We start from the raw sequence: 115343 nt of genomic DNA, 5'->3' as shown, positions 1-115343 counted from the left end.
ATAATTTGTAATCTCACCCATACTGCCGTTTGGTAATGTCGTTAATTCACCTGTAATTGTATTTATTTTTGTCGATCTTAAACCTATGACTTTAACTGTACCTTCTGCAACAGTTGTACCACCGTTATTTATTTTAACATAATCTCCTACATCAAATTGATTTTCGAATATAATGAAGAAACCAGTGATAATATCTTTAACAACGGTTTGTGCACCAAAACCAACTGCTAAACCAACAACCCCAGCACTTGCGATAATACCTTCAACACTGATACCAAACTTGCTTAAAATGGTTGTTAACACTATAAACCATACCACATACGATACGATGTTTTGAACTAATGATATTAATGTTGCTGAACGTTTTTTATTCGCTTTTTTGCCTTTATTTTGTATTTTGAAAAATTGCTCTATTCCTTTATTAATAAAACGCAATACTATCCACGCTACAATGATATATATCACAATCATAATGAGATTTGAAAGTAGCGTTTGATATGTTTCCGGTTTAGTTAAAGGTTCTATTAAGGAATACATAATACTTTTTATTTGATCCAATCATATTTCCTCCCTTAGTCAAAGACTCTTCTCATTTTATTATAATTATTTAAACTGTTAAACACATCCAACTTCCGACTAAATTTTAAATTTGTAAAACAATTACACAGATCATTTGAAGTATATATTTGATTTCATTTACATAGAAAGCATACTACAACTTATAGGATAATAATCAGAAACCATCATACTATCATTACTCTCTTTATACTATCAATTTTTAAATATAGTTTATATAATTTTCATGTTTAATTAAATTTAAATTATGTAATTTAAAAAAGACAAAAGAAAAAGAACCATAATTTAAAATTATGATTCTCTATTTCTCAGTAAGTCATATTACTATAAATACACCTTGAAATAAAGGATTTTTCAGTTTTTAGTCATCACTTTCATCAATCATTTTCTTTATTCGGCTATTTTTTTCTCAAGATTATCGTATAGTTTAAATATCATAACACGTTCACCTGTTTTAGAACTCAAATCAGTATGAAAGCCTTTGACTGCTTCACCAGTAACTGAAAAAACAATTTCATCAAGTGCCTCTATACCAGATTCTACAAGCTTAGATCTGGTGCGTTTAATTGTTAATAATCCTTCATGTGTCTCACAAACTTTATATTCAGCTTGTGTTAACACACCCTGCAAACTAACAATAATCATATCACGCAAAATATCAGTTTTCACAGACAGTGAACCACGACCAAGGAAGTCTTTTTCCCATTGTGTAATTGCTTTGCTGATTTCAGACTCATAGGTACCTTTAGTTGTTTTCATGTCGAATGCATCTCCCATAGAATCAAAATTAATTGTCGTATTATTTAATAATGCTAACATTATCATTTTTATATACTTTTCTCCATAGTTATGTGCAATTACCCAGAAAATAATATAACTATCGCTTACTTCTTCTGTCCTTTAAGAAATCAGAAAAACGTTTTTTAAGTTAATCAACTGACCAATGTTGCCAATCACCAAATTCATCAATACTTGCCAATTTAAGCCAACCATTGTGCACCTTTTGATAAAAATCGTGTTGCTCATTTAATAGCTGTTTAATATAAGCATTGGGCGCATGCACGACGATGAGTAGTCTAATCGGAGAATGATACATTTTATTGTCTGCCGACATTACAGATTGCCAAGGTAGACCCGTCAACAAATCGCTCGCATTACCTTGCATAACGCCTATACCTGCCGTAATAGTCTGCGTTGTTTTACTACCGCTACCATAATAATGAGGTGCAACAGTTGAGGCATAATACTGTAGATTAATCCATTGTGCCACGGTGGCTGGACCACTAATGATATTCGCTAAAAGGCTCCCATCATCATCTTGTTTCCAATCATAATTGTGTAAAAAGGCACGCCCTTTTAAGTCGCTATTTTTTGTTAAATCACGTGAACCTATAATAAATGAAGCGTTTCTCGCTAAGCCCCATTCTGGTCTAATCTCGCTCCAATCATTTGTTAAGCGATGCACTTCTTTGATTGGGTCTTGTTTTAAGATGTGATTGTCTGGTAATGCTTTCAATCGTTGTTCATTTGCGCGATAAGTAATGTCAGGCATTGCGGCTTGAATTTGATTTAAAGCATTTTGTCCAGCTTTTGACATTGTTGGTACGTATATCCATTTTAATTCATCTGTAGATGTTTGGTGCTCCGCTGCCGCAAAGATAGTGTCTTCTGGAATGACAATACCTCGCTCATTTAATGCCGTTCTAACTTCAGTCGAGTTACAAAGCTGTGCTAATACCTTCGCGTTAAAACCACTGGCTGCACCACCACATGCACCACAATCAAGTGAAGAAGCATAAGGATTATTCGCACTTTGACTGCCGTGTCCACACAATACGATTAATGGGGCAAACTCTAATTCCAAACCCATTAAACGCAACGCTTGTTGGACATAGTCCACTTTTTCTTCATTTGTAAAACCAACTGGTATACCTTCTTCATTAATATTGCAATGATCTAATGATAACGTTGTATCATTCGGTTTTTGTAACCAACCATCATAAAATTTTCGTATCAATTTACCGATAGGTCTCGGTGCGAAACTTCTTGAAAACATTTGAAGCGTTAACCAAGGTCCACTTAGTTCTGGTAAAAGTAAGCTCGGTAAAGCATTTTGTTTCATCTTTTTAAATGTATACGTTATCGATTTGAGTATGTGTTGATGCTGGCGAAAAGATGTAGGTTCTTGCTCATGCGTGTATTCTTTAATTTTATGTTGCGGTTGATTCATCACAGGTAAAGATGGGTGACTGTAGGATTGTCCCAGCTCTTCTTTGACAATGGGAAGTCCAAAAAACCCAGCAACACCGATTGTCTCAAATGCACCAGCCGCTTCTATTTGTCGACGAAAAGGTTCCGAGCGTACATCTATACAAAATGCCATTTGTACTTGTGGCTTTTGGCTTTCTTGCTCATTATCTTGGTTTGTGGTCACGGTCGCTTCTAATTGATGCTCATATGTTGCTTCCCAAGCCGTTAATAAAATTTGTCTGCGACCATGTTTTTCAAATTGTAATGCAAAATTTATATAAGCATTTTTTTCGGATTCAGATAATTGTTGCCATTGTTCACTGGTAAATATTCCAATATCAAGCCAATGCTCTGCTAATTCATCGTATTCATATGTTATTGAATTTTCTGGTAAATTCACGGGTAAATATGGCTCAACAATTGCCCATTCTATACCAAGACGAATAGCTAAATATGACAATAACATTTGATCATCATTAGACGTTTGTTCATCTTGCCATAGCATCATACCAGCCCATCCAGGTAACGATAGCAAATGATTTTCCAAATATGTTTGATACTGTGCTTCAGCAATGTCTAACTTTTGTAGGACCATATGAATGAGCGCTTCAGCTTGACTTGGCAGTGTTTTCAACCGTGCGCGTTGTTGCTTGGTCAATGCTGGATCATGTTGTGCCAAACGTTGCCATGCAAAGAATAGACCTTTTTCTCTGTTAGGCATCGTCCATCCGGATTGTGCATCATCTAAATATAATTTGCACCATTTAATAACGTGATAATCTACAATATCTATCAATCGTCTACCATCTTTATCCATAAGATAGGTGCTCACTAATGGCACTGTATGAGTTTCATCATCTAAATTTATTGTTTCATTGTGTTGATTCACTTGTTTTTTGTTTTCAGAATAACGCGTTACGTCTACAATATTAGACAAATCTAACATTGCTCTAGCATATCTTTCAGCAAATTGTCTATCTATCGAGAACATCGATTGATTTAGCCATGTTTGTAACTTAAATTCAATCATATCTTTATCAATTTCATCACGTTGATATGCTTGTTCAAACATATGCATTGTAGGATAGATATCTACGTCACGGACATTTGTTAACCATTGCGCCACATCTTGAAATTCATTCTGTTCTAAATTTGACCAAGGGTTTCTTGCGGCAAACACAGAAATAGGTGATAAAGGAACGATAACTCGGCTCGCTTTAGCAATTATTTGATCGATATTATCTTTATGTTGACTTTGGTTTGTCACTGCTTTATGTTTCCCCATTTTAGTGTCCTCCTTTTGACAAATAAGATTTTAAATAATTAGGATGACGTTCAACCGTTTCAATTTTTGCATCTCCTAAACGAACTATCCACATATACAAAATTGAAAATACGACAGAAGATCGGTGACGTGCTACCCACGTACTAATTAAGCTACCGAGCAATAAAATGAATGCTACGGCAATAACGATAAAAGCGGGTGGCTGCACGCTATGAATTGTCAAAGTATGTAATGCATCTGAAAAATAATGATGTACCACAAAATAAACTGCACCAACAACAATGAGTATCGACATACCCATGACACGCCCGAAATTACCTTCACCAAAAGCTACCAACTGTGTCCACGAGACAGATAAGGACCATGCTAAGATGAGACCACTTACCAGACGATAACTTTCTTCTGGTGCACTCAACCAAAAACCTAATCCAATTAGAAACGCTAAAATACGACCACTGACTATCCATACATAAGACATTCTTTCATTTGCACGACTCGGGACACTAAAATGACGCACTGCCGACCCAGAACGTAGAAACAAAGTCGCTTTAAATAAGCCATGTAAAATCAAGTGAATGATCGCAGGAATATATGCACCTAATGCACATTGAATTAGCATGAAGCCCATTTGGCCTATTGTAGAACCGACCAATAATCTTTTATAATCCACATGGACTAAACTAATACCTGCACCGAGTAATACTGAAATACTTGCGAAAATTAATAAAACAATAGATGCGATATCGCCGCTAAAGATACCTGAAAATCTGGTTAACATAATACCACCAGCATTAACGATACCAGCATGCATAATCGCAGAAACCGGTGTAGGTGCTGCTACAGATTCAATTAACCAACGTTGAAACGGCCATTGTGCCGCTGGAATCATAACAGCTAGTACAATGAGTAAATTAATGCCAAATTGTGCCAAACCACTAATCATGGATAGATGTGCTTCATTTAAGGCTACAGAATAATGCCATTCACCTGTCGATAATCCAATCCACAAAACAGCACTGATTAACGCAACCCAACTTAACAAGAATAATTTTCCTGTAACTTTTGCTGCCTCACGTGTAACTTTCCAGGCACTTGTTAAACTGATTAAAATCGTAAGTCCTAATAGTGTACATCCCCAACTGATTACCATCATTCTCATATCCGCAGTTAACCAAGCAAATGATGCAAAGGTAGTCGTGAAAGTAAATAAAGTGAAGTATTTTTTATAGCTCTTATCACCAGCTAGATAACGAATACAGTAACGTTGGATAATCACACCAATAACGAGGACAAAACCAACCATGAGCCAAGATAATACGTCAGAACGCCATATACCTACCTCTATATTTTTCTGTGACAATATAAGACCTAAGCTAGCTACAATTGCTGGCAATGCTACAATATAAATATGTATTCGAGCATATTTAGGCGGTACTTTTTTTATTAAGAAAAAGAGACTACTTAAAATTGAAATAGTTAAAGTTAGAAATAATAATGTTAGAAAAATATGCGCGTCAATCATGATCAATCACCTTACCTTCTGTAATACGACATTTAAATTTATAATAGTAATACAACACTTGATTTAAAATTACATTTTCCACGAAAAAAAGCCGACAATTAATAATAAATCCATACTGACTTATTATCATTGTCGGCTTCATTACAACGCACTTATGACGAGTGTTTTGCTTTGCTACCTATTATATATATTCATTTATTTGAGAATTTGCTTATTCTACATTTTATGCAGTAAGACGTACAATTCCTTATATTCACCACTATTTATTCACTTTTTCAATTTGCCAATACTTTTATTAACAACTTGCTAAAGCTTTAATTATGTAGAAAAACATAGAAAAGTATGCCTAAATTTTTAACTTTTAATATTAATAAGATATAACGATTATTCGTGTTTGTCAAGATAGACAATAGGTTAAGCCGTGTTGTTTATAACTCTTTATACTTAAATGCTTGTTTCGAAGCAATAAATGAAAGCGCCATAACAATTAAGCCAATCACTGCAAAAATACCACCGTACCACAAGTTTTTACTTATTTCTTCTATAAGATTACCTGTCCCAGATAATATGGCCATACCTACAAAATAGTAAATAAAGAATAAAATGACTACGATAATGGATACAATCATAAATATGACATTTGATTTTTCTGCCCCCATTTTAAAAGTAAATGGGAAAATAAGCGAATACAACGCGATAAATCCTGTACCAAGTAACGCTGAATTCACACCACTTACTATACTCCCCGCAACAATTGCATTAATCACAAGTGATACCACCATACCTGTTAATGCTAATAAGCTATAAAATGCAAAATGACTACTCACATAAGTGTTTCTGCTATAGGGTAATGTAGAAACAAAATACATCCACTTTGAGTCTTTTTCATTTTTTAAATTATCTGTTGCTGGTGATACTAAAAATATCATAGGCATGAAACTAGCCATTATTGGATTTGTAAAAGAGAAAAACAAACAAATTGGAATACTTAACAATAAATATATGTAAATTGATTTTTGATTTGTAAAATAATAACTCATTAAGTAACCTTTCATGCTAATTCTCCTCTCATTAATATTTTTGTGGCATCATCAATATTTTTTAATGGCTGTGCTAAATCTATATCTTTGTTTTGATTTACAAGTGCTTTTCCTGTACCTTTATGTATGCGATACGCAACAACATTACTGTGATTAACATCGAATTCTCCTTCTTCAAATGAAACAATGCCATAATCATTTAATAATGTATCTTTGTGCTCTTGTAATAAAACACGCCCATTTTTCATAAATACTAATTTATCTGCAAGCGTCTCAATATCTTCCGAAATATGAGATGAAATTAAAATACCATTACCTTTATCAACAAAATCTTCAAGTATTTCTAACACTTCCTCACGTCCAGAAACATCCATTCCTGCCGTAGCCTCGTCTAAAATTAAAAGTTTACTATCATGAGATAGTGCAATAGATATTGAGATTTTCATGCTCATACCACGGGAAAAAGTTTTAATCTGACGTTCTTTCGGTAATTCAAAATTCTCCAGCATTTCAAAAAAATGCTGTTCATCCCATGTGCGATAAATATTAGAAAATACTTTACTAATTTGTTTTGCATTAAGTTTATTAGGCAGTCGAAGATCATCAAATACAACGCCTAGATGTTCTTTATACGCATAATCATCACGAGAAATTGGCGTATCAAAAAATTGAATGTCTCCAGCATCTGCAAATCTATTTCCCACCAATGTATTAATCAACGTAGATTTACCAGAACCGTTTTTCCCAACAAGCCCTACCACTGTATTGGGTTCAATCGATAGATTAATCTGATTTAAATTAAAATCTGAATCAACGTAAGTCTTGTTTAAATTTTGTACATTGAGCAAATACTCCATAATAATCCCCCTTTTTTGATAAAAGCTTAACCTTTTACATGAAATCACTTTCTAAATTAACATAATACACCTAGTCAATTCACACAATACATTTCCTTAAAATATTTATTTTTATTATTTTTAATTAAATATATATCTAAATGCACAATCACTGGAAACATTAACTGATAATTACATTTATATGGCAAAGCATCTCAAAAGTCGACACTAGCAGATCTCGTAAATTTCATGTTTCCATCTGATAGACATAAATTTTGTTCCTGTATGAACATATTTTTAAAACAAGTAGTGAATCAAGATTGAAATCTGATGTATTTAAATTGACTGTAGTCCCTACTGCATCGAGAAAAACTAGGGATGAATGGATAAAAGGCTGAGACTATTCTTTTGTCCCAGCCTTTTGCATGTCATATTTATACTTGAGCTATAAATGTTTATGTTTTTTGTATCCAACTTGTATCGCATAAAATGACGAAACCTTTTTATAAAAGCGAATGGCTCTTTTTATATCTTTTTTAAATACTACTTAATTATATCGATCAATTCTTTCTTCGCAGCTGAACGCGCTGGAATCCAACCAAATACGATACCGATCAATGTAGAAACACCTACAGCAATGAGCACTGAGCTTAGACTAACCGCACTCTTAATATAGTCTGGTGTTACTGCATCTACTAGACTTGCGACAAGTATGCCTATGATTAGACCTATGATACCGCCAATCACACAAAGTACAACACTTTCTACCAAGAATTGGACTTCAATGTCTCGCGCTTTTGCACCAAATGCACGACGTATCGCAATTTCTTCTGTACGCTCAGTAACTGAAATGTACATCACATTCATAACTCCAATACCAGCGATAAATAGTGAAATACCTGCAACAGCAGCTACAAAGTAAGTAATACCATCAAATACTTTGTTGATATTTTTCATGAATTCTTCCATATCTGTATAACTATAGTTTCCATCGCCTGCGCCTGAACCTTTTTTATTCAATTCTTTAGCGACTTTGTCAGCGACTTCTTTCTTATCAGCGCCATCTACTAATGATAATTGAAGTGATGGAAAATCTTGCGTTAACTGCCCCATATACCTATTAAATGTATTGGAAGGCATATGAACAGCTGATGGGTTCATCGCATCGTTTACAATGCCTACAACTTCGAAACCTTGATTATCAATGTATAATGTTTTACCTATAGCTTCATTATTGAATACATCTTTGGCAATTTTGTCATCAACGGTAACAACTTTTTTATTTAGTTCATTATCATCTTCATTAAAACCTTTGCCTTTTTCTGGGCTAGTCATTTCTTTTTTCTTTAAAATACTAACGTCGCCTTTTTTCTGGGCATTTGTCATTTTTGCAGAATAACCTTGATCGTCACTTTCTTTGATTTTTGCATCTGTAACACCATTCACTTGTTTAGCAATATCCAAATCTGACTGGCTAAAAGGATTATCTTTCGCACCTTCACCACTACTCGTCATATAGTTTACTGTAGCAGAATCTTTGCCTGCTCCTGTATCTTCAAATTGCTCTGACGCTGTTTGTTTAAACCCATTACCTAACGACATAATCGTAATAACAGCAGCAATACCAATGATGATACCAATCATAGTAAAAATATTACGTCGCTTATTCTTTAAAATGGATTTGAATGAAATGGCGATGATGTTCGATAAATTCTTCATTCAACCACCTCTTCTCTTTGTACACGACCATCTAGTATATGAATAATACGATCTGCCTTATCCGCTACTTTGCGATCATGTGTTACGAGAATCATCGTTGTGCGATGTTCTTTATTTAATTTCATAAACAAATCAATAATATCTTCAGACGTTTTTGAATCAAGTGCCCCTGTAGGTTCGTCAGCAATGATAAATTTCGGGTTATTGATGATTGCACGAGCAATGGCTACACGTTGTTGTTGCCCTCCTGATAATTTGTTAGGTACTAAATTTTCTTTATCATATAGTCCCACATCGTGTAATGTATTGATCACTTTTTCTTTACGTGCTTGAGACCCCAGTCCTGCATAAACTAAAGGAATACTTACATTTTCCAATATCGTATTGTTTTGAATTAATTTAAAGTTTTGGAAAACAAACCCTACTGTTTTATTTCTAATTTCTGCCAATTCGTTATCTGAACTTTTTTTATAATTCTCGCTATTAAACAAATAATCGCCTTCATAACCTCGGTCAATAAAACCTAATATGTTGATGAGTGTACTTTTACCAGAACCTGAAGGCCCCATAATTGCTATGAATTCTCCTTCTTTAATGTTGATATTGATGTCTTTCAAAATGTGATTTTCTTCATCACCGTTTTTGAAATGTCTATTGATATCTACAAGTTCTATCATGATGACACCTCAACTTTGTCTCCATCATTCATAGATTTTTTAGGGTTTTTAATTAGTTTGTCACCTTTTTTCAGACCCTCTTTTACAAATATTTCACCGTTGACTTTATCAATTTTAATATCACGTTTTTCAACTTTATTGTTTTTACCTAGTACAAAAACATGATTGTCTTTAGTTAACACTGATTTTGGTAACTTGATTGCATCTAATGGCACTTCAACTTCCATAGAATAACCTGCACGTACAGGAATATCTATATCGCTAATGACGATTGTATATTTAGATGAATCTGAGTCACTGCCACCGCTCGGGTCCGAAACTGGATTAGAAGCTTGAGCACCACCATCTTCTTCACTACCTGAACTAGCTGCTGCTCCGCCTCCAGATTTACTTAAACTTTCTTCATAACTTTTTGGCAACTCTGAAATTTTCTTGATTTCACCTTTACCTTTTTTACCAGTACTTGTTACTTTAACGTCTACTTTGTCGCCTTCTTTAATCTTTCCTAGATCAAATTCAGTCACTGTTGCTTTAATTTGTGGTTCATCTGCAACAAGTTGTAGAATAGGCTCTCCATCAGAGACATTTTCTCTATTTTGAATATCAATTTTACCGTCAAAAGCAGCATAAATACTGTCGTTCACTTGACGATCATACTGGTTAAGTTGTTGTTGTGCTTCCGCTCTTTCATTTTCATCTTTGGCGTTGTCCACTTTATCAACTAACTGCTGGCGTTTATTATTATTAATTTCATAATTGATGAGTGGATCACCTTGTTTAACTGATTGACCATCATCAACTTGTGTACTTACGTACGTTCCCAATTGACTGTTATTATTATATGTTTTAACTGATTTAGGTGAAGCTTTACCTTCTAAATTGAGTGGACTTTCTTTCTCCACTTTATATGTATCATAACCATCCTTTTTATCTGAGCTACTATTTGCTTGCCTTAAAATTAATGCAATTGCAATTAATACGATAACGACAATAACACCGATAATCCACATCCACTTTTTCTTCAATGCTAAAACACTCCTTTAAATTATTATTCATTTTAGATACTATCATAATCACACAACAAAAAATATAATGCATAACATTATTTTATATACAATATTTTTTGATAAATATATACCTAACAATATTGTAATATCAGCAATAGTAATCGAAAAGATTTTATTTTTTTAATTTTATTTAAAGTTTTTCTTAAAAGTGTTTTAAAATATTGTAGGTAATGTTATGCTTTGGAAAATAATATATATAGGGGGCAAGGGATTCATGGAAAATTCTAACTTACCATTCGCACAACATTTTTCAAAATTACGCGAACAACCTAAATGGGGACTCAAATTAATCATTGCAATAGTCGTCATTGCACTCTCAACAACTGTTGGTGCATTATCTATTGATTACAATGAAATTTATCAAGATGCAGGTGCAAGTGCTCAAGATATGGGCAATATGCAAACGATTGGCTTAATTACTGGCATCATCACTGGTTTAATTGGTGGCATTTTTGGTATTGGTATTACATTTTTAATCTTTTTAGTTATTTCTAAAATAATGAAATCTGATGCAACCGCAAAACCTATCTTTTCTGCAACATTAAGTTTTACTATAATTACTGGCATCGTAGGTTTAATTGTTGCATTAATCCAATGGATTGCTGGTTTATCTCCTACTGATTATAATATTGCAAGCTTAAATGTCTTTGATAAAGGCAACCAAATGTTAGGCGCATTTAACTTACAAACACTAATCAGCGCATATGTATTTGGCATTATGCTCTTTGCGACGAATCGTTTGTCTAAAAAAGCTTCAATTATTTGGGCAATTGCATACATCATTGTATCAATTGGATTTGCCTTAATAGGAGCAAGTTTCCAATAATACATATATTTGCTAAAAAACATGGAACATTCCGTTCCATGTTTTTATTTTGATATAACACTACTCACACACAAAACAAGCGCCCATCATTATTATTGTCAGTATGATAGGCGCTTGCTTTCAAATGAATCAACATTGATTTATAAATATTTTTCTTTTTCCGCTTCTCTTAATTCAATTCGTCTAATTTTACCTGAGTTAGTCTTAGGTAAATCATCTACAAATTCAATTGCTCTCGGATATTTATAAGGTGCTACGTCTTGTTTAACGAAATTTTGTAATTCCTTAACAACTGCTTCATCACCTGTAACGTTATCTTGTAAGATGACAAAAGCTTTGACGATATTCCCTCTGATTTCATGTGGACTCGCTACGACTGCACATTCTTTTACGTATGGATGTTTTGTCAATGAATCTTCTACTTCAAATGGTCCGATAGTATAGCCAGAACTAATGATAATATCATCTCTTCTACCTTCAAACCAGAAATAACCGTCCGCGTCTATTTTTGCTAAATCACCAGTAATAAAGTACTCGCCAATTTGTGGATTTGCAGTACGTGCTTCATCTTTATAATAGCCTTTAAATAAAGCAGGTAAGTCTAACGGCACTGCAATATTGCCTATTTCATTGGGTTGTGCAGGATTACCATCCTCATCGATAACCGTAACATAACTGCCTGGGATAGCTTTACCCATTGATCCAGGACGTCCTTCTGTATCCTTTAAGAAACCGATTAACAATGTACTTTCTGTCTGGCCATAGCCGTCTCTAACAGTTAAGTTAAAGTTTTGTTGAAATTTATCAACAACTTCTCTATTTAATGGTTCCCCAGCAGATACAGCACTATGTAAATGTGACAAATTATAATTTGTTAAATCAGGGGATTTTGCCATTAAACGATATTCAGTTGGAGTACAGCAAAGCACATTGATTTGATACGTTTCTAGTAATTCGAGGTATTTCTCAGCATTAAATTTACCATTATAAACAAATGCCGTTGCGCCTGAACCCATGATTGATAAAAATGGACTCCATACCCATTTTTGCCAGCCCGGTGCTGCTGTCGCCCATACGATATCATCTTCAGTTATGCTTAACCAATGCTTCGGAGCCATCTGTAAATGTGCATAGCCCCAACCATGAGAATGTACCACTGCTTTCGGATTACCTGTTGTGCCTGATGTATATGATAATAAAGCAATATCTTCTCTTGAAGTTGCTTCTATATCAAGTGTATCTGAAGCATCAGTTTGCGCTTCTTCAACGTTAATCCAATGATCAACCTTACTGCCAACGATAAATTTAAGTAATGAGTCATATTCTTGAACGCCTTTGAACTCTTCGATACTATCGCCTGTGGCTACAACTGCCTTAATTTCACCATGCGTTATACGATATTGTAAATCTTTAGTACGCAACATTTCAGAACTAGGTACAATGATAATACCTAATTTCCACGCGGCTAAATATACTTCATATGTCTCAATCGCACGAGGCATCATGATTAATAATTTATCACCTTTTTTCAGACCATATTTTAAAAATACATGGCCAATCTTGTTTGCATTTTTTATCAGTTGGTTATACGTTATATCTCGTTCTTTACCAGTTTGATCATTAAAAATAATCGCTTTTTTTGACGAATCATTTGCATATTTTTCAATTTCGCTAACTATATTATATGTTTCTGGAGCAATTAAATCTGCTTTATTCATTGGTTACTCTCCTTATTTCGGTGATTAATTTTACAATATACATGACAATATCAAGTTGTATTTTGATTATTCAGAAAATAGCATTGCGTTCACATTCATTTTGTAATGAACTACAACTTAGCACATACTTGATTAGTTCACATATCTTTATCATTGTATCATTATAACAAATGATACTTTAATATACTTGATACAAGCATTTTTATATTGTGTTTCAACTTTAGTTTCTGTGGTATAAAATTTATAGCAAATAATATATGAGGTGGTATTCGTATTATGAATTTTAAAGATTGGGAAAATGAAAAAGACACACTACATTTATTATCACAGATATTAGGTAAATATAAATTAGAAGCAAGTTATCAAGAGCCCCAGTGGTCACACGTGACGCTAAATATAGATGTCCAAGGCTTTTCAACTGGTATGTTAAGTTATGAAACACATACATTTTCGCTAAGCGTTAACCTGATACAACACCACATTGAAGTCGTCGTTGATCAAAACGTGCATGACATTACCTTAAAAAATGGAAGAACTATACAATATTATTATAACGAAATTGAAAAACTGTTAAACCAGTCAGATATTCATTTAAAAATCAATACTTTACCACAAGAAGTAGCAAACCCGATACCATTTGAAAATGACACAGAACATCATCATTATGATGATAAAATTGCCAAAAAAGCATTAGCATTAATGAAATTCGCCTATCATGCTGAAGCAAACTTCGTTAATGGGCTAAGAGTAAGAAAATCTAAACCAGGTTTATTTTGGGGGACTTTTGATATTTCTTGTATGATCGTCAAAGACCAACCAGCACCATTTGAAGATGATAGCAAGGTTATTGAACGTGCAGCTTTTGATGAAGAAATGATTGAATTTGGCTTTTGGTTTGGTGATGATCAGTTTGAAGGACCAACCTTCTTTGTCTTGCCATATCCTTTTGCAGATCAGCCATTTGATACTGACGATCGATTTCCTAAAGATAGTTATTTCGATAAACAATTAATGGAATATCTGATTGAATACCAACAACATCATGACATTGATACAATCACTCAATTTTTCAAAGCATCTTATCTTAAATTCGCAGATTTTTTAAATTGGAATAATGTCGATTATGTTTTTTCTCCTTTAAAAATGAAACCAAACCATTTAAATAATAGATAATCATTTTTAACTAAATACAGTTACTTTTAATAAAATCGAGGGTATGAGACGTCAATCATGTCTCACCCTCATTTATATTTTTATACAACTTTTGATGTATAACAGAGTGGAATTAATATATACTCAACTTAAGAAATCCCTTTCATGACAATATTTCAAACTTATCACAGATAAATTTGAAAAAATAAGTTCAACTTTTAGATTTACGACGATTCGAGTGCTATAATAATTAGATGTGTAATTTGTTAAGAAAGAAGTGAGTATATTGACAGAAACTGGAAACTTCTATGTTGAAAAAAGAATACCTCTGTTTATCGTACTATTATCAGGGGCTTTTATAACAATTTTAAACCAAACTTTACTTGGAACGGCATTACCACCAATAATGAAAGATCTCCAGGTCTCAGAAAGTACAGTACAATGGTTACAATCTATATTTATGTTAGTAAACGGAATTATGATTCCTGTAACTGCATTTTTAATTGAACGCTTTACATCGAGGCAGTTATTCTTAACTGCAATGAGTATTTTTGCAGTCGGTACGTTGTTATGTGCAGTTGGTATTGACTTTTCAATGCTATTAATCGGACGTGTCCTACAAGCAGCAGGCGCAGGTATCATGATGCCACTAATGCAAACAATACTATTTTTAACTTTCCCTAAAGAAAAACGCGGTACAGCAATGGGTCTATTTGGACTTGTTATCGCATTTGCTCCAGCTATTGGACCTACTTTATCAGGTATCTTAGTCGAACACCTCACATGGAGAAGTGTCTTCTATGTTGTATTCCCTATCGCGATTATTATTATTATTGCTTCTATATTCCTATTGAAGAACGTTACAGAAACAACACATCCAAAACTAGATATTGCTTCAGTTATCTTATCTACACTCGGATTTGGTGGCTTACTATATAGTTTCAGTTCTGTTGGTGAAGCAGGTTGGACTAGTGTTCAATTTATTGCACCACTCATCGTTGGTATCGTTTCACTCGTTGTATTTATTCGCCGTCAATTAAATTTAAAAGAACCTATGCTTGAGTTTAGAGTATTTAATTACGGAATTTATGCGTTAGGTACGATACTAAGTATGTTTGTATTTGGTGTGCTGATTGCAACAAATATCATCTTGCCACTTTATATGCAAAATATGCTACAATACTCAGCCTTAAAATCTGGTTTAGTATTACTACCAGGTGCAATTATTATGGGTATGATGAACCCAATAACTGGTTACTTATTCGATAAATTTGGAGGTAAATGGCTCGCTCGAATCGGTTTATTCGTACTAGTTGTTTCAACATTACCATTTACAATGTTAACAGAGCATACAACATTTACGTATCTCGCTACTTCAAATGCATTGAGAATGGTTTCAATTGCTATGGTTATGATGCCGATGACGACATTAGCAATAAACCAACTGCCAAATGAGCTAATCGCACATGGTACTGCCATGAATAACACTTTCAGACAAATGGCTGGTGCTATTGGTACTGCAGTCTTTATTACTTTAATGTCAGTTTCAGCAATACCTCAAGATGGTATTACCGGTATTATTCACGGTGTTAACGTAACATTTATCGTTGCTACAGTTATATCAGCTATTGGATTACTACTATCATTTAAACTTACGGACGATAGCAAACCAAAACGTCGTACCTTATAAACATGCGTAAATAACAATACAATGTTTAGACTATCGATATTATTGATAAAAAACGTCAATTTCTACCTTTATAGAAATTGACGTTTTTGTTTATGATAAATCTCAGCATTTAAGTTTTTCAAAACATGAGCTGCATTGCATTTTTGTTTGCTTACAACCTTAAAGCAATGTTTTTCTCCTTCAAAATTTTACAATAGTCCTCTAACTCTTGAATCAGTAACAATTAAATACACTTTGCCGTCATCCATATCACTTTTAAAAGATGCGATTTCACCTTCATCTACGCCTAGCCCAATCAATTTTCTTTTCAATGCATCTCTTTCAGAATCATTTTCATTTTTTATATCTATTCCTAAAATACTCGTATCTTCTACAATTTTATCAGTTCGAGATTTATCCAATGATAATACATAAATGTCCTGATTACCGATACCTTTATCCTGTAATGCTGCAACATCTACTTCTAATTCACTATCATTCTTATAAGCTTTAACTACTGGTTTCATAAGAAAGACCTCCTCTTAAAATGTCCTTCATCATCATTCACAAGTTCATATTAATTATTACGCTTTAGACTGAATCATTAACTGATCGAAACGTTCTTTTGTCATATAAAAATAGGTGTTCTCTAAAATTTTATCAAATAAGTCTTCTCTTTCATCCTCTTCTTTTAGGGTGAAGTTCGTCTCGACATCTTCCTGATTTGCTTCGTCGACAAAAATAACTTGTTCATTTTTTACATCTAACGTTTTACGATGATAAATGAGCTCTAAATGATCATTTTTCCGGTGAATTGCTTCAATATTTTCAATTTTATACGCACTATGAATAAAATCAATCACTCGTTTCTCTCTATAACGTTTATGCTTTTGATCTTTAAAATCTTTAGCAAAACGTTGTTTCACTAGTAAATAAATTATAATGATTACAGCTATAATTAATAGAAAAATTAACGTGCTCATCAGAATGTCCCCCTTATCACTAACCCCTTAGTTGTGTTATTACGATATTATGCATAATTTTCCCATTTTGCATATTCTTAAACATGCCAAAAGCTTTTATCACAGTCATTAAAGCTATTTTATTTTATAGACATTTAACGAAAAAGCAATGATAAAAATTACATACCATACAACGCAAACCAACACTTTACATCCATCTATAATTTTAAATGCCTTAGTGATAATTATAATGGAAAAGAAAAACATTTATTTATGCAAAAAAATATGAACCCCCTTCAGCTATTAACTGCCAGAGAGGATTCATATTTTCATTTATTGTTGATGATACCGAAGATGTAGTGATTCAATTTTAGGCGACAAGGCTTCGAAAGGTCCTTCAACATTCGCATCTCTAATTACGCTTTCAATAGGTAAATTTTTAAAAGGTGCCGGCGCAACATTGATAGTTTCCAACCATTGACTCAATTGTTTTGAGGAACTCACATATACAATTTTATCTAAACCAACGAGTGCATGTGCAGTCGCACACATCGGGCAATGCTCTCCTGATGTAAAAACAATTGTATGCTTTCTTTCTTCAGGCGTAAGATGAGTTGCTGCCCATTTTGCAATCGCAATTTCAGGGTGTTCAGTCGCATCTCCGCTACTGATTCTATTATAATCTTCAAATAAAACATTACCTTCAACATCCACTAATAGTGAGCCAAAAGGTTCATTACCATAGTTTAACGCTTCCTCGGCAAGCTCGATTGACCTATTTAAATATTTTTCATAATTCAATTAAATGCCCCCTCCTCCATCATCATATGTATTAATCAAAAATTAATTTATAGATTAGCATTTAGCTTAACAAATTATTCGATTTTATCTAGTTTTCCGCTTACATGACTATTGTAATTAAGTGATTGAATCATAACTGAAATGACTAATAAACTCCCCATAGTATCAGTAAAATAATGGGCGCCCACGTAAATACGGGAAATTATAATTGAAGCTACTAAAATAATTGCTATACAATATAATATTTTATTCCTTTTTATTAATAATATTAGACTTACCAATATGCACACACTTAAAACATGCATACTGGGAAAACTATAACCTTCAAAATATGCGGTTGGTCTCGGTCGTTGAATGACATATTTCATAAACGTACCTATTAAAAATACTGAAAAGCACCAAAAGCCATACCACAAAAATTTAAATTTATGATAGAAAAACAAACCAGCTAAAACACATATTGTTAAAATCAAACAAATTTTAGGGTCAAAAATAACTGAAACAAAATAGAGATATCGTTTTATAATATCTGTGTTTAAATATGTATGTAACATATTATATACAGTTTGGTCTACGGGTTTTGCTATACCTATTGCAATACTAATCAATATAGCAATAAGCAAAATAACTGGCAATGTAATTTTTAAAATATGCTTCATTTTACAGTATCCTTTCTTTCGTTGTTAATTCTTCTAGCCACTGCTAAGAGTGCACCAAACGCTATGCTGATACTCAACATGGAAGAACCACCATAACTCAATAACGGCAAAGTCACACCAGTTAATGGAATAATACCAGACACACCAGCTAAATTAATAAAAACTTGCATAAATATGTAACTAACCACGCCAACACATATCAATTTATAAAACTGATTATTTGTTTTATTCGCATAAATAAGCCCTTTTACTAAGAGATAACCATAAATTGTAAGTGTGAATAGTACGCCAAGTAGTCCTAACTCTTCTGAAATAACAGTAAATATGAAATCAGTGTGCGGTTCTGGTAAATACCCTAACTTGGCTATCCCATTGCCTAAACCTTTACCCGTCAGTCCACCATTGCCAATCGAGGTTAAGGCACTCGTTAATTGATAACCATCATTATCTTCATATTTAAACGGATCTAACATCACTTTTATCCTTTTTAGTCTATATAAATTTTTAGAATCAAAAATCAGTGTATAAATTCCATAAATAACTAATGGCACGAGTGTAATTCCCATAATTTGAAATTTAATTTTATTTTTTATATCTGAGTATATTAATATACAACCAATAATAGCTACTGTTAGTAAAGTTCCGCCTAGATCTCCTTGCATCAACACAAGCAATAAACCAATACCTAATATGGCAAGTGGTGGTAACATATGCTTTAATTGGTAATCTTTGTGACTCCTCACACGTTGATTAATAATGTAAGAAAGATAAAAAATCGAAGCTAATTTCAAAAATTCCGAGGATTGTAAACTAAATATTCCTAAATTAATCCAGTTTCTTGAACCATTAATCTCTTTCCCTATCAAAATTGTAATTAATAGCAAGCATAAGGTGCCAATAACCATCAATTTTTGTATATGAGCACTTTTAAAGAAATTTATATTTATGCACAATGCAATAAATATAACGACTACAATACCCATAATCAAAAAGATAAATTGTCTTTTCATAAAATAATTACTTTCAATTGAAACGCCACCAGTTAAAGCGCCTTTAGATGCCGATACCATGCTCGCACTATATATCATGACGACACCTAAAATGCCTAGTATAATAAAACTAATTAGCATCCCATAATCTAGACCTTTTAACCGTTGCTTAATCATTCTTAAAATATTCTTCATTTCTGCACCTCATTATAAACGTCCACCACCTAGTAAACCAGATATAACAAGCATGCTCAATCAGACTTTAGGCTTACCTAATTTAATATGTTATTCGTATATTATGTATTTCTATTTAAATATTTTATCTATACATAAAATGAACAAATTTACTTTTTAAAAAGTATCAATTAATTATCTATAATTTTAAATTACACGAGATAACTGTAAACGTATTGATTTGAAAAGATTATGTCCATTATGCTAAACTATATTATAGATTTTAAAAGTCTGTAATAACTTTAAAATCTATAATATGGAAATCTACATTAAAGGATGACAAATTTGAATCAATCTCAATTTAATCAAATAGCCCGAAATTATGACAATAACGAAAGAATAAAGCTCGCTAAAACGATCTCTTCCGAATTAAATTTATTATTTAACAAAGGTACGTATGATTCATTATTAGATTATGGTGGCGGCACTGGCCTTGTCACATTCGATATCGAACATCATTTCAATCACATCACTGTTTTAGATGCTTCACCGAAAATGGTTGGAATATGTAATACCAAAATTAAAACATTAAATAAAACTAACATTGCAGCCATTGAAGGTGACTTGCTCGCTTCGAACAATATACTGCTTCATCAAACTTATGATGTGATATTGCTTTCTCTTGTATTACTTCATAGTGGGAATTACATGGCATTACTACAACAGTTAGTCACGCAATTAAATAGTAATGGCTTACTTATCATAGTAGACTTCGATAAAAACGAAAATGTTAATCATCCGAATATCTATAATGGGTTCGAACAAAAAGATATCCAAAAATCACTACACACAATAGGACTTTCGAATATAGACAGCCATACTTTTTATCAAGGCAAAAATATATTTATGAACAAAGATGCCAGTCTCTTTTTAGCTTCTGGACAGTTAACGTAATCTCCTCAAAATGTATAATCATACAAATTTAAATGTATAGTTTTTATATAGTTATTCATTGCAAACACGAATTTCCTTCCCAATGAATTGAACAACAAAAAACTACTGTTTTCTAACACTTTATGTGTGAAACAGTAGTTTTTCTTAAGTATATATTTAATTGAAAATATGTCTATTAACCAAAGAATCCAGCGATGAAGTCTGCACCTTTAGCTACTACATCTGCGATGCTAGTTCCCATATTTACCCAGTCGTGATCTAAACCTGATTTTACTGCATTTGAAATTGCTTCTACGATACCTGACATAATGTAAGCACTCCTTTAAATTGATTTAATTTGTTATTTAAAAATTACGCGAAAGTGTCAACTAAAGTTTTGATTAATTTAATGATACCACCGATAATATCTGCAATCATCATGTCAATACACCCCTTTACTTGTTTGTGTAATTACATTGTATGCTAATTAATAATTAAAATGTTAAATTTTTCTCAATTAGTTTAATTAAGTTCCTAACTGTCTTAATTTAATAATAAAAGTACAGTTAGGCAAAATACTTATGTGTATTGATATCACTTTTAGAGATATCAACCATCTCTTTTTGTAATTTTACACCTAGAACTATTGCTATTAGACTTGAAAGAAATACTTGCCAAATGATTAAATTTGTTTCAACTAAGGAGAGATGGAAATGGGAAAACATTACGATGTCATCGTTGTCGGAGCTGGCTCTATGGGTATGTCAGCTGGATACTATTTAGCAAAAAATGGGTGGAATACACTAATGATAGATGCTTTTGATCCACCACATGAAAATGGAAGTCATAGTGGTGATACAAGATTAATAAGACATGCTTGTGGAGAAGGTTTATCGTATGTCCCCATTGCTTTGAGAGCACAAGAACTTTGGAATGAACTTCAAAAACAAACAAATGAACGTATATTTTTAAATACAGGTGTTATTACTTTTGGTCCTAGTGATTCATTATTTGTACAAACTGCAATCAATGGTGCTCGGCAATATAATCTAAATACTGAAACTTTATCTGCTAAACAAATTAACGAAACTTGGCCAGGTATTACAATACCTGATGGCCAAATTGGTTGCTATGAACCTGAAGCAGGTGTGCTATTTTCTCAAAATTGTATTCGCGCTTTTAAGCGACTCGCTCTAAATCATGGTGCCGAATTAAAAATCAATTCGCCAGTGATGCATATTGATATTCTTAATGACTCAGTAGAAGTTCAGACCCCCTCTGAAACAGTTACAGCAAATAAATTAATTATTACTGGTGGTGCTTGGAATAAAAAAATTCTAGATGATTTAGATTTAAAACTACAACTTCAACCTTCTAGACAAACGATAGCATGGTTTGATTCCAATGATATTTTATACAAGTCAGATGGATTTCCAGGCTTTTTTGCCGACGTTCCGAGTGGTGTATATTATGGATTCCCTTCTATTGATGGTACTGGTTTAAAAATAGGACGTTATGATAACGGAGATCCTATCGATCCAACTTATTACAATAAATCATTCGGGTCTTATGTAAAAGATGAAAAAGATATTAGTGGTTTTTTGAACGCATATATGCAACAAGCTAATGGAAATATCAATGTAGGTAAAACTTGCATGTTCACCAATACATTAGATGAGCATTTTGTGATAGACAAACATCCCAAATATGAACATATTGTCATTGCTGCTGGTTTTTCAGGACATGGCTATAAATTTTCAAGTGCCGTCGGAGAAATATTATATGAATTAGCCACTAAAGGTAAGTCCAAACAAGATATATCACTATTTAAAATAACACGTCCAAGTTTACAGCCTGAAAATAAAGAAAAAGTTTTTAATAAAGCAAGGGGGGTTTAAACATGACACAATCAAATTTAAAATTCTTACAATCGCTCATCAATGTCGATAGCACCAACCCACCTGCTAACGAAAATAACGTTGTACAAATTTTTAAACAACGATGTGCATCTCGTAATATTCCTTTTGACATTACACATTTAAGTGACAAAAGAAGTAATTTTTCAGTAACTTTAAAATCTGAGCATCCAAACGCTAGCAAACTCTTATTATCTGGCCATACCGACACTGTAAAGATAGGCGCACAAAAATGGGATTATGATCCTTTTAAAGGCGATATTGCTCATGGAAAATTATATGGAAGAGGAACAACAGATATGAAAAGTGGTTTAGCTGCTTTATATCTTGCTTTAGAATCTTTGATTGAGGAAAACTATGAATTCAAAAAAGATATTGAATTTTTAGCCACCGCAGGAGAGGAAGTAGATTCAATCGGTGCGGAACATTATGTCAAAAACGCAAATATGGATAATGTATCTGCTATCATCATAGCAGAACCCACGACTGAGAAAGTTGCAATTGGACATAAAGGAGCATTATGGATAGAAGTCACTTTGACTGGAAAAACTGCACACGGCGCAATGCCAGAACAAGGTATTAATGCAGTTGAGGGCATAAACAAAGTCATTCAATTGGTAAATGATTTAAAAGACGAATGGTCAGAAGAAACAGTAGCTTTAGGCAAGAGTAGCATCTCAGCAAATATGGTTAACGGTGGTATTCAAACGAACGTGATACCCGACAAATGTACATTAAATGTTGATATACGAACAGTTACACCTAATATTCATGACAAACTGTACAAGCAATTTAATCAACGCTTAACTCAGATATTTGCTGATAGTAACTCTCCAAAAGTAAACACAAAAATATTGCTTGACCGGGCGACTGTTTTAACGGATGTCGATGCTGAAATTATTCAAAAAGCCTTAGATATTTCGGAAGAAAATGATATTACTGGAATGGCTTATTATACCGATGGATCCGTGCTAAATCCTAACAGTGACATTCCCACATTAATTTATGGGCCAGGAATAGAAACATTAGCACATCAACCCAACGAATATGTAGAAATAGCAGCTTTCGAACGATCTATAGACTTTTTCAAAGCATTAATTAAAAAATATGCAACATAATTAGACTGCCGTCATAGTGACGGCAGTACTTTTTTCTGCATAAAAGAAATTGTTTCATGTATAATAGCCTCAAACGAAAACTCAGGTGATATTATGGAAATCAAAGACTTTAAAATTTTTCAAAGCGTTAGTCAACATCAAAGTATCAGTAAGGCTGCTAAATCACTAAATTATGTTCAATCTCATGTTACCTTTCGCATAAAACAACTAGAACAAGAACTCAACACACAACTTTTTTTACGTCATAATAAAGGTACAACTTTGACGAAAGATGGTGAAAAATTCCAAATATATGTTGAAAAAATTTTAGCCACATTAAATGAAATAGAACATGATTTTGATAAACAAGAAACATCTAGTGGCAAAATTGATATTGGGATTGTCGAAACTATTACTAAATTACCGATGTTATTATCTATGTTTCGGAAAAATTCGCCACACGTTTCTCTTTCACTACATACCGATGTTACTGCCAATATTTCTAAAAAAATAGTCAATCAAAACTTAGATTGTGGATTTGTCACTGGTTTCAAACATCATCATCATATAAATAAAGTGGAGTTATTTAAGGAAAAACTTGTATTAATCTCCGGTACAGAGATGACCCAATTAGAAGACATAACATCCGCAGTATTTTTGGTATTTAAAAATGGCTGCAATTATAGAAGAAATCTTGAAGCCTGGTTAAAATCCGAAAATACTAAAAAACCAACACTTATAGAATTCGGCACTATGGAAACAATTATCGGTAGTGTAAAATCAGGTATCGGCATTAGTTTAGTTCCGAAATCATCGGTACAAAATGATTTGGAAAACGGCTCATTATATAGCTATGAATTGCCAGACAAATATAGTAATATCTCGACAGACTTTATTTGGAATAGAAATTATCATTTAAGTCTTGCTATGACTCATTTTATTCAAACTATCAAATCTTTTGCATATCAATACTAAAATAAACAGTAGTGTATACGCGTTATGACATTGACTGAAGCACTTGCCTTTTTTCTGCTTCAGTTAAAAAGGCATATTGAACGGCACGCTTATTAATATATTTAATCTGCTTTTTATTGATTAACTGATGTTTTAATAGCAACGTATATTCTTCATTTAATGAAGTTTGTGTCACCATACGATTGTCTGTATTGATAATAAAAGGTATATCATTTTTTAATAAGTAGGGAATATTGATTTGTGACAACGTCTCTATAGCTTTAGTTTGCAAATTACTTTTAGGACATATTTCTAATAATACATCCTTCGCTTTAACTTCATTTAATATTGCTTCATCTAAATTAGCAGCAACACCATGACCGATACGTTTAGCACCTATTTTGATTGACTCTAAAACATTATGTATACATCCACACTCACCTGCATGGAGTGTTAAATTCATACCTTTTTCTAACCCATATTGAATGGTATCTTGTATTTCATGTGGTGGAAATCCTACTTCAGGACCCGCAAAATCAATACCACATATTTTTTCACTGTTATATACAGACACATCATCAAATAATTGTTTATTCACAGACGCTGCATGTTGCCTCATTGCGCAAATCAGTAAATTCACTTTCATATGTAATGTATCTTGTACAATATTAACGCCCGCTTCTACTGCTTTTAGTACATCTAAAAGGGTCATCCCCTGTTCCATATGCAACAATGGTGCAAAGCGAATTTCTATATATTTAACATTATCCTCATAAGCTTGTTGCGCAACATCTACAATTGCACGCTTAAGACTATCTGCTGTTTGCAATACTTTTAATACTTCATCAAAACACTTCAAATACGACGCTAAACTTTCACAATCCTCTTGCACCGTGAGACGATCCTCGTTTAGATGTACGCCTTGTTCTTGAGCCAATTGTCGAATTAAATGTTTGCTGACTGAACCATCTAAATGACAATGTAATTCTATTTTAGGAATCTCCTTTATACTTTGATTCATTTTAGTAAACTTCCCTACCTTTATATTGTGTTCATTACTTTTAAAATGCTAATCAGATAAATTTGATTTATTTAATATAACACTTTAATTTTCACATTTCTATAAAATATATGAGTATGATTCAATACTGTTTACTTACCTACAAAACACCTTATAGTAAGCCTTTTTAAAAGTTGATACGCGCATTAACATTTAAAAACAGGGTGAAACCAAACTCGTGATTTGATTTCATAACCCTGTTTATCAATGCATTCATAATTTATAATTGGTTATAATGACCTAGTATTATCATTGATATACCTATGCCAATAAAGGATACTACCATAATTGAGATCATTATTTTTAATTCTATAAGAAAGTGTTTTCTATTTTGACCTAAACGCACAAGTAACAATCCACTCAACATTACTAAAATAAATATAATAAATAATATTATGGCAATGATATTTAATATCTCCATTCGATTGCCCCTTCAGTTTTTTATTATTAAAGTTAAATGCTATCGATATACTGATGTTGTTGTAAATAATCCATAATTTTAGATACTGATGCTTCAACAGAGAGGGTTTCTGTATCTAATACAATCTCTGGTTGTGTAGGCGCTTCATATGGCGCATTTACGCCAGTAAATTCTGCAATTTCACCATTTCTTACTTTTTTATATAAACCTTTAGGGTCTCTATTTTCACATTCTGATAGACTACATTGCGTATAAATTTCTATAAAATCATCTGTATCTAATAATTGGCGCACCGCTTCTCTATCTGATTTATAAGGAGAAATAAAAGCAGTAACTGTTATCAAACCTGCATCTACCATCAATTTACTAACTTCCCCTATACGCCGTATGTTTTCCTTACGATCTTCAGGTGAAAATCCTAGATTCCGATTCAATCCATGTCTAACATTATCTCCATCCAAACGATATGTATGGATTTGATGGTTAAATAGTGCTTTTTCGAGTTCTACGGATATCGTTGATTTTCCTGAGCCTGAAAGTCCTGTAAACCAAATGACTGCACTCTTATGTTGATTACGCTGTAACCTTTCATCTTTGGTAACCTCTGATGCGTGCCATGTTATATTTTTAGATTCTCCCATTACTACATCTACACTCCTTTTATTTCTGTTCTTTCAATCCATTTATAAGAACTTGAGCCACTTCAGGTCTTGAAAATTCTTTCGGTAACGTTTCTCCATTTTTCAATTTTTCACGAACTTTCGTACCACTTAAATGTAAATGTGCTGAAGCATCATGTGGGCACGTTTTTGCTGTAGCCATGTTTTCACATGTTTTACAATAAAAGGCATGTTCAAATTTTAATATTTGTATACCCAATTCTGCTTCGTATTTAGCAATCATTTCTTGCGCTTCATACGTGCCATAATAATCACCTACGCCTGCATGGTCACGCCCTACAATAAAGTGTGTACATCCATAGTTTTTACGTACTGTAGCATGTAATATCGCTTCTCTAGGCCCTGCATATCTCATTGCGGCAGGATAAATAACTAAACGCGTTTTATTTTCCGGGTAATAATTTTCCAATATAACCTGATAGCTTTCCATACGTACTGATGCTGGAATATCATCAGATTTTGTTTCACCTACTAAAGGATTCAACAACAAGCCATCTACTGCTTCTAGAGCAGCCTTTTGAATATACTCATGTGCGCGATGTACTGGGTTTCTAGTTTGAAAACCTACTACTGTTTGCCATCCTAAGTCTGTAAAGAGTTGTCTTGTTTCTTTAGGATCCAAATGATAATCTACAAATTCGTCGTGTTTAGGTCTATTTAATAAATAAATTGGGCCTGCGAGATAGACGTCCCCTTTTTCATAGACCTTTTTGACACCAGGATGATCAACATCCGTCGTTCCATATACAAGTTGCGCTTCTTTTTGTTTGTCATACGTGTACTTTTCTTCTAAGTCAATCACACCATATAAAACACCATCTTCCCCATACAAAGCCACACGAGAGCCAATATTCAAATTTTGAGATTGCGCTGTTGTCACAGGTAGTGTAATCGGAATGCTCCAAACCAAACCATTATCTAAATGTAAGTGTTCTACCACGTTGGTATAATCGTTTTGATTCATAAAGCCTGTCAGTGGACTGAAGCCACCTATTGCAATTAATTCCAAATCTGATAAACTCCACGGATTTAAAGTGATAGATGCGAGTGTTTCAGCTTCTTTAAGCAATTGTTCTCGCTCTGCGCCGTAGACCTCCCTATTGATAAGTGCACCACCATGAGGTTGGATGGTAGATTGTTCTTTTTCGTTTATTAATGACATGTTGTCACACTCCTTAATGAATTAATCTAATTTATTTACATTGGTTTCATCTTTAAAAGTAGCAAACGGTAATTTATTATTTTGGTATAAAGCATATAAAATTAATCCGAACCAAATCACAATCAATGCAATTTTTATTGCGATTGATAAAGCGTGATTGATTTCAACAACACTAATCAGTGAATTTGTATTTGTGAAAATAATCAATCCACTCACACACACAGCTAATATATTCATCGGTAACAGTCTGACTAACCATGCTGCAAACGGTGCAGCAATCATACCACCGACACTTAATGACACGACAAGCCACCAATTAATTTGACTCCAACCAAGAAAAATAATAAAGCTTAGCGACGCAGATACTGTCACGAAAAACTCACTTGCCGATACCGTACCAATCGCATACCTAGGTTCCAATTTCTTTTGAGCAAGTATTAATGGCGTATTAACCGGTCCCCAGCCTCCACCACCAATTGAATCTAAAAATCCTGCCACGGCGCCTTGTGGTATTAATACAAAGCGGGATGTTTGTTCATTCGTTTTTGATAATGGTTTTTCTTTAGTAAATAAAAATTGGTATAAAATATAGAGTCCCATTGATAATAGAAATACAGCGATAAATGGTTTAATAAAGTCACTATGTATATGACTTAATATAGCAGCACCAATAAAAGCTGTTATCGCTCCAGGAATCGCTAATTTAATCATGGTAGGTTTATGTACGTTTTCAAATTTCCAATGCGACGTTCCTGACGCTGCTGTAGTAGCAATTTCTGAAAAATGTATTGTAGCTGAGACTATTGCCGGTGCTACACCAAATGTCAATAATATTGAAGAAGATGATGCGCCAAATCCCATGCCTAATGAACCGTCAATTAATTGAGCGAGAAAACCAGCCAGTGCAAAAACAAATAACTTATACATATGATGTCCCCTTTCCTTTCAATTTACTTCAGCGCTGATAACCACTTTCTAACTTCATTTTGCTTACTTATTTTTAAATATTTATCATTTAAAATTTGCTTCAAAAACCGTTCTTTTTCCTCCGATGAAAGTGAGCTACGTTTAACTTGCTGTCTACATTCATATAGGAAATCTACATAATCACCATATGCGCTATTAAAATGTTGTTGTAACTCAGCTAAAATTTGACTGGCCAGCTTAGGACTGGCACCTTGTGTTGAAACGCTGATCGTTAACTTACCACGTCGCAATATACTTGGTATCAATACATCACCTGCTAACGCTTGACCTGCCATATTAATTAATGCCTTGTCTGGCTTTGCTTGTAATATAGACTGGTTTACATTTGTATCATTCGTCGCAACAATAATTAAATCTGCATCTTGCACATCACTGCTTTCAAATATTTTATTCCGCCACTGAATCTCTTGTTTATCAACTAATTGTTTTAAGTTATTAGTGAGCGTGGGGCTAATAATTTGAATTAGTTTTGTATATGTTTTTAAAAGATTGATACGTCTTTCTGCTATTTTTCCGCCACCTATAACAACGATTTGTTTTTGCGAAATATCAACCATTAAAGGGATGTAAGACATAATGTCACTCCTCAGATAAGGTACTTTCAACTTTGATAAAATGACTAAACTGTATCAAATGTCTCTTCCACACGTTCTTTTAATGCAATTTGTAATGTCTCATGATGACTCAGATGCGCTGCTAAAATAATGTCACTTTTAAATTGATAAGCACTCACAACATTAGCGATGTGTTGGTCTAAAATACCTGTAAACCAGATATACGGTAAAATAAATATTTGCGAATGACCTTCATTTACTAATCGGTCCAGTGCATCTTCAAATAACGGTTCACAAGCTGCTAAATAGCACACTTCTATACTTTTAGAGGGGAACATTTCTGATAATTGTGACTTTATTACCGAAAAATCTTGCTTTGTTTGCGGATTATAACTTCCTCTACCAATAACTAATAATTTAGCGTCAGCATTAGGTGTGATTTTACGTTCTTCTAAACGTTGTTTAAGCACTTCCGTTAATCGTTTTTGTACGCCTAAAGGTTTACCATAATTAATTTTCACATTGGGAAATTGTGCTTTCATACGTTCAATTTCTTCAGGTATATCTTTGTAGTAATGTCCTGCGCTAAGTAGCAATACAGGTACCACTGAAATTTCTGTTGCACCTTGGTGCACTAATTTCCTAAAACCTTCAGATATATCCGGGTCTACAAGTTCTAAAAAACATGTTTCTTGTAAAGGAATATTAATTTTTGTTTGTACACGCGCAATCAATGACGTTGCTTCTTCGACTGCTTCTGCTACACGACTACCATGACTGACATATAAAACGCCTTGCATATCATAACCCCTCCAACAACTATGATGTGAGTTGTGTTAATAATTCATTTTTATATGTTTCTTCAAACCAACTGATTCGGTTACGTAATTTCACGACTTCACCCACAATAATCATAGCTGGATTTTCAATCTCTTTTGCACCGTGGACAATGGTTTCTAATGTGCCTACAACGGTTTTTTGTAATTGAGATGTACCCATATGTACAAGTGCTACTGGCGTATTTTTATTACGTCCATTTTTAGTTAATAACTCAACAATTTCTGGCAGCTTTTTAACTCCCATATAGATACATAACGTTTCCGGCCCTAAAGCTAGATGTCTCCAGTATTCATCCTTGTCAATTTCTTTATTGATAACACCCGTAACAAATGCAACTGAAGAGCTATAGTCTCGATGCGTTACAGGGATACCTGCGTATGCAGGTGCTGCGATACCTGCAGTAATACCTGGTACGATTTCAAATGATATATCATTTGTGGCTAATACTTCTGCTTCCTCGCCACCTCTGCCATACACGAATGGGTCTCCACCTTTCAAACGTGTAATCGTGTGTCCTTCTAGTGCTAAATCGACAAGTAATTGGTTAGTATCTACTTGCGACACTGATTTATGGTTAGGATTTTTACCACAATATATTAACTTAGCAGTTATAGATGCATAATCTAATAACTCAGGGTTAACTAAACGGTCGTATAAAATAATGTCAGCCGTTTCAATCGCTTTTTTACCTTTAACTGTAATTAAATCCGGATCACCAGGGCCCGCACCTACTAAAAATACTTTTCCCATCCTAACACCACTTTCTTAATTGATTAACTGTGGAATAATTGACCGTCTGTAACTGCTTCAACAATACCTGCCCTGACGACAAAATCACCAAAACGTTCACCAACAGTTCTTTCTTGTGCATATTGCAATAAAATAGGCCTTAAACTTTCTAATATTTCCGCTTCATCAATATTTTCTTTATACAACTTATTTAAACGATCACCAGCGAAACCACCACCTAGGTACATATTGTACTTACCTGGTGCTTTTCCAATAAATGCAATTTCAGCTAATGCTGGACGTGCACAACCGTTAGGACATCCCGTCATTCTAATGGTTATTTCTTCTTCGTTTAAGCCTGCTTCATCTAACAGACTTTCTATTTTCGTTATTAGCGAAGGTAGGTACCGTTCAGATTCTGCCATTGCTAAACCACAAGTAGGAAAAGCGACACAAGCCATGGAATTTTTCCGCAATCCCGTATAATATTCGCCATCTGTTAAACCATATCGCTTTATCAGCGCTTCAATTTCTGGCTTTTTCTGTGTTTCAACATTCGCAATTACTAAATTTTGGTTAGGCGAAAGTCTAAAATCTCCAGTATGCACTTCAGCAATCGCTCTTAACGCTGTTTTCAATTGATATTCTTCTGTATCTTTAACACGGCCATTTTGAATAAATAATGTGAAATGATGTTTGCCACTGCCTTCAGTCCAACCATATCGATCACCATTATCTTCAAAGTGAAATGCACGCTTAGGCTCTAGTTCCCAACCTAACCGACGATTGAGCTCATCCGTAATCCATGTTACGCCTTTACGATCCACCGTATATTTAAAACGTGCATTTGTTCTCTCTTCACGATTTCCATGGTCTCTCTGAATTGTCAGGATTTTTTCACAAACATCGATGACCTGTGATTTTGGAAAATAGCCAATCAAACGTCCAACTTGTGGATATGTCGCAGTATTTCCATGTTTCATTCCCATGCCACCACCAACTGTAAGATTAAATCCAACTAATTCACCATCTTCAATAATCGAAATTAACCCAATATCTTGAGAAAATACATCGATATCATTAGAAGGTGGGACTGCGATACCAATTTTAAATTTACGTGGTAAATAGGTTTTACCATACAGTGGCTCTGGTTCTTGATCACTTGTATCTAACACTTTTTCTCCGTCTAACCAAATTTCGTGATAAGCTTGTGTTTTAGGTGAAAGATGACGGCTAATATCACTTGCAATCTGATTAATTTCCGCATGCACATCAGATTGATAGGGGTTAGGGTTACACATTACATTTCTATTAACATCGCCACATGCTGCTAACGTGTCTAATAAAGATTGATTGATATCAAACATTGTTTGCTTTAAGTTTCTTTTCAAAACCCCATGGAATTGAAACGCTTGCCTTGTTGTTAATTTAATCGTTTGATTTGCATATTGGTTCGCAATATCATCCATCGCAATCCATTGTTCTGGAGTCGAAGCACCACCTGGCGCACGCACTCTTATCATGAAACTGTATGCAGGCTCTAATTTTTGTCTACGGCGTTCGTCGCGAAGATCTCTATCATCTTGCATATAACTTCCATGAAACTTTAATAATTTAGTATCTTCTTCTGAAATCGCACCTGTAATTCTATCTGCTAACCCTTCGACAATTGTGCCGCGAAGGTAATTACTATTAGCTTTGATACGTTCCATCTCATCAAGTTTTTGAGAAAAATTTAAATTTGATTCTGTCACGTGATCAACTCCTTTTTTAATAAACGTCTCTTTGATATCGTTTGTCTTGTTTCATCTGTGTCAAATAAGTCTCAGCTTCTTCATCTGACATATTACCTTCTTTAACTAAAACCTGATGTATCGCTTTGTGTACATCTTTAGCCATATTTTGTTCGTCACCACATACATATAATGCTGCACCGTTTTTCAACCATTCATAAAAAGTTTTACTTTGTTCTTCAATTTTGTGTTGAACATAAATTTTTTCTTCTGTATCCCTTGAAAATGCCAAGTCCAACTTACTAAGAACGCCTTCTTTAAGCCAATCTTGCCACTCTGTTTGATATAAAAAGTCTGTTGTAAAATGCTGTTCACCAAAGAATAACCATGTTTGTCCTGATAAATCTAATTCTTCACGTGCTTGTAAATAAGATCTAAAAGGCGCGACACCTGTGCCGGGTCCAATCATAATGACAGGTGTAGCTTCATCGAATGGAAATTTAAAATTTGGATTTTTCTTTAGATAGACAGATATAGATGTACCAGGTTCCATACGTTCAGCTAATTGAATTGAACAAACACCTTGACGTTCACGTTGATGCGCTTGATACCTTACAGCGCCCACGGTGATATGAACTTCATCAGGATTTGCTTCATAACTGCTTGCTATAGAATATTCTCTAGGAGGCAGTTTTCTTAAAAATTGGTACAACACTTCAGGCTCGAGTTTTTCAGGTCTAAAGTCTTGAATTAAGTCAATTAAATCTCGACCATATACATAAGATTTAATCCAATCTTGATCTATAACATTTTCTGCCAATGTTTTATTTCCAAACAGCTCAGCTGCTTTTTGTAATAACGGCTTTGTTAATTTAGTGATTTCAAAATGGTGCTGTAATGCCTCTTTTACTGTAAGTACATCACCTTTGTCATTGATTGGTACTTCTGTTTGAGCATCCCAATCTAATTGATTCAGTAACGTTTCTACCAGTTTTTCATCATTTTCTGGAATCACTACCAAGCAATCACCTGGCTCGTAGTCTTCACCATAATCTTCAAATTGTAATTCAATATGTCTAACCTCTTTATTAGAACCTCTACCATTCAAGTTAATATTTTCTAATATTTCAGCTTCATATGGTTGTGTTTTTGAATACCTTTTGTCATTTGTCAATGGTACAGTGTTCGTTGTTGTCACTTTTTCCTCGCTCAATGAAGCATCACTTAACTGTTCGATAATGTGATCCATCCAGGATTCAGCCGTATCATCAAAATCCAAGTCACAATCTTGTCTATCCACCAAGCGGGAAGCACCTAAATCTTCTAGACGTGCATCAAAGTCTTTACCTGTTTGACAGAAGAACTCATACGACGCGTCCCCGAGTGATAAAACTGAATAGCGTACACCTTCCAACTGAGGCGCTTTTCTTCCATGTAAAAATTCATGAAAGCTAATGGCATTATCGGGTGGGTTTCCTTCCCCATGAGTAGAAGAAATAATAAATAAATCTTCTACTTTTTTTAAATCCTTAGTTTTGTAATCACCCATTGCACTCAATTTCACATTGAAATTAAGTTCGACAAGACGATCAGCTAATTTTTCAGCTAAACCTTGTGCATTACCAGTTTCTGAACCATATAAAACAGTGATATGTCTCTCACTATTTGAAGTAGATTCTTTATTCAATACAAACTGAGCTACTTCCGATGGTGTTTCTTGTTTTGTAGTAACACTCTGTAAATTTGCAGTTAAATAACCGCTTAACCAAACTTGCTGCTCAATCGTAAGATTTTGAATAATTTGGTTTAGTTGTGTAGCTTGATTTTCATCAAATGGACTATTTATTACAGATAAGTTCACAACCATTTCACCTCATTTTAATTTTTTATTTAACAATCATTTATCTAAAATCACTCAACAGTTGATTCCATAACTTTTCACGGGTAAATGTAACTATCACTATAAGATTGATTTGATGACCAATCTTTAGTTATATCTATCCGATTGGAATACTAAGGATTAATAGCAAAAAAATTTTTAACTATAAAGATGTTTAATCTGTAGTATGAAGACCGCATTCTGTTTTATTTGAATTTGTCCATCTGCCTGCTCTTGAATCTCCTGAGCCTTCAACAGCTGTAGTACATGGTATACACCCTATACTTGGATAGTTAAAATCGTGTAATTCGTTATAATGCAATTCATATTTTTTAATATATTGCCAAACATCTTCCCATGTCCAATGTATCAACGGACATATTTTTACTGACTGAAAGCGTTCGTCTTTATTTATAAACTGAGTATTTTCACGACTGGGCGATTGTGCTCTACGTAATCCAGAAATCCAAGCAGTAGCACCAGACAAAACATCTTCCAATGGTTTGATTTTTCTAATATAACAACATTGGTTTGGATTATTTTTCCAAAGTGCAGGATTATATTGTGATGCTTGTTCTTCCAAAGTTAATTCAGGTTTCTTAAGTTTAATTCGTAGTTCTGGATAACGTTTTTGAACACGATCAATTAGATCGTATGTTTCTTGAAAGTGAAGACCTGTGTCTAAAAATACAATTTGGGCATCTTTCTTAACACTATAAATCAAATCAATTAATATCATGCCTTCCGCACCAAAACTGCAAGCATAAATAACTGAATCACCATAGGTTTGATAAGCCCAAGCGACGATTTCACGCGCACCTTTTGTTTCATCATCAATATCAATTGACTCAAAGACGTTTGCGTTAAAATGCGCATATGTAACTTTTGGTTCAAACATTAATTTATTCGCCCCCTCATAACATTCATAAATATATTATAATTAGAGTTATTTTTAATTTAGAATAATTTGAAAATAATTATGATTTACACTTTACTCATTGTAAATTTTTATGTCAAGTGTATATTTGAACACACGAATTAGGTATATTTTTTATTAAATTTGTAAACAAAGTGCATAGCTATAGTGTTTTTAGCACTTCTGATTTTTAATTTAATTTATTTTTATAACAACCTTGTTATATTGGATTATCGCCTTTGCTATAACCTTTTCAAATTTTTCTGAAATTTTTTGCTTTTTTTATTCTTGATTGTATTTTAAAACAGTCCGAAACATAAATCCTAGAAAAATAGCACACAGATGATTTAATTTATACATCTGCGTGCCTCTTTGTTATTCAATACTTGTGGCATATTGTTGGTTCGTTTGCTTAGGGCACAGATTTAATCTGTAGTCTTCAGCCTGTTCTGATACCTCCAGCGTCTCACCAAAAATACAATATATTTATGTGTAATTTTACATTAAATTATTTTTAAAAATAAGCCCTATATCAACTCAAGTAGTGAATCAATGAGATAACCATAATTAAAAAAATATAGAAAAAGGCAATTTCTATATTGTTTCAATAGAAATTGCCCTTTTTTCACTTGTCCAAGAACTTTATGTCCCAGCGTCTCACTCATTTCTTTTTGTAAATATAAATAAAACTAAACGCGGGCAAACAAAACATACTCTATTTGATTAAGTCATATATTTTATAAAGCAAAGGTCTGATTGGTTTAATAAAATCTCCAATGTACTCTTCTACACGTGCATTAAAACCTGCTTTGAACTTTTGTACACCAGCATCTTCAGCATTTTCACTGAAATCTCCAGTTATGCCATAAAAGTTATAACGCTGGATATTATGCGCCTTCGCAAACTTGATCATTTCCCATTGCAATCTATAGGCACCCATATATGTATTGTATTTAGGGTTAGAGCCGCTTGAAAGATAATAAACTTCATAGTCGTTGTAAATATAAAGCGCTGCTGCTAAATCCAATATAGTGCCATCAGTTTTGATTAATGCTTCTGTTTCAGTTATTTTTCTTTTTTGTGCTTTTATTTGTTGTAAGCCTTGATCATATTTATTTTTACTTTTTTTCGAGTTAGGATTGTTTTCTAAGCTTTCTTTCGTATTTTCTAAGTCCTTATTCAACTTTTCTAATTGCTTATTTTGCTTTACTAATAATTCTGACAAATCGATATATGCTAATTTTAACATGCTATTATCATGATAAATATTTTGCATTTCTTCAAAATATTGCTGATCTCTAAACTTAAATCCATGTTTTTCTTCAGCCATTTTAAACAATTTAAAAAATCTACTTGTCTCCTCAATAGCCAGTGTACGTACGCGCACGTCCATTTCGTATGTTTTCTTAATATTTCTACGCGTTTGGTAATCCATTTCTTTAAGTAAGTCATCTTCTGTTTTATCTTTTAAATCCAAAACTGATAACCAACGAATTTGACTTATTTGAGAATATCCTACCGTATATCCTTGATGTTTATAACCTATATCTTCCATAGTCTTGATAAGTGGTTTATTGTTATAGCTTTCTAATATTTCGCCTTGCGCATTTCTTATATTTTCTAATATGTATGGATCGGTTAAAACATATAAGCACCGATGCTTTTTCAAATACTTCGTTAAACTTTTATAGAAAAATCTTACTAACTGATAATCAGAAAAGTCTAAAACAGGACCACGATGTGTATAAAAATATTTAAAAAATTTGAAGGAACGTGCTTCTGTTAAAAGACATGCTGCTATGACGTTATCTTCATTATCTTTAACACCTACAATATGCACATCATTTTTATGTTGGTTTCTGTAACGAAAATGGTTAGCACTTTGGGTATAATGTGCCGCATGGTTATGAATAAAGTTTTCAAATTCATCAATGTTTAAGTGAGTGAAATACATTGTAAACCTACTTTCTATTTGAATTTATAATGCATTGAACAATATATATCATAAAAAAAGCCAAGCTCTTGAAAGGCTTGGTAAATGATTTAACGGAGGGAGAAGGATTCGAACCAACGCAAGCAAGATGCTTCTAATTAATATTAACTATTAATTTCCCTTAAGCCAGACTTGGGTATCCCTCCAAAATTTTATTTCTTTAATTATATTGTACTACTTCTTTATAATAATTAAAAGTATTGTCCGAAACATATTAAACATTTTTTCTCATTGTAGATATATATATAAAGTACAATCTTTTCAAAACAACGTAAAAAAGAACAAGTAACGCTTCTTACGTTACTTGTTCCATCTTTAATATCATACATTATCATTTTCAATAAGTGTTATCAGTTTTTCTAAAAAATGAATTGTATTATTTGTTTTAGTGTTAAAATGATCCGACATAAAATTTAATAACCCTTCATTTTCAGTAGTTACCTGAATCTTATACTTTATCTCTTTTGATTGTATCAACATTTGTTTATAATCTTGAACTTTGCTTTCTAAGATATTAATTACTTTTTGCTTATCTACAAATTTGAGATAAGCAATACCAACATACATTTCATTAATTTCTTTAGCGTTCTCGAATAACTTATATATCAATTTAGGCAAAGTTTGTTTACCTTTTTCAGTAATTTGAAATACTTGTTTATCTGGACGATTTTCTTCTTTAATTGTCTCCACTATTTCTACAAGGCCTTTTTTGGATAATGCTTCAAAATTATAATAAAGCTTACTTTCTGTTAGTCCGCTCATTTTATCAAAAGGTATAGGTTCTGATAGCTGTTTTTTTAATAAATAAGGGTAACTGTTTTTTTCCATTAATTTCCCTAATATAAATATTTGGATAGACATTATTAAAGGCTCCTTTTTTCTTAATACCTTTATTTTAACAGAACTAAAGAAGGTGTTAATAGTTTGCAAGCGTTTCGTTAGTATTTTTATAATTTTCAAAAACGATATCAGATTCTTTTTTATAAAGAAACGTAACGATAACAATATTAACGAACATAGCAACGACACCTACAGCTGCCATAGATAAAATATAAGGTGTTTGTGGTATGCTTCCAAAAATGTTTGCAAAGTGACCCTGAACTGAATAATACATTGGGGAAATATGACTCATCCAGTTATAAACTGTAGGCATCATATCACGACTCATTGTTGCCCCATTAGCAATTGTTTGTATGAGTAAAATAGGAATATTTAAAATCATACCTGCCTGTCCTATTAAGAATACGACGATTGCTGTAAAGTTAAAGGAAACCCAATAATTCAATACTAATTGACCAAAAATACTTAAGAATTTATCAGCTTCTAAGTCATTGACTAAATAAGCAATACCTAAAGAAATGACAGAAGAAGCTAATCCAATGATTAGAGCTGTTAGTTGCACATAGATAAACAACTTGGTTTTACTAGCTCTGTGTCTGTTTTCTTTAAATGCACTAACTAATTGCATCGCTCCAATCATTGCGCCTACATATCCAGCTAAAGTTAAAAACATAGGTAACATTTTAAAATTCATGCTTGATGGCATTTTATTTATATGATTAATGTTACCAGAATAAGAAGCGTTGATTTGCTTAATTAAACCGTCCATTTGTTCATCAGGTATTTTTGCTTGTTTTAATACACCTTCAGTTGTTTGATTAGAAAATTGCTTGCTAAGCTGACTATTAATTTCACTTCCAATTGAATCCATAGATTGACTAATCATTGTTGGAGAAGCATCATTTACTTTAAAATCTAGCCCTGGTGTACCCTTTTCAGATTTTAAATTACTTGAAAAATCTCGAGGTATATGAATTACAAGATTCAATTCATTATGCTCCAACTGATTATTTGCTTTCGAATTAGAAATATCTTTTTTTATATGGTCGAACGGTAAACTGTTGTTCAATTGTTTTGATATTTGGTTACCATAATCTCCGTTGTCATCGTTAACGATTGCAATAGGTAATTTATCAATATTACCTGGCATCGCTTTGTAACCAGGTAAAAAGATGGCCAACATCACTAATCCATAAAAAATCCCCATAAATATTGCGCCAATTGCCCCTTTTGATTTTAAAAAATCACTAAATTTCATCTTATTTATCCTTTCTAACACGCATATATAGTTTTATAAAAGTACTTTTAACAAAGTACTTTGTTTATACTACTCTCTTGAATTAAATAGGTCAATAATATAAACCTAAAATTTTCATTATTTTTACAAAGCGTTATAAGGCGGCAACTTAATGACTGTTTTTATACATACAATTTATGCTCATATGGTTTTATGAATTGGGAAATTTTACTTAATTGGCAGCATGTCTTTGTATTTTTAATATATTTGAATAATATTTGCGCAACATAAAATAAAAAACCCCCGACTAAACTATTAGTCGAGGTTATTATTTAAAAAATATGAAAAGTCTCCAGATAAATAAAATGAGCTATCTATTTTATGATTTATTTTTTAATTTATATAAAATGTGTAAAACGCGTTACACTATACTGAAAAACTCAATCTTGGAATGAATGTTTCGTAGTGAATTTGGTCCATTGGCACTTCTAATTTTTGTAATTCTTGAATCATAGCTTTTAAGAATGAATTACCACCACATACATAAACTTCTGTTTCACCATCAAGGTATTGTTTTAATTGTTCAGCGTCTATAAATCCGTCTTGATTACGGAAATGTTTATCAAATTGTGCTACTGAAGATTGTGCTGTGATTGCTTCTAAATTTTCTTCGAATGCTACGTTTTGAGCATCTGATGTTGATTGAAGGAATGTTGAAGTTAAATCAGCATCAACCGCTTCTTTATACATTGAAACAAGAGGTGTCACGCCTACACCAGAGCCTATGAATAATTGTTTATGATCTTTGTTTGCCAATCCAAATCCACCAACTGGCGCAGATAAAAATAGAGTATCTCCCACTTTGACTTCATCATGTAGTACTGTAGATACTTCACCTTCATGTTCTTCCGTAACGTCTCTACGTACACCGAATGTTAAGAAATCTTTGTCACCATCTACAATGGAATAATGTCTTTTAGCTCTGTAAGGCAACTTATCACTAGATATATCTACTGTAATATATTGTCCAGGTACAAATTGACTTAAATCAATGTCGTCTGATGTTACTGTGAAAGATTTAATGATTTCGGTTTCATCAGTGATATTGGTTACAGTAAATGGTTTAAAGCCATCCCAAGCCATTTTACTGTAAACTTCTTTTTCTAAACCAATAAATGCATCAGCAATTTCTCCATATGCTTTAATCCAAGTTTGGATAATAGGATCTTCTTCTTTTAAGCCAGTCACTTGTTGAATTGCCCAAATCAAATTTTCACCAACGATTGGATAATGCTCAGCTTTTACTTGTAAAGCACAATGTTTGTAAACCACAGGCATAATTGCGGGAACAATTGGTGATAAGTCATCTATATTTTCTGCCGCCGCTAATACTGCCATCGCTAATGCAGAAGATTGTAATCCTCTTTTTTGATTGGTCTGGTTAAACATATGCTTCAATTCAGGATGTTGTTCGAATAATCTTTTATAGAAAGTTGATGTTATTGTCTGTCCTTTATCTTTCAATAATGGTACCGTTTCTCTTATTGTTTTTATTTCTTCTTGATTTAACATAAAACCCCTCCTAGTCATTCCTTCACTTCCATTATTGAACTACATTATTTTGCTTACAAGCAAATGTGTTTAATTTCACATAAATTTCACATTCGATATTCATTAATTTGTAACTATTTTTTGATTAATGATTTTTAAAAAAGATAATATATTGAAAAATATCGCTCATTTTTATTCACTATATAATCTAAAATAAAATATATTATATTGATAATTCATTTTTGCAAACTTAAAAACCACATACACCTGGTGGTATATCAGTTCGCATGTGGTTTTAGGTTTGTTATTTATTATTATTACTTAATTCAAACGATGGGTAAAATTTCTTGTTTTAATTATATTTCTCGTTCAATTGGTGTATTAATCTTCTGAACTCAGTTTCAGATTTAAATTCAAAAGTGATGTAACCTTTTTTATTTTTGTTAGATATCGTTACAGCTGAACCATATTGTTCTTTTAGCTGTCGCTCTTGTTGTTGTATAAACTTAGGTTTTTTAGTTGTATGCGACTTATCTTTAATAGATTTTTTATTTTCAGTGTTTTCATTTACATATTGTTCTAATGTACGTACACTCCAAGACTCCCGGTAGGCTTGCTTAGCTATGCTTTTCATCTTTTGCTTATCTTTTATCGCTAATAGCGTGCGTCCATGTGCGCCTGATAGTTTGTTATCTTTGACCATTTGAGTAATGTCCTTAGGCAATTGTAGTAAACGCAACATGTTGGCAATATATGGTCTAGATTTACTTAATCGCTGTGCCACTTCTTGCTGTGTTAGCGCTAACTCATCCATTAATTTACGATAACTTTCTGCTTCCTCAATCGCATTTAAATCTTCGCGTTGTAGATTTTCAATCACAGCGAGTTCCATCATATCTTCATCAGATAGCACTTTAACGATGGCGGGTATTGTCGTTGATCCTGCTAGTTTTGATGCTCGAAAACGTCGCTCACCTACTACAATGTTATAACCAGATATTGTTTTTCGTAACACGATAGGCTGTAAAATACCATGTAGTTTTATCGACTCAGCCAAATCTTCCAAACGTTCTTGATCAAATGATTTCCTAGGTTGATAAGGATTAGGTTTAATGCTATTGAGTGCTATTTCTTTTACGTGCGCATTGTGATCTACTTTGAGTCGTTCATCTATAGCATCATTCATTGTTTACACCTACTTTCTTAAATAAAAATGACCTTTTTAGTTAAACATAGTATATCATCACTACAGCAATGAAAAATATCATTTTAAATTATCGGTTAAATCAAAATTTTCAGATAAGTTATTGACAAAAGTTATTTTAATGTGTAATCTAAGTGATAACAAATTTGAAATAGCAACACACAGTAATAAGGAAAGTAGAACTTACACTGCTGACACAGAGAGTCTTCACTTGCTGAAAGGAGACACAGAAAGAAAGTTTGAAAATGGCCTTTGAGTGTTGATGCCAATATGAGGTGTCAACGGGATCGCCCGTTATAGCGATACAGTATTAACATTTTGCTTAATGGCGTACTGGATTATTCCAAGCGTTGTATATGTCGTTAATACTCATTTCACTTTCAGTGGCAGTGAGTTTTTTTATTTGATCATATTACGGTAGCGCACGTTCAGTACAAGTAATGAATGCAATTTGGCGTACTGGATAAGGTTACTTTAGTGATAAAGTAACAAACAAAGGTGGTACCGCGAGCTAAGCTTTCGTCCTTTACATCCGATTGATTCGGGTTTAAAGGACGGAAGCTTTTTTTATTTTTAAAGGAGGTTATCTGTATTATGAAAAATACTGAGTTATCACAAATCGCACTGACACAAGATGCAACAGGAGCGATTGCAAATCCAATTTATTTATCAACAGCATATCAGCACCCTCATTTAGGAACATCGACGGGTTTTGATTATACAAGAACTAAAAACCCAACACGTTCAGCTTTTGAAGAATCATTTGCCAAGTTAGAACGTGGTACTGCTTCATTTGCTACTGCAAGTGGCATGGCAGCCATACAATTAATATGTAATTTATTTAAAGCTGGCGATGAAATACTCGTTTCATTCGACCTTTATGGTGGCACATTTAGATTATTTGATTTTTATGAGCAACAATACGGTGTACATTTCAAATATGTTGATTTCTTAAACTATGAAACTGTTAAAGAAAGCATTACAGAAAATACTAAAGCGCTATTTATAGAAACGATTTCAAATCCACAAATGCAAGAAGTAGACGTTGATCCATATTATATTTTAAGCAATAAGCATCGCTTACTAACGATTATAGACAACACTTTTTTAACACCATATCTCTCAACACCACTTGAAGATGGTGCAGATATTGTACTACATTCTGCTACGAAATACATAGGTGGGCATAATGATGTACTTGCTGGTGTCGTGACGGTTAAAGATGAAAATTTAGCTGAAAAATTAGGTGAATTTCATAACATGATTGGTGCAACTTTATCACCTTTTGATAGCTACTTACTACAACGTGGTTTAAAAACATTACATTTAAGAATGGACCGTTCAGAATATAATGCTCAATTATTAGCCAAAAGATGTTGTAACTTAACCGGCATTGACCAGGTCTTATATTGCGGTCGAACGGGAATGATGAGTCTACGCTTAAATAAAAATTATAAAGCCGATAAATTTTTAGAAAACTTAAAAGTATGTATTTTTGCAGAAAGCTTAGGGGGAACAGAAACTTTTATCACATTTCCTTATACACAAACACACGTTGACATGCCAGATGAAGAAAAAGAAAAGCGAGGCATTGATGAACATTTACTGAGATTATCCATCGGCGTTGAAGATTACGCAGACATTGAACAAGACATTATACAAGCATTAGAAAAATCTAAAGAAAGTGTGATTATATGAGTTTATCTAAAGAAACAGAAGTAATATTTGATGCACAAAGAGGTGTTGATTACGATTCAGCTAATCCACCATTATATGCATCTTCGACATTTCATCAAAAAGTTTTAGGTGGTGACGCTAAATATGATTATGCGCGAAGTGGCAACCCTAATCGTGCTTTGTTAGAAGAAAAATTAGCAGCACTTGAAGGGGGCGATTACGCATTTGCTTATGCATCAGGTATTGCAGCCATTTCAGCTGTACTACTCACATTAAATGCAGGTGATCATGTCATTCTCCCAGATGATGTCTATGGTGGTACTTTTAGATTAACAGAACAAATTTTGACACGCTTTAATATTCAATTTACTACGGTAGACACAACACAGTTACAAGAAATTGAAGAAGCGATTCAATCAAATACAAAACTGGTTTATATTGAAACACCATCTAATCCATTATTTAAAATCACTGATATTAAAGGCGTCTCTCGTATCACACAACAACACGAACTATTACTCGCTGTTGACAATACATTTATGACACCACTTGGTCAGTCACCTTTAGCTTTAGGTGCAGATATCGTCGTACATAGTGCTACAAAATTCTTGGGTGGTCATAGTGATATCATTGCTGGCGCTGCTATCACAAATAATAAAGCAGTAGCAGACGCACTTTATCTATTGCAAAACGGTACAGGAACTGCATTGTCTGCACATGATTGCTGGACGTTAGCACAGCATTTAAAAACGTTGTCTGTACGTTTCAATCAATCTGTTGAGAATGCACAAAAAGTTTATGATTTCTTAACGCAGCGCGAAGAAATTGCAGAAGTCTATTACCCAGGAAATGACAAGTTACATTTATCTCAAGCAAAACATGGTGGTGCTGTTTTAGGCTTAAGACTTAAAGATGAATCAAAAGCGCAAGCTTTTGTAGATGCGCTCACGCTACCACTTGTATCTGTCAGTTTAGGTGGCGTTGAGACGATTTTATCCCACCCTGCTACTATGTCTCATGCTGCTGTACCAAAAGAAGTTCGTGAAGCACGCAATATTACATTTGGATTATTTAGATTAAGTGTAGGCTTAGAAAATGCTGACGAATTAATTGCTGATTTAAACTACGCACTGAAGGAGGCCTTCAATGAGTCAACTCATCAACAAACTGAAACAGAACATTTTAGTCGCTGATGGTGCAATGGGAACCATTCTATATTCTGATGGTTTAGATACTTGTCCAGAAGCATATAATTTAACCCATCCTGACAAAATAGAACGGATTCATCGCTCCTACATTGAATCTGGTGCAGATATTATTCAGACCAATACTTATGGTGCAAATTTTGAAAAATTAAAAGTATTTGGTTTAGAACACAAGGTTAAAGAAATACACAAAGCCGCAGTACAAATTGCCAAAAGAGCAGCTAATGATGAAACATTTATATTAGGTACCGTAGGTGGATTCAGAGGTGTAAAACAGGAAGATTTAGGTTTAGAAGCCATTCAATATCATACCGAGATCCAAGTAGATACTTTAGTTGAAGAAGGCGTCGACGGTTTACTTTTCGAAACCTATTATGATTTAGAAGAGCTGACCAACATTATTACAGCTACAAAACGCAAACATCATATTCCTATTATTGCTCAATTAACAGCATTAAACACAAATTACTTGAGAGATGGTACGGAAATTAATACAGCTTTACAACGCGTTGTCGACAGTGGTGCTGATATCGTTGGACTCAATTGTCACCATGGTCCTCACCACATGCAACAATCATTTTCACATATTGAATTACCTGACAATGCCTATTTATCTTGCTATCCCAATGCAAGTTTATTAGATATTGAAAATAGTCGATTTAAATATAGTGACAATGCCGAATACTTCGGTAAAGTGGCAGAGCAGTTGATCAAAGAAGGCGTTAGGATTATCGGGGGTTGTTGCGGGACTACACCAGAACATATTCAATACATTAAGTCCTCTGTAGCCAATCTCAAACCGGTATCCAGTAAAAATGTAATACCTATTAAAAAATATAATAGTCCTTCACATAACAATGTACAACAACAAAACTTAACAACGAAAGTCAAAGCACGTCCCACTATTATAGTAGAATTGGATACGCCAAAACACTTAGATACAGAAACATTTTTCAGAAATATCAAAAAACTTGATGATGCTCATATTGATGCGGTGACCTTAGCAGATAACTCTTTAGCTACTGTGCGTATCAGTAATGTCGCAGCAGCAAGTATCATCAAACAACAATATAATATTGAACCGCTCGTTCACATCACGTGTCGCGATCGTAACCTCATTGGACTACAATCACATTTATTAGGCCTATCCTTACTGAATGTAAATGAAATACTAGCCATTACAGGGGATCCATCAAAAATTGGTCATTTACCCGGCGCAACTAATGTTTACGATGTGAACTCCAAAGGTTTAACAGAAATTGCATTACGCTTTAACGAAGGTATTAACACAGATGGTGATGCGCTGAAGACGAAAACGAACTTCAACATCGCAGGTGCTTTTGATCCAAATGTTCGAAAACTCGAAGGGTCAGTCAAACGTGCTGAGAAAAAGATAGAGAGTGGCACACACTACTTTATCACACAGCCAGTCTATAGCACCGAAAAAATCGAAGAAATATATGAAGCAACCAAACATTTAGACGTACCATTCTTTATTGGCATTATGCCAGTCACTAGCTATAATAACGCACTATTTTTACACAACGAAGTGCCTGGAATCAAACTATCCGAAGACATTTTAGAACAATTTGAAGCTGTTAAAGACGATAAAGAAAAAACGAAAGCATTAAGCCTTAAACTTTCTAAAGAACTTATAGATACCGTCCATAAATATTTTAACGGCTTATATTTAATTACACCGTTCCAGAAAGTCGATTACACTTTAGCACTCGCATCATATTCACAATCAATTACTTCAAGTAAACAGGAGGCAATATTATGACAATTCAAACATCAAATTTAGGTTTCCCAAGATTAGGCAGAAAAAGAGAGTGGAAAAAAGCAATAGAAAGTTACTGGGCTAATAAAATAGATGCCCCTACATTAAATCAACAATTAACAGACTTGCATAAAGAGAATTTATTACTACAAAAGAACTATAATCTAACGAGTATCCCTGTCGGAGATTTCTCTCTTTATGACCATATTCTTGATACATCATTATTATTCAATATTATTCCAGAACGTTTCCAAGGCAGAGCATTAGACAACGATTTATTGTTCGACATTGCCAGAGGTAATAAAGAACATGTTGCAAGTGCATTGATCAAATGGTTCAACACAAATTATCATTATATTGTACCTGAATGGGACAACGTAGAGCCAAAATTAAATGACAATGTATTATTAGAGCGCTTCAAATATGCACAATCTATTAATGTGAATGCGCACCCAGTAATCGTGGGTCCCATAACATTCGTAAAACTTTCTAAAGGCGGTTCGCAATCATTTGAAGAAAAAGTAAATACATTATTGCCTTTATATAAAGAAGTTTTACAGTCTTTAGTAGATGCAGGCGCGGAATACATTCAAATCGATGAACCTGTACTTGTGGAAGATGATAGTGCATCATTTGAAGATATTACACGTACTGCTTATAACTATTTTGACGAAGCAGGGTTAAGTAATCACCTTGTGATTCAAACTTATTTTGAACGTGTCAACTTAAAATTCCTCAACAGCTTACCTGTAAAAGGATTAGGTTTAGATTTTGTACATGATAACGGCTATAACTTAAAACAAATTAAAAATGGCGAACTAGACAAAAACAAAACACTTTATGCAGGTATTATAGATGGTCGTAATGTGTGGGCAGCAGACATTGAAGCTAAAAAATCATTAATCGACACACTACAAAGTGCTACAAATAACCTTGTCATTCAACCATCTTCTTCATTGTTACATGTACCAGTATCATTAGATGATGAAACATTAGACGAATCCATCGCAGAAGGTTTGAGTTTTGCCACTGAAAAATTAGATGAATTGGATGCTTTAAGACGATTATTTAATGACAATGACAGTCAGAAATTTGATGAATTGAAAGCACGTTATGAGCGCTTCCAAAATCAATCATTTAAAAATCTAGAGTATGATTTCGACAGTGTGCGTACTACGCGTCAGTCACCTTTTAAAGTGCGTAAAAAAGCACAAGATGCACGTCTCAACTTACCTGATTTACCAACGACAACGATTGGATCATTCCCACAATCGCAAGAAGTAAGAAAATTCCGTGCAGATTGGAAAAATAATCGAATTACAGATGAAGATTATAAAACATTCTTAAAAAATGAAATTGCGCGCTGGATTAAAATCCAAGAAGATATCGGATTAGATGTCTTAGTCCATGGTGAATTTGAACGAAATGATATGGTAGAGTTCTTCGGCGAAAAATTACAAGGCTTCTTAGTGACGAAGTATGGGTGGGTGCAATCATACGGTTCACGTGCGGTAAAACCACCTATCATTTATGGTGATGTAAAATGGACAGAGCCTTTAACAGTTAAAGAGACACTTTATGCACAAAGTTTAACGGATAAACCAGTAAAAGGTATGCTTACAGGTCCAGTGACTATCTTGAATTGGTCATTTGAACGTGTAGACTTGCCACGCGAAACCGTACAAGACCAAATTGCATTAGCGATTAATGAAGAAGTTTTAGCTTTAGAAAAAGCTGGTATCCAAATTATTCAAGTTGATGAACCTGCATTGAGAGAAGGTTTACCATTACGTTCAGAATATCATGAAGATTACCTTAATAAAGCTGTGCACTCATTTAAATTAGCTACATCATCTGTTGCCGATGAGACGCAAATTCATACACATATGTGCTATTCTCAATTTGGCCAAATCATTCATGCTATTTATGATTTAGATGCAGATGTTATTTCAATAGAAACATCTCGTAGCCATGGCGACTTAATTAAAGATTTTGAAGATATTACTTATGACTTAGGTATTGGATTAGGGGTATATGATATCCACAGTCCACGTATCCCTACTGAAGCAGAAATCACAGAAGCAATTAACCGAGCGCTACAAGAAATTGATCGTTCTTTATTCTGGGTTAATCCAGATTGTGGTTTAAAAACACGTAAAGAAGATGAAGTGAGAGAATCATTGACTGTGCTTGTAAATTCAGTAGACAAATTACGTAAATCGACAAACCCTGCAACAGTTTAATCATTAATGACGAAGGTGATACCAATGACATATCCACTATGGGAACAGTTAGAACAATTAAAAACTGCAACATGGGTAGACTTAACCCATACTTTTGATGAAACAATTCCGTGTTTTAGTGAATTTGAACGCGCAAAAGTTTCTACACTATTTAATGTTGCCGACGATGGTTTCTATGTCCAAAACTGGAATATTGTGACTCAGTATGGGACGCACATAGATGCCCCGATACATTTTGTCGAAAAAACGCGCTATCTTCATGAAATTGATCTAAAAGAACTCGTATTACCATTAGTTGTTTTAGACTTTTCACAAGAAGTGGCAGCTGATGCTGATTTTATTTTAACGCGTGATCATATTAAACAATGGGAAACTGAACATGGTTCAATCGAACCTGGCACATTTGTTGCGTTTCGCAGTGATTGGTCCAAACGTTGGCCAGATATTGAACATTTTGAAAATAAAGATGCAGAAGGACAACTACACTTACCTGGTTGGGGCTTGGATGCCTTACAATATTTACTTGAAGATAGACAAGTCCAATCTATCGGTCATGAAACGTTTGATACAGATGCTTCAGTAGATGTTGTCAAAAATGGTGATATTGTCGGTGAACGTTACGTATTAGGTCAAGATACCTACCAACTTGAGTTACTAACAAATTTAGATCAACTGCCTACACGAGGCGCCATTATTTATGCTATCAGTCCAAAACCAAACAAAGCACCTGGATTTCCAGTACGTGCCTTTGCTATCAAACCTTAAAACCATAAGCGAAACGGTCCATTTCGCTTCAATAATATGAAACTTATAAAACCTAGCCATTATCATATATAAGAAATTGAGCACTTCTTATATTCATATATCTCTTTTATAAATAGACAATAAATTCTAAAATATGATTATGTTGATACGTAACTATTTGAAATAACGCTACACAAACAATTATCATTAACTGTTTATAGACACCAACATATTACCAACTTAACTGGGGCGGGAATTTGATATCAAATACAATTTTTGATTTCTATCCCGTCCCACTTTTATGGAATAAATACATAGGTCATAAGTTGGATTTTTAATAGATGATAATCTCTATCATTTAAAAAATTAAAATCAATGTTATACTTCAATTAAATTCTATTATATAAATAGCGTGTTATTGTGCATGCTTTACTATAAATTTTTAATACAATACGAGGTGACCTTTTTGGAATTAAATAAATCAAATTCCCCTTTTGATGAAAATCAATTGGAACTTATACAACAACTTATGCCAACACTGTCATCAAATCAACAGTCTTGGTTAAGTGGCTATTTGCTTAATGCTTCTACAGATGAAGGTGACCCATCGCAATATACCGATCATCCTGAAACATCTGAACACGCAAACGCAACAGCTGAATTAACATCGTCCATTAACACAACTAATTCAGAAGTACCAACAGAAGATACGACGCATTCGACAATATCTACGGATGAGCCTATAGAAGTAAACATTTTATTTGGAACAGAAACAGGCAATGCTGAAGAAATTGCTGATGAATTTGAAACAAAATTAAAAGAACATGATTTTACAGTTCATACTTGGGAAATGGATGATTTTCCTCAAGAGGACTTATCAAAAGTTAACCATGTGTTTATCATTACTTCAACGCATGGTGTAGGAGAACCTCCGATTAATGCGTTGGATTTTTATGACTACCTGCATAGTGACGAGGCACCTGATTTAAGTCATTTAAACTTCTCAGTGCTCGCATTAGGTGACCAAGACTATCCTGATTTCTGTCAAGCGGGCAAAGATTTCGATAAAATCTTAGGCGATTTAGGTGGTCATAGATTAGCTGATCGCGTTGAATGTGATTTTGATTTTGAAGAAGTATCTGAGCAATGGATTATTGACATGCTTGAACTGTTGTCTCAAATGTCTCCTGGTAGTTCAAATAATGAACCTAAAGATGAAGATGTCGTTGTCGAAGAACCGCAAACAACTTATTCAAAAACACATCCATTTTATGCTGAAATCATCAAAAATAGTGTGTTAACTGAACCAACTGCTACCCGTGAAGTCAGACATCTTGAATTATCTATAGAAGGGTATGGCGAAGCCTACGAACCTGGAGACAGCTTAGTAATTATCCCTCAAAACAACCCAGAACTTGTAGAAGAAGTAATCCAAACATTGGATTGGGATGGCACAACAACAATAGACATAGACAATAGCGGTAATAGTACCACTATACAGGATGCACTTACGAATGAATTTGAAATTGCTAAATTAACACCATCTATATTAAATAATGCAGCTGCATTATTTGGAAATCCTATGCTAAATGCAAATGTTCAAAACAACGAATGGGTACAAGATTATATTTATGGCAGAGATTTCATTGATTTAATTAAAGATTTTACACCTGTCGCGCTGTCACCTGATATGTTAAAAGACTTATTGAGAAAATTGCCGCCAAGAGAATACTCTATTGCTAGCAGTAATCAAGTAAATCCACATACCGTCCATATCACTGTACGCGTAGTTAAATATGACGCACATCATCGTGAACGTCATGGCGTATGTTCTGTACAACTCGCAGATCGTACACAATTAGGTGATAAATTACCTGTTTACCTTAAAAAGAATCCTAATTTTAAATTCCCTTACGATGAACAAACACCAGTCATTATGATTGGTGCAGGTACTGGCATTGCGCCTTACAGAGCTTATCTCCAACAAAGAGCGCATTTAGGACTGAAAGGTAACCAATGGCTCATATTTGGAAATCAAAATATTGATGCAGATTTCCTATATCGCAATGATTTAGAGTCATGGCTTGACCAAGGTGTGCTTAGTAAACTAGATTTAGCATTTTCAAGAGATACAGAAAACAAAATCTATGTTCAACACCGAATTGAAGAAAATGGGGAAGATTTTTATCAATGGTTAACAAATGGTGCAACCATTTATCTTTGCGGTGACAAAGAAGAGATGGCAAAAGGAGTACACCAATCTTTTGTCAATGTACTCATTCAGCATGGTAACTTTAATCAAGCACAAGCAGAAGATTATTTAACAGAACTAATTAAAAATCAAAGATATCAACGTGATGTTTATTAATAGTTGAGCCAATCACTGCATCATCATTACATTGATATGAATCCTACAACCACCTCAGCGATTATTTTTCAGATAATCGCACGGAGGTGGTTTTTTTATACTAAATTGCTGTTAAAAATGCCGTTTAGAATAATATTACAACCACTTACCTATTTTGTATGGTAATCAAATCATTTATTTGTTTTACTTATCAATAAGAAGGAGGCGAACTGAGCATGGATGTGAAGGTAATATATAATCAGCATTTAGACAACAATCAAGTAATCATTGAAGTCAATGAACACACTGAGCACGTGAATGACATTGTAAACTATATTAACAAATTAGCCAAAACGAAGTTATTTCCCGGAAAATATAAAGGGGAAACACACTTTATAAAACAAGAAGATATTATTTCCTTTCGCATAGAAAATAAAATTCTTACTATGATTACCGCAGACAAACAATTTACAATGAATCAGCGACTATACGAAATCAAATCTCAAATCAACACCTATTTTCTACAAATCTCTAAATCTGAAATAATAAATATTAATTATATTGATTATTTGAAACTCAATAAAAATGGCACAATTGAAATTCGTTTTACTAATAATGATTTCACTTATTCATCAAGAAGGTATTTACCATTAATCAAGGAGGCTTTAAAATTATGAAACGCTTATTACACGGCGCAATCACAGGTATTGCTATTGGAGTTATCATTTCTTTATTTTTTTCAGTTGTTTTTTCACATACTTCATTTCATCCAGTCTCCCCTGTCTCAACAATGGGTCATTTATACTTTCAATATTTAAGCGAATTACAAACAATGTTTATCGCAGTTATCATCTGGGCATTAATTGGTATTACATTTAGTTTTGGAGCACTCATATTTTCAAGTTCTAGAAAATCATTATTATTTAAAACATCTGTGCACTTCACCCTAATGTTCGTTATCATGCTCCCTTTAGCAATACTAGCGGGATGGTTTCCACTTAAAGTTTCAGCTTTAGTATCTTTTATCATTATCTATACAATTGTCTATTTTATCATTTGGTCAATAGAAGCGAAACGTAATCAAAACGATATCAATGAAATTAACGCTATGCTTTCAAAAAGAAAGGGGGAAAAACATGAATAAAGGGAGATACACTGTAATACCCAATGCCTCAGTCACAGTTTTTCTAATAGGACTTCGTATAAATAAATGGTATAAAATTCATAAATGGTTACCTGTACTCTTAGCTATGCCACCTATGCTCAGAGAATTATCAAAAGATAAAACGCTGGGATGTTTATCTTTTGAAATGCTATTTAAATATCGTGGTGTGATGATTGTTCAATATTGGGAATCCAATGAAAAATTACTTTCTTATTCAAAAATGCCGGTACATTTAAAAGCATGGCGACGTTTTATGAAAGAACTTAAGCAAAATGATGCTGTAGGTTTTTATCATGAGACTTATAATGTCGATGCGAATCAATATGAAAATATTTATATTAACATGCCCGATTTTGGTCTAGGAAAAGCACGTAATAACGAAAAAGTAACCAAAGCTACACACACAGCAAAGCAACGCTTACGCTCATAAACCTGACCTATCAATGCTCATCCTGCCTTATCAATTTATATGCGATGAACATATACTAAAATAGTTTTCAGCATAGAAAAGCTCCCTTCAAGTTTCATTTTTTAAATGTCACTTTGAAGGGAGCATATGCATTGTCTATACTCATTCCTAACAGAATATAGTTATTTCAGTGTTTTATTACTTTACTAGCTAATTACTAAACTATTATCTTACATATTCAAAGATACCGGCAGCACCCATACCTACACCAATACACATCGTTACCATACCATATTGTGTATCCGGGCGTTTTTTCATTTCTGAAAGTAATCTGCCAACCAACATCGCACCCGTAGCACCCAATGGATGACCTAAGGCAATTGCTCCGCCGTTAACATTCGTCTTTTGAGCATCTAAACCTGTCTCTCTCATTGAAGCGATTGTTTGAGATGCAAATGCTTCATTCAACTCTACTAAATCAATATCATCTACATTCAAGTTTGCCTGTTTTAACACTTCAGGAATTGCATAAGCAGGTCCAATCCCCATCAATTTAGGATCTACACCAACTGCTTTAAAACCTACGAATCTCGCAATTGGTTCTACGCCTAATTCCTTTACCTTTTCACCTGACATTACTACTACAAAGCCTGAACCGTCAGTTAAGGGTGCCGAGGAGCCTGCAGTCACTGTGCCATCCGCCTTAAAAACAGTGGGTAATTTAGATAATGCTTCTTGATTCGTATCTGGTCTAATCAATTCATCATCTTTAAATACTGCCTGCGATACGACCGGACCATTTTCATCATAATTCACTTTATTCACTTCAATCGGAATAATTTCATCTTCAAATTTACCTTCTGCTTGTGCTTTAGCAGCACGGGCATGACTTTGTACTGCATAGGCATCTTGATCTTCTCTAGAAACCTTGTAAGTGTCAGCCACCATTTCTGCAGTTAACCCCATTGGATAAGATACACCAGAATCTTCGTCTTGCAGTATCGGGTTATTGGTTGGCTCATTGCCCCCCATCGGTACCGCACTCATAAGTTCAATACCTCCAGCAACTAGAATGTCTGCTTGGTCCGCTATAATTTGATTTGCTGCATGTGCAATTGTTTGTAAGCCTGAAGAACAATAACGATTGACTGTTTGACCAGGTACTTCATTTGGCATCCCTGCTAATAAGGCGATTGTTCTAGCAATATTTTGTCCTTGCAAGCCTTCTGGAAATGAATTCCCAACAATGACATCTTCAACCATACTAGGTTCAAATGAACCTCCAACTCTTTCTAAAACACCTTTCAATACTTTTGCAGCTACTTCATCAGGTCTTTCATGAGTCATTGCACCATTTTTTGCTTTACCAGCTGCTGAACGTCCATAAGCTACTATATACGCGTCTCGCATTTAGTTTCACCCTTTCCTCTATAATGTTCGATTATTAGTTGCGTAGCGGTTTTCCTTTTTCTAACATGTGAGAAATTCTATCGTATGTTTTTTTATTTTGAAGTAATTCTAAAAATCTTTCTTTTTCTAGTTTTTGTAAATATCTTTGATTTACATAGGTGTTACGTGGAACATCTCCACCACTTAGTACTTCTGCAATCTTCAATGTTATTTCATAATCGTAATCACTAATAAAGTGACCCACACGCTGTGCATCTAATTGACCTTCCGCTAACGCTTTAAAGTCTCGACCTAAAGCGATATATTGAGTTTTTGGAAGTGGTACATAATTCGCTTCAGATTCATAGCGCGCACGTTTCAATGCAATTTCAATACGTCTTTCGGTATTTAAAATAACTGTATCTGTTTCTTTTAAATAGCCATATCTTTTTGCTTCATAAGCGTTTGTAGATACTTTAGCAAAGCCAATTTGCATTAAAATATTGGTAATAGACGCTTGTTTATCATCTTTTTTATGATTTGTACGCATAATACGATCTGTTAGTTCTGCTAGTCCGCCACCTGCTGGCAATAAACCTACACCTGTTTCTACAAGGCCAATGTAAGACTCACTCGCCGCTACAACAATTGGTGAATGTAATACAAGTTCACAACCGCCGCCTAATGCACGTCCTTGAACAGCTGTTACAACAGGTTTCAACGCATGTTTTAGTCTCGCAAATACATGGTGTAATTGTTCGACCGCTTCACCTACTTCAGAAACCACTTTCCCGTCTTCATGTGCTTTCTTCATTTGATATAAATTAGCACCTACACTAAAGTTGTTACCACCTGCGTAAATCACCATGCTCGTGAAGTCTTCATTTTCAAGCTTATCAATTGCTTCTAATAAGTCAGATAAAAAGCTATTTGAAATGACATTATTTTTACTTTGTAATTTTAATAATAATTGATCTTTATTTGCTATAGATAAATTAGAATCGGATCTATCCCACAATTCTGAATCGATATAAGCTGTTACAGGTGTCACGCGTTCAATAGATTCACCTTCAGCATAAAACGGTTCGTTGCGTTGCTCAATCCAATCTGGTAACTGACCTAATTCTTCTTTCATACGAGATTTAACACGTTCATATCCCATTAAATCCCATAATTGGAATGGTCCTAATTTCCAGTTGAATCCCCAAACTAATGCGCGGTCAATATCTTTAAAATCTTCCGCAGCTTTTGGTACATTCAATGCTGAATAATAGAAATTATTTCTCAATGTTTCCCATAAGAATACACCTGCATCATCTTGTGCATTAAAGATAACATCTAAATTTGAGGCAAGGTCTTTACTAAAATGACCTAAAATTTCTAGTTGTGGCTGCTTTGGCTCAACGTAGTCATTTTGCTGTTCATCATAAACATAACGTTGTTTATTTACTTTTTTATAAAACCCTTGTTTTGTTTTATTTCCGAGTGCACCATTTTCGGCTAATTTTTCAGAAAGTGTTACATCTTTGAAGAATGGTTGCTCTTCTGGAATTTTTTGCAATCCTTTGATTACAGCCATAGCAATATCTAATCCTACTAAATCAGACAGCCCATATGTGCCCATTTTAGGTCGACCAATAATGCGACCAGTTAATGCATCAACATCAGTAATAGAGAAACCTTGCTGTTCTGCGCGATACATAATATCATTCATTGTTTGTGTGCCAACTCTATTGGCAACAAAACCAGGTACATCATTTGCTACAATTACCCCTTTACCTAATACATCTTCTGCAAAGGTTTGTACCCGTTCAACAACCGCTGAATGTGTTTGTTTATTGGGGATAATTTCCACTAATTTCATGATTCTAGGTGGATTGAAGAAGTGCATACCGAAAAATCTTTCTTTATCACTATCATCAAATACCTCTGCAATTGCTTCAATTGGAATACCTGAAGTATTTGTTGCAAACACTGCATCATTATTCGCTACTTTTTTAACTTGATCCCAAATTTGATGCTTTATGTCCACTTCTTCTTTAACCGCCTCAATATATATATCTGCATCATCATCTTGTAAATCTTCATTGAAATTACCGTATGATAAGTTTGAGGCAAATGATAAATCAAACAGTTGTGGACGTTTAGGATTTGTAATTGCTTCATAAGCCTTTTTCGAGATTTTGTTAGGATCATTTTCATCAATGACAATATCCAATAATTTAACTTTTAAGCCTGCATTTACAAGTAGTGCAGCAATTTGACTACCCATTGTTCCTGCACCTAGCACTGTTGCTTTTCTTATCGTCATACTAAACCCTCCAATTTTTTCATTAACATCTTACACATAAATCTTTATATAAATGCGGAATCTCCTGTAATTGCTCTACCGATAACTAATGCATTGACTTCGTGTGTACCTTCGTATGTGTATATTGCTTCTGCATCTGCAAAGAAACGAGCGATATCATATTCTCCAGCTAATATACCGTTACCACCATGAACACCACGACCCATGGCTACAGTCTCTCTCAATCTTAATGAATTCATCATCTTAGCTGTTGAAGTCGCTACTTCATCATATTCACCGTTAGCTTGCATACGTGCGAGCTGTGCACATGTAGCCATGGCTTGTGCTAAGTTTCCTTGCATCATTGCCAATTTTTCTTGAATAAGTTGGAATTTACTAATTTCTTTACCGAATTGTTTACGTTTTGTTACGTAATCTGTCGTTGCTTTCAATGCGCCAGCCATTGCACCTGTCGCCATATAAGCCACACCTGCACGTGTTGAATATAAAACTTTCGCGATATCTTTAAAGCTATTAATATTTTGTAAACGCTGTTCTTCTTTGACGACAACATTTTTCAAACGAATTTTTGCATTAGGTACGATTCTTAGTGCAATTTTATGTTCTAACAGTTCAATTTCTACGCCTTCTTGACTTGGCTCAATTATAAATCCTTTCGGTTTGCCAGTTTCAACATCTACGGCATAGACTGGCATGACATCTGAAACATTTGCTCCACCAATCCATTTCTTTTCTCCATTAATAATCCATTCATCGCCTTGACGTTTTGCAGTTGTTTCTAACCCTCCTGCGACATCAGAGCCATGTTCTGGTTCTGTCAACGCAAAACAAGTACGTAATTCATGTGATTGTAACTTGGGTAGATAATAGGCCTGTTGTTCTTTACTACCGCCAAACCAAAATGAATTATGTCCTAATCCTTGATGCACACCTAACAATGTTGCTAAAGATACATCAAATCTTGCAATCGTATATGACATGAAAAACTGGAACATTTGACTCGGTGTACGGGCGCCTTCACGACCTTCAAACAGCAATGGATTATTAAAATAGTTAAGTTTTCCTAACTCGTCAAAATAACCTTCTGGCTCAGTGGCATTTAACCAATGTTCATTCACAGAATCACGATATTTTTCTTCTAACATATCATTCAATTGTTTTAATAATTTCACTTCGCCTTCCGTTAAATCTTTTCCAATACTTAAAATATCTTCTGGGTACAATGCTTTTAGTGTTTCTTCTTTTGTTGGCATAATTAAAACCTCCATTTTTTGATAGCGCTTACATTTATAGTAAAAAAATTTTGTGCTTTTCAGCATTTTATTTTAATTCAAATCGTCAACACCTTTGGCTTCTTGTTGAGCTTTCTCATTCATGTATTTCTGAAGTTCTAATTTGTCTGCTTTTGATGTAGAGTTCAATGGCATGTGTGTCAATTTCAAATATAATCTCGGTATTTTATAACCAGCAATATTTTCACGCATATGCGCATCTAATTTTGCTTCAAAATCCGGATCATCTTCGGTAAGCACAACTGCTGCAGCAACTGATTCACCATATTTAGGACTATCATATCCAACGACAACCCCTTGAGCTACGAGTGGGTGTTCTGCTAATACCGTTTCCACTTCGGAAGGTAGGACATTCTCACCACCAGTAATAATCATTTCTTTACGACGATCAACGATATAGACATCACCATCTTCGTCTACTTTTGCTAAATCGCCTGTTAAGAAATATTCGCCATGAAATGTTTTTGCAGTTTCTTCAGGTTTATTCCAATAACCAGGTGTTATATTATTACCACGAACGCCAAGTTCACCGATTTCACCAACTTCTACCTCTTCAAAGTTATCATCGAATATGCATATATCCATAAACATGACTGGTTTACCAATACTGCCTGGTTTCTGCGCACCATTTTCCGGTGTATTGACCATTACGAGCGGTGCTTCAGTTAAGCCATAACCGTTAATAATTGAATAGCCTAAACTATTAAATTTCTTTTGTACCATTGGTAAAGGTGATGAACCACCTTGAATTAAGAAATCGATACTTTCAAAGTTTTTTAAGTCGAAATTTTCTGCTACCAACATGGCATAATACATCGTTGGAATCTGAATTAAATAATTTGGTTTGTACTGAGCCATTAAATCATTTAGCGCTTCGCCATTAAAATAACGCTGTAATATCAGAGTGCCTCCAGCCATTAATAAAGGCAGCGTCAAATCGTTAAATCCTAAGACATGGAACATTGGTGTGGAAATAATTGTTGTATATGTCGAATTAATTTTATAAGTCAGTGCAATATTGATTGGATTATTTACAAAAGAATCGTATGAAAACATAACTCCTTTAGGTAATCCCGTTGTACCGCTTGTATACATTAACGATGCTAAATCGTTTCCTTCCACATTAACAGTATTGAAAGGACGGTGTTGCGAAGGATCTACTATATCATCATATACTTTTGAGTCAATATCCATGTGCAGTAAGTCATCTGCAATACCTTCTAAACTTGAGACATGCTTCTCAGCGTAAAAAATGAGTTTGACATTTGAATCTGCAATCACACTTTTTATTTCCTGTGTTTTCAAACGCCAGTTAATTGGTAAGTATACAGCCCCCAATTTAAATGAAGCGAACATCAAATCTAATAATGCTACGTCATTAGGTGTAAATATACCGACGACATCGCCACGTTTTACACCTTGATCTTGTAAATGATTAGCTAAATTTTCTGCACGAATATTTAAATCTTGATAAGTCCATTCTGTGCCTTTGAATGGGTCAATCACTGCGGCTTTTTCATCATCAAATGTCGCTCTTGTTTTAATCCAGTCGTAGTTCATATTTTTCTCCCCCTTAGTTTAAATACGATAATCCGACTTTATTGCATCAGACAATCCTCCCCACTTATCTTGATAAATATCGCTATTTATTTCTTTCAAATGCGTTGCAATGAGCGGCTTGAATTCCATATTTGCTAGAATATCTCGCTCTAAATCAAGACCAGGAGCTATTTCAATGAGCATTAATCCCTGTTGTGTGAGTTCAAATACAGCCCTTTCGGTGACAAAGTAAATCTCTTGTTCAAGCAAAAACGCATTTTCAACATTGAAATCAATATTATCAATTTCATTGATAAATTTTGGTATGTGACCTTCTTGTTCTACATTAACCTTGCGCTGTTCATAACTTAGTTGACCCCCGACAACTAACGAACCGGAAAAGACAATTGTTTTTACCGTTTGACTTATGTCGATAAACCCACCACAGCCATTCATTTTATTGCCAAATTTTGAGACATTTACATTACCCTTGGAATCTACTTGAGCAAAGCTTAGAAAGGCTATATCAACGCCTCCGTTATAAATGAAATCCCAAGTCATATCGTGTCTCATACGTGCACTTAAGTTATAGTTCATACCAAAATATTTTCCGCTGCTAATCAAACCACCAAACACGCCTGTATCTATATTGGGCTGTACTAAATTATTAACCCCTTCTTCAGTTAAAACATTGGATAACTCATTATTTATGCCAAAACCAATACTGATGACATCACCTTGAAGTAAAAATTGAGCAGCACGTCTCAAAATTACTTTTCGAGTGTTCAATTCTATATATGGTTCTCGCATCTCTGTAATTTGATAATGTCCTGAAAGTGCCGGATCATAGTACGTTTGAATCACTTGTCTATGATATTTTGGATCACGGTTCACTACAATATAATCTACTAATTTGCCAGGTATAAACACTTCATTTGGATTGAAACGACCACTTTGAATCACTTCTTTTACTTGAACAATGACCTTTCCATTATTTTTATGCGTAGCTGCTGCTAAACTAAAACCTTCTCCTAAGTGTGTCTCATGCTTCATATAAATATTGCCTGCTTCATCAGCATATGTACCTCTTAGTAAAGCTACATCAATTTCTGGAAACTGATATTTCAAATAAGTGTCATCATTGATATTTATTAAAGAAACCAAATCCTCAGTCGTACATGTATTGACTTTTCCACCAGAATAACGTGGATCCACATTTGTATTTAAACCAATTTTAGTAATCGGCCCTGGAAAAGCTTCCGTACTTCCTCGATAATGTGTGGTTATAACACCTTGAGGAAGGAAATAAGCCTCTATTTCATTGTTCTGCATTGCTTGAATCGTTGCTGGTGAACCAGTAATAATACTCGTGATTAATCGTTTAACCATACCCCTTGAAACGAATGAATCTAAATCATAACTGTCACCTCTATAGTCACTAATATCATTAGCAAGCATGAACGTTAAATTATTAAGTGATTGATCCTCATCATATTGTTCGACTAACGTTTTAAGTATCTCAGCTGGTAAATTTGCTGTAGATAAGGCTGCCAGAGCTATAACATCACCTTCTTTTACGATGTCTTTCAAATCTGAAAATGGAATAATTTTCATACAGTTTCTCCTATCTATGTTTAATCCAACTAATAAAGTATTGAGTGATAAATATCTCCTTTCTTTATGTATGTAAGCCCTTACATGTAATATACCATTATTTTTGAAATTTATGCAAAAATTTTAAATTTTACGATTATAGTGAATTGTGAAAATATCCACAACATCTGCTATGACGGTTTTAGAAGTGTGTGAAGGAAAATATGAAAATCATTGAAAGAGAACTAGGCAAACAAAATGTTTTATTAAAAAAAGGATATATCCGAAGACGATAAAAAATCTGGGACATCATTGCTTTGTCCCAGACGTATTCATTTTATCAGTAGATAATTGAACTGAAAATAAAAATTCCATTTTTCAATTAATTGTGTTGGTGGGATTTATGTATGCGATTTAGCTCAGATAGTCATTTTACACTTTTTCAACACATATATTGAGAAGGTTAGATATTTAGAAAAACACTCTTAAATTTGCCACTCTTCTCTCAAAACACCCATTTGTATCGCATCATAGAAATTACCATTAACTACTCTCCCCTTACGTATACGTGCTTCCTCAATCATCCCAGATTTACTTGCTACCTTCATCATTCTAATATTACCTGACCACGTTGAAATACCTATTCTATTAGCATCTGTTTCTTTAAAAAGATAATTAATCCAATTATTGAATAATTGAGAACCTAAACCCTGTCCCCAGTTATTATTTTTGTATATGACAATACCACATTCTAACCATTTGGACTTTTTATCTTTCCAATATGATGAAACTATACCTATGAACTCATTTTCATACTTTATTGCTAAGATAGATAATGCATTTTTATAAAGATATTTGTTTTCTTTATATTTATTTTTGAATTCAATAAACGTCATTTTTTCTTCCTCGATGTATGGTCCGTTCCATTCCTTAGCTTTTTGTAACGGATCTAAATATTTCCAGTAATAATAATTGTATAAATCATCTTCATTCAGTTCCACTAGCAGTGGCTTTTTATTTGTATTTTTCAATCTTAATCTACTCCTACATTGTTCATAATTTATTGATAGTATATACTTTTTATTGAAATGATTACACATGATAAATTTAATTATTTTCAAAATACCGGATTTATTTTTAGAATCTTGAATATTTTTATTAAGTTATATCTTGTTATTTAAAAAATTAAAACACATACATATAGTGTATGTGTTTGGCTATATTTATATCTTATAATTTAAAGAAACTAATAAAAATCGATACAAAATACTCTTAAATTACATTTTCTATCGCATAGATTTTCTCTAGCTGGCAATAATTTTTATTTAAAGGTTAAGTACTATAAAAAATGAAAGTAGTAATTTGTATTTTCTTTTTTCTCGCGCTGTACTTTTATCTATTCATTCTCCAACAATTTAAATTTTTCTTCTAATGTTTGAAGCCCTTGATCTATAATCTTTTTTTGTTCAATTAAATTTTTTTGATGTTCCAAAAATATATTTTTCCGCTTCGTTTTTGTGTCACTACCTTGATGATATAACTCCGCAATTTCTTTTAATTTTGATATAGGCATATGTGTCTGACGCATGCATTTTATAAATTCAATCCAATATAAGTCTTCTTCTGAAAAATCTCTATAGCCATTCTTATTTCTCTGAACAAAAGGAAAGAGCCCTGCTTTATCATAATATCGAATGGTGTGTTCACTGATACCTAAATTATCGGCAACTTGTTTGACTTGCATAATTTACCTCCTAAAAAAGGTGACCTTATAAAGTCACCTTTTTGTCTATTTCATAAGTTGGACTAGCAATTCTTCATAGTCATTGTCAATGATAGCTTCAAATCCAAATGTTGATGTCATATCATGTTTTAATGACGCCACACTGTTATAACCAATGTGTTCAGGGTTATCTATACTTAAACCAATACTTTTAATATCATTATGGAATAAATTATTTTGATGCGATAGCTCAATAATCTCTTCGGCTAATGCTTTAACGTAATTATGACTTGGCACAGATACATTCTTTTCATCTATTACCTTGGCTTCTGTAATAATTTTGATATCTGTTTCTTTCCCTTTAAATATTGCTAAAAAGTAATACATATCAAAATGACCTCCTTATGATTAAAAAGTAAACTAGCGAGTCGTATAACCACCATTTGCAAATAATGTTTGACCGTTGATCCACCATCCATCTAAAGTTAAGAAAGTAATAATCGGCGCGATGTCTTCTATTTTTGTAAGTTGGTTATGAAGCGCTTGGGATTTATGGAATGCTACAGCATCATCGCCTTCTTGTGGATAGAAGAATGGCGTATCCATTGGCCCTGGAGCGACAGCGTTTACTGAAATCCCTCTATCCATAAATTCTGAGGATGCTGCGCGTGTATAATGCTCAACAGGTGCTTTGCCACCAGCATAAGTTGAATAAAAACCGGTGTAAGCAGCAAGCAATGCAGTAGCCAAAGTGATGATTTTACCATGATCATTCATATATTTTTCAGCATATTTAATAAAGAAATAAGCTGACTTTGCGTTGATGTCCGCCATGCTATCGAATTCTTCTTCAGTCGTTTCTGAAATCGGTTTTTTAAGCACTTTTCCTACAGTATTTATTGCAATATCTACTTTTCCAAACGTTGCTTCAGCATGCTGAAATAAAGCTTTGACATTGCTAACCTTGGTCAAATCACCAGAAAATAATGTACCTTCTCCGCCCAGATTTTCAACTTTTGTAAGTGTCGCTTTTGCATCATCTAAAGAATTTTCATCATGGTGATGGATTACTAATTTAGCGCCTTCTTTAGCGTAAGTAGTGCTTAATAAGCCACCAAGGTTCTTAGCACCACCAGCAATAACTACAACTTTGTCCTGTAGACTGTCAAATTTACCCATATTATATAACCTCCTTTGAATATAATTCAATCGTAAACCTTAGAGCGCGATATCAAGCAAGTGATTGCTGAAAAATGCTAATATTTTTAGTGGCGTCTTTGTTTCATGAGAATGTTCTGTATGTGAAGAAAAATGATGATATTACTTTGTTCTGCTGACTTTTATATCGTTATTTGTTGGCAACCTTCATTTCCTTACTTTTTTAGTTGCGCGTTAACTTTTTTACTGTGTAGTAGATTATTAATAAAAAATAATAACCATAATATTAGAAAAATAATCACAAATATAGTAATTGATGAAACCACTGTGGAAACCTCCATCGGTAACCAATGATTAAGATAAGCTACAACAATAAATGAAATAACACTACCACTTAAATGAATGAATAATTGCAGTAATAAAGGTATACTTTCTACTACATAAATACTAGATAATAAGCCACAAACAGCTCCAAAGAAATATATTCCTAATACATCACCAAAACCAATGCTCATGTGATTAGCTGCGAGAAAGATAATCGTGATGCTACTGCTAAATCCGACACCTTGTAACATTTCTTTTAAGGTTCTTTTCATTATAATCCTCTCCTTATATGTTATATGCCTAATGCTTTATTTAAATTTTTGACGTATCTTCGAGATATAGACACTTTCTTGCCATTCGTAAGTGTAGCTATTAGATTACCTGAGAAGGATGGATTAACTTTCTTTATAAAATGAACATTAATAATTGATGATTTAGATATTTTTATAAAGAAAGCGCCGGCCAACTTATGTTGTAATGTACTTAAAGTCATACGTGTTGTAAGTTCTTTTTCTGTTGTCGTAATTGTGATTTCTTTATCAAATATTTCAGCGAACATGATATCTGATTTACTGATCATGAATATACCTTCTGATGTTTTAATCCCTAGTTGATCTAAATTTGAAAATGTGAAATTATTAATGTGTTCTAATAAACTTTCACCTGTTTTTCTATCAAAAGTATTGATGTTTACTTCTGTTATAGTGCGAACTTCGTCTACTTTCAGATGAACTCGTACGTCACTTTCCATAGTACCGCCCCCCTCTTTTTACTTATACTATATAATTCTCTGCTATTTTGTCAGTACTTTTATCGTAAGAGGTCACCAATATAACGTAACCGGTTGAAAACATAATTATAAAATTCAAACTCTTTTTCTAATTCCATTCATAGTTTCCTTTTTAATAATATCAATAATAGTTATGTCTATTGCGGAACACATAATTTTGTATTCTTACCCATCAAAATGTAATAATCCACTTATAAAACAATAGCTGTGTTTAATTCACAAAAACCCCTCATTACTGAAAATAGTAAGGGGGGTTTGGAATGTGTCTTATTCGACTAATTTTATTCATCATTACGTAGAGGTATCCATACATAAACAACGCGACATAACACCTAATGATTAACTAAAAACTATTTTATATGCGTACAAGCAGTAAAAAAAGGATAAGTCAAAGTTTAATATAAAGGCTAAAAAGCGTCATAACCTCTATATAAAGAGATAATAAAGTTGATAAATCAATTAAAATTCTTTTAAAATAATAGCTACAAGTAAAATTGCAAAACAAACTCATGTAAATTGTTCTACAACTTATAGAGAATTTAAAAATCAGGAGGAATGAAATGGTTAAATCCGTGCAGGTTTATCATTATGACTCATTCAGTATAGAAGCCAATAAAGGGAACCCTGCTGGCGTTGTATTGGATACAGAAAATTTAACAGATTGGGAAATGCAAGAAATTGCATCAAAAATTGGCTTTAATGAAACTGCATTTCCTGTTAAATCTGATAAGGCAGACCTTAGAATACGTTTCTTCACGCCAGGCCATGAAATGGACCTTTGTGGTCATGCAACAATTGCCACGATTTATGCTTTAAAAGAAAAACAATTACTAAAAAATAAAAACGAAATTACAATTGAAACTAAAGCAGGCATTTTATCTATCGGAATGAATGTATCTCATAATGACCAAATATATATCACTATGCAACATGCCACACCACAATTTGAGACATTCAATGGCTCTAATAAAGATTTAGCTCATGCACTAAGTATCGAAGAAGAAGATATCGTCGATAATTTACCAGTTTTATATGGAAGTACAGGCGTTTGGACACTTCTGGTTCCAGTGACAAGTCTAGCTGTTTGTAAGAAAATGAAACCCAACAATGACCAATTCCCTTCTATATTAAGCGAAAAGCCTAACGTGTCTATTCATCCATTTTGTTTTGAAACATATCATCCAGATGCTAATATGCATGCACGTCATTTTTCTTCACCTTTCTCTGGAACAACAGAGGATCCAGTTACTGGAACCGCTTCTGGAATTATGGGAGCTTACTTTGTTAAATACATACATAACAATTCAGACCATCCACTCAATCTTATCGTTGAACAAGGCCAAGAAATTGGTAAAAATGGTAAGGTGAAGGTTAACGTTACTTTTAAAAACAATGAATGGGAAATAAAAATAACTGGAACAGCCGTTAGCGTTAAAACATTTATTGTTCATTTAACTGATTCTTAATTGAAATCAACTTAATAAATATATGTAATTGACTTAGTGATAGCTATAAAGTTCGCATTATAAATGATGTAAAATAAGCATCAACAACTGTAACTAATCGTTTAAGTAGTTAATAAGTTTAAACCGTTCGCTTATTAAACATGTATATCAAATTCATAATAACGGCAATATAAAAGGACCAATCCATGATTATCTTACGGATTAGTCCTTATTTTAAATATGAGATTTATAGCGCGGTATCATTTATTAATGAATTTCAATATATGCTTAAGCTTTTATATTTTTAGGAATGATGATTTGAGTCAAAATCACACCTATAATCATAATCAATAAACCTGTTAAAAATGAAGTCGTCGCAGCTACACTAGCACTATGGTTGACTTGCACTGCTGCAAAAATAGTTGTGTTAAGCGCAATGCCTAGTGCACCACCTAGTGTCGCACACATTTTGTAGATACCTGAAGCTAAGCCAACTTTTTCATCAGGAATTGTTAAAATTGCAACTGTAATTCCTGGTGTAGCACATAAGCCATTTCCTATAGCACAAATGACAAATCCAAACACGACAATGCCTACATACCAATCTGTTGGTAATACAGTTAAACTGATAAACATAATTCCTATTGCTGGAAATAGTGGTCCTACCAATAACAGTGGCTTGCCTCCAAAGCGTAAGGATAATTTTTCTCCTAAACGGATCATCACAACTGCCATAATGACATAAGGAACAGTCACAAGTCCTGCTTGAAAGGCATTTAATCCTAATTCTGTCTGCGCATACATATTAAATACTGTCGTCGTACCTATGCCAGAATTGAGTACAACATTGATCATTGAAGAACCAACAAAACCACGATTTCGGAATAATGAAAAATCAATGAACGGTGCATGTTTTTGCCTTTCAAAGAATATAAAAATAACTGTAGAAATTATAAAAATCACAAAACATGTAATTGAAAAGGTACTGAACCAACCTTGTTCAAACCCTTGTGTGGCAAACAATGTAATACTTCCTATTAAAACTGCAAATAAAAACATCCCAATATAGTCAAATGGTCTTGTGTCAATTTTTTCTTTTTCTACTTCTTCTGTTCCCCACAATAACCAAAATGCAATAATTGAAATAATGATAGAGATGATAAAGTTAGATTGCCAATTGACATATGTCGCTATCAATCCCCCAACCATCGATGCTAAACCGATACCACCAACGCTACCGATCATCAAGTAGCTAAATGCTCTACGCATTTCTTTACCTTTAAATTGCTCATTAATCACGCCTACGGTAGAAGGAAGTAAAATAGCCGCCGAAAGTCCTTGCAACATACGTCCTACCAATAAGAAAGCTGTCACACTAGACACAATAATAAGTAATGAGCCTAAAATACTAAAAATGATACCAATATAAGTCATTTTTAGTTTTCCAATTTTATCAGAAACGTCACCTGCACCGACCATAAAAATACCAGTAGCAAATGATGCTAAACTGACAGATAAGTTAACAACACCTGGTGTTGTTTGATAGGTATGTTGAACCTGTGTAGATATATTAATAAACGATTGAGCAAAAAGCCAATACGTTAACACACTTAACACAATAGCTAAAATCAATTTGTTGTTTGATTGTTGCTTTGTACTCACGATGCATGAACCTCCTCATCTAAATATTGCATATAAAAATACGCACTAGATAGATATTATCATACAAAGTACAATTTATTTTATGAATTCTTACTATTTTTCCAATTCATATAAAAATCTACTTTTATTTAAATCCTAAAAGTAAGTTTAAAGTTTGTACAACGCCATCTTCATTATTATTAATTGCAATTAAATTTGCCTCTTTTTTTAATTCAGGATAAGCATTATCCATAGCGACTTTATATTTCGCCGCTTTAAATAAATCTAAATCATTATACCCATCACCAAATGCAATAGTTTCTGAAGGTGTAATTTGAAGTAAATTCTGAATTCGATTAATTGTAGTTCCTTTATTCACGCCCAAGTCTGCAATGTCAATCCATGATTCATCTGAAGCTACGATATAAACATCTTTTTCAAAATGTTTTAGACGGTCGGCAGTCTCTTTACAGTGAGCACTTGCGTCATGAACAGTAATTTTCAATAAATCATCTTCAATATCGTTATAATCTTTAATATAGTGCACATGTTGATAAGAACCATGCACGTGCCTTTTCTCTGATTCAGAAATATTGTCTAACACGTATGCACCGTTTTTCGAACAAGCCAAAATGGTTTGTGTATCATCAATTGCTCTTATCGTATCAATAATTTCTTTTGCTTTTTTATTTTCTATCACTGCATTGTAAATAAAATCCCCATTGTATTTAATTCGTGTTGCACTGTCGCCTACAATAAATGTATTCGTTGCGAGATCACCTACAATCGTTTCTACACGCTCACATTGCTTACCAGTACAAAAGACAAAGCGAATATCTTGATTTGCACAATTTTCTTTTAACAATTGAAAAGTCCCGTAATTAAATTGGCTATCATCAGTTAAAAATGTGCCATCCATGTCCACGACAATCAGTTTAATATTCATAAAAACGACCCCTTTATTTGGCATTTAACTTATTGTATCTACTTATCATTATAATTAGCAATTTTTCTAATCCGTATTGAGTCATGACGTCGCAGTTATTTGCTTTTTCTGAAATTGTTTTGGGGTGAGCTTGTATTTTTCTTTAAAAACTTTAATAAAATAACTCGTTGTTGAAAAACCACATGCCATTGCAATATCAGTAATCGTATATGATTGTTTACTACGCAACATTCTTACGCTGTGTTCTAATCGTAAATTCACCAAGTATTGCATAGGGGTCTGATTTACATAAAATTTGAAACATCTAACCGTTTCAGATTTACTCATATGAATCTCATCACTTAACATTTGTAATGAAATTTTCTTGTGAAAATGATTTTGCAAATACGTTATCAGTCTTTTAATACGATAATCAAAGTAGTATCGCTTTTGTTCATTTACTACTGCAAAATGCAGTAATAACCATTTTATTGCTTTATAATATTTGGCAGTAATATCTAGTTCAAAGTATGAGTTTTGTTTTTCATAAATTTGACCAGCTGAGTTAATAATCTCTAAGAGTTCTCTTTGTTGTTTGTCATCTTGGGATAAGTATATATAGGGGACATAATGTGCTTTATTTATAATTTCTGATACATAATTAAATTCTAAATAATTGATCGTTTCTGGTATCTCAATATTCCAACAATAATACTCTGTTTGTGAAAATTCACTTGTTAACTCATGCACAACATTTGAATTGATAAAAAGCCCGTCTCCTTTTTTAATATTAAATGTGTCGTCACCAATTGAAACATCGAGTGTTCCATTAACCACATACATGAATTGTAATGCGTGGTGCCAATGTATAGGAATATAGCCAAAAATCGTGCGATTTAAATGTGTATGTAAAATAATATGTTTCCATTGTTTATCAGGAAATTGTATTAATTCTTCTCTTGTATTTTCTACGATAATTTCTTGATACATAAATGAGACACCTCAATATTTTGCTATTTTAAGCTTATTTTTATATATTATATCGCTTATTTTATCGCTATAGTATAAATATATTAATATTTCACAGGTGATGATATGGTAAATAAAACAAAATTTAGAATCATAGGTATTTTATTAGCTATTGTAGGGGCTTCATTTTGGGGGCTCGGTGGTACGGTATCAGATTTTCTTTTTCAACAAAGGGACATTGATGTCAATTGGTATGTAACTGCGAGGTTATTAATCAGTGGCTTCGTCTTATTAATGATTTACAAAATAATAAATAGAAAATCTTCATTATTCGATATATTTAAAAATAAGCATAGCTTATTTCAACTTATCATTTTCTCAATTCTTGGTATGTTACTCGTTCAATATGCTTACATGGCGTCTATCAATTTTGGTAATGCCGCAGTCGCTACTTTACTGCAATACATAGCCCCAGTATATATCATTATTTGGTATGTGATTAGACGTAAAGAACGCTTTAAACCTTTTGATTTGGTTGCAATTATCCTCACATTATCAGGTACATTTTTACTACTAACCAACGGATCTTTTAGTAAGCTTGTGGTATCTACACCAAGCGTAATTTGGGGGATTATATCAGGCTTAGCACTTGCTTTCTATACACTTTACGCAACACAATTATTAACTCGGTTTCCATCTATTTTAGTTGTCGGCTGGGCCATGTTAATTTCAGGCATTGTCATGAATTTCAAAGCACCTATATGGCAGTTTGACTGGTCTCATTTAACAGGATCGACTGCACTTTATTTAACTTTTGGTATTATTGCTGGAACCGCTATAGCATTCTTTTTCTTTATTGAAAGTTTAAATTACTTATCGGCAAAAGAAACAACGCTTTTCGGCACAATTGAACCTGTTATGGCCATATTAGCAAGTGCCTTTTGGCTTAATGTTACGTTTCGTAGTTTTCAATTAATTGGCATTCTACTGATTATCGCACTCATTTTGGCTTTATCATTAAAAAAACAACATAACATAGAATAATTTCTATAAAGCAAAAATTTAATATGTACTTGTAACACTATTGATCTTAGTAATAAAAAGGTTACTGCTAGCAAAGATAAAAAATTCTATAGCAAACATTATTAATTTACTTTTAAAATGTTTTGAACAATATTGATGAGGGGGTTATATTTATGATATTAATATAATAGTAAAGGGGGATAATTAATGAAAAAATCAAACATTTTACTTACGTCATTATTAGCAAGTTCAATAGCAGTGACGGGAATCAACGGCACAGCTAATGCTGAGGAAAATGGTGCTAAAACTGTTACAGGAGAAACGCTACCAAGTAGTACTGACCCTGACGGTGATGGTTGGGCAAACATGGACTTTGATATCTCTGCTCTACCACAAACATATCAAGATGAAATAACACAACTTACTCAGCAAAAAGATTCTGGCGAGTTATCTCAAGTCAATTATAATGAAAAAGTTGCAAGTATCTTTGAACAAGCAAAAGAAGAACAACAAGCACATCAAACTACGCAAGGTAATAGACCATATGGTGGTGTAAAACCTGATGGTATGTCTCACGAAGACTATCAACAATTAGAAAATAACGTACCAAAACGAACAGAAGTTTCACCAGAAGCATACGAACAAGCTATAGAAAATGAAACACAAAAAATTGCCAATAAAAATAATCAATCAATTAATACACCACAAGGAGTCGTTACACCAAACGCTCAAGATAACCAAATGGAACAACAAAATTTACCAGATACTGGACAACAGAATAATGCTGAAATTTTAAGTATTAGTGCTGGTTTATTAGCATTAACTGCTGGACTTAGTCTACTAATGTTTAAAAATCGTTTTGTTAATAAATCTAAATAATGATATACATATCACTACTCAATTCTATTGAGTAGTGATATTTTATATTTTAAAACTTAATTAAAACGCATTTTCATATCAATTCCTACCAATTAAACCCATATTATATTAAGGTTTAGCCTGAAATTTTAACATACTTCCTACTTTTTATTTTAAGACAAACTATAAAAAAGAGTAGAAACGGAATTAACAATGTCGATTAATTCCAAATTTCTACTCAATCAGGACTAACACATACTATAATAATCAATGCATAGATTTTGTCTAAACCATTAAACTTTTTATTAATGTTTAAACCATAATGTGTTTAATTTTTGATGTTTTTAAGATTTTTTAAAATATACAATACATAATAAATGATGCCGACACAGAACCAAATTAATGTATAGATTTTAGCCTGACCACTTAATCCCCAGAACACAATAAATACACAAATAAAAATAATAACTGGCATCACTGGATAAAAAGGCAATTTAAATGCTGGTTCTGGTAAATCATGTCCTTCTCTTTTACGTAATGAAAAAATACCTACTGTCACAAACATAAAAGCTACAAGCGCACCCGCTGAAATTAATTGTGCTAAAAAGCCAAACGGAAATACAGAACCAATAATAATTGCAACAATCGATAGTACGATTAACGCACGGTTCGGCAAATTCTTATTATCTAATTTTCCTAACCAAGATGGTAAGATGCCATCCCTACCAAATGAATAAAGTAAACGAGAACCCGCCATCATCATACCAATTAAAGCAGTAAACATACCAATCACTGAGACTGCCTGCACTATAACCGCAACGGTACTATGACCACTCATACGCAAAGCCCAACCTACTGGTTCAGCATTATTTTTATATTGCGCATAGTCAAACATTCCCACTAATACAAGTGAAACGATTATAAACAAAGTAACCGCAATCAGTAAAGAGCCCAAAATCCCTCGTGGCATTGTTTTTTGTGGATTAATCGCTTCACCAGAGTTTGAAGCGATAGAATCAAAACCGATATAAGCAACAAAAATGACAGAGCTACCTGCATATATTCCCTGCCAGCCACCAAATGCACCTGCTGCAGTTTCACGGTACTCTGGAATAAAAGGTATGTAATGACCAATATCAATCACTGATAAACCTACAATAATAAATAAGAAAATAGCCAATACTTTGAGAATCACGAGTGCATTTTGAACACGGGCCGCTTCTGACGTTCCTCTATATAGTAATACCGCAGTAATAATGACTACAATAGCTGCTAATAAATCAACGATACCTCCGTCTGTACCGAGAGAGTTAGATAATGACTGAGGTAGTGATATATGAAAAGGCTCTAATAAACCTCTCAAATTAGCTGAAAATCCTGATGCCACAAATGCAACCGCAATTAAATATTCAGCAATTAATGCCCAACCTACAATCCATCCAAAAAATTCTCCAAATAATATGCTAATCCAAGTATATGCTGATCCAGCAAAAGGCATGACAGATGCCATTTCTGCGTAAACAAATGCTACCAATGCTGCCACAATAGCTGCTACTAGAAAGGATAAACTGACTGAAGGACCCGTGTGATCTGCAGCTACAACACCAGGCAACGTAAAAATAGCAGTAGAAACAATTGTACCGACACCTAAAGCTAAAAAGTCTCTTATTCTTAATGTACGCTCTAAATGAGCATCTTTATTTTGAAATTTAGCAATATCTTCCTTTTTGAAAATTTGTTTTAAAAGATTCATCAATTTTCTCCTTGTTAATAATGTACAAACACGTATTACAGTATAGTGATTTTTAATTGTAATGTACATATCCTTTTAAAAAAGAATCTTTTACAAATGCATGATTATTTCAAATATTTCTTAGCTAAATAAACACATTTTAGTAATTTCAAAACCTATATAAACATACTTTTTTCATATATTTATCATACAACTATCTCTTATATGGTACGTATATAATTTGAAAGATATGACCTTATTTTTGTCTTAATCTCCTTATTATAATCAATTTATTTTGCATAAAATGATGGCAATACTTGCTTTAAATCTAATTTTGCATCATTTAAAATGTCATTTTCAGATAATATCGCAGTTCCTTGAGCTCTAACTACATAAAATTCTTCAAACCCCATAATATCTTCAAACATCGCTTTCAAATAATGATAAGAAAAATCTAATAATTTATAACGATCATCATTTGTATAAATTGAACCACTTGCTTGTAAGTATAACGCTTTATAATTATCTGTCATTAAACCTACAGATCCATTTTCAGTATATTTGAACGTTTCACGTGCAATCATAATATTATCTATATAATCTTTAAGTCGTGACGTAATATTAAAATTGTGTAATGGTGAAATAATGACAATTCTTTTATACGCTTTAAATTGTTGTAGTAACTCTGATGTTTTGGTTGAAATCAGTTCTTCTACTTCGGATAATTTTTCTCCTTCACATTGCTTGTGCCATACATTCAGTAATTGATTTTTTTCAATACGAGGCAACTGAATGTCATATAAATTCAAAACTTCTGGTTGTTCATTTGGATACAATTGTCCATATGCTTCAAGAAACATTTCTTTTAATTTGAAAGAAAAGCTATCTTCTTTTTTAAAATCAGGATGTGCATTAATCATTAAAGTTTTCATATACATTCTCCTTAAAAATTTGTTAACCTAAGTATATATTTCAATGGTGTCTAAATAAGTCACCTTTAAAGGAGAAAATATGAAAAAATCTGAACGATTAAATCAAGAGCTTATCTTTTTAAGTAACAAACATGCTTTTCATTTAATTGATTTAATGAGAGAATTTAATATTTCAAAAAGAACAGCGTTAAGAGATGTACAAGAATTAGAAAACATGGGACTTAGTATATATGTAGAAAACGGGCGCTATGGCGGATATAAAATCATTTCACAGAATTTGTTAACACCCATATATTTTAATAATGATGAAGTATTAGCAATCTTTTTTGCACTTAAAGCTTTAGATTTATTATCTACAACACCCTTTCAAAAATCTTATACACAAATCAGTGAAAAATTATTAGCTACAATACCAACGGAACAGCAACATAAGATCTTGAAAACATTAGATTTTGTTACTTATCATAATGTACCACCTGTCAGTCATGTAAAATATTTATCTAGTATTTTAAAATCTATCATCTATGAACAAACCGTTCACATCCGTTATACACAATACAAAAAAATTGATACAGAATTACAGATTTATGAGTTGTTTTATAGAAACGGCATATGGTTCTGTAGCGCATATGATATAAAAAATGACAAATGGGGCACATTTCGATGTGATTATATCGAACAATTAACAATCAATCTTTCGAGAAAAAATAACTATACAAAAGAACAACTTGCTGAATTTCAAAAACAATATGAAAGCACCTATCATAATGTCACATTTAAATGTCAGCTCACACCATTTGGAGTAGAGCAATATTCCAAAAACAACTATCCCAATATGAACTTAGAATATATAAAAGGTACACCTTATATTACTGGTGGTTATAATATTGAAGAACTGGATTATATGGTGAATTATTTAATTGCTTTAGGTGAAAATGTCCATATCATATATCCTAAGCAACTAAAAGAAGCTTATTTAAATAAATTGAACAATATCATCGACAAATACGAGTAATATCTGTGTTACATGGCTTTTTATAGCTGTATACCTTATGGTTGATTGTATTATCGTGGTTGGTCTACTTTAATTTGAATATTATTTCACTTCTGCAGCACTTAATTTATCGTACCCTAAGTCTTACCTATGTTTAAATATTAAAAAGACTATTGATACAACTGTAAATAGTTATATCAATAGTCTTGGTTATCTTCTTATTTATTAAATCTTGGTTTAAATACAATATTTATGATTTCATTCGGTTTAACACTTCTTGCTGAATTGTCTTTAACGCCTCACTATACGCTTTATTCGTACTTTCTTGCGCATTTATAATTAATAAATCAATCAGTTCAGTATTATTTTTTTCACTTACTTCATGTTCAAATTGATGTAAGTGTTCTTCAGATGTTTTCGCATTTTGCTTTTCAATTTGATAATATTGGTCAGCTCCCAAACCACCTTCTTCAATCATGACAGAAATCCCACTTGAGCGCGTTTCATTTAAACGTTTTACTTTTATGCGTTTATTATCACGGATAACCATTTGAATCCCTCCTATCTCAATATGTAATTCAATTTTTAAACACACATATATTTTCATATAACGATTTATGATTCATATCCGAAACTCAAAAGCATTGAACACCAGTTAATCTTCCAAACATCTTTTGACTGAGTTATTTCATCTCGTACTTAGTATAGTTATTGTTTAATTTAAGTGTAATATTACATCTTCGTGATAGCAATTTCTTTGCTCAATGATTTGTCTTTTTATTTTTTAAAATCAAAAAAACAAAGTAATATATGTTACAGGCAATAATGCTTAACAAAACATTCACAGAATTATATTAAAATTTACTTCTATTATATTTGACATAATAGTATAATTGATAATGATTATTATTATCTCATTATAAGAAAGAGTGAGTTTTATGTTAAGCATAAAAAGTGGAGACTTAAAAAAGAGTTACAAAATCAAAGAAATGAACATTAAAAATCAACACATGCGTCATCGGTTAAATGCACTTGGTTTAGTGAATGGTACGAAGTTAAAAATTAAACAAAAGTGCTTGTTCAAGGGTCCTTGTATATTAGAAGTGAATGGTCAATGCTTAAGTATTCGTGGCTGTGATGCATGTCAGATTGAATTAGAGGAAGCCAATGACTAACAGTTATTGTATCTTAGGGAACCCTAACGTTGGAAAAACATCATTATTTAACGCATTGACTGGCACATACGAATATGTAGGAAACTGGAGTGGTGTAACTGTAGAGAAAAAAGTAGGTCGTCTCAAACAACATATTGGAGACCTCGTTGATTTACCAGGTATTTATGAATTATCACCTATATCAAAAGACGAAATGGTTGTTACTGATTATTTATTGAATAGTCAATTTTCTGGCATGATTAATATTATAGATGCCAGCCAACTCAAACGTAATTTGCAGCTTACAGTTCAACTAATGGAATTAGGTGCACCTTTAATTATTGGATTAAATATGGTTGATGTTGCTACAAAACGTGGTATTCGTATCAACCAGCAAGCACTTATGAAAAAATTAAAATTGCCATTACTACCTATAATAGCAAGAAATGGAAAAGGCACACATCAATTATTAGATTCTTTGAAAGACAATGGCTTATCCAAAAATAGACCGTTAAAATTAAATTATGGTAAGCACATTGAAGCTACAATATCACAAATTGAATCACATTTAACATCTAGCACCTCTATTGATAAACAATTGGCACGTTTTATCTCAATACAATTTTTATTAGAAAATCCAAAAATTCATGACTTTTTAGATGACGCTGTTTTGAAAGAAATAACATTATTGCGTCAAAATTTATCAGAAGAATTAGATAATTCTATACGAGATGAAATACAAGCAACACGCAATACATATATAGACAATATTTTAAAAGATACGGTTGAATATCCTGATGAAGAACGACAATATTTCACTCATCGTATAGATTGTATTTTAACAAATAAATATTTAGGTATCCCAATCTTTTTAATCATTATGTGGCTTATTTTCCACGTTACATTCACTTGGATTGGAACACCTATATCCGATGCATTAGATGAATTTTTAGGCGGTACCTTTACAGATACAGTATCCAACCTGATGGATAAGTTAGGCCTCGTTCCATTTTTACAAGATTTGATCAATGACGGTATTATTGCTGGTGTGGGTGCAGTACTTGTATTTGTGCCACAAATACTGGTGCTTTTCTTCTTCATTTCTCTGTTAGAAGACTCTGGTTATATGTCTCGTATTGCAATATTAATGGATCGTATTATGGAATACTTTGGTCTTAGTGGTAAATCTTTTATACCAATGATTATTGGATTTGGTTGTAACGTGCCAAGTATTATGGCGGCGCGTAGCATTGAAAGTGAAAAAGAAAGACTTACAACGATTTTGATTGCACCATTTATGTCTTGTTCAGCGAGATTACCCGTTTACGCACTGTTTGTAGGTGTGTTTTTTGAATCTCATCAGGCGCTCATCGTCTTAAGTTTATACGTACTTGGTATCGTCGTCGCTTTATTAACAAGTGTATTACTAACGAAAACAGTATTAAAAAATGATGATTCTGTATTTATTGTCGAATTACCTACTTACCGATTACCTTCAGTCAAAACACTGTGGAGAAGTACATGGGAAAAAGCTAAAGGTTTTGTTAAAAAAGCAGGAACATTTATCTTTGCTGGTTCAGTAATTATTTGGCTATTGAATTATACCGGTCCCGGTGGTTTTAATGTCGATGTTAATGATAGCTTTTTACATTCAATTGGAAGTTTCTTTGCTGTATTAGTTGCGCCATTAGGTTTTGGTTCATGGCAGGCGGGTGCTACGTTAATACCTGGATTCTTAGCAAAAGAAGTTATCGTTAGCTCGATGGCAATTATCTATGCATCAGACGAAGCTGGTCTTGTAAATATTATACAAAGTCATTTCACACCATTATCAGCATATTCGTTTATGATTTTCATCTTGCTATATATTCCTTGTTTATCTACGGTTGCGACCATTCGTAAAGAAACATATTCTCTTAAATGGACTATATTGGCTGTAGCATATCCATTAATCACTGCATATTTACTTTCATTTGTCTTTTATCAAATTGGATTATTATTTTATTAAGGATGTGATTTAATGACGATTATTATCAATGTAATTATCTTTCTAGCTATTATTAGTTATGTTGTTTTTACATTATTCAACTTTTTCAAGAAAGCCAAAGCAGGTAAATGTAATTCTTGTGGCTCTAAACGTGGATGTAGTACAGGAAAGAAAACATTATGACGCTCAATCAATTTTGATAGATTCATCAATTTTTGTAAAAATGACAGCATGCTAAAATCTTTTTATACTGTTCGATTCACATCACAAAGATAAAATAAAAAAGTTCTACGTTTTAAAATAGCTGTAAAGATGAGTATTTAATATTTTTGTATTAAGCCTAAACGTCAACACCTATTATATGAATAGATGTTGACGTTTGTTTTGTTGTTATACAATTAGTTACTCATTTTGAACGATTGTTTTGCTGAGTCGCAATTTTGCATTTTAATGAAATCCTGGAAAATAATATGAGCGAGAGATTACAGGCTCGAGTCATATCCCAAGGCAAGCATGCACGAACAAAATCAAAACATTTTTCATACAAAAAGGACTAATTCGTTTGAAAAACGAATTAGTCCTCTATTTTGAGATTGAAATTTATGTCCCAGTTATTTCTTATATTTAATAATTACTCTGATTTATTGCCGCTTCTATTTTCTGCAATTTTCGTATATTCTTCTAATCTATGTTTGTTTGGTGATAGTGTTAAACCTAAGAATTTACGTTCTTTATTCGCATCTTTATAGAAGCTGACCATCATACAAAGAATGATGATAGAGAATGGTAAGGCGGTCATGATTGCCATATTTTGTAGAGCATTTAATCCATTATCTCCACCTGAGAATAATAAGATAAATGCAATCAATGCTTGCGCAATACCCCAAACCACTTTAATCATAGCTGATGGGTTTAATGAACCAAATGTTGTTTGCATTCCTAATACGAAAGTCGCTGAATCGGCTGACGTAATAAAGAATGTTGCTATTAATAGCAATGTCACAATGGACAGCACAAAGCCTAACGGTACTTCATTAAACACACCAAATAATGCAGTTTCTGAAGGCATATCAAATATTTTTGGATTATCTTTCGCAGTTTCGATACCTAGAACACCGAATGCTGCAAACCAAACTAGACTTACAAGTACCGGTGCTAACATAACTCCAGATACGAACTCTCTAATTGAGCGTCCTTTAGATACACGTGCAATAAATATACCAACAAATGGACTCCAACTAATCCACCAAGCTAATTGGAAGAACGTCCACGATTTCATCCATTCATTTTTCTGTGGATCTAATGGTGCCGTATCAAACATGTTAAATAATAACGTATTTAAATACTCACCTGTTGAACTTGTTAGCATATTTAAAATAAGAACAGTTGGTCCTACAATAAAAATAAACAATAAGATTATGCCAGCTAAACCAATATTAGCGTTACTTAAATATTGGATACCACGGCTTAAACCTGACCAAGCACTCGCTAAGAATAAGATTGTAACAATCACAATAATAATACCTTGTGTCACAATATTATTCGGAATATCAAATAGGTAGTTTAGACCACCTGCGATTTGCATAGCGCCTAAACCTAGTGATACCGCAACACCACCAATTGTGGCAAAAACTGATACTACGTCAATAACAGTACCAAGCGGACCGTCTACTTTATTTCCGAAAATTGGACGTAATGTTTTTGAAATTAATGCAGGTTCATTTTTTCTAAATTGGAAGTAAGCTAACGCTAATGCTACAACACCATATACTGCCCATGCATGGAAGCCCCATTGCATAAATGCGCCTCTTAAAGCTTCTTTATAAGCATGTGCTGACTGTGGCTCTCCAGATGGTGGTGATACAAAGTGACTGATTGGTTCAGCTGCTCCCCAGAATACTAAACCAATTCCCATACCAGCACTAAATAGCATCGCAAACCATGAAATTGTGTTAAATTCAGGTTTATCTTCAGGTTTTCCCAATTTCAATTTTCCGATTGGACTAAATATTAAGAAAACACAGAAGAATATCATGAGTGCTACAATAACCATATAATACCAACCAAAGTATTCAGTAATCCAACCAGTAATATTTGTCCCTATTTCATTAAACTGAGTTGGAAAGATTGCACCCAATAATACAACTATTGCGGTAATAATAATACTATAAGTAAAAACAGAAGACAGTTTCTTCCCATTAGCATTATGTTGTTTATTTTCCAAAATTAGTAACCTCCCTTATAATTGAACATTAGGCAGAATAACAGACTTTATATATTAAAACAACAGTAGCAAAGCTTGTTTTAATATAATAAAATGCGGTTAAAGCCGTCATCAAAGGGTTACAAAACTAAAACTAAAAGTTCAATATTTCTAAAAATATATTTATGAAAGATAAAATCATTTACTTTAAAATAAACTTGCGCATATTTTAATTTCAAAACAAAAGACTAGAAAATAATTTTAGTATTACAATCTAGTCTTAAAAATATGATGTTTTTGAGAAATTATAACGCGTGTTACTACATTAAAAGCATTTCAATACATAATTTTGATGTTATTTCACTATCAGTACTGGTACAGGACTTCTTTTAGCAACTTTATGCGTAACATCTCCAAGTACATGTTTGATATCGATACTCACGCGATGGTTACTCATTACTACTAAATCAAAATCACCTACATCCATATCCCCAAAACTAATTCTCTCAAGTATGGTATCTTTTACAGGTCCAAATTCGATAGCGACTTTATAATTAATACCTTGTGCTTTTAATTTTTCAAGAAATGGAGAAAGCTCTTCTTCTTTTTCTTTAATGATATCTTCTTTATGTTTATTTTCATAACGTACACTCGCTAATAGATCATTTTCAGTCATGACATTATGAACAACTACAGTGGAATCTTCGCCGACTAATTTTGCTAAGTTTTCAGGAATGTTATCGAAATCATTATCAAAAGAGTATGGTAGTAAAATATTTTTATACATAATCAATCACCTTTCTTAATTAAACTGATACAAAACAGCACATGCAATTTTGCTTGTTTAAATATATTTTTGGTGCCTTAATGCGTATTTTACTAATGAAATAACTAACGTATTGAGCCGCATTTTATATTGAAACAATGAAGTATCGATACCATAAAAATTTTTAGTGTACTCACTTATTATTTAATTACCACATTTTTATATAAATTATTCATTAAATAACCATTATTAACATAATTTTTCAATTATTAATATTCTTCTTTTAATAATACCTATGGTTTATTGCTTACATGAACAACTAACCGTTACACGAATAATTTCTAAAATGATTTTCGTTTATAAAAATAGGCGCGACTATGAAGTCAATATCACTCAGTTGACCTCACACTCGCGCCATATATTGCTTATTTTTAATGTACTTGTTCTTGTCCTCGTTTATTCCAAGTTAAAATAAAACTTAACATCGCTAAAATACTAATAATGGTTAATAAAACAAAACCAAAATCCCATCCAAAATGTTGTACGACAAAACCTAAAACAATGTTTGCCATCACAGCTCCAAATAAGTAACCAAATAAGCCTGTTAGACCGGCAGCTGTTCCTGCTGCCTTTTTAGGTACATAATCTAAAGCTTGTAAACCAATTAACATCACTGGTCCATAGATTAAAAATCCTATTGCAATTAATGATAAATTATCTAACCATGCATGACCTGGTGGATTCAACCAATAAATCAATACAAAGATTGTAACGCCTAGCATAAAGAAGAAACCTGCTGGACCACGACGCCCTTTAAATACTTTATCGGAAATATAGCCACACAATAGTGTTCCTGGAATGCCAGCCCATTCATAAAGGAAATAAGCCCACCCTGATTCGTTTAAATTAAATTGTTTTTCTTCACTTAAATAAGTAGGTGCCCAATCTAGTACACCATAACGTACAAAATAGACAAAAATATTAGCAAAGGCGATCGCCCACACCCACTTGTTATTTAATACATATTTAAACAATATCTCTTTTGTTGTTAACTCTGTTTCAAGTGTTTCATGCGTCGTCGTTGAATAATCTTTGTTAAAACGTTCAATAGGTGGTAAGCCTTGTGATTGAGGAGTATCTCTGATCAAAAAATATGCAATAATTGCAATAACAATCGCCAATAACCCTGGATAAATAAAAACGCCTTCAAACCCTCTTAAATAACCAAAATTATAAAGCGCAGTCATAGAAATGCCCCATGTTGCAATCGGTGCCATTAGACCTCCTCCAACATTATGCGCTACGTTCCAAATAGACGTTTTACTACCACGCTCACTTACACTAAACCAATGTACGAGTACACGACCTGATGGCGGCCATCCCATACCTTGAAACCATCCATTTAGAAATAACATAATAAACATGATTGTAATACTAGAAGTAAAGAATGGTACGAATCCTAACAATAAATTAACAGTTGCTGTCAGTAACAAACCTAATGTTAAAAATACACGTGCATTACTGCGATCACTTACGGTGCCCATTACAAATTTACTAAAACCATAAGCGATTGAAATCGCTGAAAGTGCGATACCAAGTTCCCCTTTACTGAAACCATCTTCAATTAAAGAAGGCATCGCTAATGAAAAGTTTTTTCTCAACAAATAGTAACCTGCATAACCGATAAAAATACCTAAAAAAACCTGTAATCGTAATTTTTTATATGTATCATCTACCTTGTCAGATGGTAAAGGATCCACATGCTTTGCCGGTTTTAAAAAACGAAACATACAATCACCCCTAAATTAGCAATCATTTTTCTTAATATTTTATTTACAAATTATTTACTTAATATTAATATTTCCCGGGTGGTAAAGCAATACTATTATTAAAATTTGAATATTATTCTATAAGAAATAATATTTGTTCATGCGTAGTGTATACGATTGAAAAAATCATATATTTAATAAATAAAACACCTCGTAGTTATAATAAATCTTTAACTACAAGGCGTTACGAAAAATAACTATTACAATACATCAAAAAAATACATACTTAATAGCACAAGTATTATAAATAACCCAACACAAAGTATAAAACTATACATAAAAGTTACGGTATTACGTAATTTACTACTATAGATATCATTAGGGTCTTTTCCATGCATAAAAGCAACTATCCTATCATACGTTTGTATTCTATACGATTTTTTTAATGATTCTACTTTAAATGATGAAATAATCATTGTCGCTAAAAGTATAGTTTCAGCTATAATCCATAATGGCGTCCAATAGTAGAGGGTTGGACCTGCTAAGATTGCGGATAATAACATAGGCCAAATCATTAAATGACTCCATAAATTAAATTTGCTCTGTTTTAACTTTTGTTCCATAATCTCTATGTCTCCTTTAACTAAGTTATCTAAAGAAACTTGAAACAAAGAACTAAGCATTAACAAATTATGTATATCTGGATAACTTTTATCATTTTCCCAATTTGAAATTGTTTGTCGTGAAACATACAATTTTGCGGCTAAATCTTCTTGTGATAAATGATCGCGCTGTCTAAAAAATTTAATTTGATTACCTATGTTCATTTGCCAAGCTCCTTTAACTTGAGACTATAGTGTGTTTCTAATTTAGACTACCAAATTATATTGACATACGCACATTTAATTATGTAAAAACTCTTTGTCATGTTGCTATTACAGCATTTATTAGACATCCCTTAGTCTTACATAAAACAAGAGTAAGACCGCAACTAAATTATGTTTTAATTACGTATCTTACTCTCATTATTGTCATTCATCTTTAACTCGTTTTTATCACTGATTTTAAAAATCAGCATCCATCATCGTTTTATACTTACGTCACAGTTTGTTGTTGTTGATACGGTATAGGATGATCTAATTCAAATGAAGCACCTGCAGTAATTTTTTTATATTGATAAGTAAAGTAACCAATCCATAAAATTGTGAATACAAAGGCGAGAATATAACTTAAATTAAGATCCAAACCTAAACCTATCTTCTGACTTAAAATATAAGTGAAAATATTCCAAGTCATAAAGACTGCCGGAATTGCTGCCACCCAAAAATTCTTTTTCGCAATAAGTAAGTACATTGCACCTACCCATAAGGCGACGACAGCTGTAGTTTGATTTGCCCAAGAGAAATAGCGCCATAAAATAGTAAAATCTACCTGAGTCAAACCAAAGCTTACGATAAATAATGGTGCGGCTACAATCACTCGTTTTAACATACTACGCTGACCATAATTTAAATAATCAGCTATAATCATACGTGCACTACGGAAAGAAGTATCACCGCTGGTAATTGGTAAGATGATAACACCCAGTACTGCAATCGTTCCAAACACAGAACCTAATAATAGATGTGATGCTTCACTTACAACAAGTGCGGCTTCACCACGCGCTAAAACATCATTTAATCCACTATATCCATTAAATAAACTCATGCCTGCAGCAGCCCAAATCATAGCTATAATACCTTCAGCAATCATCATGCCGTAGAATATAAAGCGACCATTTTTCTCTTTGTTTGTCGTTCTCGAAATAATAGGCGTTTGTGTAGCATGAAAACCAGATAAAGCACCACAAGTAATTGTAAAAAATAGTAGTGGAAATATGGGAGCACCGTCTGGATGCATATTTTTCAAATTAATTTCAGGTATCGGTGCACCTGTTTGAATAAGACGGAAACCTATACCTACTGCGCTAATGAGTAATAATGCACCGAAAATTGGATAAATGCGTCCAATGATTTTGTCTATAGGTAAAATTGTAGACAAAATATAATAAACAAAAATCACAAAGATAATGATACCTAATGCAATGCGACCATCTAATAAATTATGTAGTAACAACGCTGGACTTGTCACAAAAACTGTACCAGTAAGCAATAATAATAAAATTGAGAAGATATTTACAAAGTGTTTCATGACCTGACCTAAAAATTTACCAGCAAGCTCCGGTAAGTGTGCCCCTTTGTTTCTAATTGAAATCATTCCAGTCAAATAATCATGCACTGCACCTGCAAAAATACATCCCACAACAATCCATATAAATGCTACTGGTCCATATAATGCGCCCATAATCGGTCCAAAAATCGGACCTACACCTGCAATGTTCAATAGCTGAATGAGTGAATTTGATGACGTCTTCATAGGTAAATAATCAACATTGTCACGTTGATTATATGCCGGCGTTGGCCTATCTTGTTTCGTTCCGAACATTTTATCAATATACTTCCCATAAGTGAAATAACCTATAACTAATAATATAATAGATACAATAAACGTTACCATTTTAAATCCCCCTTTAATATGTAAGCGTTTTCTTAATTTAATCACATATTTTATTATTCTACAATCCTACAAACGTTTTTTTATTTATTTATTTTTAATTTTTAGGGAATATAAAATAAATAATACTTTTAAAATAATCTTTGTATTTAAATGATAACTAATTCATAAATATTTATAATAAATAAAAAAAGTACAACCTCATTTAAATTAAAACGAAGTTGTACTTTTTGCGGAGGTCATATGTTTAATTAACCTCAAATGTTATTTTTTATAAAGTTTAATTTTGATTTCATAATAATCATCATGGTCTTTCGCTTGATGTTCAAACTTGATGCCACTTTTTTCAAGTTCTTCTAAACTTTTGCCTACCGCTTCACGTGCATCTGTTAAGTCTTTTTCAAATGCAAAACTTTGCGCTTTCACTTTTTCAGGGCCAACTTTTTGTTTTACTCTTGCTTCAGTTTGTTTCACATTTAACTTTTGGCTTATAATCGTTTCCACTAATGTTTCTTGATCTTCATCTGATAAACTTAGCATCGCACGTGCGTGACGTTCTGTAACTTTGCCTTCACGCAAACGTTCTATCACTTTAGGCGCTAATTTTAGTAATCTCAATTTATTTGCTATAAAACTTTGACTTTTACCTACACTTTTAGCTAATTCACTTTGTGTCGTATCGCCTAGTTCTAAAAGTTTCTTATAAGCTTCTGCCTCTTCAACAACAGATAAATTTTCACGTTGAATATTTTCTATTAAAGCTACCACTGCAGTTTCTTCATCGCCTAAATCTCTGATAATGACATCTGCGTATGTCTTATTCAACGATTGTAAGGCTCTAAATCTACGCTCTCCAGCAATAATTTCAAACATATCCTCTTCTATAGGACGCACTACAATCGGTTGTAACAATCCATGCTCATCTATTGATTCTGCGAGTTCTTTAATCTTATTTGGCTCAAATACTTGTCTTGGTTGATAACGATTTGGCACAATACGTTCAGTATGAATAGATTCAACACTATTATGATCCTCTTCAATATAACCAACAATGTCATCTTTATTTTTCAAACCAAATAATTTAGAAAAAGGTTTCTTCATATTTTATGCGCTCCCTCTAAATTAGTTGTATTAAATCACTTTTCTTTTTCAAGTAATGGAGACTTATTGGGCATTCCTGGTTTTCTTGGATATTTCTTTGGTGTCTCGCTTCTCTTATCTATCTTGATTATTTGCCTTTCACCAGCATCTTCTGGTAATTCATATGAAATGACATCCTGAAGTTTACCACCGAGGACTCCTATACCAAAACGCGCTTCTTCCAATTCTTCTTCGCCTTTAGCTGATTTTAAAGCAATGAATTGTCCACCCTTTTTAACTAACGGTAAACACAATTCGCTTAATACGGAAAGTCTAGCAACTGCACGTGCAGTTACAATATCATAAGACGCCCTGTAGTCTCCCTTCCCGTATATTTCTGCGCGATCATGTACAAAACTCACATTTTCTAAATCTAATGCTTCTGCTAACTGATTTAAAAAATGGATGCGTTTATTTAATGAATCTACAATTGTAACTTTTAAATTAGGATAAATAATTTTTAATGGAATACTTGGAAAACCAGCACCAGCACCAATATCACAAATTGTTTGCGCTTGTGTCAAATCCGTATAAAAACTGAGTGCAATCGAATCATAAAAATGTTTCAAATACACCTCATGTTCTTCAGTAATGCTTGTTAAATTCATTTTTTCATTCCATTCAACGAGCATTTGAAAATACGTTTGAAATTGATGTTGTTGATTCTCTGTAAGTTCGATACCTTGTGTGCTGAGTTGCTCAGTTAACCATTTTACACTCATCTTAACTTTCCACCCTTTGTATTTTACCTTGTTCTAGGAACACTAATAAGATCGAAATATCTGCTGGATTCACACCTGAAATCCGAGATGCTTGCGCAATATTTAACGGTTTAACTTCCGCTAATTTCTCGCGTGCTTCAGTCGCTAAACTATCGACTTTACTATAATCTAAGTCTTCTGGAATTTTCTTTTCTTCCATACGTTTTACTTTTTCAACTTGTTGTAACGACTTATTGATATAGCCTTCATATTTTGTCTGAATCTCAACTTGTTCTGCTACATCACTTGGTAATTGGTTTTCTTCTTCTAAAATTTCTAGAATTAAGTTATACGTCATTTCAGGTCTACGCAATAATTCCAAAGCTAATATACCATCTTTCAAACGAGAACCGCCTTGCGCTTCAATAATTTCTTGTACGCGTTCGTGAGGTTTTATTCTAATTTCATTTAAGCGTGCTTGCTCATCTTTTATCATTTGACGTTTTTCATTGAAACGTGCATAACGTTCTTCAGAAATCATACCTAATTTATAACCTAAATCTGTTAATCGTAAATCTGCATTGTCATGTCTTAATAATAAACGATATTCTGCACGAGATGTTAATAAACGGTATGGTTCATTTGTACCTTTTGTTATAAGGTCATCTATTAAGACACCAATATAAGCATCTGAACGACTTAAGATGACTTCTTCTTCGCCTAATACTCTTGACGCTGCGTTAATTCCAGCCATGATGCCTTGTCCTGCCGCTTCTTCATAGCCAGAAGTTCCGTTGATTTGTCCTGCAGTATATAGATTTTTAATTTTTTTAGTTTCTAGTGTTGGCCACAATTGTGTTGGTACAAGCGCATCATATTCAATGGCATATCCTGCACGCATCATATCCGCTTTTTCTAAGCCTGGGATTGTTTCTAACATCTGACGTTGAACATGTTCAGGTAAGCTTGTTGATAGTCCTTGTACATATACTTCATTAGTATTTCTACCTTCTGGTTCTAAGAAAAGTTGGTGTCTAGGTTTATCATTGAATCTTACAAATTTATCTTCAATTGATGGGCAATATCTAGGTCCTGTACCTTTAATCATACCGGAGTACATCGCAGATAAATGTAGATTGTCATCTATAACTTGGTGTGTTTCTCCATTCGTATATGTTAACCAACAAGGTAGCTGATCTAAAATATATTCCGTTGTTTCAAAACTAAACGCTCTACCAACATCGTCACCTGGTTGTATTTCTGTTTTAGAATAATCAATCGTTTTGGCGTTAACACGTGGTGGTGTACCTGTTTTGAATCTCACTACTTCAAATCCAAGATTTCTAAGATTATCAGCTAGTGAAATAGATGGTAATTGATGGTTTGGACCACTTGAATATTTCATATTACCTAAAATGATTTCGCCACGTAAAAATGTACCGGTTGTAATAATGACTGCATCTGCCCAGTATTCTGTACCAATGTTCGTACGTACACCTTTGATAACTTCATCTTCAATGATTAAGTCATCTACCATGCCTTGCATAATATCAAGGTTTTCTTCATCTTCAATGACTTGTTTCATTTCTTGTTGATAAAGTACTTTATCTGCTTGTGCGCGAAGTGCTCTGACTGCTGGTCCTTTACCAGTATTTAACATACGCATTTGGATATGTGTTTTATCGATTGTTTTTGCCATTTGGCCACCTAATGCGTCTATTTCACGAACTACTATACCTTTAGCCGGTCCACCAACTGATGGGTTACATGGCATAAATGCAATATTATCTAAATTTATTGTTAACATTAACGTTTTGGCACCACGTCTTGCTGAAGCAAGTCCAGCTTCTATACCAGCATGTCCGGCTCCAATTACTATTACATCATATTCTTGAGCCATATTTTTTTCCTCCCTTTTATTTCCCTAGACAGAATTGACTAAATAACTGATTTATCAATTCTTCACTTGCGGATTCTCCGATAATTTCACCTAAAATTTCCCAAGTTCTCGTTAAGTCTATTTGAACCATATCCATTGGCACACCCGCTTCTGCAGCATCTATAGCGTCTTGAATTGAATTTCTCGCCTGTTTTAACAATGAAATATGTCTTGAATTCGATACATATGTCATATCCTGATTTTGGACATCTCCTGCAAAGAACAAATCTCTAATTTGTATCTCTAACTGATCAATACCTTCTTGTTTTAGCATTGATGTTTGAATGATTGGCATATCTCCAACCATTTCTTTAACTTCTGAAATATCTAATCGTTTGTCTAAATCCATCTTGTTAATTATGACAATGGCATCTTCGTTTTTAATAACTTCATATAGCTTGCGATCTTCTTCTGTTAAAGGTTCGTTATAATTTAACACAAACAAGATTAAATCCGCTTCACCTAAAGCTTTGCGTGAACGCTCTACACCAATACGCTCAACGATATCTTCTGTTTCACGTATGCCAGCAGTATCTACTAACCTTAAAGGTACACCGCGGACGTTTACATACTCTTCTAAAGTATCTCGAGTCGTACCAGGTACCTCTGTTACAATCGCCTTGTTGTCTTGGATCAGGTTATTTAGCATGGATGACTTACCAACATTAGGCTTACCAACTATGACCGTTGCCAAACCTTCTCTCATTATCTTCCCTTGTGTACCTGTATCTAATAACTTATTAATTTCTGACTTAATTTGATTCGATTTTTCTAATAATACTTCTGTTGTGGCATCTTCCACATCATCATATTCTGGATAATCTATATTAACTTCTACTTGTGCAAGGATTTCGAGAATGGATTGTCGCTGTCGCTTAATCATATCACTTAAACGACCTTCAATTTGATTCATTGCAACTTTAGATGCACGATCGGTTTTAGAACGAATAAAATCCATCACCGCTTCGGCTTGAGATAAATCAATACGCCCATTTAAAAACGCACGTTTTGTATATTCACCAGGATCTGCCATTCTAGCACCGTGTGTCATCGTCAACTCTAATACCCTGTTGATGGTTAAAATACCACCATGACAATTAATTTCAACGATATCTTCTCTAGTAAATGTTTTCGGTGCACGTAAGACAGACACCATTACTTCTTCTACCACTTCATTTGTCTCAGGGTCAACAATATGTCCATAATTTATTGTATGAGAAGGTACATGTTCTAATGATTCCTTCCCTCTATATAATTTGTTTGCAATATTTACTGCGTCAACACCTGACAAACGTACAATACCGATAGCACCTTCACCCATAGGTGTGGATATACTCGTTATCGTATCTAAATCCATCATCCATCTCGCCTCCTTTTATTCTAAAATTTATCATTATAATATTGTAAATAGTTTTGGATTAAAAAGCTAACATCTTGTTTAAAAAATCTAATAAGTTAGTCTAAGGGTTGTCTGAGGTAATACTTACGAGGGTCTTAAATGTTCAATCTCCCCTACCCTATTTAATTCGTTTATTAAAAACTTTAGCGATTTTTAAAACATGTTCTAAACTTGCTTGGATTTGAAGTGTATCCATATCTTTAGCTGGCTGCCTAGCTATGACAATAATTTCCATTGGTAATATATTTTGCTTATGCACCTTGAAGCTTTCACGAATAGCACGCTTAATTTTATTTCTAACAACAGCATTACCTAATTTTTTAGAAACACTAATACCCAGTCTAAAGTGTTCTAGTTCTTTATTAGGTTTCGTATAGACTACAAATTGACGATTTGCTACTGATTTTCCTTTTTTGTATATAAATTGAAAATCACTGTTCTTTTTAATTCGGTATGCTTTCTCCACGAAACATCACTCGCTTATCTTTTCATTACATTCATTATTATATATCAAGCCATAACATGTATTGAATTTTTAATAATAACAATAATTTTGCTATTAATTTACGTTATTTTAAACCAAAAAAAAGACCACTGATGAGTCAGTGATCTTATGCTGATAATACCTTACGGCCTTTACGACGACGACGCGCTAAAACTTTACGACCGTTTTTTGTGCTCATGCGTTTTCTGAAACCATGAACTTTACTATGTTTACGTTTATTTGGTTGATAAGTACGTTTTACCATGCAAAAACACCTCCATCTGTATTCGGTTATCTAATTATTATAATAGATAAATTAATATAAGCTTTTTGCTTCAAGTCTTGATTTAATATTATTAATTTCTAGTCATAATTCAAGCAACTACTACAATATAACAAAATCTTTTTTATAAAGCAAGCATCAATTTCAAGCATATTTTCATCTTGCTAATAATGCAAATCAGCACTTGATACTTTAAAACTGTATTGATAAATACATCTATTAATATAGTAGATCCACTTTAGCATATAAATATTTTTCGCTTCAAATCTATCGATTTTTCAATTATACAAATTTCATACACTTTTATAAATTATTTCCCAAAACCACAAATTGGTTATTTTTTGATAGACTATTCATTCTTGTAAGTTATCCACTTATTCACAGATATACACGCTTGTTTTGTGGATAATATTCCATCTATACACAGGTTTATTGACGATTTAACAACATATTCACATCCATTTGACAGAGGTGTTTGTTAAAAAGTATAATTGTGTGGATAAGTTATGTAAATATTGATAAATAAGGGATTAATTTATAAAAATATATCCTAAATGGTTGTGTATAACTTATAATTTACTGTGAGTTATCCACTGAATGTGTGTAACTTGTGGATAATTATTAACAGCTTGTGATTATGTTTATTCACACATGTTATTTCTGTGTATAACTTTTAAAATATAGAAAGTTGGAGTTTGCTATTATGTCAGAACAAGAAATTTGGGAAAACGTTTTAACTTTAGCTCAAGAAAAAGTCAGCTATCCTAGCTATCAAACTTTTTTGAAAGATACAAAACTTTATTCGTTGCAAAATGATGAAGCTATTGTAGTCATTGACGATCCCTTTGTAGCTAATTGGTTAAAGACACATTATGTTGAAATCGTACAATCTGCATTATATGAAGCTATTGGTCATAAAATTACGCCAGTATTTTACTCTGAAGATGAATTAGAAAGTTTAAAATCTGAAAAAAAGCAAGATGCTAATCAGAGTACTGATGAAAAAGAGATAGATCTTGATACAGTGGATGTAGCAAAAATGGGGGATGAACAATTCAATATCAATAATACATTTGAAACATTCGTCATCGGCCCCGGAAACAGATTCCCACATGCTGCAAGTTTAGCTGTAGCTGAAGCACCAGCCCAAGCATATAACCCATTATTTATATATGGTGGTGTGGGATTAGGTAAAACCCATCTAATGCATGCTATTGGCCATTATGTATTAGATAATAATCCAGATGCCAAAGTAATCTATACATCTAGTGAAAAATTTACTAATGAATTCATTAAATCTATCCGAGACAATAAAACTGAACGTTTTAGAGAAAAATATCGTAATATCGATGTGCTCTTAATAGATGATATACAATTTATTCAAAACAAAGAGCAAACTCAAGAAGAATTTTTCCACACATTTAATGATTTACATCAAGCGAATAAGCAAATTGTTATTTCTAGTGATAGACCACCTAAAGAAATTGCTAAATTAGAAGACAGATTACGTTCTCGCTTTGAATGGGGATTAATAGTAGACATTACTCCACCGGATTACGAAACAAGAATGGCAATTTTACAGAAAAAAATTGGTGAAGAAAATATAAATATTCCTACTGAAGCCCTGACGTATATCGCTAATCAAATACAATCTAATATACGTGAACTTGAAGGTGCACTTAATCGCGTATTAGCCTTTTCAAAATTACAAGGACAACCGATCACAACTGAATTAACAGCAGCTGCGCTAAAAGATATCATCCAAGCACCTAAATCTAAAAAAATTACTATACAAGATATCCAAAAAGTTGTTGGAGAATACTATAGTGTGAGAATAGAAGACTTTAGTGCCAAAAAGCGTACAAAATCAATTGCATATCCACGTCAGATTGCAATGTATTTATCACGTGAATTAACCGACTTCTCACTACCTAAAATCGGGGAAGAGTTTGGTGGACGTGATCATACTACTGTTATTCATGCACATGAAAAAATTGTGAAGGATATCAATAATGATCCGACATTTAAACAAGAAGTCGAAAATCTTGAAAAAGAAATTAGAAACCAATAAAACAATCTGTACTATAACAGATTAATGAATCAATTTAGAGGTATAACAAAATAACTTATTTTTTTAACTTTGTGGACAATGTGCAAAAGTAGTACACACTGTGCACAAGTTATCCACAGTCGTCAAACAATGACATGATTGTATTAATTTGAGTTATCCCCTAATCCACAAGCCCTACTACTATTACTACGGGTTTAAAACCTATATAATTATTATATAAACGACTGGAAGGAGTTTAAAAATGGAATTTACAATTAGAAGAGATTATTTTATAAATCAATTAAATGACACATTAAAAGCAATCTCCCCAAGAACTACATTACCGATACTAACGGGTATAAAAATTGAAGTTAAAAACAATGAAGTCATACTTACTGGTTCAGATTCAGAAATCTCAATAGAAATTACAATTCCTAAACAAGTAGATGGAGAAGATATTATTGAAGTTGCAGAAACTGGTTCAGTTGTACTCCCTGGTCGTTTCTTTGTAGATATTATTAAAAAACTACCAGGAAAAGAAGTTAAATTATCAACAAATGAACAATTCCAAACTTTAATAACTTCTGGACATTCAGAATTTAATTTAAGTGGTTTAGATCCAGATCAATATCCTTTATTACCACAAGTTTCACGTGATGATGCGATTCAATTATCTGTAAAAGTCCTTAAAAACGTGATAGCACAAACAAATTTCGCAGTGTCCACCTCAGAAACACGTCCAGTACTCACTGGTGTTAACTGGCTTATACAGGATAATGAATTAATATGCACAGCGACTGACTCACACCGCTTAGCTGTGCGAAAAGTAGCTTTAGAAGATGAATCTGAAAATAAAAATGTCATTATTCCAGGTAAAGCTTTAGCAGAATTAAATAAAATTATGTCAGATAGTGAAGAAGATATCGATATTTTCTTTGCTTCAAACCAAGTGCTATTTAAAGTCGGAAATATAAACTTTATATCACGTCTCTTAGAAGGTCACTATCCAGATACTTCACGTTTATTCCCAGAAAACTATGAAATTAAAATAGGCATCGATAACGGAGATTTCTATCATGCTATTGATCGTGCCTCTCTATTAGCACGTGAAGGTGGAAACAATGTTATTAAATTAAGTACAGGTAATGAATTAGTTGAATTATCCTCTACATCACCAGAAATCGGTACTGTAAAAGAAGAAGTAAAAGCGGATAACGTTGATGGTGGCAATTTAAAAATTTCATTCAACTCTAAGTATATGATGGATGCACTAAAAGCAATCGATAACGATGAAGTGGAAGTTGAGTTCTTTGGTACGATGAAACCATTTATTTTAAAACCAAAAGATGATGATTCAGTTACACAATTAATTTTACCAATCAGAACATATTAAACTTTTGTTTAAAGAGATAGAACCTGAGACAAATTGATGTCTCGGGTTTTTATAATATGGATATTTAAAGCATAGTGAGACAACTTAAGTAGAAAAGGTCAGAATTTTATCTTGTCTTAAACTCTGTCACATTTAAATCATTGTCTCACTCTTTTTTTTAGAAGTAATTTCATAAAATGAAACGTGTATATTGATAAAGATATATTAATAATAAATATTCAAAGATACGTACAAGCTACTTAGAGCTTAAATATAAGCAACTTAAACTTTTTTAGACTTATGATACCTAAAATTAATAATTAAGCTGAGAAAGTCTTTAAAATTCAAAATCACAATATTAGCCATTCGCTTTATATAAAAATACTTTTATGAAGTATTGCGTAGTTAAAAACATTAATAAATAATTATTTAGTTAGAATATTTTTAAAAGAAATAGAATAATACGAATAAAAGTTTGTTATAATATATGAGTATTACATTGTTAAAAGTACCTTTATAAATAATTTTCAAAAATATTAAAAATCATACATAAGAAAACGCTTTCCATCTGCATTTTGCATGAAATTTTTCTCGAAAAAAGGTATAATATATAGATGAGTTTAAAAGGAATGGAGTGATTGATTTGGTTGAAGAAGTAATTGTTGATGGAGACATTACTTTAGGGCAATTTCTAAAGACAGAAGGTATTATTGAATCTGGTGGTCAAGCGAAATGGTTCCTGCAAGATTTTGAAGTAATGATCAATGGTGAGCGCGAAATACGTCGTGGTAAAAAATTAAACCATCAAGATAACATCGTTATACCAGAAGTCGGTTCATTTTTGATTATACATCAAGGTGAAGAATGAAACTAAAGACACTCCAGCTAGACAATTATCGTAACTATGAGTCAATTACCCTAAATTGTCACCCTGAAGTCAATATATTGATTGGTGAAAATGCGCAAGGGAAGACTAATTTATTAGAATCTATTTATACATTAGCATTAGCTAAAAGTCACAGAACATCAAATGATAAAGAACTCATACGTTTTGATCGAGACTATGCTAAAATAGAGGGTGAACTCAGTTATAGATATGGAGAAATGCCTTTAACGATGTTTATAACTAAAAAGGGTAAACAGGTTAAAATCAATCACTTAGAACAAAGTAGGCTAACACAGTATATAGGCCACTTAAACGTTGTCTTGTTTGCACCTGAAGATTTAAACATTGTCAAAGGGGCACCTCAAATAAGACGTAGATTTATAGATATGGAACTTGGACAAATTTCAGCTGTTTACTTAAACGATTTGTCTCAATATCAAAGAATTTTAAAACAAAAGAATAATTATTTGAAGCAATTGCAATATGGTCAAAAGACTGATAGCACTATGCTTGACGTCTTAAACCAACAATTTGCAGCATATGCACTCAAAGTTACATTAAGACGTGAACATTTTATTAAAGAACTAGAATCATTAGCCAAACCTATTCATTCTGGTATTACGGATGAGAATGAAACACTGTCATTAAAGTACCTTCCTAGTATCAAATTAGATGCTGAAGAAAAAAGTGAGACGGAACGCTTAGAGGAAGTCTTAACTTTACTAGATGATAACAAAGAGCGTGAAAAAGATAGAGGTGTCTGTTTGTTTGGCCCTCACAGAGATGATTTAGGTTTCAACGTAAATGGTATGGATGCTCAAACTTACGGTTCGCAAGGACAGCAAAGAACGACGGCGTTATCAATCAAACTTGCAGAAATTGAACTGATGAATATTGAAGTAGGCGAGTACCCCATTTTATTGCTAGATGATGTGTTAAGTGAATTAGATGATTCACGTCAGTCTCATTTATTGAGCACAATTCAACATAAAGTACAAACATTTGTGACGACAACATCAGTTGATGGCATTGATCATGAAATTATGAAAAACGCTAAACTTTATCGCATTAATAATGGCGAAATTATAAAGTAACGGAAAGTGAAGGTGGAAGCATTGTCAGATGTGAACAACACGGAAGATTATGGTGCTGGTCAGATTCAGGTATTAGAAGGTCTAGAAGCGGTTCGTAAAAGACCAGGTATGTATATAGGCTCAACTTCAGAAAGAGGGCTGCATCACTTAGTTTGGGAAATTGTTGATAACAGTATTGACGAAGCACTTGCTGGTTATGCTGACCAAATCGAAGTTATTATTGAAGAAGATAATTGGATAAAAGTAACAGATAACGGCCGTGGTATCCCTGTTGGTATACAAGAGAAAATGGGACGTCCTGCCGTTGAGGTTATTCTAACTGTACTACATGCCGGTGGTAAATTCGGTGGAGGCGGTTATAAAGTCTCTGGTGGTCTCCATGGTGTGGGGTCTTCTGTTGTAAATGCTTTATCGGAAGATTTGGAAGTATATGTATATAAAGATGAAAATATATATCACCAAGCATACAAAAAAGGTATCCCTCAGTTTGATTTGAAAATCATTGGTAAAACCAATGAGAGTACTGGTTCTACTGGTACTGCGATTCGTTTTAAAGCTGATCCTGAGATATTCACTGAAACAACAACATACAATTATGAAGTATTGCAACAACGTATCAGAGAACTAGCATTTTTAAATAAAGGTATTTCAATTACTTTAAGAGATGAAAGAGAAGAAGAGGTTCGTGAAGATACGTATCACTATGAAGGTGGTATAAAATCTTACGTTGAAATGTTAAATGAAAATAAAGAACCTATTCATGAAGAACCGATTTATGTGCATCAATCCAAAGATGATATTGAAGTTGAAATAGCGCTTCAATACAATAAAGGTTATGCTACGAATCTTTTAACATACGCAAATAATATACACACTTATGAAGGTGGGACTCATGAAGAAGGCTTTAAACGAGCGCTCTCACGTGTGTTAAATAGCTATGGTCTTAACAGTAAAATTATGAAGGAAGATAAAGAAAGACTTTCAGGTGAAGATACACGTGAAGGTTTAACAGCTATTGTTTCAATCAAACATGGTGATCCACAATTCGAAGGACAAACTAAAACGAAATTAGGTAATTCCGAAGTACGTCAAGTTGTTGATCGTATATTCTCTGAGTTATTTGAACGCTTTTTATATGAAAATCCACAAGTAGGTCGAACAATCGTAGAAAAAGGAATTATGGCTTCACAAGCACGTCTTGCAGCTAAAAAAGCGCGTGAAGTGACACGTCGTAAATCCGCATTAGAAGTTTCTAGTTTACCAGGAAAACTGGCTGATTGTTCTAGTAAAGACCCTTCTCGTAGTGAAATTTTCATCGTCGAAGGTGACTCTGCCGGGGGGTCTACAAAATCTGGACGTGACTCAGAAACGCAAGCCATCTTACCTTTACGTGGTAAGATATTGAACGTTGAAAAAGCACGTTTAGATAGAATTTTAAATAATAATGAAATACGTTCTATGATTACTGCTTTTGGTACTGGTATTGGTGGAGAATTTGATTTAAGTAAGGCACGCTATCACAAGATTATCCTTATGACAGATGCCGATGTTGATGGTGCACATATTAGAACATTATTATTAACATTCTTCTATCGTTTTATGAGACCGTTAATTGAAGCGGGCTATGTTTATATTGCACAGCCACCATTATTCAAGTTGACACAAGGTAAACAGAAATACTATGTGTTTAACGAACGTGAACTAGAAAAACTTAAAGCTCAATTAGATCCAAGTCCAAAATGGTCTATTGCACGTTACAAAGGTCTTGGTGAAATGAATGCTGACCAATTATGGGAAACTACTATGAATCCTGAAAACAGAGCTATGTTACAAGTATCATTGGAGGATGCGATTGAAGCTGACCAAGTTTTTGAAATGTTAATGGGCGATGTTGTTGAGAACCGTAGACAGTTTATTGAAGATAATGCAGTCTATGCAAACTTAGATTTCTAAGACAATGAACTGAATTTTTGAAGGAGGATATCTTGATGGCTGAATTACCTGAATCAAGAATAAATGAACGAAATATAACGAATGAGATGCGTGAATCGTTCCTAGATTATGCGATGAGCGTTATCGTTTCACGTGCGCTACCAGATGTTAGAGATGGTTTAAAACCAGTACATCGACGTATATTATACGGCTTACACGAACAAGGCATGACACCTGATAAATCATATAAGAAATCTGCGCGTATTGTTGGGGACGTTATGGGTAAATATCACCCTCACGGTGACTACTCGATTTACGAAGCTATGGTTAGAATGGCGCAGGACTTCAGCTATCGATATCCTTTAATTGATGGCCAAGGTAACTTTGGTTCTATGGATGGTGATGGAGCAGCGGCGATGCGTTATACAGAAGCGCGTATGTCTAAAATCACACTCGAAATGTTGAGAGATATTAACAAAGATACGATTGATTTTGTTGATAACTATGACGGCAATGAAAGAGAGCCGGCAGTCTTACCATCAAGATTTCCAAATTTACTCGTAAATGGTGCATCAGGTATCGCAGTAGGTATGGCTACTAATATACCGCCACATAACTTGACTGAAGTGATTAATGGTGTATTAAGTTTAAGTCATAATCCAGACATTACGATTTCAGAATTAATGGAAGATGTCCAAGGGCCAGACTTCCCTACAGCAGGGATTATTCTTGGTAGAAGTGGCATACGCCGTGCATTTGAAACTGGACGCGGTTCAGTTCAAATGAGAGCAAGAGCTGAAATTGAAGAACGTGGCGGCGGTCGTCAACGTATTGTTGTTACTGAGGTTCCGTACCAAGTAAATAAAGCACGCATGATTGAAAAAATTGCCGAATTGGCACGTGATAAAAAAATTGACGGCATTACAGATTTACGTGACGAAACAAGTTTACGTACTGGTGTACGTGTTGTGATTGATATACGTAAAGATGCCAACGCTAGTGTTGTATTAAATAACTTATATAAACAAACACCATTACAAACATCATTTGGTGTTAATATGATTGCTTTAGTTGATGGTAGACCGAGATTGATTAACCTCAAAGAAGCATTAGTTGAATATCTTGAACATCAAAAGATAGTCGTAAGAAGAAGAACGGAATACAACTTGAAAAAGGCACAAGACCGTGCACATATTTTAGAAGGATTAAGAATCGCATTAGACCACATTGATGAAATTATTCGTGTGATTCGTGAATCTGAAACAGATAAAGTTGCAATGGCAAGCTTGCAAGAACAATTTAAACTTACTGAACGACAAGCGCAAGCCATCCTTGATATGCGATTAAGACGTTTAACAGGTTTAGAAAGAGATAAAATTGAATCTGAATATAATGAATTAATTGCATATATAGAAGAATTAAAAGCGATTCTTGCAGACGAAGAAAAACTATTACAACTTGTTCGTGATGAGTTAATTGATGTTCGTGAACGCTATGGAGACGAACGTAAAACAGAAATTCAAATGGGCGGTCTCGACCACATTGAAGACGAAGACCTAATACCAGAAGAACAAATCGTCATTACATTAAGTCACAATAACTATATTAAACGCCTACCCGTTTCAACATATAGAGCGCAACATCGTGGTGGTCGTGGTGTACAAGGTATGCAGACCTTAGAAGAAGATTTTGTAAGTCAACTTGTTACGTTGAGTACGCATGATCATGTCTTATTCTTCACGAATAAAGGTAGAGTGTATAAACTTAAAGGATATGAAGTGCCGGAACTCTCCCGTCAGTCTAAAGGTATACCAGTAGTCAATGCGATTGAACTAGATAATGATGAAACAATTAGTACAATGATCGCCGTCAAAGATTTAGAAAGCGAAGAAGATTACTTAGTATTTGCAACGTTAAATGGTATCGTTAAACGTTCAGCATTACGTAACTTCTCACATATTAACAAAAATGGTAAGATTGCGATTGGTTTCAAAGAAGATGACGAATTGATAGCTGTGCGTTTAACAGATGGTGAAGATGATATATTAATCGGTACAGCTCACGGTTCTTTAATCCGCTTTAATGAGTCGGCATTACGTCCTTTAGGTCGTACAGCTGCCGGTGTTAAAGGTATTACATTAAGAGAAGGCGACAAAGTCGTCGGATTAGATGTTACTAAAGCAGAAACAGATGATGAAATTCTAGTTGTGACTGAAAATGGTTACGGTAAGCGTACGCCAGTTAGCGAATATCGTTTATCTAACCGTGGTGGTAAAGGTATTAAGACTGCTACGATTACAGAACGTAACGGTCAAGTGGTATGTATCACATCCGTTGAAGGTAAAGAAGACTTGATGATTGTTACAAATGCCGGTGTAATTATCCGCATAGGCGTTGAAGATATTTCACAAAATGGACGTGCAGCTCAAGGTGTGAGATTGATTAAATTAAACGATGATCAATTTGTTTCTACTGTTGCTAAAGTAGATGAAGAAGAAAAAGAAGCTGAAGAAATTGAACTACAAGAAGCAGATAATGAACAAATTGAAGGCGCTACAAGTGACAATCAACAATCAGAATCTGTAGTATCAGATGAACTATCAGAAGGCATTGTGCATACCGAAGTTGAAGAAGATTCAGATGAAGATGGTCGTCAAGAAGTGAGAAAAGACTTTATGGACCGTATCAATGAAGATATTGATAATAGTGATAATGAAGAAACTGAAAACGAAGACGACGAATAATCTCAATTTTTAGCAGTAAACCAATAGCTGTATTCAAAATTAAAACATTTAAATACACAAGTGAGTTTGGGACATAAATCCCCATTCTCAAAATATAAGAGGGTCAATCCTTAATATGGATTGACCCTCTTTATATTTAAAGTCTGACGATTGACTGTACATGCTTGCCTAGGGCATGGTGCGAGCCTATAGTCTCTCACTCACAAGATTCCCTCGGGTGTCAGCACATTACAAAATCGGTACAATTTATATTTTGTTATTCCAAAAAGCCTTTACGTATAATTTAATCAGCACTATTAAATTAACGAGAGGCATATATAAAGATGATAACTTGACTCAACATATACTACCAATAGAAACTTAAGATCAGTATCCCACAAATGATATGTCACGATATGTGAATGAAATCGTTGAAACAATCCCTGAAAATGTATTCGATGCATTTAAACATCACGTAGTGCAACAACATATCACCCCAATAGAAATTGCCTTTTCATTTGTCTAAGCATTTTATGTCTCAGATACATTTTATTTTGGTTTTAAAAATTTTTATCACCGATGTTGATTTAACTTTCCAATGCTTTCATAGCATATGGAATTTCACTAATTAAATGGGAAGGTGGGACTACATACATTTTGTTTGATAGTTCTTCACCGATATAACTATGTGTATAAGTGGCACTCGTAACCGCTTCTTTCGTGTCGTCGAATTGACCTACAAAACTTGTAATCATACCAGCAAGTGTATCCCCCATGCCACCTGTTGCCATCGCAGGCGTGCCGATTGGCAGTTTGTAATCCTCATCTTTGAAATAGATTTCAGTGCCATGCATTTTTAATACAATTGTTGCCCCAATTCTATCAGCAGCTTCGCGATTACGTTCATATGTTTGTTCTTCTATTGCGATCCCACTTAAGCGTTCCCACTCTTTTTGATGTGGTGTGAAAATAACATTGCAAGTTGGAATATCTGGTTTTAATTTACTAAATATAGTAATAGCATCTCCATCCACTATAAGCGTTTGATGTGGTTGAATGTTTTGTAATAAGAACGTGATAGCATTATTTCCTTTGAAATCACATCCTAATCCAGGACCAATTAAGATACAATCTGTATTTTCAATCATTTTAGTGAGCATTTTAGTATCATTGATATCAATCACCATTGCTTCAGGACAACGTGAGTGTAGCGCTGCATGATTTGTTGGGTGTGTAGCTACTGTAATTAAGCCACTACCACTATAGACACAAGCGCGTGCAGCAAGCATGATTGCCCCACCTAGATTCGCATTTCCTCCAATTAAAAGAATTTTGCCATAATCACCTTTATGCGTTTCATCTTTACGTTTTGGAATGCTTACTGATGAAATTGTTTCCAACATTGAAACCCCCTTTAATTCTATTAGTTATTTCAACTTTTAATTTGTATATTTAATCATTATATTGTTGATTTGTAATTTTGTGCTTTCTGAGAAAAATTGTGTGTTTATAAGTATTATGAAAGCTTTTCTCTGTTGCTATTTTTAATTTATTTTTTAAATACAATAGAAAATATTATACCTGGTTTGCATTTTAGTCAATAGGTAAAAGCATTAAGAATTTGTTTATTTTTAGAAATAATAAATTTGCCATCTTTATCTTAGTAAAATACTAATTTAATACCATGTTACGGATATGGATGAACCTATTGTTCTTAAAAATATGGAAGCGTATACTCTAATTAATTGAAAATCATTAGAAGTCAGGAGATGGGGAAATGACATTACAGCTTAATGGTGAAAATTTAACAATAAATGCAATTAAAGATTTTTTATATCAAAGTGATGATGTAAAAGTAACAGAGGATGCTTATGAACGTGTAAAACAGAGCCGTGTAACAGTAGAAAAGATTATAGATGATAAAGAAACAATTTATGGTATAACGACTGGATTTGGCTTATTCAGTGATGTACGTATTGATGAGGGAGAATACAATCAATTACAAGCCAATTTAATTCGTTCACATGCATGTGGTATCGGAAAACCTTTTTCACAAGATGTCGCGTTAGTGATGATGGTTTTACGTCTAAACACATTGTTAAAAGGTCATTCTGGTGTGACAATCGATTTAGTAGATCAAATCATATATTTTATTAACAACAGAATTATTCCAGTTATTCCACAACAAGGATCTCTTGGTGCATCGGGTGACTTAGCACCACTTTCACATTTAGCTTTGGCGTTGATTGGAGAAGGTAATGTCTATTATAAAGGTGAAGAAGAAGACAGTCGGTATGTCTTAAATTTATTAAATCGTGAACCTTTGAGCTTACAGGCTAAAGAAGGTCTAGCTTTAATTAATGGTACGCAAGCTATGACTGCACAAGGTGTAATTAATTATATAGAAGCGGAAGATATTGGTTACCAAGCAGAGTGGATTGCTGCATTAACACATCAAGCTTTAAATGGCATTACGGATGCATATCATGAAAAAGTGCATCACGCTCGAAATTTTCCAGAACAGATAGATGTTGCTTCACGCATGTTAGACTGGCTCGAAGGTTCTAAATTAACAACGACACAAGGAGAAATTCGCGTTCAAGATGCTTATACATTACGCTGTATTCCACAAATACACGGCGCAAGCTTCCAAGTGTTTAATTATGTAAAAGAAAAACTTGAATTTGAAATGAATGCGGCGAACGACAATCCATTAATATTTGATGAAGATGATGAAACATTGGTTATTTCTGGAGGGAATTTCCATGGCCAACCGATTGCATTTGCATTAGATTTCTTAAAGTTAGGGGTAAGTGAATTAGCTAATGTTTCGGAAAGACGTCTAGAGAGATTAGTAAATCCACAATTAAACAATGGTTTGCCAGCATTTTTAAGCCCTCAACCGGGTTTACAGAGTGGCGCGATGATTATGCAATATGCAGCTGCAAGTCTTGTTTCGGAAAATAAAACACTCGCACACCCTGCTAGTGTGGATTCTATTCCATCATCAGCTAATCAAGAAGACCATGTTTCTATGGGGACAATTGCTTCACGCCATGGCTACCAAATGATTGAAAATGCACGTCGTGTGTTAGCAATAGAAGCAATTATCGCACTTCAAGCGGTAGAATATAAAGATGTCGAAAAATTATCACCTAAAACTTATGAAAAATATCAAACTTTACGAAAAGTTGTACCATCTATCACTGAAGATCGCCAATTTCATAAAGATATAGAAGCTGTTTCACAGTATTTATTAGATCAAGCTTATACTAATTAAGTTGAGTGAATTTTTAATGAACATTCAGCGATTGCATATTCTTGGCCTTGAAAAGTAATAGGTTATTTGCTATATTGAAATCAAGTAAATAAAGCTATTGTTCGTAGGATAAGTAGTGTTGCACTTCTGGTTTCAGAGAGCTTGTGGTTAGTGAGAACAAGTAATCAGGGTCAATGTGAATCTACCTACTATATGAGAACAATCGGGTTTAACCGTTATTTTGGTGAAAGTGCAGTCTCTTTTGACTGTTAAATAGGGTGGCAACGCGTAAAGACCACGTCCCTTGTACAGGGATGTGGTCTTTTTTGTGTTCTATTCTTAAAAAATAGAAATTGAAAGGATGGAAAGTGACATGTTAGACATTAAACTATTTCGTAATGACCCAGAGTTTTTAAAAGACAAAGTTGCAAAACGTGGTATGGATACAAAAGTAGTAGATGATGTATTATCACTTGATGACAAACGCCGTGAATTAATTCGTAAAGCTGAGGAAATGAAAGCTGAACGTAACAAAGTAAGCGGTGAAATTGCTGAAAAAAAACGCAATAAAGAAAATGCAGATGATGTAATCGCAGAAATGAGAAAATTAGGTGATGACATCAAATTGTTAGACAATGATTTAAATGATGTGGATAAAGAATTAGAAGACTTATTATCTCGCATTCCAAATACAATTCATGATGATGTACCTGAAGGCGATTCTGATGAAGATAATGTCGAATTAAAGCGTTGGGGCACACCAAGGAAATTTGATTTTGATGAAAAAGCACATTGGGATCTAGTAGAGTCATTGCAAATGGCTAATTTTGAACGAGGCGCAAAAGTCGCAGGAGCAAGATTCGTGTTCTTAACTGGCGAAGGTGCACAGTTGGAAAGAGCATTAATGAATTATATGGTTACAAAACATACGACGCAACATGGTTACACAGAAATGATGGTACCACAATTAGTAAATGCTGATTCAATGTATGGTACTGGCCAATTACCAAAATTTGAAGAAGATTTATTCAAAATTGAAAAAGAAGGATTATATACAATTCCAACAGCAGAAGTACCATTAACAAATTATTATCGCAATGAAATTATTGGTCCGGATGTCTTACCTGCTAAATTTACTGCGCAATCAGCGTGTTATCGTAGTGAAGCGGGCTCAGCTGGTAGAGATACAAGAGGATTAATCCGATTACATCAATTCGATAAAGTAGAGATGGTACGTTTTGAAAAACCAGAAAATTCTTGGCAAGCGTTAGAGGAAATGACAGAACATGCAGAAGCAATTTTAGAAGAGTTAGGCTTACCGTATCGTAGAGTTATTTTATGTACAGGTGACATAGGCTTTGGCTCAAGCAAAACGTATGACTTAGAAGTATGGTTACCAAGCTATAATGAGTACAAAGAAATTAGCTCTTGTTCAAATATTACTGATTTCCAAGCACGTCGTTCTAATATTCGTTTTAAACGTGAGAAAGCAGCAAAACCAGAATTAGTGCACACATTGAATGGAAGTGGTTTAGCAGTAGGTCGTACATTTGCTGCAATCGTAGAAAACTATCAAAATGAAGATGGTTCAGTCACTATTCCAGATGCATTAGTACCATATATGGGTGGTAAAACAGTGATACACCCAGTTAAAGAAAAATAGAATTCGTTTAAATGAATTCATCAGCGATATTTGAGATAGTTTAAATATTAAACTTTCAAAATAGTGGTTACAAGTTAATACTGAAGTGCAAGTAGAGGTTGAGATAAATGAATGTCTCAACCTCTCATTTTATACGAATAATGAATTATAAGGCTTTTAATCTATTAAATGGCTTAATATTTTTAAAGTAAAGAAAGGGGAGGGGAGGTGTTAAATATCTCAGTTTTCAGTTTTTTAAATTTGTAAAATGACTTATTTTATTCAAATGATAAGGGGTGAGTCTAAAATAATAACACAATATTCTGAAATATAAAATGCCAATTTAATAATGTTTTTAGACGCCGGTAAGTCTTAGGCCATACATACCTCAGTCTAAAGATATTGAATATGTCTTTTGCTTTGTATTAAACTAGTTCTATTATTTTTATAAAATATTTGGGAGGTGGCATGATGACAACACATCTAACTTTTAAGCAAGGTGTAAAAGAATGTGTACCGACTTTGTTAGGTTATGCTGGTGTTGGTCTTTCCTTTGGTATTGTTGCAGTGGCTTCAGGTTTCAATTTAATTGAAATTATTTTATTATGTTTACTTATTTATGCAGGCGCAGCACAATTCATTATTTGTGCATTAGTCATTGCTGGAACTCCAATTTCTGCAATTGTCTTAACGACATTTATTGTGAATTCTAGGATGTTTTTATTAAGTATGACCTTAGCACCAAGTTATAAAGGATATGGGTTTTGGAATCGTATAGCCATGTCTTCTCTGATTACAGATGAAACATTTGGTGTCGCTATTACACCACATCTAAAAGGTGAAAAAATCAATGATCGTTGGCTACATGGATTAAATATCACTGCATATTTATTTTGGACATTTGCAAGTGTTGTTGGTGCTATTTTTGGTAAGTACATAACGAATCCCGATGCATTTGGGTTAGATTTTGCTATTACTGCAATGTTTATATTCCTAGCTGTTTCGCAATTCGATGCTATTAAGCAGTCACAAGTTAAGACATATTTAGTATTAATTGTTTGTGTAATTTTGTTAATGCTTATTTTAAGTTTCTTTATGCCTTCATACGTAGCAATCATCATAGCGTCGACAATTACTGCGGGATTAGGGGTGGTGATCGATAAATGACAACGACTTTACATATGTTATTAATTATTGTTTTATGCGGTGTGGTAACGTGGTTGACACGTATTATACCTTTTATATTAATTACAAAAATCAAACTATCTGAGACAGTCGTAAAGTGGCTTTCTTTCATTCCCATCACATTATTTACTGCATTGATTGTAGACGGCGTCCTAGAACAACATGAAGGCTCAATGGTTTATAGTGTTAATTTGCCGTTTTTAGTGACGATGCTTCCAACAATAATCATTGCCATTATTACACGGAGTTTAACGATTACGATTGTCAGTGGTATTTTAATAATGGCAATTTTAAGATGGATATTTTAAAGATATTATTGAAGTGACTCCCATTATCCGTTAAAATAGCAATAATTAGAAAATTTTGATAATTTTAATGAAATACTTGTTAAAATGGATATTTGATTTATGCACAGCTTTTTACAATTAAAATTAAATCTTATTTCGAGAAGCAGAGGGATTTGGCCCAATGAAGCTTCAGCAACCGACTTTAATAAGCACGGTGCTAATACCAACGATTCGCTCGAATAATAAGTATTGTAACTTCTTACTTATTATAAATAGGTGAGAAGTTTTTTTACTAAGTAGGAGGTAAATGATGACAAATTATACGGTTGATACATTAGAATTGGGACCATTTACAACTGAATCAGGTGAAACGATTTTAAATTTAAAATTACGTTATGAACATGTTGGATATGAAGGACAGCCACTTGTGCTTGTATGCCATGCACTGACTGGTAATCATTTGACCTATGGTACGGATGACAATCCTGGTTGGTGGAGAGAGATTATAGATGGGGGATACATGCCTATACATGATTATCAATTTTTAACATTTAACGTGATCGGTAGTCCGTATGGTTCCAGTTCGCCATTTACAGATGCTGATTTTCCTAAGCATTTAACATTGCGTGATATTGTCAATGCAATCGAATTAGGTATTCAAACATTAGGGTTTGATCGAATTAGTATTTTAATCGGTGGGTCTTTAGGAGGTATGCAAGCGCTGGAATTATTGTATAATCATAAATTTGAAGTAGATAAAGCAGTAATTTTAGCTGCGACTGATAAGACTTCCTCATATAGTCGTGCATTTAATGAAATTGCGAGACAGGCGATTCGATTAGATCATGGTGAAGGTATGAGCATAGCAAGGCAACTTGGTTTCTTAACGTATCGCTCCTCCAAAAGTTATGATAGACGATTTACACCTGATCAAGTTGTAAACTACCAGAAACATCAGGGGAACAAGTTTAAAAAGCATTTTGATCCATTGAGTTATTTAAGCCTGCTAGACGTCTTAGATAGCCACGATATAGATAGAGATCGTACTGATGTAGATGAAGTGTTTGGACGTCTGGATACTAAGGTTATGACTATGGGCTTTACGGATGATTTGTTATATCCAGACGATTTAGTATATGCCACAGGTGCGCGATTTAAATATCACAAGCATTGCTTTGTGCCAGATAATGTAGGACATGATGGTTTCTTATTGAACTTTAATGATTGGGCACCTAATTTATATCATTTTTTAAAAGTTTCTAAGTTCAAAAGAAAATAACGATATGATTTATTTTAGTTTATTTTGTATGATAAGACGTCTGGGATAGTTATTTTATCCTTTATGAAAGTTAAAATAACTGTTTTCCTATGATGTCTTCTTTTTTTATAGCGAGCAAAATATGAAATTTGAAGTTGGAATCAACGACGGAAATGCAATTTAAAAAGGCGTTCGTTTTCAGATATTGGCCCCGATATTGAACTTCTGACAAAAAGGATTGTCAATAATTGTATAAAAGTTTTAAAGAGGTTAAAATAATAAACATAGACAAAAATTGTATAGGAGTGGCGAATTTGTTTTCTAAAATACATACTAAAGCCACTATACTTAGTGTAATTACGTTAATTATAGTTGCTTTAGCTTTACATATATTACCGATACTTGGACTCGTGTTGAGTTTATTTGCAACAATTCCAGGTATTATTTTATGGCATAAATCTGTAGAATCTTTTGGCTTAACGGCAGTCATTACAGTTGTGCTAACTACGTTATTAGGTAATATATTCGTGTTAAGTATCATGATCCTCTTGTTCGTAGTAAGTTTTGTAGTGGGTCAATTATTAAAAGAACGAACATCAAAAGAACGTATACTATATATAACAACGACTTTTATTAGTATTATTGCATTAATTGCATTTATGGTGTTACAAGCATCAAAAAAAATATCGAGTGCTGCTTCATTAATCAAACCGATTAAAGAACAGATGTATCAAATAATTTCCAGCGCTTCAGTCAACGCAGATTATAAACAAATGTTTGAAGAGGCTTTCCGCCAATCAGCAGTACAACTACCAAGTTATATAATCATTGGCGTATTTCTACTTATATTAATCAATTTAATTATCACTTTTCCAATCTTGCGTAAATTCAAAATCGCTACACCCATATTCAAACCATTATATGCTTGGCAAATGAAGCGTTCTGTCTTATGGATGTATATTATTGTATTAATTTGTGTTATGTTTTCAACGCAACCAAGTGCGTTTCAAACGATCGTCTTAAACTTTGAAATTGTGTTATCATTATGTATGTACATTCAGGGGTTAAGTGTGATTCACTTTTTCGGAAAAGCGAAATCAATGCCGCCAGCACTTACAGTGATATTAATGGTAATAGGGACAATTTTAATGCCATTAACACATATTGTGAGTCTCCTGGGATTTGTAGATTTATGTATCAATTTAAAACGTATCATTAAAAAATGATTTGAGGTGGAAAAATGAACCGTCAATCCACTAAAAAAGCGTTGATTTTACCATTTATTATTATGGTGCTCACAGCAATAGCGCTTGTCGTCGTTTGGTTTATTTTTAATCAATTGATTGCAGGTATAGCTACTGTTGTATTACTCATCATAATCGTAGGGACAGTACTAATGGTAAGACAAGCTTTACAAAAATTGGATAACTATGTAGATAATCTGAGTGGAAAAATCTCAGCAAGCAGTAATACTGCTATTAAAAGATTACCTATTGGGATGATTATCTTAGATGAAAACGAAAACATAGAGTGGATGAACCAATTTATGTCGGATCGTCTAGATCGAAATGTAATTTCTGATCCAGTCAATGAGGTATATCCTAATATATTAAAACAGTTAGAAAAAACACAAGAAGTGGAAATTCAAGAAAATGAATATCACTATCGCGTGAGATATTCAGAAAAAGAACATGTATTGTATTTCTTCGATATAACAGAAGAAATACATACACAAGAATTATATGAAGCATCTAAACCAATTATTGCAACACTATTTTTAGATAACTATGATGAGATCACGCAAAATATGAATGATACGCAACGTTCAGAGATTAACTCTATGGTCACGCGTGTAATCAGTAGATGGGCAACTGAATATAACATTTATTTCAAGCGTTATAGTTCAGACCAATTTGTTGCCTATTTAAACCAACGTATTTTAAATGAAATTGAAGCATCTAATTTTAGTATACTGAGTCAATTACGTGAAAAAAGTGTGGGTTACCGTGCGCAATTGACATTAAGTATTGGTGTGGGTGAAGGCTCAGAGAATTTAATCGATTTAGGTGAATTATCTCAATCTGGACTTGATTTAGCATTAGGTCGTGGTGGCGACCAAGTTGCGATTAAGCATATGAACGGAAATGTGCGTTTTTATGGTGGTAAGACTGACCCTATGGAGAAACGTACACGTGTTAGAGCACGTGTGATTTCTCACGCACTAAAAGATATATTAATGGAAGGCGACAAAGTCATCATTATGGGACATACGCGTCCTGACTTAGATGCTATTGGTGCAGCGATTGGTGTCTCACGATTCGCTATGATGAACAATTTGGATGCTTACATTGTGTTGAATGATTCAGATATAGATCCGACGTTACGTCGTGTGATGAATGCAGTCGATGAAAAGCCTGAACTAAAAGAGCGTTTTATTACATCTGACGAAGCATGGGACGTCATGACGTCTAAGACAACTTTAGTAGTTGTAGATACACATAAACCAGAAATGGTTATTGACGAAAACATATTAAACAAAGCTAATCGTAAAGTTGTGATTGATCATCATAGACGTGGTGAAAGCTTTATCTCTAGTCCACTATTGGTTTATATGGAACCATATGCAAGTTCAACTGCAGAACTAGTGACTGAATTGCTAGAATATCAACCAACAGAACAACGATTAACACGTTTAGAGTCGACAATTATGTTTGCAGGTATTATTGTAGATACACGTAATTTCACATTGCGTACAGGTTCAAGAACATTTGATGCGGCAAGTTATTTACGTGCACATGGTGCAGATACAATATTAACGCAGCACTTCTTGAAAGATGACTTAGATACGTACATTAATCGTACTGAATTAATCCAAACAGTGAAACTACAAGACAACGGTGTCGCAATTGCACATGGTTCGAACGAAAAAATCTATCATCCTGTAACAGTTGCACAAGCAGCGGATGAACTGTTAAGTTTAGATGGTGTAGAAGCTTCGTATGTAGTTGCTAGAAGAGAAGATAATTTAGTCGGTATGTCTGCCCGCTCACTCGGTGCAGTTAATGTTCAGCTGACAATGGAAGCACTTGGTGGCGGTGGCCATTTAACAAATGCAGCTACACAATTAAAAGATGTCACTGTTGATGAAGCAATCGAACAATTACAACAAGCTATAACAGAACAAATGAGTAGGAGTGAAAATTCATGAAAGTAATATTCACACAAGACGTTAAAGGTAAAGGTAAAAAAGGCGAAGTTAAGGATGTACCAGTAGGCTATGCCAACAACTTCTTATTGAAGAAAAATTATGCAGTAGAAGCTACACCAGGTAATTTAAAACAACTTGAAAAGAAAAATGAAGCTGCAGAAGCGGAACGCCAACAAGAAATTGAAGATGCTAAAAAATTAAAAGAAACATTGAGTCAAATTGAAGTTGAAGTATCTGCTAAAACAGGCGATGCGGGAAAATTATTTGGTTCAGTAAGTACTAAACAAATCGCTCAAGCACTACAACAACAACACGATATTAAAATTGACAAGCGTAAAATGGATTTACCAAACGGTATACATGCCTTGGGTTACACAAATGTACCAGTTAAATTAGATAAAGAAGTAGAAGGTACAATTCGTGTACACACAGTTGAACAATAAAAACGGATTGAGATATGAGGTGTAATCATAATGGATGGAATGTATGAACAAAATCAAATGCCCCACAGTAATGAGGCTGAACAATCTGTCTTAGGTGCCATTATCATAGATCCGGAATTGATAAACAGAACTCAGGAAGTCTTACTTCCTGAGTCCTTTTATAGAGGCGCGCATCAACACATCTTTAGAGCCATGATGAACCTCAACGAAGATAATAAAGATATTGACGTGGTTACAATTATGGATCAACTGTCACATGAAGGACGACTAAATGAAGCGGGTGGCCCACAATATCTAGCAGAATTATCTAGTAATGTACCGACAACTCGAAATATTCAATATTATACAGATATCGTATTTAAGCATGCAACAAAACGTAAGTTGATACAAACTGCTGATAGCATTGCTAACGATGGTTATAATGATGAATTAGAATTAGATACAATATTGAACGATGCAGAACGTCGAATATTAGAATTGTCATCTACACGTGAAAGTGATGGATTCAAAGATATTAGAGATGTGCTTGGAGAAGTGTATGAGAATGCAGAATTACTTGATCAAAATAGTGGTCAAACGCCTGGTATTCCAACTGGTTATCGAGATTTAGACCAGATGACTGCGGGCTTTAACCGTAACGATTTAATTATTCTGGCTGCCAGACCGTCAGTAGGTAAGACTGCCTTCGCACTTAATATTGCGCAAAAAGTTGCTACACATGAAGACCATTTCTCAGTAGGTATATTTTCACTGGAAATGGGTGCTGACCAATTGGCAACACGTATGATTTGTAGCTCTGGCAACGTAGAT

Annotated in this window: 98 protein-coding genes, 1 tRNA gene, 1 pseudogene, 1 riboswitch and 2 other annotated features (2 of these 103 cut by a window edge); of the genes and pseudogenes, 39 read left to right on the top strand and 61 right to left on the bottom strand. The window is 33.5% G+C overall.

Annotated elements, in window-relative coordinates; genetic code table 11:
- From KA814_RS10745 to KA814_RS10705, 9 genes are all read right to left on the bottom strand, one after another.
- A protein-coding gene (locus tag KA814_RS10745; protein WP_046207095.1) for a mechanosensitive ion channel family protein crosses the window boundary here: on the bottom strand, positions 1–558 show its 5' portion. It extends 327 nt beyond the left edge of the window; the window shows 558 of its 885 coding nt (coding positions 1–558); it begins with the start codon at positions 556–558; its stop codon lies off the left edge, out of view.
- A gap of 408 nt (positions 559–966) precedes the next feature.
- Positions 967–1335: a Na-translocating system protein MpsC family protein gene (locus tag KA814_RS10740; RefSeq protein ID WP_046207547.1), complete on the bottom strand. Its 369-nt coding sequence runs from the start codon at positions 1333–1335 to the stop codon at positions 967–969.
- A 169-nt stretch (positions 1336–1504) separates the two neighbouring features.
- The gene (locus KA814_RS10735; protein ID WP_070657293.1) at positions 1505–4111 is read right to left on the bottom strand and encodes a DUF2309 domain-containing protein; all 2607 of its coding nucleotides are present in this window, start codon (positions 4109–4111) and stop codon (positions 1505–1507) included.
- 1 nt (position 4112) lies between these two features.
- Positions 4113–5633 (bottom strand): NADH dehydrogenase subunit 5, encoded by a 1521-nt coding sequence (locus KA814_RS10730; protein WP_070038412.1) that lies wholly within the window; start codon positions 5631–5633, stop codon positions 4113–4115.
- Between the two features lie 428 nt (positions 5634–6061).
- The gene (locus KA814_RS10725; RefSeq protein ID WP_046207098.1) at positions 6062–6688 is read right to left on the bottom strand and encodes an ABC-2 transporter permease; all 627 of its coding nucleotides are present in this window, start codon (positions 6686–6688) and stop codon (positions 6062–6064) included.
- Positions 6685–7530 (bottom strand): ABC transporter ATP-binding protein, encoded by an 846-nt coding sequence (locus tag KA814_RS10720; RefSeq protein WP_203265321.1) that lies wholly within the window; start codon positions 7528–7530, stop codon positions 6685–6687. Before KA814_RS10720 ends, KA814_RS10725 begins: the two co-directional genes overlap by 4 nt.
- 522 nt (positions 7531–8052) lie before the next feature.
- The gene (locus KA814_RS10715) at positions 8053–9228 is read right to left on the bottom strand and encodes an ABC transporter permease (RefSeq protein ID WP_046207100.1); all 1176 of its coding nucleotides are present in this window, start codon (positions 9226–9228) and stop codon (positions 8053–8055) included.
- The gene (locus KA814_RS10710) at positions 9225–9905 is read right to left on the bottom strand and encodes an ABC transporter ATP-binding protein (protein WP_046207101.1); all 681 of its coding nucleotides are present in this window, start codon (positions 9903–9905) and stop codon (positions 9225–9227) included. Before KA814_RS10710 ends, KA814_RS10715 begins: the two co-directional genes overlap by 4 nt.
- Positions 9902–10930 carry an efflux RND transporter periplasmic adaptor subunit gene (locus KA814_RS10705; RefSeq protein WP_064209665.1) on the bottom strand — a complete coding sequence of 343 codons (1029 nt, stop codon included), beginning with the start codon at positions 10928–10930 and terminating at the stop codon, positions 9902–9904. The genes KA814_RS10710 and KA814_RS10705 overlap by 4 nt, the downstream gene beginning before the upstream one ends.
- 256 nt (positions 10931–11186) lie before the next feature.
- On the opposite strand from KA814_RS10705, the gene KA814_RS10700 reads away from it, so the two are divergent.
- Positions 11187–11798, top strand: coding sequence for a YIP1 family protein (locus KA814_RS10700; protein ID WP_070038423.1), 612 nt, complete (start codon positions 11187–11189; stop codon positions 11796–11798).
- 140 nt (positions 11799–11938) lie between these two features.
- On the opposite strand, the gene mbcS is transcribed toward KA814_RS10700, so the two are convergent.
- A complete protein-coding gene (gene mbcS / locus KA814_RS10695; protein WP_107359924.1) occupies positions 11939–13516 on the bottom strand; it encodes an acyl-CoA synthetase MbcS in 1578 nt (525 codons plus the stop codon).
- Positions 13517–13792: 276 nt separating this feature from the next.
- Here mbcS and KA814_RS10690 point away from each other — a divergent pair, with 276 nt between their 5' ends.
- Positions 13793–14689 (top strand): DUF5996 family protein, encoded by an 897-nt coding sequence (locus KA814_RS10690; RefSeq protein ID WP_107359925.1) that lies wholly within the window; start codon positions 13793–13795, stop codon positions 14687–14689.
- Between the two features lie 265 nt (positions 14690–14954).
- Positions 14955–16358: an MDR family MFS transporter gene (locus KA814_RS10685; protein ID WP_210122752.1), complete on the top strand. Its 1404-nt coding sequence runs from the start codon at positions 14955–14957 to the stop codon at positions 16356–16358.
- A gap of 188 nt (positions 16359–16546) precedes the next feature.
- Here the strand turns inward: KA814_RS10685 and KA814_RS10680 are convergent, their stop codons facing one another.
- The 5 genes from KA814_RS10680 to KA814_RS10660 form a co-directional block, all read right to left on the bottom strand.
- Positions 16547–16864 carry a YflT domain-containing protein gene (locus KA814_RS10680; RefSeq protein WP_046207107.1) on the bottom strand — a complete coding sequence of 106 codons (318 nt, stop codon included), beginning with the start codon at positions 16862–16864 and terminating at the stop codon, positions 16547–16549.
- A 57-nt stretch (positions 16865–16921) separates the two neighbouring features.
- Entirely contained in the window at positions 16922–17320 is a 399-nt protein-coding gene (locus KA814_RS10675; protein WP_046207108.1) for a hypothetical protein, read from the bottom strand.
- Between the two features lie 312 nt (positions 17321–17632).
- The gene (locus KA814_RS10670; RefSeq protein ID WP_070038432.1) at positions 17633–18100 is read right to left on the bottom strand and encodes a nucleoside deaminase; all 468 of its coding nucleotides are present in this window, start codon (positions 18098–18100) and stop codon (positions 17633–17635) included.
- A gap of 74 nt (positions 18101–18174) precedes the next feature.
- Entirely contained in the window at positions 18175–18759 is a 585-nt protein-coding gene (locus tag KA814_RS10665; protein ID WP_107359927.1) for a phosphatase PAP2 family protein, read from the bottom strand.
- Positions 18756–19943, bottom strand: a complete 1188-nt coding sequence (locus KA814_RS10660) for an FtsW/RodA/SpoVE family cell cycle protein (RefSeq protein ID WP_064209670.1) — start codon at positions 19941–19943, stop codon at positions 18756–18758. Before KA814_RS10660 ends, KA814_RS10665 begins: the two co-directional genes overlap by 4 nt.
- Positions 19944–20267: 324 nt before the next feature.
- Here KA814_RS10660 and KA814_RS10655 point away from each other — a divergent pair, with 324 nt between their 5' ends.
- Positions 20268–20876 (top strand): class I SAM-dependent methyltransferase, encoded by a 609-nt coding sequence (locus KA814_RS10655; RefSeq protein ID WP_046207112.1) that lies wholly within the window; start codon positions 20268–20270, stop codon positions 20874–20876.
- A 175-nt stretch (positions 20877–21051) separates the two neighbouring features.
- Here KA814_RS10655 and KA814_RS10650 read toward each other — a convergent pair whose 3' ends face one another.
- Positions 21052–21183, bottom strand: coding sequence for a beta-class phenol-soluble modulin (locus KA814_RS10650; RefSeq protein WP_046207113.1), 132 nt, complete (start codon positions 21181–21183; stop codon positions 21052–21054).
- A 385-nt stretch (positions 21184–21568) separates the two neighbouring features.
- Here KA814_RS10650 and solA point away from each other — a divergent pair, with 385 nt between their 5' ends.
- The 3 genes from solA (at position 21569) to KA814_RS10635 (ending at position 24843) form a co-directional block, all read left to right on the top strand.
- On the top strand, positions 21569–22753 hold the full coding sequence (gene solA / locus KA814_RS10645; protein ID WP_107359928.1) for an N-methyl-L-tryptophan oxidase: 1185 nt from the start codon (positions 21569–21571) through the stop codon (positions 22751–22753).
- Between the two features lie 2 nt (positions 22754–22755).
- Positions 22756–23889 carry a M20 family metallopeptidase gene (locus tag KA814_RS10640; RefSeq protein WP_107359929.1) on the top strand — a complete coding sequence of 378 codons (1134 nt, stop codon included), beginning with the start codon at positions 22756–22758 and terminating at the stop codon, positions 23887–23889.
- A 93-nt stretch (positions 23890–23982) separates the two neighbouring features.
- Positions 23983–24843 carry a LysR family transcriptional regulator gene (locus KA814_RS10635; RefSeq protein ID WP_073345302.1) on the top strand — a complete coding sequence of 287 codons (861 nt, stop codon included), beginning with the start codon at positions 23983–23985 and terminating at the stop codon, positions 24841–24843.
- Between the two features lie 22 nt (positions 24844–24865).
- On the opposite strand, the gene add is transcribed toward KA814_RS10635, so the two are convergent.
- From add to KA814_RS10555, 16 genes are all read right to left on the bottom strand, one after another.
- Complete coding sequence (add, locus tag KA814_RS10630; RefSeq protein ID WP_107359930.1) at positions 24866–25843, bottom strand: adenosine deaminase; 978 nt, start codon at positions 25841–25843, stop codon at positions 24866–24868.
- A gap of 492 nt (positions 25844–26335) precedes the next feature.
- Positions 26336–26944 (bottom strand): adenylyl-sulfate kinase, encoded by a 609-nt coding sequence (gene cysC / locus KA814_RS10625; protein WP_070038448.1) that lies wholly within the window; start codon positions 26942–26944, stop codon positions 26336–26338.
- Positions 26945–26963: 19 nt separating this feature from the next.
- Positions 26964–28145 (bottom strand): sulfate adenylyltransferase, encoded by a 1182-nt coding sequence (gene sat, locus KA814_RS10620; RefSeq protein WP_210122751.1) that lies wholly within the window; start codon positions 28143–28145, stop codon positions 26964–26966.
- A 21-nt stretch (positions 28146–28166) separates the two neighbouring features.
- Positions 28167–29072 (bottom strand): sulfite exporter TauE/SafE family protein, encoded by a 906-nt coding sequence (locus tag KA814_RS10615; protein ID WP_046207121.1) that lies wholly within the window; start codon positions 29070–29072, stop codon positions 28167–28169.
- Positions 29073–29095: 23 nt separating this feature from the next.
- The gene (locus KA814_RS10610; protein WP_107391320.1) at positions 29096–29707 is read right to left on the bottom strand and encodes an NAD(P)-binding protein; all 612 of its coding nucleotides are present in this window, start codon (positions 29705–29707) and stop codon (positions 29096–29098) included.
- 44 nt (positions 29708–29751) lie between these two features.
- Complete coding sequence (locus KA814_RS10605) at positions 29752–30486, bottom strand: sirohydrochlorin chelatase (protein ID WP_046207123.1); 735 nt, start codon at positions 30484–30486, stop codon at positions 29752–29754.
- A 19-nt stretch (positions 30487–30505) separates the two neighbouring features.
- On the bottom strand, positions 30506–31276 hold the full coding sequence (gene cobA / locus KA814_RS10600; RefSeq protein ID WP_107359933.1) for a uroporphyrinogen-III C-methyltransferase: 771 nt from the start codon (positions 31274–31276) through the stop codon (positions 30506–30508).
- Between the two features lie 23 nt (positions 31277–31299).
- Entirely contained in the window at positions 31300–32967 is a 1668-nt protein-coding gene (locus tag KA814_RS10595) for an NADPH-dependent assimilatory sulfite reductase hemoprotein subunit (RefSeq protein ID WP_238394797.1), read from the bottom strand.
- A 58-nt stretch (positions 32968–33025) separates the two neighbouring features.
- Positions 33026–34849, bottom strand: coding sequence for an assimilatory sulfite reductase (NADPH) flavoprotein subunit (locus tag KA814_RS10590; RefSeq protein ID WP_046207548.1), 1824 nt, complete (start codon positions 34847–34849; stop codon positions 33026–33028).
- A 193-nt stretch (positions 34850–35042) separates the two neighbouring features.
- Positions 35043–35765, bottom strand: a complete 723-nt coding sequence (locus KA814_RS10585; protein ID WP_046207126.1) for a phosphoadenylyl-sulfate reductase — start codon at positions 35763–35765, stop codon at positions 35043–35045.
- A gap of 733 nt (positions 35766–36498) precedes the next feature.
- Positions 36499–37737 carry an aminoacyltransferase gene (locus tag KA814_RS10580; RefSeq protein WP_107359936.1) on the bottom strand — a complete coding sequence of 413 codons (1239 nt, stop codon included), beginning with the start codon at positions 37735–37737 and terminating at the stop codon, positions 36499–36501.
- 93 nt (positions 37738–37830) lie between these two features.
- Positions 37831–37922, bottom strand: a tRNA-OTHER gene (locus tag KA814_RS10575).
- Positions 37923–38097: 175 nt separating this feature from the next.
- A complete protein-coding gene (locus tag KA814_RS10570) occupies positions 38098–38637 on the bottom strand; it encodes a PadR family transcriptional regulator (RefSeq protein WP_046207128.1) in 540 nt (179 codons plus the stop codon).
- Between the two features lie 55 nt (positions 38638–38692).
- Positions 38693–39874, bottom strand: coding sequence for a YhgE/Pip domain-containing protein (locus KA814_RS10565; RefSeq protein ID WP_107359937.1), 1182 nt, complete (start codon positions 39872–39874; stop codon positions 38693–38695).
- A gap of 405 nt (positions 39875–40279) precedes the next feature.
- Positions 40280–41425, bottom strand: a complete 1146-nt coding sequence (locus tag KA814_RS10560; RefSeq protein ID WP_107359938.1) for a globin domain-containing protein — start codon at positions 41423–41425, stop codon at positions 40280–40282.
- A gap of 331 nt (positions 41426–41756) precedes the next feature.
- On the bottom strand, positions 41757–42590 hold the full coding sequence (locus KA814_RS10555) for a ParB/RepB/Spo0J family partition protein (protein WP_064209683.1): 834 nt from the start codon (positions 42588–42590) through the stop codon (positions 41757–41759).
- Between the two features lie 173 nt (positions 42591–42763).
- Positions 42764–43138, top strand: a binding site (T-box leader).
- Positions 43139–43202: 64 nt separating this feature from the next.
- Between KA814_RS10555 and KA814_RS10550 the strand changes: the two genes are divergently transcribed.
- The 9 genes from KA814_RS10550 (at position 43203) to KA814_RS10510 (ending at position 54199) form a co-directional block, all read left to right on the top strand.
- Positions 43203–44306 carry a PLP-dependent transferase gene (locus KA814_RS10550; protein WP_107359940.1) on the top strand — a complete coding sequence of 368 codons (1104 nt, stop codon included), beginning with the start codon at positions 43203–43205 and terminating at the stop codon, positions 44304–44306.
- Positions 44303–45478: a cystathionine beta-lyase MetC gene (metC, locus tag KA814_RS10545; protein ID WP_064209685.1), complete on the top strand. Its 1176-nt coding sequence runs from the start codon at positions 44303–44305 to the stop codon at positions 45476–45478. Before KA814_RS10550 ends, metC begins: the two co-directional genes overlap by 4 nt.
- Entirely contained in the window at positions 45432–47273 is a 1842-nt protein-coding gene (locus KA814_RS10540) for a bifunctional homocysteine S-methyltransferase/methylenetetrahydrofolate reductase (RefSeq protein WP_046207134.1), read from the top strand. The genes metC and KA814_RS10540 overlap by 47 nt, the downstream gene beginning before the upstream one ends.
- On the top strand, positions 47267–49513 hold the full coding sequence (gene metE, locus KA814_RS10535) for a 5-methyltetrahydropteroyltriglutamate--homocysteine S-methyltransferase (RefSeq protein WP_107359941.1): 2247 nt from the start codon (positions 47267–47269) through the stop codon (positions 49511–49513). Before KA814_RS10540 ends, metE begins: the two co-directional genes overlap by 7 nt.
- Positions 49514–49537: 24 nt before the next feature.
- Positions 49538–50278, top strand: coding sequence for a cyclase family protein (locus KA814_RS10530; RefSeq protein WP_064209688.1), 741 nt, complete (start codon positions 49538–49540; stop codon positions 50276–50278).
- A 445-nt stretch (positions 50279–50723) separates the two neighbouring features.
- A complete protein-coding gene (locus KA814_RS10525) occupies positions 50724–52625 on the top strand; it encodes a diflavin oxidoreductase (protein WP_064209689.1) in 1902 nt (633 codons plus the stop codon).
- Between the two features lie 215 nt (positions 52626–52840).
- On the top strand, positions 52841–53281 hold the full coding sequence (locus tag KA814_RS10520) for a LytTR family DNA-binding domain-containing protein (protein WP_052722064.1): 441 nt from the start codon (positions 52841–52843) through the stop codon (positions 53279–53281).
- Positions 53278–53748 (top strand): DUF3021 domain-containing protein, encoded by a 471-nt coding sequence (locus KA814_RS10515; protein WP_046207138.1) that lies wholly within the window; start codon positions 53278–53280, stop codon positions 53746–53748. The genes KA814_RS10520 and KA814_RS10515 overlap by 4 nt, the downstream gene beginning before the upstream one ends.
- Positions 53741–54199, top strand: a complete 459-nt coding sequence (locus KA814_RS10510; RefSeq protein ID WP_046207139.1) for a DUF4188 domain-containing protein — start codon at positions 53741–53743, stop codon at positions 54197–54199. The genes KA814_RS10515 and KA814_RS10510 overlap by 8 nt, the downstream gene beginning before the upstream one ends.
- Before the next feature lie 204 nt (positions 54200–54403).
- Here KA814_RS10510 and KA814_RS10505 read toward each other — a convergent pair whose 3' ends face one another.
- From KA814_RS10505 to KA814_RS10455, 11 genes are all read right to left on the bottom strand, one after another.
- Complete coding sequence (locus KA814_RS10505) at positions 54404–55588, bottom strand: thiolase family protein (protein ID WP_107359942.1); 1185 nt, start codon at positions 55586–55588, stop codon at positions 54404–54406.
- A 34-nt stretch (positions 55589–55622) separates the two neighbouring features.
- Positions 55623–57878 carry a 3-hydroxyacyl-CoA dehydrogenase/crotonase FadB gene (gene fadB, locus KA814_RS10500; protein ID WP_107359943.1) on the bottom strand — a complete coding sequence of 752 codons (2256 nt, stop codon included), beginning with the start codon at positions 57876–57878 and terminating at the stop codon, positions 55623–55625.
- Between the two features lie 44 nt (positions 57879–57922).
- A complete protein-coding gene (gene fadE / locus KA814_RS10495) occupies positions 57923–59131 on the bottom strand; it encodes an acyl-CoA dehydrogenase FadE (RefSeq protein ID WP_046207142.1) in 1209 nt (402 codons plus the stop codon).
- Positions 59132–59203: 72 nt separating this feature from the next.
- A complete protein-coding gene (gene fadD / locus KA814_RS10490) occupies positions 59204–60730 on the bottom strand; it encodes a long-chain-fatty-acid--CoA ligase FadD (RefSeq protein WP_064209693.1) in 1527 nt (508 codons plus the stop codon).
- Between the two features lie 18 nt (positions 60731–60748).
- Complete coding sequence (gene fadX, locus KA814_RS10485) at positions 60749–62323, bottom strand: fatty acid degradation protein FadX (protein ID WP_064209694.1); 1575 nt, start codon at positions 62321–62323, stop codon at positions 60749–60751.
- A gap of 464 nt (positions 62324–62787) precedes the next feature.
- Positions 62788–63333, bottom strand: a complete 546-nt coding sequence (locus tag KA814_RS10480; protein WP_238394776.1) for a GNAT family N-acetyltransferase — start codon at positions 63331–63333, stop codon at positions 62788–62790.
- A gap of 365 nt (positions 63334–63698) precedes the next feature.
- A complete protein-coding gene (locus KA814_RS10475; protein ID WP_046207145.1) occupies positions 63699–64046 on the bottom strand; it encodes a MerR family transcriptional regulator in 348 nt (115 codons plus the stop codon).
- A 45-nt stretch (positions 64047–64091) separates the two neighbouring features.
- The gene (locus tag KA814_RS10470) at positions 64092–64412 is read right to left on the bottom strand and encodes a hypothetical protein (protein ID WP_046207146.1); all 321 of its coding nucleotides are present in this window, start codon (positions 64410–64412) and stop codon (positions 64092–64094) included.
- Between the two features lie 33 nt (positions 64413–64445).
- Entirely contained in the window at positions 64446–65204 is a 759-nt protein-coding gene (locus KA814_RS10465; protein WP_070038498.1) for an SDR family oxidoreductase, read from the bottom strand.
- Between the two features lie 194 nt (positions 65205–65398).
- Positions 65399–65779, bottom strand: coding sequence for a DUF3021 domain-containing protein (locus KA814_RS10460; protein WP_103161311.1), 381 nt, complete (start codon positions 65777–65779; stop codon positions 65399–65401).
- A gap of 20 nt (positions 65780–65799) precedes the next feature.
- Positions 65800–66258 carry a LytTR family DNA-binding domain-containing protein gene (locus KA814_RS10455; RefSeq protein ID WP_204170823.1) on the bottom strand — a complete coding sequence of 153 codons (459 nt, stop codon included), beginning with the start codon at positions 66256–66258 and terminating at the stop codon, positions 65800–65802.
- Between the two features lie 599 nt (positions 66259–66857).
- On the opposite strand from KA814_RS10455, the gene KA814_RS10450 reads away from it, so the two are divergent.
- Complete coding sequence (locus tag KA814_RS10450; RefSeq protein ID WP_107360310.1) at positions 66858–67763, top strand: PhzF family phenazine biosynthesis isomerase; 906 nt, start codon at positions 66858–66860, stop codon at positions 67761–67763.
- A 267-nt stretch (positions 67764–68030) separates the two neighbouring features.
- Here KA814_RS10450 and KA814_RS10445 read toward each other — a convergent pair whose 3' ends face one another.
- The 3 genes from KA814_RS10445 to KA814_RS10435 all read right to left on the bottom strand — a co-directional run bounded on the left by KA814_RS10445 (position 68031) and on the right by KA814_RS10435 (position 71298).
- Positions 68031–69407 (bottom strand): MFS transporter, encoded by a 1377-nt coding sequence (locus KA814_RS10445; RefSeq protein WP_371090914.1) that lies wholly within the window; start codon positions 69405–69407, stop codon positions 68031–68033.
- Between the two features lie 121 nt (positions 69408–69528).
- On the bottom strand, positions 69529–70329 hold the full coding sequence (locus KA814_RS10440) for a Cof-type HAD-IIB family hydrolase (protein ID WP_070657214.1): 801 nt from the start codon (positions 70327–70329) through the stop codon (positions 69529–69531).
- Between the two features lie 81 nt (positions 70330–70410).
- Positions 70411–71298, bottom strand: a complete 888-nt coding sequence (locus tag KA814_RS10435; protein WP_070657211.1) for an AraC family transcriptional regulator — start codon at positions 71296–71298, stop codon at positions 70411–70413.
- Between the two features lie 105 nt (positions 71299–71403).
- On the opposite strand from KA814_RS10435, the gene KA814_RS10430 reads away from it, so the two are divergent.
- Complete coding sequence (locus tag KA814_RS10430; protein ID WP_070038513.1) at positions 71404–72321, top strand: DMT family transporter; 918 nt, start codon at positions 71404–71406, stop codon at positions 72319–72321.
- Between the two features lie 186 nt (positions 72322–72507).
- Positions 72508–73179: an LPXTG cell wall anchor domain-containing protein gene (locus KA814_RS10425; RefSeq protein WP_107360311.1), complete on the top strand. Its 672-nt coding sequence runs from the start codon at positions 72508–72510 to the stop codon at positions 73177–73179.
- Positions 73180–73486: 307 nt separating this feature from the next.
- On the opposite strand, the gene KA814_RS10420 is transcribed toward KA814_RS10425, so the two are convergent.
- Positions 73487–74911 carry an APC family permease gene (locus KA814_RS10420; RefSeq protein WP_107360312.1) on the bottom strand — a complete coding sequence of 475 codons (1425 nt, stop codon included), beginning with the start codon at positions 74909–74911 and terminating at the stop codon, positions 73487–73489.
- A 269-nt stretch (positions 74912–75180) separates the two neighbouring features.
- Positions 75181–75822, bottom strand: coding sequence for an FMN-dependent NADH-azoreductase (locus KA814_RS10415; RefSeq protein ID WP_107360313.1), 642 nt, complete (start codon positions 75820–75822; stop codon positions 75181–75183).
- 79 nt (positions 75823–75901) lie between these two features.
- Here KA814_RS10415 and KA814_RS10410 point away from each other — a divergent pair, with 79 nt between their 5' ends.
- Entirely contained in the window at positions 75902–76837 is a 936-nt protein-coding gene (locus KA814_RS10410; protein ID WP_070038525.1) for a helix-turn-helix transcriptional regulator, read from the top strand.
- 229 nt (positions 76838–77066) lie between these two features.
- On the opposite strand, the gene KA814_RS10405 is transcribed toward KA814_RS10410, so the two are convergent.
- The gene (locus KA814_RS10405; protein ID WP_107360314.1) at positions 77067–77366 is read right to left on the bottom strand and encodes a hypothetical protein; all 300 of its coding nucleotides are present in this window, start codon (positions 77364–77366) and stop codon (positions 77067–77069) included.
- Between the two features lie 388 nt (positions 77367–77754).
- Here KA814_RS10405 and KA814_RS10400 point away from each other — a divergent pair, with 388 nt between their 5' ends.
- Genes KA814_RS10400 through KA814_RS10390 form a run of 3 tightly spaced genes read left to right on the top strand, consistent with a single transcriptional unit; the run spans position 77755 to position 80140 of the window.
- Positions 77755–77991, top strand: a complete 237-nt coding sequence (locus KA814_RS10400) for a FeoA family protein (RefSeq protein WP_046207160.1) — start codon at positions 77755–77757, stop codon at positions 77989–77991.
- A complete protein-coding gene (feoB, locus tag KA814_RS10395; RefSeq protein WP_107360315.1) occupies positions 77984–79978 on the top strand; it encodes a ferrous iron transport protein B in 1995 nt (664 codons plus the stop codon). The genes KA814_RS10400 and feoB overlap by 8 nt, the downstream gene beginning before the upstream one ends.
- Positions 79979–79990: 12 nt before the next feature.
- Positions 79991–80140, top strand: coding sequence for a FeoB-associated Cys-rich membrane protein (locus tag KA814_RS10390; RefSeq protein WP_073345459.1), 150 nt, complete (start codon positions 79991–79993; stop codon positions 80138–80140).
- Between the two features lie 448 nt (positions 80141–80588).
- Here KA814_RS10390 and KA814_RS10385 read toward each other — a convergent pair whose 3' ends face one another.
- From KA814_RS10385 to rpmH, 11 genes are all read right to left on the bottom strand, one after another.
- Positions 80589–82184: a BCCT family transporter gene (locus KA814_RS10385; RefSeq protein ID WP_238394798.1), complete on the bottom strand. Its 1596-nt coding sequence runs from the start codon at positions 82182–82184 to the stop codon at positions 80589–80591.
- Positions 82185–82515: 331 nt separating this feature from the next.
- Positions 82516–82947: a universal stress protein gene (locus KA814_RS10380; protein ID WP_064209818.1), complete on the bottom strand. Its 432-nt coding sequence runs from the start codon at positions 82945–82947 to the stop codon at positions 82516–82518.
- Between the two features lie 410 nt (positions 82948–83357).
- Complete coding sequence (gene glpT / locus KA814_RS10375; RefSeq protein WP_046207164.1) at positions 83358–84716, bottom strand: glycerol-3-phosphate transporter; 1359 nt, start codon at positions 84714–84716, stop codon at positions 83358–83360.
- A gap of 239 nt (positions 84717–84955) precedes the next feature.
- Positions 84956–85522 carry a helix-turn-helix transcriptional regulator gene (locus KA814_RS10370; RefSeq protein WP_064209816.1) on the bottom strand — a complete coding sequence of 189 codons (567 nt, stop codon included), beginning with the start codon at positions 85520–85522 and terminating at the stop codon, positions 84956–84958.
- Positions 85523–85790: 268 nt separating this feature from the next.
- Complete coding sequence (locus tag KA814_RS10365) at positions 85791–87251, bottom strand: carbon starvation CstA family protein (RefSeq protein ID WP_046207166.1); 1461 nt, start codon at positions 87249–87251, stop codon at positions 85791–85793.
- Positions 87252–87512: 261 nt separating this feature from the next.
- A complete protein-coding gene (locus KA814_RS10360) occupies positions 87513–88349 on the bottom strand; it encodes a ParB/RepB/Spo0J family partition protein (protein ID WP_046207167.1) in 837 nt (278 codons plus the stop codon).
- Between the two features lie 35 nt (positions 88350–88384).
- Entirely contained in the window at positions 88385–89110 is a 726-nt protein-coding gene (rsmG, locus tag KA814_RS10355) for a 16S rRNA (guanine(527)-N(7))-methyltransferase RsmG (protein WP_046207168.1), read from the bottom strand.
- 1 nt (position 89111) lies between these two features.
- Complete coding sequence (gene mnmG / locus KA814_RS10350; protein WP_046207169.1) at positions 89112–90989, bottom strand: tRNA uridine-5-carboxymethylaminomethyl(34) synthesis enzyme MnmG; 1878 nt, start codon at positions 90987–90989, stop codon at positions 89112–89114.
- A 16-nt stretch (positions 90990–91005) separates the two neighbouring features.
- The gene (gene mnmE, locus KA814_RS10345; RefSeq protein WP_203265404.1) at positions 91006–92385 is read right to left on the bottom strand and encodes a tRNA uridine-5-carboxymethylaminomethyl(34) synthesis GTPase MnmE; all 1380 of its coding nucleotides are present in this window, start codon (positions 92383–92385) and stop codon (positions 91006–91008) included.
- Positions 92386–92545: 160 nt separating this feature from the next.
- Positions 92546–92893: a ribonuclease P protein component gene (gene rnpA / locus KA814_RS10340; RefSeq protein ID WP_046207171.1), complete on the bottom strand. Its 348-nt coding sequence runs from the start codon at positions 92891–92893 to the stop codon at positions 92546–92548.
- 145 nt (positions 92894–93038) lie between these two features.
- Positions 93039–93176: a 50S ribosomal protein L34 gene (gene rpmH / locus KA814_RS10335; RefSeq protein ID WP_000240855.1), complete on the bottom strand. Its 138-nt coding sequence runs from the start codon at positions 93174–93176 to the stop codon at positions 93039–93041.
- 721 nt (positions 93177–93897) lie between these two features.
- On the opposite strand from rpmH, the gene dnaA reads away from it, so the two are divergent.
- The 7 genes and pseudogenes from dnaA to KA814_RS13685 form a co-directional block, all read left to right on the top strand.
- Positions 93898–95265 (top strand): chromosomal replication initiator protein DnaA, encoded by a 1368-nt coding sequence (gene dnaA / locus KA814_RS10330; RefSeq protein WP_107360060.1) that lies wholly within the window; start codon positions 93898–93900, stop codon positions 95263–95265.
- A 241-nt stretch (positions 95266–95506) separates the two neighbouring features.
- Complete coding sequence (gene dnaN, locus KA814_RS10325) at positions 95507–96637, top strand: DNA polymerase III subunit beta (protein WP_046207173.1); 1131 nt, start codon at positions 95507–95509, stop codon at positions 96635–96637.
- Positions 96638–97250: 613 nt separating this feature from the next.
- A complete protein-coding gene (yaaA, locus tag KA814_RS10320) occupies positions 97251–97484 on the top strand; it encodes a S4 domain-containing protein YaaA (RefSeq protein WP_174894798.1) in 234 nt (77 codons plus the stop codon).
- Complete coding sequence (gene recF, locus KA814_RS10315) at positions 97481–98596, top strand: DNA replication/repair protein RecF (protein WP_046207175.1); 1116 nt, start codon at positions 97481–97483, stop codon at positions 98594–98596. The genes yaaA and recF overlap by 4 nt, the downstream gene beginning before the upstream one ends.
- Before the next feature lie 12 nt (positions 98597–98608).
- Complete coding sequence (gene gyrB, locus KA814_RS10310) at positions 98609–100549, top strand: DNA topoisomerase (ATP-hydrolyzing) subunit B (RefSeq protein ID WP_176745302.1); 1941 nt, start codon at positions 98609–98611, stop codon at positions 100547–100549.
- Between the two features lie 35 nt (positions 100550–100584).
- Positions 100585–103272: a DNA gyrase subunit A gene (gene gyrA / locus KA814_RS10305; RefSeq protein ID WP_204170821.1), complete on the top strand. Its 2688-nt coding sequence runs from the start codon at positions 100585–100587 to the stop codon at positions 103270–103272.
- Positions 103273–103585: 313 nt separating this feature from the next.
- Positions 103586–103749, top strand: a pseudogene (locus KA814_RS13685) (IS5/IS1182 family transposase); the annotation flags it as partial.
- A gap of 89 nt (positions 103750–103838) precedes the next feature.
- On the opposite strand, the gene KA814_RS10300 reads toward KA814_RS13685, so the two are convergent.
- On the bottom strand, positions 103839–104654 hold the full coding sequence (locus KA814_RS10300; RefSeq protein WP_371090911.1) for an NAD(P)H-hydrate dehydratase: 816 nt from the start codon (positions 104652–104654) through the stop codon (positions 103839–103841).
- A gap of 374 nt (positions 104655–105028) precedes the next feature.
- Here KA814_RS10300 and hutH point away from each other — a divergent pair, with 374 nt between their 5' ends.
- The 9 genes from hutH to dnaB all read left to right on the top strand — a co-directional run.
- On the top strand, positions 105029–106531 hold the full coding sequence (gene hutH / locus KA814_RS10295; protein WP_070038534.1) for a histidine ammonia-lyase: 1503 nt from the start codon (positions 105029–105031) through the stop codon (positions 106529–106531).
- A 96-nt stretch (positions 106532–106627) separates the two neighbouring features.
- Positions 106628–106818 (top strand) — a binding site (T-box leader).
- A gap of 65 nt (positions 106819–106883) precedes the next feature.
- The gene (gene serS / locus KA814_RS10290) at positions 106884–108173 is read left to right on the top strand and encodes a serine--tRNA ligase (RefSeq protein ID WP_070038537.1); all 1290 of its coding nucleotides are present in this window, start codon (positions 106884–106886) and stop codon (positions 108171–108173) included.
- A 450-nt stretch (positions 108174–108623) separates the two neighbouring features.
- On the top strand, positions 108624–109319 hold the full coding sequence (locus KA814_RS10285; RefSeq protein WP_046207180.1) for an AzlC family ABC transporter permease: 696 nt from the start codon (positions 108624–108626) through the stop codon (positions 109317–109319).
- Positions 109316–109645, top strand: coding sequence for an AzlD domain-containing protein (locus tag KA814_RS10280; RefSeq protein WP_046207181.1), 330 nt, complete (start codon positions 109316–109318; stop codon positions 109643–109645). The genes KA814_RS10285 and KA814_RS10280 overlap by 4 nt, the downstream gene beginning before the upstream one ends.
- A gap of 127 nt (positions 109646–109772) precedes the next feature.
- Positions 109773–109873, top strand: a riboswitch (SAM riboswitch).
- A 61-nt stretch (positions 109874–109934) separates the two neighbouring features.
- Positions 109935–110903, top strand: coding sequence for a homoserine O-acetyltransferase MetX (gene metX / locus KA814_RS10275; RefSeq protein ID WP_046207182.1), 969 nt, complete (start codon positions 109935–109937; stop codon positions 110901–110903).
- 278 nt (positions 110904–111181) lie between these two features.
- On the top strand, positions 111182–112108 hold the full coding sequence (locus tag KA814_RS10270) for a DUF2232 domain-containing protein (RefSeq protein ID WP_182478086.1): 927 nt from the start codon (positions 111182–111184) through the stop codon (positions 112106–112108).
- 14 nt (positions 112109–112122) lie between these two features.
- A complete protein-coding gene (locus KA814_RS10265; RefSeq protein WP_046207184.1) occupies positions 112123–114090 on the top strand; it encodes a DHH family phosphoesterase in 1968 nt (655 codons plus the stop codon).
- Positions 114087–114533 (top strand): 50S ribosomal protein L9, encoded by a 447-nt coding sequence (gene rplI, locus KA814_RS10260; RefSeq protein ID WP_046207185.1) that lies wholly within the window; start codon positions 114087–114089, stop codon positions 114531–114533. The genes KA814_RS10265 and rplI overlap by 4 nt, the downstream gene beginning before the upstream one ends.
- A gap of 30 nt (positions 114534–114563) precedes the next feature.
- Positions 114564–115343 carry the 5' portion of a replicative DNA helicase gene (gene dnaB / locus KA814_RS10255; RefSeq protein WP_070038543.1) on the top strand. Its footprint extends 624 nt past the window's final position, so the window shows 780 of its 1404 coding nt (coding positions 1–780); its start codon is at positions 114564–114566; its stop codon lies beyond the right edge, outside the window.

Origin of the sequence: Staphylococcus sp. GDY8P196P (genome assembly GCF_017891705.1) — a bacterium.
In the GTDB taxonomy this organism is placed as follows: Bacteria; Bacillota; Bacilli; order Staphylococcales; family Staphylococcaceae; genus Staphylococcus; species Staphylococcus ureilyticus.
This window is presented reverse-complemented; position numbering and strand designations above follow the sequence as displayed.

Excerpts from the sequence above, each read along its gene's own strand:
- KA814_RS10740 (WP_046207547.1), bottom strand. The coding sequence starts at position 1,335 with ATGAAAACAACTAAAGGTACCTATGAGTCTGAAATCAGCAAAGCAATT.
- KA814_RS10735 (WP_070657293.1), bottom strand. The coding sequence starts at position 4,111 with ATGGGGAAACATAAAGCAGTGACAAACCAAAGTCAACATAAAGATAAT.
- KA814_RS10730 (WP_070038412.1), bottom strand. The coding sequence starts at position 5,633 with ATGATTGACGCGCATATTTTTCTAACATTATTATTTCTAACTTTAACT.
- KA814_RS10725 (WP_046207098.1), bottom strand. The coding sequence starts at position 6,688 with ATGAAAGGTTACTTAATGAGTTATTATTTTACAAATCAAAAATCAATT.
- KA814_RS10720 (WP_203265321.1), bottom strand. The coding sequence starts at position 7,530 with ATGGAGTATTTGCTCAATGTACAAAATTTAAACAAGACTTACGTTGAT.
- KA814_RS10715 (WP_046207100.1), bottom strand. The coding sequence starts at position 9,228 with ATGAAGAATTTATCGAACATCATCGCCATTTCATTCAAATCCATTTTA.
- KA814_RS10710 (WP_046207101.1), bottom strand. The coding sequence starts at position 9,905 with ATGATAGAACTTGTAGATATCAATAGACATTTCAAAAACGGTGATGAA.
- KA814_RS10700 (WP_070038423.1), top strand. The coding sequence starts at position 11,187 with ATGGAAAATTCTAACTTACCATTCGCACAACATTTTTCAAAATTACGC.
- mbcS (WP_107359924.1), bottom strand. The coding sequence starts at position 13,516 with ATGAATAAAGCAGATTTAATTGCTCCAGAAACATATAATATAGTTAGC.
- KA814_RS10690 (WP_107359925.1), top strand. The coding sequence starts at position 13,793 with ATGAATTTTAAAGATTGGGAAAATGAAAAAGACACACTACATTTATTA.
- KA814_RS10680 (WP_046207107.1), bottom strand. The coding sequence starts at position 16,864 with ATGAAACCAGTAGTTAAAGCTTATAAGAATGATAGTGAATTAGAAGTA.
- KA814_RS10675 (WP_046207108.1), bottom strand. The coding sequence starts at position 17,320 with ATGAGCACGTTAATTTTTCTATTAATTATAGCTGTAATCATTATAATT.
- KA814_RS10665 (WP_107359927.1), bottom strand. The coding sequence starts at position 18,759 with ATGAAGCATATTTTAAAAATTACATTGCCAGTTATTTTGCTTATTGCT.
- KA814_RS10660 (WP_064209670.1), bottom strand. The coding sequence starts at position 19,943 with ATGAAGAATATTTTAAGAATGATTAAGCAACGGTTAAAAGGTCTAGAT.
- KA814_RS10650 (WP_046207113.1), bottom strand. The coding sequence starts at position 21,183 with ATGTCAGGTATCGTAGAAGCAATTTCAAATGCAGTAAAATCAGGTTTA.
- solA (WP_107359928.1), top strand. The coding sequence starts at position 21,569 with ATGGGAAAACATTACGATGTCATCGTTGTCGGAGCTGGCTCTATGGGT.
- KA814_RS10640 (WP_107359929.1), top strand. The coding sequence starts at position 22,756 with ATGACACAATCAAATTTAAAATTCTTACAATCGCTCATCAATGTCGAT.
- KA814_RS10635 (WP_073345302.1), top strand. The coding sequence starts at position 23,983 with ATGGAAATCAAAGACTTTAAAATTTTTCAAAGCGTTAGTCAACATCAA.
- add (WP_107359930.1), bottom strand. The coding sequence starts at position 25,843 with ATGAATCAAAGTATAAAGGAGATTCCTAAAATAGAATTACATTGTCAT.
- cysC (WP_070038448.1), bottom strand. The coding sequence starts at position 26,944 with ATGGGAGAATCTAAAAATATAACATGGCACGCATCAGAGGTTACCAAA.
- sat (WP_210122751.1), bottom strand. The coding sequence starts at position 28,145 with ATGTCATTAATAAACGAAAAAGAACAATCTACCATCCAACCTCATGGT.
- KA814_RS10615 (WP_046207121.1), bottom strand. The coding sequence starts at position 29,072 with ATGTATAAGTTATTTGTTTTTGCACTGGCTGGTTTTCTCGCTCAATTA.
- KA814_RS10610 (WP_107391320.1), bottom strand. The coding sequence starts at position 29,707 with ATGTCTTACATCCCTTTAATGGTTGATATTTCGCAAAAACAAATCGTT.
- KA814_RS10605 (WP_046207123.1), bottom strand. The coding sequence starts at position 30,486 with ATGCAAGGCGTTTTATATGTCAGTCATGGTAGTCGTGTAGCAGAAGCA.
- cobA (WP_107359933.1), bottom strand. The coding sequence starts at position 31,276 with ATGGGAAAAGTATTTTTAGTAGGTGCGGGCCCTGGTGATCCGGATTTA.
- KA814_RS10595 (WP_238394797.1), bottom strand. The coding sequence starts at position 32,967 with ATGGAACGTATCAAAGCTAATAGTAATTACCTTCGCGGCACAATTGTC.
- KA814_RS10585 (WP_046207126.1), bottom strand. The coding sequence starts at position 35,765 with ATGTTTGAACCAAAAGTTACATATGCGCATTTTAACGCAAACGTCTTT.
- KA814_RS10580 (WP_107359936.1), bottom strand. The coding sequence starts at position 37,737 with ATGTATTTCACTCACTTAAACATTGATGAATTTGAAAACTTTATTCAT.
- KA814_RS10570 (WP_046207128.1), bottom strand. The coding sequence starts at position 38,637 with ATGTCTATCCAAATATTTATATTAGGGAAATTAATGGAAAAAAACAGT.
- KA814_RS10565 (WP_107359937.1), bottom strand. The coding sequence starts at position 39,874 with ATGAAATTTAGTGATTTTTTAAAATCAAAAGGGGCAATTGGCGCAATA.
- KA814_RS10560 (WP_107359938.1), bottom strand. The coding sequence starts at position 41,425 with ATGTTAAATCAAGAAGAAATAAAAACAATAAGAGAAACGGTACCATTA.
- KA814_RS10555 (WP_064209683.1), bottom strand. The coding sequence starts at position 42,590 with ATGAATGATGCTATAGATGAACGACTCAAAGTAGATCACAATGCGCAC.
- KA814_RS10550 (WP_107359940.1), top strand. The coding sequence starts at position 43,203 with ATGAAAAATACTGAGTTATCACAAATCGCACTGACACAAGATGCAACA.
- metC (WP_064209685.1), top strand. The coding sequence starts at position 44,303 with ATGAGTTTATCTAAAGAAACAGAAGTAATATTTGATGCACAAAGAGGT.
- KA814_RS10540 (WP_046207134.1), top strand. The coding sequence starts at position 45,432 with ATGAGTCAACTCATCAACAAACTGAAACAGAACATTTTAGTCGCTGAT.
- KA814_RS10530 (WP_064209688.1), top strand. The coding sequence starts at position 49,538 with ATGACATATCCACTATGGGAACAGTTAGAACAATTAAAAACTGCAACA.
- KA814_RS10520 (WP_052722064.1), top strand. The coding sequence starts at position 52,841 with ATGGATGTGAAGGTAATATATAATCAGCATTTAGACAACAATCAAGTA.
- KA814_RS10515 (WP_046207138.1), top strand. The coding sequence starts at position 53,278 with ATGAAACGCTTATTACACGGCGCAATCACAGGTATTGCTATTGGAGTT.
- KA814_RS10510 (WP_046207139.1), top strand. The coding sequence starts at position 53,741 with ATGAATAAAGGGAGATACACTGTAATACCCAATGCCTCAGTCACAGTT.
- KA814_RS10505 (WP_107359942.1), bottom strand. The coding sequence starts at position 55,588 with ATGCGAGACGCGTATATAGTAGCTTATGGACGTTCAGCAGCTGGTAAA.
- fadB (WP_107359943.1), bottom strand. The coding sequence starts at position 57,878 with ATGACGATAAGAAAAGCAACAGTGCTAGGTGCAGGAACAATGGGTAGT.
- fadE (WP_046207142.1), bottom strand. The coding sequence starts at position 59,131 with ATGCCAACAAAAGAAGAAACACTAAAAGCATTGTACCCAGAAGATATT.
- fadD (WP_064209693.1), bottom strand. The coding sequence starts at position 60,730 with ATGAACTACGACTGGATTAAAACAAGAGCGACATTTGATGATGAAAAA.
- fadX (WP_064209694.1), bottom strand. The coding sequence starts at position 62,323 with ATGAAAATTATTCCATTTTCAGATTTGAAAGACATCGTAAAAGAAGGT.
- KA814_RS10475 (WP_046207145.1), bottom strand. The coding sequence starts at position 64,046 with ATGCAAGTCAAACAAGTTGCCGATAATTTAGGTATCAGTGAACACACC.
- KA814_RS10470 (WP_046207146.1), bottom strand. The coding sequence starts at position 64,412 with ATGTATTACTTTTTAGCAATATTTAAAGGGAAAGAAACAGATATCAAA.
- KA814_RS10465 (WP_070038498.1), bottom strand. The coding sequence starts at position 65,204 with ATGGGTAAATTTGACAGTCTACAGGACAAAGTTGTAGTTATTGCTGGT.
- KA814_RS10460 (WP_103161311.1), bottom strand. The coding sequence starts at position 65,779 with ATGAAAAGAACCTTAAAAGAAATGTTACAAGGTGTCGGATTTAGCAGT.
- KA814_RS10455 (WP_204170823.1), bottom strand. The coding sequence starts at position 66,258 with ATGGAAAGTGACGTACGAGTTCATCTGAAAGTAGACGAAGTTCGCACT.
- KA814_RS10450 (WP_107360310.1), top strand. The coding sequence starts at position 66,858 with ATGGTTAAATCCGTGCAGGTTTATCATTATGACTCATTCAGTATAGAA.
- KA814_RS10440 (WP_070657214.1), bottom strand. The coding sequence starts at position 70,329 with ATGAATATTAAACTGATTGTCGTGGACATGGATGGCACATTTTTAACT.
- KA814_RS10435 (WP_070657211.1), bottom strand. The coding sequence starts at position 71,298 with ATGTATCAAGAAATTATCGTAGAAAATACAAGAGAAGAATTAATACAA.
- KA814_RS10430 (WP_070038513.1), top strand. The coding sequence starts at position 71,404 with ATGGTAAATAAAACAAAATTTAGAATCATAGGTATTTTATTAGCTATT.
- KA814_RS10425 (WP_107360311.1), top strand. The coding sequence starts at position 72,508 with ATGAAAAAATCAAACATTTTACTTACGTCATTATTAGCAAGTTCAATA.
- KA814_RS10420 (WP_107360312.1), bottom strand. The coding sequence starts at position 74,911 with ATGAATCTTTTAAAACAAATTTTCAAAAAGGAAGATATTGCTAAATTT.
- KA814_RS10415 (WP_107360313.1), bottom strand. The coding sequence starts at position 75,822 with ATGAAAACTTTAATGATTAATGCACATCCTGATTTTAAAAAAGAAGAT.
- KA814_RS10410 (WP_070038525.1), top strand. The coding sequence starts at position 75,902 with ATGAAAAAATCTGAACGATTAAATCAAGAGCTTATCTTTTTAAGTAAC.
- KA814_RS10405 (WP_107360314.1), bottom strand. The coding sequence starts at position 77,366 with ATGGTTATCCGTGATAATAAACGCATAAAAGTAAAACGTTTAAATGAA.
- KA814_RS10400 (WP_046207160.1), top strand. The coding sequence starts at position 77,755 with ATGTTAAGCATAAAAAGTGGAGACTTAAAAAAGAGTTACAAAATCAAA.
- feoB (WP_107360315.1), top strand. The coding sequence starts at position 77,984 with ATGACTAACAGTTATTGTATCTTAGGGAACCCTAACGTTGGAAAAACA.
- KA814_RS10390 (WP_073345459.1), top strand. The coding sequence starts at position 79,991 with ATGACGATTATTATCAATGTAATTATCTTTCTAGCTATTATTAGTTAT.
- KA814_RS10380 (WP_064209818.1), bottom strand. The coding sequence starts at position 82,947 with ATGTATAAAAATATTTTACTACCATACTCTTTTGATAATGATTTCGAT.
- glpT (WP_046207164.1), bottom strand. The coding sequence starts at position 84,716 with ATGTTTCGTTTTTTAAAACCGGCAAAGCATGTGGATCCTTTACCATCT.
- KA814_RS10370 (WP_064209816.1), bottom strand. The coding sequence starts at position 85,522 with ATGAACATAGGTAATCAAATTAAATTTTTTAGACAGCGCGATCATTTA.
- KA814_RS10365 (WP_046207166.1), bottom strand. The coding sequence starts at position 87,251 with ATGGTAACGTTTATTGTATCTATTATATTATTAGTTATAGGTTATTTC.
- KA814_RS10360 (WP_046207167.1), bottom strand. The coding sequence starts at position 88,349 with ATGAAGAAACCTTTTTCTAAATTATTTGGTTTGAAAAATAAAGATGAC.
- rsmG (WP_046207168.1), bottom strand. The coding sequence starts at position 89,110 with ATGAGTGTAAAATGGTTAACTGAGCAACTCAGCACACAAGGTATCGAA.
- mnmG (WP_046207169.1), bottom strand. The coding sequence starts at position 90,989 with ATGGCTCAAGAATATGATGTAATAGTAATTGGAGCCGGACATGCTGGT.
- mnmE (WP_203265404.1), bottom strand. The coding sequence starts at position 92,385 with ATGGATTTAGATACGATAACGAGTATATCCACACCTATGGGTGAAGGT.
- rpmH (WP_000240855.1), bottom strand. The coding sequence starts at position 93,176 with ATGGTAAAACGTACTTATCAACCAAATAAACGTAAACATAGTAAAGTT.
- dnaA (WP_107360060.1), top strand. The coding sequence starts at position 93,898 with ATGTCAGAACAAGAAATTTGGGAAAACGTTTTAACTTTAGCTCAAGAA.
- dnaN (WP_046207173.1), top strand. The coding sequence starts at position 95,507 with ATGGAATTTACAATTAGAAGAGATTATTTTATAAATCAATTAAATGAC.
- recF (WP_046207175.1), top strand. The coding sequence starts at position 97,481 with ATGAAACTAAAGACACTCCAGCTAGACAATTATCGTAACTATGAGTCA.
- gyrA (WP_204170821.1), top strand. The coding sequence starts at position 100,585 with ATGGCTGAATTACCTGAATCAAGAATAAATGAACGAAATATAACGAAT.
- KA814_RS10300 (WP_371090911.1), bottom strand. The coding sequence starts at position 104,654 with ATGTTGGAAACAATTTCATCAGTAAGCATTCCAAAACGTAAAGATGAA.
- hutH (WP_070038534.1), top strand. The coding sequence starts at position 105,029 with ATGACATTACAGCTTAATGGTGAAAATTTAACAATAAATGCAATTAAA.
- serS (WP_070038537.1), top strand. The coding sequence starts at position 106,884 with ATGTTAGACATTAAACTATTTCGTAATGACCCAGAGTTTTTAAAAGAC.
- KA814_RS10285 (WP_046207180.1), top strand. The coding sequence starts at position 108,624 with ATGACAACACATCTAACTTTTAAGCAAGGTGTAAAAGAATGTGTACCG.
- KA814_RS10280 (WP_046207181.1), top strand. The coding sequence starts at position 109,316 with ATGACAACGACTTTACATATGTTATTAATTATTGTTTTATGCGGTGTG.
- metX (WP_046207182.1), top strand. The coding sequence starts at position 109,935 with ATGACAAATTATACGGTTGATACATTAGAATTGGGACCATTTACAACT.
- KA814_RS10265 (WP_046207184.1), top strand. The coding sequence starts at position 112,123 with ATGAACCGTCAATCCACTAAAAAAGCGTTGATTTTACCATTTATTATT.
- rplI (WP_046207185.1), top strand. The coding sequence starts at position 114,087 with ATGAAAGTAATATTCACACAAGACGTTAAAGGTAAAGGTAAAAAAGGC.